The sequence below is a fragment of the Brevibacillus sp. BD137 genome (genome assembly GCF_041644655.1).
In the GTDB taxonomy this organism is placed as follows: domain Bacteria; phylum Bacillota; class Bacilli; order Brevibacillales; family Brevibacillaceae; genus Brevibacillus; species Brevibacillus brevis_D.
The window spans coordinates 1-115,343 of sequence record NZ_JAOTNO010000012.1 but is presented as its reverse complement, the minus strand read 5'-3'; the positions used below and the strand labels follow the sequence as shown (position 1 = coordinate 115,343).

103 protein-coding genes and 2 pseudogenes (1 of these 105 running past the window's edge) are annotated in these 115,343 nt (G+C 47.4%); 79 read left to right on the top strand and 26 right to left on the bottom strand.

The annotated features are described in order from the left end of the window. Positions 1-460: the 5' portion of a spore coat protein gene (locus ODZ53_RS22710; RefSeq protein WP_012686279.1), read on the bottom strand. Its footprint begins 95 nt before the window's first position; only the first 460 of its 555 coding nucleotides appear in the window; it begins with the start codon at positions 458-460; its stop codon lies off the left edge, out of view. A 113-nt stretch (positions 461-573) separates the two neighbouring features. Beyond that, on the bottom strand, positions 574-942 hold the full coding sequence (locus ODZ53_RS22705; protein WP_087350963.1) for a hypothetical protein: 369 nt from the start codon (positions 940-942) through the stop codon (positions 574-576). Positions 943-1,072: 130 nt separating this feature from the next. Between ODZ53_RS22705 and ODZ53_RS22700 the strand changes: the two genes are divergently transcribed. After that, entirely contained in the window at positions 1,073-1,237 is a 165-nt protein-coding gene (locus ODZ53_RS22700; protein ID WP_012686282.1) for a hypothetical protein, read from the top strand. Positions 1,238-1,312: 75 nt separating this feature from the next. Here ODZ53_RS22700 and ODZ53_RS22695 read toward each other — a convergent pair whose 3' ends face one another. Beyond that, the gene (locus ODZ53_RS22695; protein WP_372680240.1) at positions 1,313-2,917 is read right to left on the bottom strand and encodes an S-layer homology domain-containing protein; all 1,605 of its coding nucleotides are present in this window, start codon (positions 2,915-2,917) and stop codon (positions 1,313-1,315) included. A gap of 146 nt (positions 2,918-3,063) precedes the next feature. On the opposite strand from ODZ53_RS22695, the gene ODZ53_RS22690 reads away from it, so the two are divergent. Continuing rightward, entirely contained in the window at positions 3,064-4,032 is a 969-nt protein-coding gene (locus tag ODZ53_RS22690; RefSeq protein WP_372680238.1) for a YpdA family putative bacillithiol disulfide reductase, read from the top strand. Between the two features lie 19 nt (positions 4,033-4,051). Here ODZ53_RS22690 and ODZ53_RS22685 read toward each other — a convergent pair whose 3' ends face one another. Both ODZ53_RS22685 and ODZ53_RS22680 read right to left on the bottom strand, forming a co-directional pair. Next, the gene (locus tag ODZ53_RS22685) at positions 4,052-4,390 is read right to left on the bottom strand and encodes a histidine triad nucleotide-binding protein (protein WP_007727375.1); all 339 of its coding nucleotides are present in this window, start codon (positions 4,388-4,390) and stop codon (positions 4,052-4,054) included. Positions 4,391-4,463: 73 nt separating this feature from the next. After that, positions 4,464-5,642, bottom strand: a complete 1,179-nt coding sequence (locus ODZ53_RS22680; protein ID WP_372680235.1) for an acyl-CoA thioesterase/bile acid-CoA:amino acid N-acyltransferase family protein — start codon at positions 5,640-5,642, stop codon at positions 4,464-4,466. Between the two features lie 153 nt (positions 5,643-5,795). On the opposite strand from ODZ53_RS22680, the gene ODZ53_RS22675 reads away from it, so the two are divergent. Next, on the top strand, positions 5,796-6,236 hold the full coding sequence (locus ODZ53_RS22675; protein ID WP_012686286.1) for an Rrf2 family transcriptional regulator: 441 nt from the start codon (positions 5,796-5,798) through the stop codon (positions 6,234-6,236). Positions 6,237-6,321: 85 nt separating this feature from the next. Here the strand turns inward: ODZ53_RS22675 and ODZ53_RS22670 are convergent, their stop codons facing one another. Further along, a complete protein-coding gene (locus tag ODZ53_RS22670) occupies positions 6,322-7,377 on the bottom strand; it encodes a bifunctional transcriptional activator/DNA repair enzyme AdaA (protein WP_372680233.1) in 1,056 nt (351 codons plus the stop codon). A 267-nt stretch (positions 7,378-7,644) separates the two neighbouring features. On the opposite strand from ODZ53_RS22670, the gene ODZ53_RS22665 reads away from it, so the two are divergent. From ODZ53_RS22665 to ODZ53_RS22620, 10 genes are all read left to right on the top strand, one after another. Then, positions 7,645-8,019 (top strand): response regulator, encoded by a 375-nt coding sequence (locus tag ODZ53_RS22665; protein WP_012686288.1) that lies wholly within the window; start codon positions 7,645-7,647, stop codon positions 8,017-8,019. Positions 8,020-8,157: 138 nt separating this feature from the next. After that, a complete protein-coding gene (locus tag ODZ53_RS22660) occupies positions 8,158-9,519 on the top strand; it encodes an ethanolamine ammonia-lyase subunit EutB (protein WP_012686290.1) in 1,362 nt (453 codons plus the stop codon). A gap of 20 nt (positions 9,520-9,539) precedes the next feature. Continuing rightward, positions 9,540-10,373, top strand: a complete 834-nt coding sequence (gene eutC, locus ODZ53_RS22655) for an ethanolamine ammonia-lyase subunit EutC (RefSeq protein WP_026134035.1) — start codon at positions 9,540-9,542, stop codon at positions 10,371-10,373. Positions 10,374-10,449: 76 nt separating this feature from the next. Then, on the top strand, positions 10,450-10,659 hold the full coding sequence (locus ODZ53_RS22650; RefSeq protein WP_372680230.1) for a hypothetical protein: 210 nt from the start codon (positions 10,450-10,452) through the stop codon (positions 10,657-10,659). A 367-nt stretch (positions 10,660-11,026) separates the two neighbouring features. After that, entirely contained in the window at positions 11,027-11,956 is a 930-nt protein-coding gene (locus ODZ53_RS22645) for a helix-turn-helix transcriptional regulator (protein ID WP_199926787.1), read from the top strand. Between the two features lie 82 nt (positions 11,957-12,038). Continuing rightward, positions 12,039-12,533, top strand: a complete 495-nt coding sequence (locus ODZ53_RS22640) for a GyrI-like domain-containing protein (RefSeq protein ID WP_372680227.1) — start codon at positions 12,039-12,041, stop codon at positions 12,531-12,533. 126 nt (positions 12,534-12,659) lie between these two features. After that, on the top strand, positions 12,660-13,244 hold the full coding sequence (locus ODZ53_RS22635) for a TVP38/TMEM64 family protein (protein ID WP_372680225.1): 585 nt from the start codon (positions 12,660-12,662) through the stop codon (positions 13,242-13,244). 11 nt (positions 13,245-13,255) lie between these two features. Beyond that, positions 13,256-13,945, top strand: a complete 690-nt coding sequence (locus ODZ53_RS22630) for a response regulator transcription factor (protein ID WP_015890914.1) — start codon at positions 13,256-13,258, stop codon at positions 13,943-13,945. A 7-nt stretch (positions 13,946-13,952) separates the two neighbouring features. Beyond that, positions 13,953-15,314 (top strand): HAMP domain-containing sensor histidine kinase, encoded by a 1,362-nt coding sequence (locus tag ODZ53_RS22625; RefSeq protein ID WP_372680223.1) that lies wholly within the window; start codon positions 13,953-13,955, stop codon positions 15,312-15,314. A 55-nt stretch (positions 15,315-15,369) separates the two neighbouring features. Further along, positions 15,370-15,492 (top strand): hypothetical protein, encoded by a 123-nt coding sequence (locus ODZ53_RS22620; protein ID WP_267970027.1) that lies wholly within the window; start codon positions 15,370-15,372, stop codon positions 15,490-15,492. 9 nt (positions 15,493-15,501) lie between these two features. Here ODZ53_RS22620 and ODZ53_RS22615 read toward each other — a convergent pair whose 3' ends face one another. Both ODZ53_RS22615 and ODZ53_RS22610 read right to left on the bottom strand, forming a co-directional pair. After that, complete coding sequence (locus tag ODZ53_RS22615) at positions 15,502-16,884, bottom strand: M14 family zinc carboxypeptidase (RefSeq protein WP_372680221.1); 1,383 nt, start codon at positions 16,882-16,884, stop codon at positions 15,502-15,504. 94 nt (positions 16,885-16,978) lie between these two features. Continuing rightward, positions 16,979-18,616 carry an ABC transporter substrate-binding protein gene (locus ODZ53_RS22610; protein WP_064199649.1) on the bottom strand — a complete coding sequence of 546 codons (1,638 nt, stop codon included), beginning with the start codon at positions 18,614-18,616 and terminating at the stop codon, positions 16,979-16,981. A gap of 203 nt (positions 18,617-18,819) precedes the next feature. Between ODZ53_RS22610 and ODZ53_RS22605 the strand changes: the two genes are divergently transcribed. The 7 genes and pseudogenes from ODZ53_RS22605 to ODZ53_RS22575 all read left to right on the top strand — a co-directional run bounded on the left by ODZ53_RS22605 (position 18,820) and on the right by ODZ53_RS22575 (position 23,949). Next, positions 18,820-18,966, top strand: a complete 147-nt coding sequence (locus tag ODZ53_RS22605; RefSeq protein ID WP_372680218.1) for a hypothetical protein — start codon at positions 18,820-18,822, stop codon at positions 18,964-18,966. A gap of 141 nt (positions 18,967-19,107) precedes the next feature. Beyond that, on the top strand, positions 19,108-19,734 hold the full coding sequence (locus tag ODZ53_RS22600; protein WP_016740432.1) for a LysE family translocator: 627 nt from the start codon (positions 19,108-19,110) through the stop codon (positions 19,732-19,734). A 216-nt stretch (positions 19,735-19,950) separates the two neighbouring features. Next, complete coding sequence (locus tag ODZ53_RS22595) at positions 19,951-21,162, top strand: MFS transporter (RefSeq protein ID WP_372680216.1); 1,212 nt, start codon at positions 19,951-19,953, stop codon at positions 21,160-21,162. Positions 21,163-21,347: 185 nt separating this feature from the next. Next, positions 21,348-21,794, top strand: a pseudogene (locus ODZ53_RS22590) (LLM class oxidoreductase); the annotation flags it as partial. Positions 21,795-21,822: 28 nt separating this feature from the next. Continuing rightward, positions 21,823-22,152, top strand: a complete 330-nt coding sequence (locus tag ODZ53_RS22585) for a winged helix-turn-helix transcriptional regulator (RefSeq protein ID WP_372680214.1) — start codon at positions 21,823-21,825, stop codon at positions 22,150-22,152. 14 nt (positions 22,153-22,166) lie between these two features. Next, positions 22,167-23,120: an NADP-dependent oxidoreductase gene (locus ODZ53_RS22580; protein ID WP_372680212.1), complete on the top strand. Its 954-nt coding sequence runs from the start codon at positions 22,167-22,169 to the stop codon at positions 23,118-23,120. Positions 23,121-23,409: 289 nt separating this feature from the next. Continuing rightward, positions 23,410-23,949, top strand: coding sequence for a GNAT family N-acetyltransferase (locus tag ODZ53_RS22575; protein ID WP_372680210.1), 540 nt, complete (start codon positions 23,410-23,412; stop codon positions 23,947-23,949). Positions 23,950-24,362: 413 nt separating this feature from the next. On the opposite strand, the gene ODZ53_RS22570 is transcribed toward ODZ53_RS22575, so the two are convergent. Next, positions 24,363-24,938 carry a TetR/AcrR family transcriptional regulator gene (locus ODZ53_RS22570; protein WP_372680208.1) on the bottom strand — a complete coding sequence of 192 codons (576 nt, stop codon included), beginning with the start codon at positions 24,936-24,938 and terminating at the stop codon, positions 24,363-24,365. A gap of 173 nt (positions 24,939-25,111) precedes the next feature. Between ODZ53_RS22570 and ODZ53_RS22565 the strand changes: the two genes are divergently transcribed. Then, positions 25,112-25,861: an SDR family oxidoreductase gene (locus ODZ53_RS22565; RefSeq protein ID WP_372680206.1), complete on the top strand. Its 750-nt coding sequence runs from the start codon at positions 25,112-25,114 to the stop codon at positions 25,859-25,861. A 400-nt stretch (positions 25,862-26,261) separates the two neighbouring features. Here ODZ53_RS22565 and ODZ53_RS22560 read toward each other — a convergent pair whose 3' ends face one another. The 3 genes from ODZ53_RS22560 to ODZ53_RS22550 form a co-directional block, all read right to left on the bottom strand. Then, positions 26,262-26,417, bottom strand: a complete 156-nt coding sequence (locus tag ODZ53_RS22560; RefSeq protein WP_017248261.1) for a hypothetical protein — start codon at positions 26,415-26,417, stop codon at positions 26,262-26,264. A 251-nt stretch (positions 26,418-26,668) separates the two neighbouring features. After that, a complete protein-coding gene (locus tag ODZ53_RS22555) occupies positions 26,669-27,898 on the bottom strand; it encodes an MFS transporter (RefSeq protein ID WP_372680204.1) in 1,230 nt (409 codons plus the stop codon). Positions 27,899-28,111: 213 nt separating this feature from the next. Further along, positions 28,112-29,566 (bottom strand): SulP family inorganic anion transporter, encoded by a 1,455-nt coding sequence (locus tag ODZ53_RS22550; RefSeq protein WP_372680202.1) that lies wholly within the window; start codon positions 29,564-29,566, stop codon positions 28,112-28,114. Positions 29,567-29,950: 384 nt separating this feature from the next. On the opposite strand from ODZ53_RS22550, the gene ODZ53_RS22545 reads away from it, so the two are divergent. Together ODZ53_RS22545 and ODZ53_RS22540 are read left to right on the top strand one after the other, a co-directional pair. After that, the gene (locus tag ODZ53_RS22545; RefSeq protein WP_199926799.1) at positions 29,951-31,696 is read left to right on the top strand and encodes an ABC transporter ATP-binding protein; all 1,746 of its coding nucleotides are present in this window, start codon (positions 29,951-29,953) and stop codon (positions 31,694-31,696) included. A gap of 24 nt (positions 31,697-31,720) precedes the next feature. Continuing rightward, positions 31,721-32,503 (top strand): Fe-S oxidoreductase, encoded by a 783-nt coding sequence (locus ODZ53_RS22540; RefSeq protein ID WP_372680200.1) that lies wholly within the window; start codon positions 31,721-31,723, stop codon positions 32,501-32,503. Positions 32,504-32,590: 87 nt separating this feature from the next. Here ODZ53_RS22540 and ODZ53_RS22535 read toward each other — a convergent pair whose 3' ends face one another. From ODZ53_RS22535 to ODZ53_RS22525, 3 genes are read right to left on the bottom strand one after another with little or no spacing between them, the layout of a single operon-like run. Then, positions 32,591-32,728 (bottom strand): hypothetical protein, encoded by a 138-nt coding sequence (locus ODZ53_RS22535; protein ID WP_372680198.1) that lies wholly within the window; start codon positions 32,726-32,728, stop codon positions 32,591-32,593. Between the two features lie 7 nt (positions 32,729-32,735). Then, positions 32,736-35,594: a DEAD/DEAH box helicase gene (locus ODZ53_RS22530; RefSeq protein ID WP_372680196.1), complete on the bottom strand. Its 2,859-nt coding sequence runs from the start codon at positions 35,592-35,594 to the stop codon at positions 32,736-32,738. After that, complete coding sequence (locus tag ODZ53_RS22525) at positions 35,591-37,195, bottom strand: SWIM zinc finger family protein (RefSeq protein WP_372680194.1); 1,605 nt, start codon at positions 37,193-37,195, stop codon at positions 35,591-35,593. The genes ODZ53_RS22530 and ODZ53_RS22525 overlap by 4 nt, the downstream gene beginning before the upstream one ends. Before the next feature lie 237 nt (positions 37,196-37,432). Here ODZ53_RS22525 and ODZ53_RS22520 point away from each other — a divergent pair, with 237 nt between their 5' ends. From ODZ53_RS22520 to ODZ53_RS22460, 13 genes are all read left to right on the top strand, one after another. Continuing rightward, the gene (locus tag ODZ53_RS22520; protein ID WP_372680192.1) at positions 37,433-38,287 is read left to right on the top strand and encodes a DMT family transporter; all 855 of its coding nucleotides are present in this window, start codon (positions 37,433-37,435) and stop codon (positions 38,285-38,287) included. Positions 38,288-38,388: 101 nt separating this feature from the next. Then, positions 38,389-39,273 carry a YitT family protein gene (locus ODZ53_RS22515; protein WP_173607364.1) on the top strand — a complete coding sequence of 295 codons (885 nt, stop codon included), beginning with the start codon at positions 38,389-38,391 and terminating at the stop codon, positions 39,271-39,273. Between the two features lie 161 nt (positions 39,274-39,434). Next, complete coding sequence (locus ODZ53_RS22510) at positions 39,435-40,226, top strand: IclR family transcriptional regulator (protein ID WP_238351950.1); 792 nt, start codon at positions 39,435-39,437, stop codon at positions 40,224-40,226. Further along, positions 40,226-41,179: an ABC transporter ATP-binding protein gene (locus tag ODZ53_RS22505; protein ID WP_007720998.1), complete on the top strand. Its 954-nt coding sequence runs from the start codon at positions 40,226-40,228 to the stop codon at positions 41,177-41,179. Before ODZ53_RS22510 ends, ODZ53_RS22505 begins: the two co-directional genes overlap by 1 nt. Before the next feature lie 20 nt (positions 41,180-41,199). Next, positions 41,200-42,186 (top strand): ABC transporter ATP-binding protein, encoded by a 987-nt coding sequence (locus ODZ53_RS22500; protein WP_173607366.1) that lies wholly within the window; start codon positions 41,200-41,202, stop codon positions 42,184-42,186. A 70-nt stretch (positions 42,187-42,256) separates the two neighbouring features. Next, complete coding sequence (locus ODZ53_RS22495) at positions 42,257-43,837, top strand: ABC transporter substrate-binding protein (protein ID WP_372680188.1); 1,581 nt, start codon at positions 42,257-42,259, stop codon at positions 43,835-43,837. A gap of 71 nt (positions 43,838-43,908) precedes the next feature. Beyond that, positions 43,909-44,844, top strand: a complete 936-nt coding sequence (nikB, locus tag ODZ53_RS22490; protein ID WP_173607368.1) for a nickel ABC transporter permease — start codon at positions 43,909-43,911, stop codon at positions 44,842-44,844. Beyond that, complete coding sequence (locus ODZ53_RS22485; RefSeq protein WP_199926806.1) at positions 44,841-45,752, top strand: ABC transporter permease; 912 nt, start codon at positions 44,841-44,843, stop codon at positions 45,750-45,752. Before nikB ends, ODZ53_RS22485 begins: the two co-directional genes overlap by 4 nt. 12 nt (positions 45,753-45,764) lie before the next feature. Further along, positions 45,765-48,965, top strand: a complete 3,201-nt coding sequence (locus ODZ53_RS22480) for a M14 family metallopeptidase (RefSeq protein WP_372680186.1) — start codon at positions 45,765-45,767, stop codon at positions 48,963-48,965. Continuing rightward, positions 48,937-49,584 carry a pyroglutamyl-peptidase I gene (pcp, locus tag ODZ53_RS22475; RefSeq protein ID WP_137029188.1) on the top strand — a complete coding sequence of 216 codons (648 nt, stop codon included), beginning with the start codon at positions 48,937-48,939 and terminating at the stop codon, positions 49,582-49,584. Before ODZ53_RS22480 ends, pcp begins: the two co-directional genes overlap by 29 nt. Positions 49,585-49,615: 31 nt before the next feature. Then, the gene (gene pxpB / locus ODZ53_RS22470; protein WP_372680308.1) at positions 49,616-50,362 is read left to right on the top strand and encodes a 5-oxoprolinase subunit PxpB; all 747 of its coding nucleotides are present in this window, start codon (positions 49,616-49,618) and stop codon (positions 50,360-50,362) included. 2 nt (positions 50,363-50,364) lie between these two features. Beyond that, complete coding sequence (locus tag ODZ53_RS22465) at positions 50,365-51,372, top strand: 5-oxoprolinase subunit C family protein (RefSeq protein ID WP_372680184.1); 1,008 nt, start codon at positions 50,365-50,367, stop codon at positions 51,370-51,372. A gap of 4 nt (positions 51,373-51,376) precedes the next feature. Further along, the gene (locus tag ODZ53_RS22460; protein ID WP_372680182.1) at positions 51,377-52,141 is read left to right on the top strand and encodes a LamB/YcsF family protein; all 765 of its coding nucleotides are present in this window, start codon (positions 51,377-51,379) and stop codon (positions 52,139-52,141) included. A gap of 147 nt (positions 52,142-52,288) precedes the next feature. Here ODZ53_RS22460 and ODZ53_RS22455 read toward each other — a convergent pair whose 3' ends face one another. Further along, the gene (locus ODZ53_RS22455) at positions 52,289-52,540 is read right to left on the bottom strand and encodes a GerAB/ArcD/ProY family transporter (protein ID WP_372680180.1); all 252 of its coding nucleotides are present in this window, start codon (positions 52,538-52,540) and stop codon (positions 52,289-52,291) included. A gap of 249 nt (positions 52,541-52,789) precedes the next feature. Here ODZ53_RS22455 and cdaS point away from each other — a divergent pair, with 249 nt between their 5' ends. Next, the gene (gene cdaS, locus ODZ53_RS22450; protein WP_372680178.1) at positions 52,790-53,404 is read left to right on the top strand and encodes a sporulation-specific diadenylate cyclase CdaS; all 615 of its coding nucleotides are present in this window, start codon (positions 52,790-52,792) and stop codon (positions 53,402-53,404) included. Between the two features lie 101 nt (positions 53,405-53,505). Here cdaS and ODZ53_RS22445 read toward each other — a convergent pair whose 3' ends face one another. Then, complete coding sequence (locus ODZ53_RS22445; RefSeq protein ID WP_199926815.1) at positions 53,506-54,732, bottom strand: aminopeptidase; 1,227 nt, start codon at positions 54,730-54,732, stop codon at positions 53,506-53,508. A gap of 247 nt (positions 54,733-54,979) precedes the next feature. On the opposite strand from ODZ53_RS22445, the gene pepF reads away from it, so the two are divergent. Beyond that, entirely contained in the window at positions 54,980-56,779 is a 1,800-nt protein-coding gene (gene pepF, locus ODZ53_RS22440; protein ID WP_372680176.1) for an oligoendopeptidase F, read from the top strand. 80 nt (positions 56,780-56,859) lie between these two features. Next, the gene (locus ODZ53_RS22435) at positions 56,860-57,189 is read left to right on the top strand and encodes an MGMT family protein (protein ID WP_087347579.1); all 330 of its coding nucleotides are present in this window, start codon (positions 56,860-56,862) and stop codon (positions 57,187-57,189) included. Here the strand turns inward: ODZ53_RS22435 and ODZ53_RS22430 are convergent. Continuing rightward, the gene (locus ODZ53_RS22430; RefSeq protein WP_087347516.1) at positions 57,186-57,545 is read right to left on the bottom strand and encodes a Lin0512 family protein; all 360 of its coding nucleotides are present in this window, start codon (positions 57,543-57,545) and stop codon (positions 57,186-57,188) included. The genes ODZ53_RS22435 and ODZ53_RS22430 overlap by 4 nt on opposite strands. Before the next feature lie 167 nt (positions 57,546-57,712). Between ODZ53_RS22430 and ODZ53_RS22425 the strand changes: the two genes are divergently transcribed. Beyond that, positions 57,713-59,677, top strand: a complete 1,965-nt coding sequence (locus tag ODZ53_RS22425; protein ID WP_372680174.1) for an ATP-dependent DNA helicase — start codon at positions 57,713-57,715, stop codon at positions 59,675-59,677. A 43-nt stretch (positions 59,678-59,720) separates the two neighbouring features. On the opposite strand, the gene ODZ53_RS22420 is transcribed toward ODZ53_RS22425, so the two are convergent. Beyond that, positions 59,721-61,337 (bottom strand): multicopper oxidase family protein, encoded by a 1,617-nt coding sequence (locus ODZ53_RS22420; protein ID WP_372680172.1) that lies wholly within the window; start codon positions 61,335-61,337, stop codon positions 59,721-59,723. Between the two features lie 190 nt (positions 61,338-61,527). On the opposite strand from ODZ53_RS22420, the gene ODZ53_RS22415 reads away from it, so the two are divergent. From ODZ53_RS22415 to ODZ53_RS22385, 7 genes and pseudogenes are all read left to right on the top strand, one after another. Then, positions 61,528-61,728: a hypothetical protein gene (locus tag ODZ53_RS22415; RefSeq protein ID WP_016740466.1), complete on the top strand. Its 201-nt coding sequence runs from the start codon at positions 61,528-61,530 to the stop codon at positions 61,726-61,728. A 223-nt stretch (positions 61,729-61,951) separates the two neighbouring features. After that, positions 61,952-62,047, top strand: a pseudogene (locus tag ODZ53_RS22410) (DUF1697 domain-containing protein); the annotation flags it as partial. 656 nt (positions 62,048-62,703) lie between these two features. After that, a complete protein-coding gene (locus ODZ53_RS22405) occupies positions 62,704-64,785 on the top strand; it encodes an acyltransferase family protein (protein ID WP_372680170.1) in 2,082 nt (693 codons plus the stop codon). A gap of 196 nt (positions 64,786-64,981) precedes the next feature. Continuing rightward, positions 64,982-66,253 (top strand): AAA family ATPase, encoded by a 1,272-nt coding sequence (locus ODZ53_RS22400; RefSeq protein WP_372680168.1) that lies wholly within the window; start codon positions 64,982-64,984, stop codon positions 66,251-66,253. 30 nt (positions 66,254-66,283) lie between these two features. Beyond that, positions 66,284-67,564, top strand: a complete 1,281-nt coding sequence (locus ODZ53_RS22395; RefSeq protein WP_372680166.1) for a tetratricopeptide repeat protein — start codon at positions 66,284-66,286, stop codon at positions 67,562-67,564. Then, the gene (locus tag ODZ53_RS22390) at positions 67,527-68,246 is read left to right on the top strand and encodes a hypothetical protein (protein WP_372680164.1); all 720 of its coding nucleotides are present in this window, start codon (positions 67,527-67,529) and stop codon (positions 68,244-68,246) included. Before ODZ53_RS22395 ends, ODZ53_RS22390 begins: the two co-directional genes overlap by 38 nt. 101 nt (positions 68,247-68,347) lie before the next feature. Beyond that, on the top strand, positions 68,348-69,235 hold the full coding sequence (locus tag ODZ53_RS22385) for a DMT family transporter (protein WP_372680162.1): 888 nt from the start codon (positions 68,348-68,350) through the stop codon (positions 69,233-69,235). Between the two features lie 75 nt (positions 69,236-69,310). Here the strand turns inward: ODZ53_RS22385 and ODZ53_RS22380 are convergent, their stop codons facing one another. The 3 genes from ODZ53_RS22380 to ODZ53_RS22370 form a co-directional block, all read right to left on the bottom strand. Next, entirely contained in the window at positions 69,311-69,838 is a 528-nt protein-coding gene (locus tag ODZ53_RS22380) for a GNAT family N-acetyltransferase (protein WP_372680160.1), read from the bottom strand. Between the two features lie 54 nt (positions 69,839-69,892). Beyond that, positions 69,893-70,831 carry an alpha/beta hydrolase gene (locus ODZ53_RS22375; RefSeq protein WP_372680158.1) on the bottom strand — a complete coding sequence of 313 codons (939 nt, stop codon included), beginning with the start codon at positions 70,829-70,831 and terminating at the stop codon, positions 69,893-69,895. Between the two features lie 112 nt (positions 70,832-70,943). Beyond that, positions 70,944-72,254 carry a helix-turn-helix domain-containing protein gene (locus tag ODZ53_RS22370; RefSeq protein WP_372680156.1) on the bottom strand — a complete coding sequence of 437 codons (1,311 nt, stop codon included), beginning with the start codon at positions 72,252-72,254 and terminating at the stop codon, positions 70,944-70,946. Positions 72,255-72,818: 564 nt separating this feature from the next. Here ODZ53_RS22370 and ODZ53_RS22365 point away from each other — a divergent pair. From ODZ53_RS22365 to ODZ53_RS22270, 20 genes are all read left to right on the top strand, one after another. Beyond that, the gene (locus tag ODZ53_RS22365) at positions 72,819-73,751 is read left to right on the top strand and encodes an ABC transporter permease (protein WP_372680154.1); all 933 of its coding nucleotides are present in this window, start codon (positions 72,819-72,821) and stop codon (positions 73,749-73,751) included. A 3-nt stretch (positions 73,752-73,754) separates the two neighbouring features. Next, positions 73,755-74,699, top strand: a complete 945-nt coding sequence (locus ODZ53_RS22360; RefSeq protein WP_372680152.1) for an ABC transporter permease — start codon at positions 73,755-73,757, stop codon at positions 74,697-74,699. Between the two features lie 28 nt (positions 74,700-74,727). Further along, positions 74,728-75,747 (top strand): ABC transporter ATP-binding protein, encoded by a 1,020-nt coding sequence (locus ODZ53_RS22355; RefSeq protein ID WP_026134040.1) that lies wholly within the window; start codon positions 74,728-74,730, stop codon positions 75,745-75,747. After that, complete coding sequence (locus ODZ53_RS22350) at positions 75,748-76,695, top strand: ABC transporter ATP-binding protein (protein WP_015890974.1); 948 nt, start codon at positions 75,748-75,750, stop codon at positions 76,693-76,695. Between the two features lie 36 nt (positions 76,696-76,731). Continuing rightward, complete coding sequence (locus tag ODZ53_RS22345) at positions 76,732-78,360, top strand: peptide ABC transporter substrate-binding protein (RefSeq protein WP_372680149.1); 1,629 nt, start codon at positions 76,732-76,734, stop codon at positions 78,358-78,360. 81 nt (positions 78,361-78,441) lie between these two features. Then, positions 78,442-80,247: a S9 family peptidase gene (locus tag ODZ53_RS22340; protein ID WP_372680147.1), complete on the top strand. Its 1,806-nt coding sequence runs from the start codon at positions 78,442-78,444 to the stop codon at positions 80,245-80,247. A gap of 5 nt (positions 80,248-80,252) precedes the next feature. Beyond that, complete coding sequence (locus ODZ53_RS22335; RefSeq protein WP_372680145.1) at positions 80,253-82,268, top strand: S9 family peptidase; 2,016 nt, start codon at positions 80,253-80,255, stop codon at positions 82,266-82,268. Positions 82,269-82,297: 29 nt separating this feature from the next. Continuing rightward, positions 82,298-83,677, top strand: a complete 1,380-nt coding sequence (locus tag ODZ53_RS22330) for a M20/M25/M40 family metallo-hydrolase (RefSeq protein ID WP_372680143.1) — start codon at positions 82,298-82,300, stop codon at positions 83,675-83,677. Between the two features lie 156 nt (positions 83,678-83,833). Beyond that, the gene (msrA, locus tag ODZ53_RS22325; RefSeq protein WP_372680141.1) at positions 83,834-84,805 is read left to right on the top strand and encodes a peptide-methionine (S)-S-oxide reductase MsrA; all 972 of its coding nucleotides are present in this window, start codon (positions 83,834-83,836) and stop codon (positions 84,803-84,805) included. A 96-nt stretch (positions 84,806-84,901) separates the two neighbouring features. Next, positions 84,902-86,479: a glutathione ABC transporter substrate-binding protein gene (locus tag ODZ53_RS22320; protein WP_372680139.1), complete on the top strand. Its 1,578-nt coding sequence runs from the start codon at positions 84,902-84,904 to the stop codon at positions 86,477-86,479. 95 nt (positions 86,480-86,574) lie between these two features. Then, positions 86,575-87,477 (top strand): M15 family metallopeptidase, encoded by a 903-nt coding sequence (locus tag ODZ53_RS22315; RefSeq protein WP_199926828.1) that lies wholly within the window; start codon positions 86,575-86,577, stop codon positions 87,475-87,477. A gap of 80 nt (positions 87,478-87,557) precedes the next feature. Next, complete coding sequence (locus ODZ53_RS22310; RefSeq protein ID WP_041749409.1) at positions 87,558-88,205, top strand: TetR/AcrR family transcriptional regulator; 648 nt, start codon at positions 87,558-87,560, stop codon at positions 88,203-88,205. Between the two features lie 230 nt (positions 88,206-88,435). Continuing rightward, positions 88,436-88,951: an acetyl-CoA carboxylase biotin carboxyl carrier protein gene (gene accB / locus ODZ53_RS22305; RefSeq protein ID WP_372680137.1), complete on the top strand. Its 516-nt coding sequence runs from the start codon at positions 88,436-88,438 to the stop codon at positions 88,949-88,951. A gap of 31 nt (positions 88,952-88,982) precedes the next feature. After that, complete coding sequence (locus ODZ53_RS22300; RefSeq protein ID WP_372680135.1) at positions 88,983-91,106, top strand: methylmalonyl-CoA mutase family protein; 2,124 nt, start codon at positions 88,983-88,985, stop codon at positions 91,104-91,106. Continuing rightward, positions 91,106-93,277, top strand: a complete 2,172-nt coding sequence (gene scpA, locus ODZ53_RS22295) for a methylmalonyl-CoA mutase (RefSeq protein ID WP_372680306.1) — start codon at positions 91,106-91,108, stop codon at positions 93,275-93,277. The genes ODZ53_RS22300 and scpA overlap by 1 nt, the downstream gene beginning before the upstream one ends. Then, positions 93,274-94,326, top strand: coding sequence for a methylmalonyl Co-A mutase-associated GTPase MeaB (meaB, locus tag ODZ53_RS22290; RefSeq protein ID WP_372680133.1), 1,053 nt, complete (start codon positions 93,274-93,276; stop codon positions 94,324-94,326). The genes scpA and meaB overlap by 4 nt, the downstream gene beginning before the upstream one ends. Positions 94,327-94,330: 4 nt before the next feature. Continuing rightward, complete coding sequence (locus ODZ53_RS22285) at positions 94,331-95,896, top strand: acyl-CoA carboxylase subunit beta (protein ID WP_372680131.1); 1,566 nt, start codon at positions 94,331-94,333, stop codon at positions 95,894-95,896. 20 nt (positions 95,897-95,916) lie between these two features. Then, positions 95,917-96,378, top strand: a complete 462-nt coding sequence (locus ODZ53_RS22280) for an acetyl-CoA carboxylase biotin carboxyl carrier protein (RefSeq protein ID WP_372680129.1) — start codon at positions 95,917-95,919, stop codon at positions 96,376-96,378. Positions 96,379-96,392: 14 nt separating this feature from the next. After that, positions 96,393-97,739: an acetyl-CoA carboxylase biotin carboxylase subunit gene (gene accC, locus ODZ53_RS22275; RefSeq protein ID WP_372680127.1), complete on the top strand. Its 1,347-nt coding sequence runs from the start codon at positions 96,393-96,395 to the stop codon at positions 97,737-97,739. A gap of 101 nt (positions 97,740-97,840) precedes the next feature. Continuing rightward, complete coding sequence (locus ODZ53_RS22270; RefSeq protein WP_372680125.1) at positions 97,841-98,620, top strand: TrmB family transcriptional regulator; 780 nt, start codon at positions 97,841-97,843, stop codon at positions 98,618-98,620. A 130-nt stretch (positions 98,621-98,750) separates the two neighbouring features. On the opposite strand, the gene ODZ53_RS22265 is transcribed toward ODZ53_RS22270, so the two are convergent. After that, entirely contained in the window at positions 98,751-99,569 is an 819-nt protein-coding gene (locus ODZ53_RS22265; RefSeq protein ID WP_372680123.1) for an alpha/beta fold hydrolase, read from the bottom strand. Between the two features lie 209 nt (positions 99,570-99,778). Between ODZ53_RS22265 and ODZ53_RS22260 the strand changes: the two genes are divergently transcribed. From ODZ53_RS22260 to ODZ53_RS22245, 4 genes are read left to right on the top strand one after another with little or no spacing between them, the layout of a single operon-like run. Further along, positions 99,779-100,114: a hypothetical protein gene (locus ODZ53_RS22260; RefSeq protein ID WP_372680121.1), complete on the top strand. Its 336-nt coding sequence runs from the start codon at positions 99,779-99,781 to the stop codon at positions 100,112-100,114. Positions 100,115-100,162: 48 nt separating this feature from the next. Then, positions 100,163-100,873 (top strand): DUF4274 domain-containing protein, encoded by a 711-nt coding sequence (locus tag ODZ53_RS22255; protein ID WP_372680119.1) that lies wholly within the window; start codon positions 100,163-100,165, stop codon positions 100,871-100,873. A 5-nt stretch (positions 100,874-100,878) separates the two neighbouring features. Beyond that, entirely contained in the window at positions 100,879-101,247 is a 369-nt protein-coding gene (locus ODZ53_RS22250) for a hypothetical protein (protein WP_372680117.1), read from the top strand. 30 nt (positions 101,248-101,277) lie between these two features. Then, the gene (locus ODZ53_RS22245) at positions 101,278-102,474 is read left to right on the top strand and encodes an MFS transporter (RefSeq protein ID WP_372680115.1); all 1,197 of its coding nucleotides are present in this window, start codon (positions 101,278-101,280) and stop codon (positions 102,472-102,474) included. Between the two features lie 14 nt (positions 102,475-102,488). On the opposite strand, the gene ODZ53_RS22240 is transcribed toward ODZ53_RS22245, so the two are convergent. Beyond that, positions 102,489-103,088, bottom strand: coding sequence for a TetR/AcrR family transcriptional regulator (locus tag ODZ53_RS22240; RefSeq protein ID WP_372680113.1), 600 nt, complete (start codon positions 103,086-103,088; stop codon positions 102,489-102,491). 183 nt (positions 103,089-103,271) lie between these two features. Here ODZ53_RS22240 and cyoE point away from each other — a divergent pair, with 183 nt between their 5' ends. The 5 genes from cyoE to ODZ53_RS22215 all read left to right on the top strand — a co-directional run bounded on the left by cyoE (position 103,272) and on the right by ODZ53_RS22215 (position 110,311). After that, positions 103,272-104,189: a heme o synthase gene (gene cyoE / locus ODZ53_RS22235; protein WP_372680111.1), complete on the top strand. Its 918-nt coding sequence runs from the start codon at positions 103,272-103,274 to the stop codon at positions 104,187-104,189. A 180-nt stretch (positions 104,190-104,369) separates the two neighbouring features. Next, positions 104,370-104,645 (top strand): heterocycloanthracin/sonorensin family bacteriocin, encoded by a 276-nt coding sequence (locus ODZ53_RS22230; RefSeq protein WP_372680109.1) that lies wholly within the window; start codon positions 104,370-104,372, stop codon positions 104,643-104,645. A gap of 150 nt (positions 104,646-104,795) precedes the next feature. Next, on the top strand, positions 104,796-106,745 hold the full coding sequence (locus ODZ53_RS22225) for a putative thiazole-containing bacteriocin maturation protein (RefSeq protein ID WP_372680107.1): 1,950 nt from the start codon (positions 104,796-104,798) through the stop codon (positions 106,743-106,745). Next, positions 106,735-108,675, top strand: coding sequence for a TOMM precursor leader peptide-binding protein (locus tag ODZ53_RS22220; RefSeq protein ID WP_372680105.1), 1,941 nt, complete (start codon positions 106,735-106,737; stop codon positions 108,673-108,675). The genes ODZ53_RS22225 and ODZ53_RS22220 overlap by 11 nt, the downstream gene beginning before the upstream one ends. Before the next feature lie 22 nt (positions 108,676-108,697). After that, positions 108,698-110,311 carry a SagB family peptide dehydrogenase gene (locus ODZ53_RS22215; RefSeq protein WP_372680103.1) on the top strand — a complete coding sequence of 538 codons (1,614 nt, stop codon included), beginning with the start codon at positions 108,698-108,700 and terminating at the stop codon, positions 110,309-110,311. 152 nt (positions 110,312-110,463) lie between these two features. On the opposite strand, the gene ODZ53_RS22210 is transcribed toward ODZ53_RS22215, so the two are convergent. Beyond that, entirely contained in the window at positions 110,464-111,027 is a 564-nt protein-coding gene (locus ODZ53_RS22210; protein ID WP_372680101.1) for a GNAT family N-acetyltransferase, read from the bottom strand. Between the two features lie 189 nt (positions 111,028-111,216). On the opposite strand from ODZ53_RS22210, the gene ODZ53_RS22205 reads away from it, so the two are divergent. Then, on the top strand, positions 111,217-111,729 hold the full coding sequence (locus tag ODZ53_RS22205; protein WP_372680099.1) for a GNAT family N-acetyltransferase: 513 nt from the start codon (positions 111,217-111,219) through the stop codon (positions 111,727-111,729). Between the two features lie 73 nt (positions 111,730-111,802). Here ODZ53_RS22205 and ODZ53_RS22200 read toward each other — a convergent pair whose 3' ends face one another. Further along, the gene (locus tag ODZ53_RS22200) at positions 111,803-112,630 is read right to left on the bottom strand and encodes a hypothetical protein (protein ID WP_372680097.1); all 828 of its coding nucleotides are present in this window, start codon (positions 112,628-112,630) and stop codon (positions 111,803-111,805) included. A gap of 251 nt (positions 112,631-112,881) precedes the next feature. On the opposite strand from ODZ53_RS22200, the gene ODZ53_RS22195 reads away from it, so the two are divergent. Both ODZ53_RS22195 and ODZ53_RS22190 read left to right on the top strand, forming a co-directional pair. After that, a complete protein-coding gene (locus ODZ53_RS22195; protein WP_015891005.1) occupies positions 112,882-113,493 on the top strand; it encodes a DedA family protein in 612 nt (203 codons plus the stop codon). Positions 113,494-113,677: 184 nt separating this feature from the next. Further along, positions 113,678-115,165 carry an amidohydrolase family protein gene (locus ODZ53_RS22190; RefSeq protein ID WP_372680095.1) on the top strand — a complete coding sequence of 496 codons (1,488 nt, stop codon included), beginning with the start codon at positions 113,678-113,680 and terminating at the stop codon, positions 115,163-115,165. The last annotated feature ends 178 nt before the right edge of the window (positions 115,166-115,343 follow it).

Genomic DNA, 115,343 nt, shown 5'->3' with positions numbered 1-115,343 from the left:
TCATGTATTGCCAGGTTTCATAAGCCATTTGCTGGCATGCATTAGCGCCATTTACATGATATTGCCGGATACCTGGATCTACGCACTCAGCCGCCCAGAGCATGCCAATTGCCGAGCCCGATTTATGCCAGTTCAGCATCAGGGTAGCAATCGTCATATCAGACAAGCGGGTTGGGTGTGGGTTGGGAGCAGCCATCTGGGGGTTATTAAGACCTACTGCTGTAGGTTGTGCTACACGCAATTGAATAGGAGCTGGTGCAATGTTGAAGCCTTTTCCCTGCAAGAGGCTAATCCCTTGCTGGTAGGCGTTCATGATCATTTGCTGATGTCTGTTAATAATACCTGTTAATTGCGGGTCTTGTGCCATCTCGGCAAGTACTCCGTGCATTTCAATCGCGGCGTGTTTGGAGCGGAGTGCTTCTTGTGTTTCCAAAAACTCATGAGCAGCAAATCGTTGCATAATAGCCTCCTGTAATCGAATTGGGTTACTGTCAACCTTTGATAGTGTTTGTATAGAATCAATGGATATTCAGGAAAAAATGGGGAAAGGATTGGACATTAGGCAAAGGGGTGCTAACTCACGTATTCCGCTGAGTACGAATTGAAGCCTGCATGTACCGAAAGTAACGTATTTGCATAGCCAACCAAACGATTGACGGTCTCATCTACCACTGCGTAGACGAGCGGATGCAGAGTAGGGTCATGCAGTTTTGGGTCATCGAAAATCACGGTGGTGTTGATGAACACATCCCGATTTCCAAACAGGTCGTAATGAATGAATACTTTCCCGCAAGCCCCTTCTGTCTGCGGATCTCGATATCCCGGCAAAAACAGATACCATTCCTCGGCTGTTGCAGAACGGAAATTTTTTGTGAATGAGAGACCTTGGATAGCTTCCTCTGTTTTTCTTTTTAATTCAGGGCTCATCAAAATATCTGGCAAGAACCTTTCCTCCTTCTGCTCCTTTTCAGTATGAAGAAAGGAGGGCATTCCCATGCAGAACACCAATGATTGTCTAATAATCGTTAAAAGGAGACAAACTACAGCTAACTTGCATTCGGGAGGGATCATATTGACTGAACAAAACAATCAGGAAGTAGAAAATAAAGAACTGAAAGTGCTGGGGACGCACGCAGCAGGAAGTACCGATTTATTTGAGACCCGAAAAGCGTCAAAGGACGAAGTCGTCGAAGCGCCCAAGCATCCTGGCGGAGCGGGCTCATCCGGGACTTATTGAGAATTGCCAAGCACAACAAAAAGAAGCGCCTTTGCCACGGCTATAGCCGGACGCGGGCGCTTCTTTTCATGAGTCTTACAGTTTTTCTCGTGCATGTTTAAGGGTGATCGAATTAGCAATGGCTGCCCACATATCCGTTGATTCAGAGCCAACGTACCAGTACGCCAGGCCACCCACTTGCCATTGCAGACTAGCCTGAGCCTTCAGTCCAATCGAGCGGCTCTCTTCCAGCCAAATTGTGTGCGTGACGCCTTGGTTTTGATACGTCGAACGGTATTGTCCAACTTTATCGTCCCATACTGTTTTTGCTCTGTATTGCGAGAGCAACTGGTAAGACTCAGGGATGCTAATATCTGTTGACTTCAATGTTCCATTCGATTGGTACCAGTCGCGCGTGTAAAGAGGCATTCCGACGATGAGCTTTTGGGTCGGAACCTCGTCAAGCAGATCGGTAATGACTTTCGTAAACCAAGGCAAGGATGCTACGGAGCCTGCTTCTGATCCACCTACCCAATGCTCTTCATAGGCCATGACTACCAAATAATCCGCATACTTTGCTAATTTGGCAAAATCGAAAGGATCGCTCCAGTCTGAATCACCATCAGGCGGAATATCTACAGATAGGACAGTGCCTTTTGCGTGAAGAGCAGTCGCAAGCTCCTGAATAAACAAGGTGAAGTTGTTGCGATCCGCAGGGGAGAACCCTTCGAAATCGATGTTAATCCCATTTAGGTGGTATTGATCAATGAACGAAGAAAGCTTTTGCACGGCTGCTTTTCGTTTATTGGGATCGGACAGCATGGCGTGAGTAGCATCAGGATCAAATTTATTCCCGAAAAGCGGCCACACCTGCTTGCCATTTGCATGTGCCCATTGGACAAGGGAAGTATCCGTAGAGTCGCTAATCGTTCCGTCTTTTTGCAGGAAGTACCAACGTGGAGACAGCGTATTGACTCCGCTATTCTTGACTTGTGCGATGAATTCCTCTGTCGTGGATTGGTATTGCCATCCGAGAGAGACAAGCGACTTTGCTGTAACGTTTTGCTTCTTCAGATTCTCCTGAATTCGATACAAAATAACAGCGGTTTCTTCTCTCGATAGTGCGTGAGTCGGGCGGAAGTAGCCATTGTAGCCAACCAACCAATTTTTCTGTATGGCGTGGCTGACTGAGGGGCGTGCCCAGCTCGAAATCGCATTGGCATCCTTCACGGACAACTGGTAAGAAGACGAAATGCTTTGTTCCAGTGCGCGTACGAGAAATGCAGCGGCCTCTTCGCGAGAGATCGTCTGGTTCGGAGCAAAAGAAGTAGGACCGATGCCATTCGCGATGCGAAGTCCAGCAGCAGCTTGTACGTACCCGTATGCCCAAGAGTTTTTCGGAACATCCGAGTAGGCTGCGACGTTACTGATCACCGGTTTCATACCGAGCGTTCGTGTGAGCATCGCGACAAACTCAGCACGCGTCACCGGGCGAGTTGGGTGAAAGTACCCGTTTTCATCGCCGGAGATGACACCTGCCGCCTGTAGCGAACGGATTTGCTCTATCGCATAGCTGTTTGCGATATCTTTTAAATTTTTCGTCGAGGCTGTGGATGCAGAGACTCCGATGGCAAAAGAGAGACCGTACACCAGAAAAGCCAAGGAGACTAACCAGATATGTATCTTTTGTTTTTTCATCATACATCCAGTATAAGGAGGGAGAACCATTGTTTCATTGGTCAGATTTTGGTAGAAACCTAGCAGGGGTGCCCGAACTCTTTTTCAGGAGATGCGATATGATATGATGGAGGAATAAAAATAGAGAGAGTGAAGCGAGGCGGAGAGAAATGGAAGACGTACTGATTGTGGGCGGTGGACCTTGTGGACTGGCAGCGGCCATTGCCTGCAAGCGAGCTGGACTTGATCCCATCATTATTGAAAAAGGGTCGCTTGTCCATTCTATTTATCGCTACCCGACCTATATGATTTTTCATAGCACACCAGATTTACTGGAAATCGGGGGTGTCCCTTTTGCAACGGCGAACGACAAACCGACCCGACAAGAGGCACTCAATTACTATCGACTGGTAGCAGCGCGAGAAAAATTGCGCGTGAACGTATATGAAACGGTAACGGAAGCGAAGAAAACACCAGAAGACTTCCAGGTTACGACTACGGACCGTTTCGCCAAAAACCATACGTATGAAGCGAAAAACTTGGTGATCGCCACAGGTTATTTTGACAATCCAAATCGGTTACAGGTCCCAGGCGAGGAGTTACCAAAGGTTTCGTCCTTTTATAAGGAAGCACATCCGTATACAGGGATGAAAGTAGCGGTAGTAGGGGGGAACAACTCTGCCGTAGACGCGGCGATGGAGCTGGAACGGGCAGGTGCAGAGGTAACGGTGATTTGCCGCCGAACGGAGCTATCTGACAAGGTCAAGGCATGGACAAGGCCTGTTTTTGAGAGTCTGATCAAAAAAGGGCGCATCCACATGCTGTTTGGTGCAACCGTCGAGAGAATTGAGGAACGTTCCATTAGGGTGAGGATGGGCGAGGAAGTCATTACGCTTGCCAATGACCATGTATTTTCTTTGATTGGATACCGTCCGGATCGTACCTTCCTTCATTCGTTAGGGGTTATGATTGATGAGGAAACGGGAATCCCAGCACATCATCCTGAGACAATGGAGACGAACATCCCAGGACTCTATATCGCGGGAGTCATTGCGGCGGGCCGTCACGCGAACGCCATTTTTATCGAAAATGGAAGGTTTCATGGTGAAGGTATCGCCCGCCACATTGCCTCTCACTAAGAGCAGTAGCCGCTATTGATTAGAACTGCCACTCCAATTGTCGGCCTCCAATGAGGTGGTAGTGCAGATGGAAAACGGTTTGTTGTCCATGCTTGCCAATGTTGGTTACGATACGGAAGCCATCCTCGTTCACGCCCATTGTTTCTGCCACTTTTTGCAGCGACAGATGAAGGTGACCGATCAGCTCCTTGTCCTCAGGCTCGATAGCCAGAACGGATTGAATATGCTTTTTCGGAATCATCAGGACGTGAACAGGGGCGACAGGATTAATGTCGTGAAAGGCCAATACATGCTCGTCCTCATACACTTTTTTAGAAGGAATGTCTCCGTTTACAATTTTGCAAAATAAGCAGTCCATAGGGCTATACATCCTTTCTATAATGATAGATCGTAAAGCCTACTTCGTCATGCAAGTAGGCTTTCCCTGTTTTTTACTCTGGAAAAGTCCGTTCCAAAAACTGAAGAACCTCACGCCAAGAGTGCTCGGATGAGTAGGCGTTGTTTTTGGGCGTACCACCATTGAGCTGTGTTCGGGTAGTCGGTATGTATGGAAAACGGATCCCATGTCCTGTATCCGGGTAACGCAAATGCACCACCGAATGAGCAAACTGATGATTCTTTAACCGCTCGACCATTTGCTCGCAATGCTCTGCTGCTGGCCACCAGTGATCGTCATCCGAGGAGAGGAAGAGGATCGGGCCATTGATATTTTCCACCGGAATTTCAACAAATGGAAGAGGCTTTCCTTGAAACGACCAAGAGGATTGCGGGGAGAACGTGTCTGAACCAGCGAATGCCTTATCCGTCCCGATAGTAACAGTAGAGCTGGGACTCGAAGCAATGACAGCATGCACATGTTGATCGATCGATGCTGTGACTAATGCCAATTCTGCTCCTTTGGAACGTCCGAATAACGTGATTTTATCAGGGTGTACGGAGGGCTGCTGCTGTAACCAATGAATGGCGCGTTGAACATATTCGATCGGGATCTGGCGAATATCGTCAGGGAGATCGTTGCATTGGAAGTAAGCGAGTGCTAGCGCCGGATAGCCGTGAGAGGCGAACAAAGCAGCGAATTGTGAGCAGGAACCAATTCCGCCTTCGCTTCCACCTAGTACGACAATGGCGGGTCTTTGCTCTGTATGGGGTTTTGAAAAATACAGACCGACTAGACCATAATCTGTCACTTTTTGTATCGACACGTCTCGGGAGACAAAAATACGTTTCACGACTGCTTTCGCTACGGGCTTATCGTAGACTTCTGCCGTTAATTCTATCTCGGTGGAGCGTGGGGTGAACTGAAAGTCGTCCAGAGAATAGGCATGATAAAAACGCATGGTCTGGACATTCATGGACCAGAAAAGCCCCATCGGATCAATTCCCTCATACGTACCAAATAAGGGAGCTTGGGAAACCAAATCCACCGTGCCATTTTCGTCTGCTTGGAATATAGCATGTGAGGATGCAGTCAAATCTCCTCCAGGCAACCCGTTTTTGAGAGTAGCATGAAGGGTGATTAATTGATTCGGGACAAACCCGCTGAGTGTAATATGGACGGGAACATCGATGAAGGCTGTTGCAGGCGTAACTTCAATTTGTGGAAGCATCATTTTGTCAACACTCCTTCCAGATTACGGGAACACTTGACACAGTCATTATAGTAGAATGAAAAAAGTTCGACGGGACGAAATGTGACGGTATGGTTAACTTGACTTCTTGTTTGTGGTGTAACTATAATCATTACAACGAAAGGGTGACAACGTATGAAAATCAGCAGCCGTTTCTCCATTGCGGTTCACATTTTATCACTACTTTCCATTGATTCGAATTCGCATTGTACTTCCGAATGGATCGCAGGTAGTGTGAATACAAATCCAGTCGTGATCCGACGTGTACTGGGGCTGTTGAAGAAGGCTGGGCTCGTGAACGTACGTGCGGGAGCTGGCGGCGCTTCTCTCGCCAAGGAATTGGATCAAATCACGCTTCTTGAAATTTACCGTGCAGTCGATGTCGTGGAAGAAGGGCAACTTTTTCACATCCATGAGCAACCGAATCCCGATTGTCCAGTGGGAGCGAATATACAGTTTGTGCTGGAGTTGATTTTGACCCGTGCGCAGCATGCCATGGAGGAGATTTTGGGCGGAGTGAAAATGTCCGAGCTCGTAGATAACCTTCGTCAAAAAATAACCGAAAAAGCGCAGTAAGAACAAAATGCCCTTGCATAAGCGAGGGCATTTTTGCTAGGAAGGAGTGCCCGCATCCATTTTCCAGATGTTTCACGAATTCGGGTCAAAGGGGGTGGGATGTTTCTTTTTCATGATGAAGCAGCCAGCGTTTGCGCGAAAGTCCTCCTCCGTAACCTCCCAAATCACCATTGGAGTTGATGACCCGGTGGCAAGGAATGACAATCGCTAACTGATTCGCACCATTTGCTTGCGCGACTGCACGAAAGGCGCTTGGTTTCCCAATAGCTGCTGCAACATCGGAATAGGATGAAGTATGCCCCGGAGGAATCGTTTGCAAATGCTCCCAGACCATTCTTTGAAAAGGCGATCCGCACAAAAACAAAGGCGTTGCAAATTGTGTTCGCCCTCCGTCAAAATACTCCTCTAACTCACGTTCAATCGAATGGATAGGCGCTGTAGAACCAGGGATAATCGCTGACTTCGTTCTTTGTCTAAGACGTTCAACTTCTCGTTCCAAGCCACGACGGTCAATGAATTCAAGGAGATAGAGAGCTTCTTCATCCGCAATGGCTATCATGGGACCGAGTCGCGTATCCAGCCACGCTGCCTTTAAGATAGGATGATCGCCAAGAAGAGTAGGTGCTGCCCCCATAATTCGTGAAAATGCATCTCGAAAACCACTGCTAGACTCGTAACCGGTGGATAGCTGGGCATCGATGACGGCTTTTCCTTCTCTGATTTCTTTCAGTGCAATCCCCATACGTCGCGCCCTTGCATATTCGACGAACGTCATGCCAAAACGCTTTTTGAATTGGCGCCGCGCTGTTGCAGCATCCACGGATAATCTTTGAAAGTCATTTTCGGTCCAGTGCTGCTCGGGGTTTTCCTCTACAGCGTTTACTAGCAGACGCACGAGCTCTGAAACATGATTGGGATGTGAAAGTGGACGGCAGCGCTGGCAGGGCCGGAATGAGGCCAAAAGTGCTTGTTTGGCATGATCAAAAAACTCACAATTTATAAACTTAGGTTTTCTTGCTGGACACGTCGGGCGACAAAATACGCCAGTTGTTTTGACTCCAACAAAAAAGACACCTTCATATTCTGAATTTTTATCCAGTAACGCCTGATAATACTCGGACTTCATCTCGGCCGTTATCATTCGGTTCCCCCTCCATCGTTATGTTTTCATTTTATCGCTCACCCAAAATAGCTGCAGCCGAAAATCGTACATTGATTTTTTCTCGTACCTTTACTAGGAAGCAACAAGGGGGAAGGGGGGGGGTTGGATTTAAGCTGGAATTAGCCTGAAAATATAGATATAATAAACGTATTCAGAAATATGCGATAAACCGACAACGGCGTCGGTTGCGTATGAAAATGATGAGCAGTTGGCACGTCCGTTCACTGGTGATCGGGAGGTGGAGTATTGCGTCAGCATTATCGAGTCATCATCATAGACGACGACCCCATAACGCGTATGGACCTGGTCGAGATGTTGCAAGAGCAGGGATATAACGTCGTAGCTGAAGGAAAAAACGGCAAAGAGGCCGTTCGATTGACGCAAATGTGGAACCCGCATCTGATTATTATGGATGTGAAAATGCCAATTATGGACGGTTTGACAGCGACTGGGATTATCCGAGAGCATTCGGACGCAGCGATCCTTCTCTTGACTGCTTACAGTCAAAAGGACATGGTCATGCAAGCCAAAGCGAAAGGGATATGTGCCTATCTGGTCAAACCCGTCATGGAAGAAGAACTGCTACCGGCAGTGGAGTTCGTGCTTACAAGCAAACAATGAACGCAAAAAAGTGAATCGATAGGAAGAGCAACGGCGCTTGGACCAAGGCGAGTATTTCGTCTTTTGTTTCGAAGCGCTTTTTTCGTTCCATGAGATAGAGTTTACGGAAAGTTGAAAAGAAAGTGAGTGAAGCTAGAGATGAAATTGGCTTGCGTTGTACGTAAACAGCATTACCAGTTTACTTCGGTTCGTGATGTATTGGCAAAAGCAAGTGAAGAAAAGTCTGGCGATCACATGAGTAAACTAGCAGCTAATTCCGCACTGGAGCGGATGGCGGCCAAAGTCGTATTAAGCGAAATGCAACTTCGTGATCTATATGAAAATCCAGTCATACCGTACGAAAAGGACGAAGTGACACGGATCATTTATGATGATATCAATCTCTCTATTTACGAAGAGATCAAAAATTGGACAGTAGGGGAGCTACGGGAGTACATCTTGTCGTTTTCCACAGGAATGCCTGAGCTGACACGAATTAGTCGGGGGCTGACCAGCGAGATGATTTCCGCTACGGCCAAACTGATGTCCAGCATTGACCTAGTCATGGCTTCCCAAAAAATGAAGCATCAAGCCTACTGCAACACATTGATTGGCGAGCCGGGAAGACTGGCGTTCCGCTGTCAGCCGAATCACCCAATCGATGATCCAGATGGTATTTTGGCTTCGATGAAGGAAGGCTTGTCCTATGGATCTGGCGACGCCGTCATTGGAATTAACCCGAATAACGACTCCGTTGAAAGCGTTACCAAGCTCTTGAAAATGACGCATGATTTCATGCAAAAGTGGGAAATCCCTACACAAAATTGCGTGCTGGCCCATATCACGACACAGATGCAGGCTCTTCGCGGCGGAGCGCCCATTTCCCTGATGTTCCAGAGTCTGGCAGGTTCACAACGCGCGAATGATGCGTTTGGCGTGAACAAAGAGATTTTGGATGAGGCAATGGAGTTGATGCTCCGAAAAGGTACAGCGTCGGGACCAAACGTTATGTATTTTGAGACAGGGCAAGGCTCCGAAGTGTCGCTGGACTCTCATGAAGGCGTCGATATGCAGACGCTGGAAGCGCGTACGTACGGTTTTTGCCGTCACTGGAAGCCATTCATGGTCAATAACGTCTCTGGCTTTATCGGTCCAGAAACACTTTATGATGGCAGACAGATGATTCGTGCCGATCTGGAGGACTTGTTCATGGGCAAGCTGCATGGTTTGCCGATGGGAATCGCTCCGACTTATACGAACCACATGTATGCGGATCAGAATGACCAGGAGATTGCAGGGATGCTGACGACCTTGGCAGGGGCGAATTTTTATATGGGCGTACCAGGTGGGGACGATGTCATGCTCAGTTACCAAGACACGAGCTACCACGATGACGCCAGCTACCGTGAGCTCTTGGGACTGCGACCTCTCCGGGAATTTGAGAAATGGATGGAAAAAATGGGCCTTATGGAAAATGGTCGTTTGACAGAGCGCGCAGGCGATTTAACCATTTTTGACTAACGAGTGGGGAGGGAAGCAAGGTGAAACAGATCAATATGGAAGACTTGGTCCAGCGTGTAATCGATGAGCTGTCCAAAAAAGGCCAAGGAGTGATTCATTTTCCTGAGCAAAAGCAATGCGGGGTCAAGAATCCAAACAATCCAGAAGCATTGGAGCAAGCGATGAAACGAACGCCGGCTCGCATCGGAATCGGGCGGGCGGGTACCCGAATGAAGACGGGAAGCTACCTCCAATTTCGGATTGATCAGGCAGCAGCACGCGATGCGGTTATGAAAACGATCAGTCCAGAGCTGATCGAGAGTCTGCAACTACCTGTCCTCCATTCGAGAGCGACGAGCATGGAAGAGTATTTAATGAACCTCGACTCCGGACGGATGCTATCGGATGAGTCCGCTCGCTGGCTGGAGCAGCATGGGGATAAAAACAAAGACGTGCAAATTGTCATCTCGGACGGACTGAGCACCTCAGCGTGTGAGGCGACGATCCCAGACTTGCTGCCTGCGTTAATCCAAGGTCTTTCCATGAGAAACGTCAGTGTAGGAAAGCCTGTGTTCATTAACAAAGGTCGCGTCTGGATTCAGGATCAGGTCGCGTCCATCGTCAATTGCAAGGTCGTGATTTCCTTGATCGGAGAAAGACCGGGACTTGCGACGGCAGAAAGTCTCAGTGCTTACATGATTTACAAACCGGATGCCAATACGGTAGAATCAGATCGTACGGTTATTTCTAATATTCATAAGGGTGGCACGCTACCGATTGAAGCGGGTGCTTACCTTGCAGAACTTTTGGAGGAAATTTTGAAGTACCAGGCGAGTGGTGTTAAATTATCACAGCTTCGGGCGATTAACGGGTAGATTCCCACTGGCGCTTCCTCCTGTCTTGCACTAGAATACATAGAAGATAACCAATTTCTATGAGGAGTTGCTAAGCATGACGGAGCCAAACCAAAACGAAAAAAATACCAACGAACAAAAGCCTGGGAAAATCAGCCTGCAAGAGGCAATGAAGCGCAAAATGGCAGAAAAGAAACAAGCGCAAGCACAGGCTAATAACCCAATGAATCAAAAGGCGCAAAATCAATCAATGAAAAGCCAGCTCACCAAAAAACCAAACAATCAACGCAGACGTATGGGCGTATAGCTTCAAATGAAGCAAGGCAAAAAGGGAATGTGCAGCAACTTTGGCTGCAGATTCCTTTTTTGTATGATCATTTATACATATTGTTCTTCAATTTTTTTAAGGTATCGATAAACCAATAAAGCTAGTGAGAAGAAAAAGCACAGGGCTCGTAGACCTTGACAACGCCTACCCAGTCGGAACTTCAAAAAGGGGACCCGCTTGTCGAACACTTCTTCTCTGAGAAACGTCCGCCCATAGGGTGGCTTTGGCTCGACGGTCCCCTTTTTGAAGTGGAGACGAACAGTCCATCCCCCAGCTCGCGTGTCAGTGTCGAAGAGTCCTGTGCTTTTTCTTCTCCACCACTATGTTGACTCAAACGGAGGCAATCATGAAAGTAGAACGGCTACTCGCTATTGTCATCATGCTGTTGAATAAGCGCCGTGTGAGCGCCCGTGAACTATCTGACCACTTCGAAGTATCCTTGCGTACGGTCTATCGGGATTTGGAAACCATTAATGCAGCCGGAATTCCCATCGTAGCGTACCCTGGGGCAAGCGGCGGATACGAGATCATGGAGAATTTTACGATCGATCGACAATACTTATCCTTGGACGAGCTAGTCGCGGTTATTGCTGCGCTAAAAGGGGTTCATTCCTCCACAGACGACAAGCAAATCGGACAGCTTCTGGAAAAAATAAAAGCGTTACTCACCACTGCACCATCCTCTCTTCAAGGAAGTGCACATCCTGTTGTTTACGACTTTAATCCATGGGGCAGTACACCGGCGATCGCCGAAAAAGTAAACAAGCTGCGGGAAGCCATCGAGAAAAGACTTCGTGTGCGGATCATTTATACGAAAATACAAGGAGATGCGACAGAGCGCACCATTGAGCCTGTTACACTGATTATCAAAGGCTATGTGTGGTACATTTATGGCTATTGTTTACAACGCCAGGAGGATCGTCTGTTTCGCTTGTCGCGGATTGCAGACATATCCGTGCTGACAGAGGAATTTTCCCCTCGCCCCAATCAAATAGATAAACTGGAATGGCTCGAAGAATGGGATACGGCAGAGCGTATTTCTCTTGTCCTCGAATTTGCGCAGCGTGTACATGTAAGGGTACGGGATATGTTTGCGCCAGAAGCGATAGAGACCATGCAGGATGGCTCATTGCTGGTACGAACGAAGATGACAGACGATGAATGGTTAAACGGGATGCTGCTTAGCTTTGGCGATGCCTTGTGTGTACATGAGCCTTCCTATGTCAGACAGCGAATGGGGGATACGGTAAAAAGAATGGCGAAACTTTATGAATAAACGTTGGAACGTTGACAGATAGTTGTCAGGGTATGGTCGTTATACTAAGTCATGTAAACAAACTCTTACAGGAGCGTGGTTAATGATGAACCCAACGATCGTCAAACTGGATGAAATGCGTGTAGCGGGCTTGCAAATTCGGACAACCAATGAGGCGGAAGTCGGACCGGACGGGAAGATTGGGGGACTGTGGCAGCGCTATTATCAAGAAGAGCATCCCATCAAAACTCCCCATCAAAAAGAACCGGGTGTGGTTCTGGGGGTGTATTCCGATTACGATAGTGACGAGACAGGCGAGTACTCCTTGTTAGTGGGAACCGTTGTAGAAAAAAACGGTGAGCTTCCTGCTGAGCTCACAGTCAAGACCCTGCCGGCCTCTACCTATGCTGTATTTACGACTCGTGTCGGCCCGATGGTAGAAGTTGTGATGGAAGCGTGGGCGAAGGTATGGGAGTGGTCCCATCAACCGGGGAACAAGCGGACATTTACCGGAGATTTCGAACGATATGACGGAGTGCGCTGTGCTGATCCCAACAACGCGCAAGTGGATTTGTACATCGCGATTGCTGAAGAATAAAGAGGCATTCAATCATACAAGCAGTCGTAGTCGATCAGGCTACGACTGTTTTGCTTTTTTCCATGATTTCTTCACAAGTTTCGTTTACTCTAGAGGGAGAGTGGCAGAGGGGAGTCATACAGACGAATGGATTGGATAACCAATATAGAAGCCCTGGCAGAGTGGATTCGCTCTTTGGGGGTGCTGGGGATTGTCGGTAGTATTTTATTAAACATCGTGATCAGTGTGGCGGGTGTATTGCCGTCCATTTTTTTATCGGGTGCGAACGCAGTCGTGTTTGGCTTGTACGGAGGGTTCTTGATTTCCTTAACGGGAGAGGTAGTTGGTGCTTGCATAGCCTTCTTTCTGTACCGCTACACGATCAAAAAAGCAGATCGAAGTGATAAGCTGAAATCATTCAAATGGGTACATACCATCAATGGAACGACGAGTTTTCGCAAATGCCTTGCCATCGTTTTGCTCCGGATCAATCCGCTGATGCCTTCGGGTGTAATCAATTTAGGAGCGGCTATGACGAATATCACCTTCGGGCAATTTTTGGTGGCGACCTTGCTAGGAAAAGTGCCATCGATGGTTTTTGAAACATTCGTCGGTCATGATCTGATTACTTTTGGTGAAAACAAGTTTCGCTTGCTCTTTGCCTTGCTGGCAGGCGCTCTCGTCTTTTTCCTTTTTTGGAAAAAAGGAAAGGCTCAAACACAAGAGGAGTAGGGAGGATTCTTATGTCTACCATTTTGCTAGTCGATGATGAGCCGCAAATCTTAGAAATATTGTCCTCCTATCTGCAAAAGGAAGGCTATCATGTCCTGACCGCCCAAACAGGCAAGGAAGCAGTGGAAATGGCCACGACGATTTCATTGACCTGCATCATTTTGGATCTGATGCTTCCTGATTTGAGTGGGGAAGAAGTCTGCGTCCAAATTCGCAAAGAGTCGCGTGTCCCGATTTTGATGCTAACGGCGAAAAGTGGAGAGGCGGATCGGATTCGCGGGCTTACGATTGGCGCTGATGATTATTTGATCAAGCCCTTTAGCCCGAGAGAACTTGTCGCGCGTGTTCGAGCCGTCATGCGTCGTGCGGGCGATTATTCAACACTCTCCGATTTTGTTGAAGTGGGCGATTTGACCATATCGATGAATGAGAAGAGAGTCACGAAAAATGGAGTGGCTTTGGAGGTTACGCCGAATGAATATCGCTTGCTCACAACGCTTGTCCGTTATCCGGGGAGAACGTGGGGCAGGGAGGAGCTCGTGCGTGAGGTCATGGGCTTTGATTTTGAGGGATACGATAGAACCATTGATACGCATATCAAAAATCTTCGCCAAAAGATAGAGGCAGACCCGAAGCAACCTGAGTATATCAAGACGGTGTATGGATTGGGCTATCGCTTTGACGATCCCATGAAGAAGTGAGGCAACGATGAAGCATATTTGGGTAAAGCTCGCCTTTGTGATTATGACTGTCGGCGCATGCGCCGTTCTTTTTTCCTCATTGTTGTCCGTAAAGGAAATGGATGTTCATTTTTCCATGTATGCCGATGAGGTGAGAAATCAGCATAACCAAGAAATATCACGTGTCGCACTCGAGGCATATCAGGACAATCAAGGCTGGGGAGCGGAAGCCTATCATAAGCTGGAAGCTGTTTCTGAAGTCTTGGGATTACATATCACACTCCTGGATCAACAGCAACAAGTGAAAAACGAGTGGGGCAAGCGGCCAGTCCATACAAGCAATTACAGTATAGACAAGATTCCCCTCGTCAGTAAAGGTGTCATGATCGGGCAACTGGTGATTAGCCACGATGATCGGAGTGCGTACATGACCTTGGAAAGTCATTTCCAATGGGCGCATAAAAACACGACGTTGTGGACGATGGCTGTGCTGCTCATCCTGGTCATTATCATTAGCATACCACTCGCTCGGACCATGGTGCGCCCTGTCGTACAAGTGAGCACCGCAGCGCAACGAGTCGCAAGAGGCAATCTGTCCATACGCGTACCGGAGCCACGTGGCAAGGATGAGGTTACGTCATTGGTCGCAGCTTTTAACAACCTGGTCCAAAGTCTTGAGCATCAGGAGGAGTTGCGCAAGCGACTAACCTCCGATATTGCCCATGAATTGAGAACACCGCTGAACACCTTGCTGGCGCAAGTAGAGGGGATGATTGACGGTATATGGGAAACAACACCCAAAAATCTCGAAAGCACAAGGTCTGAGGTACTGCGCTTGAGCCGTCTCGTCCGCGATTTAGATCAGGTGATCCAAGTGGAGTCGGGCTCCTTGCAAATGCGCAGTGAAGAAGTGGAGCTGCGTGAGGTTGTCAAAGAAGTCACAGGGTCGATGAGTGCTACGTTTGCCCGAGCGCAAGTGAATTTTCATTACAAAGGGGATCATGCTGTCTGGATCACAGGGGACAGGCAGCGACTAGCCCAAATCGTGGCGAATTTGTTGACGAATGCCTGCAAGCATACGCCAGCGGGTGGAAAAGTCATCGTCACGGTAGACAAACCGAGTACGATGGTTCGGTTGCAAGTGAAGGACAGCGGCACGGGCATCGATCAAAAGGACCTCCCGTACGTATTTGAGCGTTTTTATCGGGGAGATCGCTCGCGAGCAAGGGAACGCGGTGGAGCAGGTTTGGGGTTGACGATTGTGAAAGGGATCGTGGAGGCACACAAGGGAATCATCTCGTTGGACAGCAGCGTGGGAGAGGGAACGACCATCACGATTTTGTTTCCGCCGCAACCATATGAACTTTATAAGGCGGGGCATCAGAATTAATGTCCATTCATAAAATCAACCTCCTGTAAAATGAGCAGGAGGTTGCAGGAGCGGAGTGAAAACGGCCGACGGGCATGTTGTTACCGACAACGACAAGTTTTGGAAGCTGGGGACTTTTTATTACAATCCAGTGTTTGTTATTGTGGTGGTTATCGTTATAGAAGTGCTGGCGAATTAATCAGCAAGACTACCGATTCTTGCTGATGTGATTGGAGACTAGTAAACCACATTCCAACTGAATACGTACCAATTTCTGAATAGGAATAACTGTATAGTTTAGTTCTCGTTCCAGCTCATCCGTATACTGTCGCAAATGGCGAAGCCCTTCTTGCAGCACTGCTTTCAGTTTTGTAATTGCCTCTTGGTCGTTTGAGCCTTCCTTTGCTAGCCGCTCTAGCTCAAATTCGCAAGTGCGGACCGCTAGTCCTAAGCTCAATCCTCGATAAAACTTCGATACCACGAAACTACTGAAAACTTGGGAACCCTTTGCCGGCTTTTCAAATTCAGGATCGCTCATTGCCCATTTTCTCTGTGCTTCGTTCCTTTCTTTGCGTGCCGGGGAAGAGGGGTCCATCAACTTGAAAAACGGGTTATCCTGCGAAATATAGGACCGTATGCCACCCAAAAGTTCCTCCAGCATTTCAAAGAAAGCCTCACTTTGATCTGCTTCGGTCAGAAGTGCCTCTCTGCGGGAGATATCTGAGTCACTCTGATCCTCTATTCGTGGATCGAAAAAATAGGGCAGCTCGGTGATTAATGTTACACAATCCGCTTTCGAAGAGGCGTATGTGTGGCTGTCTGCCCCCACATCAAGTGTCGGGGGTTTTCCTGTATGTTTCTCCATATAATCATAGTATTCGTCTTGCCCGTTTAAACTGAAGATGGCCGGAGCAAACTCTGTCGCAAATGGCGTCTCTGGTTCTCCGAGATCTAAAGGCACGTCTTCCTTCCTTGCTGAATTGTGAAATCCCTCGTATAATTCTGGCAAGTCGTGCGAAATATACCAATAAGCACCGCATAATCCTCCATTGTGTAGAGAATACATAAACTCAGGTCTAGTCTCGTCTATGATTTTCATGAGTACTTGCGTTTCAGGCAATGGTTTGTCAAAGCGATATTCTTTATATTCAAACGGAAAAGTCCATTCCACCTGCTCGTAGCCGACAGGTCTATAGTAATTTCTAATGTAGTTAAAAATAGTGTATGGTCCTTTAAACCAATTTTCATTTAGTCGCGTACCATCAGGGTCAGCACATTTGATGATGTACCACGTGAAGCCTAGCTCGTCGCGCAGATCCTTGTCCTCTGCCAATGCGCGGGAGAGATATTCCATCGTCATCGCGCCAATCGGCTCGTTAGGATGCGGGCAGGCAAAGCATAACGCATTTTTGGGCCCATCTCCAATTTTGATACATTGAATGGGGTGTCCATCGCGGGACTTTCCCGCCTCAAATACAGTTACAGCATCAGGAAACTCTTCGGCCAGCTTTCTGGTGCTTTCATCCATTTCATCTACTGTTAGAAATACCTTGTAGTCTGGCACCTTATCAATCACATGTTGAAAATTCATCGATCATTCCCCCTCGTCTGATGCAATATTTTAAAAAAGATGCTATTCCTATAACGTATCGATTAGGTTCTTGACGTACACGTAAAGACTCCATTTATTTTTCTACCCAGCTATCTTGGAAATTGGGAGAATAAGACGTCCATTTCACGCCTTTTACTCGCGAGTTTACTACCACAAAGAGCTTGTCATAATAGATAGGAACAACATATGCTTGCTCAAGGAGATGTTTTTGGGCATCTACATATACCTGTTTTCTGGCTTCCGTTTCAGTGGTTGCACGTCCTTTTGTTAATAAAGCATCCAGCTTACCGTCTTTTAGACCACTTATGTTAAAGCCAGCACCAATTTGGCTAGAGTGGAAACTTTGGTATAAAGCATCAGGGTCATCGTAACTATAAGTAACCATTGTCACATCAAAATTTCCTTTCATTTGTCCATCACTAAACGCTGACTCTTCTAAATTTTGAATGGTAGCTTTGATACCCACCTCGCCCAGCATAGCTTGCAACAACTGAGCTTGCAGCTCAAACCTAGCCGAACTCAAAAAGGAAAGGGTAAATACTTTTCCATCCTTTTCTCTCAGGCCTTCTCCGTTTACCTTCCATCCAGCAGCGTCAAGGAGCTTCTTTGCTTCTTCCACATTGTATGGGTACCCGTATTTTTCCAATGACTTATCATACCCCAATGTTGAAGGGGATAACAACGATTGGGCAACTTCTCCTTCACCCATCAAAACCGCCTGGACCATCGCTTGTTTATTAACCAGCATATGGAATGCTTTTCGGACTTGGATATCCTGGAACTCCGGTTTTGTCAAGTTCATATATAAACTAAGAGGTATCCCAGCCCGAAAGAGTTCCAAAACCTGATATTTTGGATTATTTCGATACTTCTTGATATCTTTTACGGGTACATCGAATGCAACATCGATGGTTCCGTTTTCCAAAGCGGCCAACATAACACTTTTATCTGGAATTGTTTTGATCACCAGTTTATCAGGTCTTGGCGGTCCTTGATTTTCATCGAGCGGCATGGCCCACTTAAAGGCTTCATTGCGAACCAATGTAACTCCCTCGCCAGCCTTCCAGCTCTCAAACTTCCATGGACCCATTCCCACAGGATTTCGTCCATATTCCTCACCATATTTTTCAATGGCCTTCATGGATAGCGGTTGAGTTACACCAATGCCTAAATCTTCAAGAATCGACACATTGGGTTCATGTAATTCAAGGATGAGGGTTTTATCATCAGGGGCACTGACGCTCTTCACCGGCATCATAACTATTCCCGCCAGTTTTGCTTTTGTTTTCGGATTCTTAATGCGTTCAAAGGTATCCTTAAAACTCTTGGCAGTCAGAGGTGTTCCATCGTGAAACGTAACATCGGAACGAATGGTAAAGGTGTACGTTTTTCCATCCTCTGAAATCTTGAATTCACTTGCGAGATTAGGTTTGAATTCTTTTGTAACAGGGTCCTTGTAGACCAGCGATCCACCCATATTCCAAGTAACACCCATATCGTTGCCAACTGACTTGTGAACATCTAAGGTATCTGCTTCACTTGCGTAAGCCACAGTGATGGTTCCACCTGTCTTTGGTTTGTTAGCCTCTGGCTGTTGATTTGGTTCAGGTGTGGTTGATTGTGTGCTACATGCAACCACCAACGACGTACATATCATAATTAGTAATCCTAAAATAATGCCATGAAATCTCTGTTTTTTCTTCTTTACCATGTTACAGCTCCCTTGTTCTGTATTGTTTAAAAAATCTACATGACGACATATTTTTGAAAGATATTTCCTCCTTTATGAATCCAACGCATCAGCCCCCCTAACTCCCGATTATAAAACCTCCAGCAAGAGGAGATTCAATCGTTAGTTTTCGACAATATGTTTCTTCAAAAGAATAAGGAGCTTGTTTTAGAAGCTCCCTGCGCATGCTGAAATTCCAGCTCAGTCTCATTTCATTATCGCGCAGTGAAGAAGTGGAGCTGCGTGAGGTTGTCCAAGAAGTCACAGAGTCGATGAAGTGCTACGTTTGCCCGAGCGCAAGTGAAGGACAGCGGCACGGGCATCGATCATAAGGACCTCCCGCACGTATTTGAGCGTTTTTATCGGGGAGATCGCTAGCGGGCGAAATGTAAGTCTAAACCGTATCGCTCTCGCTGAACATCGTTTATGATAGGAAGGGAATTTGAATATTCGATACAAAGAGGGAGAGGTACATGTTTGATTGGACTACCATGGGAGCATTTTTAGCTGTTGTGATCGGCCTCTTTTTAATTCCGGGACCCGCTGTCCTGTTAACTGCGACGCGTACCGTTCAGGGAGGACGTAAAGCAGGGATCATGGCAGGGCTTGGCATTGCTACAGGCGACTTCATTCATACGATTTTTGCTGCGGTCGGTTTATCCGCGATTTTGATGACATCGGCATGGGCATTCAATCTCGTAAAATTTGTGGGAGCGGCTTACTTGGTCTATTTAGGGGTTCGGGCCATGCTTGAAAAACCGGTTGACCCAGAGCTGCCAAAAGTAACACCGTTGCCACCGCTGCAATCGTATGGGCAAGCTATCCTCGCAGAAGTTCTGAATCCGAAGACTGCGTTGTTTTTTCTGGCGTTTCTGCCACAATTCGTACATCCGGAGCGTGGGGGAGCCATTTATCAATTCCTTGTCTTGGGATTGATTTTCGCCATCTTGGGGTTTTTTTACACCGCATTGATTGCGATCAGCATCAGACCACTGGGGCATCTGGTGAAGCGAATTTCCTGGCTGGGCCGCTGGAGTGGCAAGATCGTAGGCTCTGTTTACATCTTATTGGGATTAAAAGTAGCGCTGCAAGAAAGATAAAGGAATGAGTCGGGGAGAAAGTCTTCCCGACTTTTTTTATTGCTTGATTATTGGTGTAAGGTACTTTTTGGTGCCTATGATACTTGAAAGTACGTACTTCCTATCAAGTGAGGCATGAGACATAATAGCATTCAGAACCAACATATTCGCCAATCATGATAAGTAAGGGCCCTGCTTTGTGAACGGCAAGAAAAATAAAGGGAGGATACAACTTAGATGAGCACAATTACATCCAATGTGAAGCAGCAAGAAACTGGTGCGAAAAAATCGACTCTTGCTTTACTTGCTCTCGCAATCAGTGCATTTGGTATCGGGACTACTGAATTCGTTATCGTCGGTTTGTTGTCTACTGTCGCACAGGATTTGAAAGTAACGATCACCTTAGCAGGACTTCTTATTTCTGGATATGCATTAGGGGTAGCCATTGGTGCACCGATTATTACAGCACTCACAAGTCGAATCCCACGCAAAGCGCTACTCATGCTTTTGATGATTGTCTTTGTTGTCGGAAACAGTGCGGCAGCCTTGTCGAGTAGCTTTGCGATATTAATCATTGCCCGTTTTTTTACCGCGTTTTCTCATGGTGTATTTTTCTCGATCGGTTCGACGATTGCGGCTGATCTGGTGCCAGAAAACAAGCGTGCCAGCGCGATTGCGACGATGTTTACTGGTCTGACTGTTGCAACCGTTACAGGCGTACCTTTGGGAACGTATATTGGGCAAATGTTTGGATGGAGAGCGACCTTTTGGGGAGTGGCCATTCTTGGCGTGATTGCGCTTATCTCGACTGCGATTCTAGTACCAAGCAATTTAAAAAATGCCAAGCCAGCTTCCATTAAAGATCAAGTGAAAATCATTACAAACTTGCCACTGTTGCTTGTCTTTGCCATTACGGCTCTTGGCTACGGCGGTACCTTTGTAACCTTTACGTTCTTAGGCCCGATTCTGGAAGAAATCACAGGTTATCAGGCGAGCGCCGTCAGTTTGATACTACTCGTCTATGGGATTGCGGTAGCGATTGGAAATACGGTCGGAGGAAAAGCGGCCGACAAGAATCCGATAAAAGCACTGCGCTGGATGTTCATCGTCCAGGCGATCATTCTGATCATCTTAACATTTACCGCTCCGTTCAAATGGGTGGGAACCCTTACGATTATGCTAATGGGCCTCTTGGCCTTTATGAACGTACCGGGCTTACAAGTGTATGTCGTGCAGTTGGCTGAAAAATACGTGCCAAGTGCTGTTGATGTAGCTTCTGCCATTAACATTGCGGCATTCAATCTCGGCATTGCGATTGGAGCCCTCGTTGGGGGAATGATCGTCGATACGATTGGCCTGATTCATACTCCATGGGTCGGCGGGGTGATGGTGTTAGGTGCAGCATTACTCACGGTGATCAGCAGCAAGCTGGAAAAAACTCGTCGTTAATCGAACAAAGACGAGGATGCGGATCAAAGCATGTGTTCGCTGGTGGTTCCAAATTCATCATAGAAGGAGAGAGTATCGATGAGCAAATTCGACGGTCACTATGGTTTTCAGCGAATGTTCCAAGAAGGAAAGATGACGTTAGGATTTCACATTCCGCTGGAGGCATACGAATGGGAAGCGCCGACAATGGAGCGAATCTTGTGCCTAAATCGACTTCGCCCATTCCTACCTTTATCACGGGGTACAGTCAACAAACGATGGACTGGTTTGCGCAAAACGGAGATGGCTGGATTTATTACCCGCGTGATCCATTCAATCAAGCACATGCCATTCAAGAATGGAGAGAACTTGTCCAGAAATATCATCCAGGTGTATTCAAGCCGTTTATTCAGCCTCTTCACTTGGATCTAGCGGAAGACCCGTATGAGTCAGTCACGCCGATTCGATTAGGGTACCGAGTCGGCAGAAAAATGCTTTCAGAACTGCTGGCCATGTATCAAGAGGTCGGCGTCAATCATTTGTTCTTCGCCCTGTTCCCTAGCCAGCGTCCCATTGACGAGGTCATTGATGAGCTTGGACAAGAAGTATTGCCTTATTTCCCGGCTCATATCGACGCACCGGAGCGGGTTTGACTACATCTTCGTATGAGGAGGGGAGGATATGGGACGATACAATATCCCTGTAGAGGCAACATTGGAAGTTATTGGAGGGAAATGGAAAGTAGTGATCCTCTGCTTGTTGGCAAAAGGGGCAAAGAGGACAAGCGAATTGAAACGCGCAATGCCTGCCATCACGCAAAAAATGTTAACGCAGCAACTGCGAGAATTGGAAGCGGACAATATCATTACCCGCAATGTGTATCAGCAGGTTCCCCCGCGTGTCGAGTATGACTTGACGGAGTACGGCAGGACATTGTCGAAGGTTCTGGATGTCATGTGTGAATGGGGAGAGCGTCACATCGAAAACCAATTGCGAAAAATAGTCGAATGAAAAGGGGAAGTTCGATGAGAGGAATTGGCATGAAGCAATACGGTGGTATCCAGCAATTAACTGAAATGGAATGGCCAACAAAACCAATCGGGCCGGACGATGTGCTCATTTCCATAAAAGCGAGCGGGGTAAATCCCGTGGATTGGAAGGTGCGGGAAGGACTGTTACAAGCAGATTTTCCTTTTGAACTGCCACTTATTTTAGGGTGGGATGCGGCGGGCACGGTAACGGCTGTCGGTACGAATGTGCAGGATTTTCAAATCGGGGACGATGTCTTCTTCCGTCCAGAGCTGGAAAGGGAAGGGACATACGCAGATGAAATTGTCGTTCCGGCGAATATCGTAGCCCCGATGCCACATGGTTTGTCGTATGCGGAAGCGGCTTCGCTACCACTGGTCGGACTAACGGTTTGGCAGGCATTGGTAGAAGTAGGGAAGGTACAAGTGGGAGAAAAAGTCCTTGTGTTGGGAGGAAGCGGCGGGATCGGTTCCATGGCGATTCAGCTAGCAAAAGCGCTGGGTGCCTATGTGGCTACGACAACCAGCTCCAAAAACAGCGATTTTGTCCGTGAGCTGGGAGCAGATGAAGTCATTGTTTATGATCAAGGACCACTTCAAACTTCTACAAAATTTTCATTCATGTTGGACACGCTGGGTGGAGAAGCGTATGGTGATGCTCTAAAATTGATGAAGCGGCAAGGAAGAGTGGCAACCATTATTAGCGAGCGTGATGCCAAGAAACCTTCGTTCGCTGATGCGGTTGAGAAAGAACGAGAGCTGGATGTTGCTTTTGTGTTTACCCGTCCAGATGGGGTAAATCTGAATCATATCCGTGCGCTAGTCGAAGCCAAGAAAGTAAAGCCTATCTTGACGAAGGTATATCCATTGACGCTTGAAGGGGTTCGAGATGCGCATCTCTTTAGTCAAACGGGTAGAGTGCGTGGCAAGATTGTGCTCGTCCATTCATGATGGGGAAATGTGATTTATAATTGATGTTTTCACTGCTTATATTTACGTATGTCACCTGATTATAAGGAAAAGTGACAAATAACATCTGAAACCTGTTATGACAAACCGTTGTCATAACAGGTTTTTTTGAACTTTTTATAATGTCAGGTTTGATTAGCTGTTTAGGGGAAGTGTCATAATATTATATCAAGGATTTTTTCCATATAGGCTGTTTTGACACTGAGTGGTTTTGGGCAATTCTGTATAAGCTAAAGAGATCATTACGAGTGATCAAGTGGGGGAATGTCTCATGGATTGGTATGACCGATTAAATGAATACTTTCCAGAATATGAAATGAAAAAGGAAGGACAAATTCAGGCGCTTATCAGGGAAACAGACATTTACCACAAAGTCGATACAGACAAATTTCTTTTGCTGTACGCGGAGTTTCCGACGTTTATCTTCATCGATTACCTCCTAATCAATCCTGCCACGCGTGGACAAGGTATCGGTACCAAGGTCATCCAGACACTCAAAAAGAGAGGGAAAGACATCATTCTGGAGGTAGAACCTATCGATCTAAATGATGAAGATTCCATCAAGAGAGTCCATTTTTATCAAAAGAACGGGTTTGTGAAAGCGGACCGCATTCAATACAGCTGGGAAGAAGAAAATGGCGAGACATATGAAATGAAGATCTATTACTGGAGTCCGCACGATGATTTACCACAGGAAGTCGTACTCGGGAATATGTCCAAGGCCTGTAAGGAGATCCACAACTTCCGCGCCCACCAATACTACGGACGAAATGTTGCCAATCCGGATGAAGTGCTGCATTGGAAACACTAATGACGCCTTCAAGTTAGTCCAACACCCCTGTAAAAGAAGGGGTGTTGGTACAGGAGTCGCCACGCATAAAAAATGTTAAGGCCTTAGTGGGAGAAGAAAGTCGCAAACATGGATGTAGTTTTATTGAATGTCGCATCCATTTGCTAATCAATAGATCACAGATCCAGGATTCCCTTATTCCACAGGCACACGATTCCGTGATGGGTTACGAAATGCTTTCGACCCTGGATCTACAAAATCGAGAAGTGTTGGCGGCTTTATATTATTCAAAGATCCCATCTTAAGCTGCGCATATTCATACGAGGTTCAAGATGGTTTTTTATACTCTCAATTATCACTCCCTCCCTCTATCTAACCTGAGAAAACTCTTCATTAATCTGCAGGCCTTCATTAATACAAAAGAAGCCGCCAAATTAGTGGCTTCTAATGGAATGATGTTCGTATCCTTCGACACCTCGGTTCAGTAAATTCCAAAATTGTTCAACCATGACCGATGGGGGATATGGCATCGAACGGATAATCCACCATTCCAATATACCCACTGTTGCTGAAGTTAAAAATTGTACCGTAATGTCCCTGTTTATTTCCTTATCGAGATTGATTGAATCCAGATACTCACTCAGATTTTCCCTGAACATGGTCTCCATTTGATTTCGAAATACAGTGCTTCCCTTACTCTTCAGCATTAAGGAGTAGAAAGAAGCATGTTGTTCCAAATATTCAAAACTGTGAAGTAATGCGGTTTTGGAAGGGAGATGAAGTAGGTCATCTCCAGACATACAATGTCGAAGTAACTGGTTAATTTGAGCTACTATACATTGCTCGCGCAGATCGTACTTGTCATCGAAATGCAAATACACCGTTCCTCGATTGACATTTGCTTCTACGGCAATTTGATTGATCGTTATGCTCTCGAATTCCTTTTTTGACATTAGCCTCATAAAAGCATCCATAATCGCTTGTCTCGATTTTTGAATACGCCTGGCCATATCCTTCTCCCCTTTATCCCATCCAAAAAATGATCACTTCGAAGCCCTCTGTTGAACAATCAACAACCGAGCTTGTTTTAACCATTGAGCCCGATTTATCACCCTGATACATTCACTATATAAAACATATATTGATAATTCAACATATGTTCAAATTAAGAGGAGGTATAATCATGAAACTTACAGGAAACACGATTTTCATTACAGGTGGTGGTTCGGGAATTGGACGTGCGTTAGCAGAAGCACTCCACCATCTTGGAAATAAAGTTATTATCTCTGGTCGAAGTAAAGAGCGTTTGGAGGAGACAATCAAAGCGAATCCCGGCATGTCCGCAATGGAATTGAATGTACAAGACCCTACCAGTATAGAGGGGGCAGCCAAGCAGTTAATCGAAGAATTCCCGGATTTGAATGTCTTGATTAACAACGCAGGCATCATTCAACACGATAACGCGGCGGGCGTGATCGATGAGGATGTATTGGTTTCGACAGTCGCCACAAATTTGTTAGGTCCGATTCGGTTGACTTCTGCATTAATCGACCATTTGAAGTCCAAAGAAGAAGCCGTTGTCATTAACACGACTTCGATACTTGGATTTGTTCCGTTAGCGGCAACTGCTGTATACTCCGCGACGAAGGCAGCACTTCATACCTATACGCTGTCCCAAAGATACCTGCTTAAAGACACATCGGTAAAAGTAATAGAAATTGTGCCACCATGGGTTCAAAGCAACAACGATGAACCGCGTGCAATGCCACTTGCGTCATTCATTGATGCAACGATAAAGATACTTGGCACGGATACAGACGAAGTTCTGGTCGAAGAAGCGAAAATGTTTCGAAATAACCCTGGCCCGAACGAAGGAGTTTTTGTGACCCAGCTTAACGATACGATGAAGTCTGAACCTCCAAAGATTCATTAATCTAGCCCAGCCTCGGGGAGTCTCCTCCGTTCACGAAGCCTCTATCTTCCGTGGGATGTGACGAGGATGTTCCACTCAATTATTGCCAAGTATAACACTTTATTTTATTTCACCGTTTGTAGAGTAATGCTGCTCAGTAAAAGTCGAGGGGGAAAAGAAAGGGATCAGTGTAAATTGCTTACCTGATTACAAGTGTTTTTGAAAAAATGCCAGTTCAAAATCAGTAGTAATATCAGGATGTTTAAGGACAGTTGTTGTGATAACTCACAGGAAAAGAGCGAGTAAGTTGGAATGTAACAGCGGCGGGCTAGGATTGGATTTTTCAACCGAGCCCACCGCTGTTTTCATGAAAAAGCCAGCGTGACGGTGTAGATCGCCTTCACTGGTAACCGTCCGCTCTTCATCGCTTTCGAATCACGGCCCCCTGCAGAACGAAAGTAATCCCTAAGATTCCTACGATGGCAAGCAGGCGAATGAAACCGTTGGAGACAAACAAATTGACACAGATCAGCCCAATGATGATCAGAATAAGCAAGATCACCGTTTTACCCGACATGTACATATTCCCCTTTCCCCAAACAAAATGAGTGGTTTCGTCAAATCGGAATATGCGGGTCGTTCCATGGCGTATGTAATTTGACTTTTTGTTTGTCAGAATCTTCTGTTCGAATTCTAAGTACTTACTATTGTAGCGAATACAATGGTGGAAGAAAAGGCGGGATCACGTAAAAAACTCCCTTCTGTCATCGCCAGGTGTTCACCTGTACGCTTTAGAGGGAGTTTTCGCATGTGATCAGGCTACCCAGCTTACTTCGTAGCTAGCTGACGCTCCGTGGTTTGCTGCTTCAACGGCTGTCCGACCAATTGTGATCGTTTGGATCGAATCACGATGGCAGTAATCAACAGCGCAATACCATTGATAATAAATACGAACCGAATCGGGATGAGTCCTCCGAGAAAACCGCCAATGATTGGACCCATCATGGTCGCGAGCTGCGTCGAGGATTGGTTCAAGCTAAACGCCCTGCCGCGAAATTCTGGTTCTGTGACTTTCACAATCATGGCGTTGATCGACGGATAAACAGCGGCAAAAAATAGTCCGTACGCGAATCGCAAAATGCCAAATCCATACAGATTGGTGAAGAAAAATTGCAGTAAATTTCCGACGGCTCCACCCATTAAGCCGATGAACAAGATTTTGGAATAGCCGATATTTGACCCGAGCTTTCCCCATTGTGGAGCAGCAATGACCGTCGCGATGCCCACTGCCGCAAAAATGATGCCGGAGCTAAGGGATGCGTCTTGCTGCGAAGCGCCCAATTGCATGACATACACGGTTAATAAAGGCTCAAGAAGCATAACGGAAATCGTGACCATCAGACTCATACCCAGTATGGACATCAACGGGCGGTTTGCCAGCGCAGCGCGCAAATCTTCTCGTACACTCGAGCGACTGCCAGAGCGGTTCAAGTTCGTTTCCTTCACGAAGAAAGTAGCGATCAGCGCTGCTATGAGCACGACAAATCCTGAAAATATAAAAGCTTCCGCGTTTCCCCATACGTGACTGACGACACCGCCAACCAATGGACCGATGATTCCTCCTGTTGCTCCCGAAGTCGCCATAATCCCCAGTGCGTACCCGACGCTTTTTTCTGGTGTATTCGTCGCTACCAGCGCAATGGCAGCAGGTACGTAGCCGGCAAGCAAGCCCTGGAAGATCCGTAACACAAGAAACAAATAAGGGTCTGTAATCAAATACGTCAAAAAGTACAACAAAGCGAGGCTAAATCCAGAGCGAATCAACATGGGCTTTCGTCCATATTTGTCCGCGAGAGAGCCCCAAAATGGCGAGATGAGTGCACTTGCTAAAAACGTGATGCCAAACGAGATGCCGGACCAGGCTTCCAGATGCTCATTGACCCCCAGTGAAGTATGGAGGAAGATGGGCAGGAAAGGGATGGAGATGGAGTAGGCGGTGCTGCAAAAAAATACCCCAATCCATAAGACGATCAAATTACGTTTCCATGAAAATTCCATCTTCTGTCACAACCTTTGCAGTTAAAAAGCAGGAATGTTGTTATTGATCATTCTAGCACTGCAATTTACTGCTGACCAATTCGGAAATATGATCGGACTATTGCAAAAATGAAATAAGAGGAAACCTTGACTTCATTCGGACAAAAGAAAACCCCCTAACGACAAGAGATGAAGCTCTTGTACTCATTAGGGGATTTTCATGTAAACAGCAGGTTAATGTCCGACAGGTGTGCTTATACCCACACGATCAATCAATCGCTTACTTTCATCATTAAGTCCGGTGATGACGACGAATTTGTCCAGCTGCCTGTATTTCTCTACGACTTTCGAGATAGCCGTGACAGCTGACAAATCCCAGACGTGGGAACGAGAAAAATCAATGATAATCTGCTGGGGATCATCCTGAAAGGAAAACTGGTCGACGAAGTGTGTCATGGTACCGAAGAACAGCTGACCCGAGACGGTGTAAACCTTTTCGCCCATATCGCTCTCGTAGGAGGTGGCATGCAAGCGGGCCATCCTCCAGCCAAATATGACCGCACTTAGGATCACACCAGAAATGACCCCTTTTGCCAAATCGTGCGTAGCCACGACGATGATCACTGTAGTAATCATGACAACGGCATCCCCAACAGGAATTTTCCGCAGGTCTCGTATGGATTGCCAGTTAAACGTCCCGATCGATACCATGACCATGACACCGACGAGGGCAGCCATCGGGATTTGTTTGACAACGTCTCCAAGGACCAGGATCAGGAACAAGAGAAAAATCCCTGCAACCAAGGTAGACAGACGACCACGTCCACCTGATTTCACATTGATAACAGACTGTCCGATCATGGCACAACCAGCCATTCCTCCAAAGAATCCGGTGATGATGTTGGCGATCCCTTGGCCTTTCACTTCCGTATTTTTGTTACTGCGCGTATCTGTCATCTCATCGAGAATGGCAGCCGTCATCAATGATTCCAGAATCCCGACCAATGCAAGTGGGAAGGAGTAGGGCAGTATGATCATGAGTGTTTCCCAGTTCAACGGGACACTAGGAATGTGGAACAGCGGCAATTGACGTGTGATTTCACCCATGTCGCCAACGGTCCGTACATCAAGACCTGCCCAGATGGAAATGACGGTCATGACGATGATTGCTACGAGTGCTGAAGGGACTGCTTTGGTGAGACGCGGCAACAAATAGATGATCGCGAGCGTTCCAGCCAGCATGACATACATAACCCAGGACGCCCCAGTGAAATGGGGTAGCTGAGCCATAAAGATGAGAATAGCCAACGCATTGACGAAACCAAGCACGACGGTATGGGGGACAAAGGTCATCAGCCTGCCGATTTTACAGGCACCCAGTACCAGTTGCAAAATACCGGTCAGAACAGTCGCCGCAAATAAATACTCGATGCCATGCTCCTTGACCAGAGTAATCATTAATAACGCCATCGCACCTGTAGCAGCGGAAATCATGCCCGGTCTTCCCCCGACAAATGCAATGGTGACTGCAATACAAAAGGAAGCGTACAATCCAACCATTGGATCGACACCGGCAATAATAGAAAAAGCAATGGCTTCCGGAATCAAGGCAAGTGCAACCGTAATACCTGCTAGCATGTCAGCACGTACGTTCGAAAACCATTCCATTTTTCGTTGTTGAAGGTTCAAATATGTTCCTCATTTCTATAGCGTATCGTGACTTTCCCCTTTCAGAAAAGTCGGGGCCGTTTTTCACAGTTTTTCATTATAGTAAAAAGGAGTCATCTTCGCCATCCTTTTTTTTAGGGAAACGGTAAAAAGGCAGAAAGATATACGACTTTCCGACCGAAAGTGCAGAGGGGAATGGAGGGGTCAGTGAAAACTGGTGATAAAGGGTGGAGAAGACGATGGACAAGGAGGTTCGAGCCGTTTTTTTGTGCCAATGTGCTCGGCGAAGAAAAAAATTCCAATAAAGCATCGATATAAAAGACAAATCCATATATAATGAAAATGATTTTCAAAATCAAACACTTGATACGATGTTGTTCTTGAGAGAGAGGAGTTGCTGCTTCAATGCTTCGCAGATTTTTTTCTTACTATCGGCCTTATCGTGGATTATTCATCCTCGACTTCACGTGTGCAGTATTCGTTGCTTTGTTGGAGTTGGGATTTCCGCTTGCAGTGAATATGGTTGTCGATCAACTACTTCCGAGCAAGGATTGGAACATGATCGTGTGGGCGTGCATTGGACTTTTGGCTTTGTATGGTCTGAACGCCGGGATGAACTATGTCGTCACGTACTGGGGACATATGCTTGGGATTAATATCGAGACGGATATGCGCAAGAAGCTGTACGACCATATTCAAAAGCTCTCGTTCCGCTTTTTCGATAATACCAAGACGGGGCATTTGCTATCTCGCCTAACGAATGACTTGATGGAGATCGGGGAGGTGGCTCACCACGGTCCGGAAGATTTGTTTATCGCCGTGATGACGCTGATTGGTGCTTTTCTCCTGATGTTTAATATTAACGAAGAAATGGCGCTGCTTACGTTTTTGGTGATTCCGCTCTTGATATTCTTCGTTGTTCACTTCAACCGTAAAATGACGAGAGCGTTCCACCGTCTGTACGGCGACATGGCAGATTTCAACGCACGTGTTGAGGACAACGTAGGTGGAATGCGTGTCGTACAAGCGTTTGCCAACGAGCAATTTGAAAATAAAAGATTCGCAGAGAACAACCAGCGTTTTCGGATTACAAAGCTGTTGTCCTACAAAATCATGGCTCAAAATATTTCCGTCAGTTACGTGCTGATGCGTTTAGTCAATTTGTTCGTCTTGATTTGCGGCAGCTGGTTTGTGATTCAAGGTGAATTGACCTACGGTGAATTTATCGCTTTCTTGCTGTTAACGAATGTATTTTTCCGTCCGTTGGAGAAAATTAATGCGATTATCGAGAGCTATCCAAAAGGGATTGCCGGCTTTAAGCGCTACATCGAAATCATGGACACAGCACCAGATATTGCGGATGCTCCGGATGCGATCCAGGTAGAATCGTTGAAGGGCGATATCTCGTACAAGAATGTTTCGTTTAGCTATGACCAAGAGTCTTCTGTTTTGCAAAACATTGATTTAAACATCCGGGCGGGCGAGACCATTGCGTTTGTAGGTCCTTCTGGAGCAGGAAAAACCACGTTGTGCAGCCTCTTGCCAAGATTTTATGAGATCGACGGGGGCAGCATCTCCATTGATGGAATGGATATTCGCGAAATCACGTTGGCGTCATTGCGCAGCCAAATCGGGATCGTTCAGCAAGATGTGTTCCTCTTTTCAGGGACGATTCGTGAAAATATCGTGTATGGAAAACTGAATGCTTCGGAGGAAGAGATCTGGGAAGCAGCACGTCTGGCTAAGCTGGAGGAGTTTATCCGTTCTCAGCCTGCTGGTCTGGAGACGATCATTGGTGAACGAGGAGTCAAATTGTCCGGTGGTCAAAAACAGAGACTGGCGATTGCGCGCATGTTCTTGAAAAACCCGCCAATCCTGATTTTGGATGAAGCTACCTCTGCACTCGATACGGAAACGGAGGCGGCGATCCAGCAGTCCTTGCAGGAATTGTCCAAAGGCCGTACGACATTGGTGATCGCCCACAGACTGGCTACTATTAAAAATGCAGATCGCATCATCGTTGTAACGGAACAAGGCATCACAGAGCAAGGAAGTCATGATCAGCTCTTGGCTCGCGAAGGTATCTATAGCAGACTGTATCAAGCACAGTTCGGCACGTACCTCGACCAGTCAAACAGCGTTTTTTCTTGATCATGAAAAGAGAGGGAGTTCGTGATGCTAGAATGGGATGACGATTTTATTGCACAGCGGTTTACCATTACTTCAAAATCGAGACCCAATGCCTTATTTTCGATGAAGGCAAGAGATTTGGTAGACCCAACACATATGAATGAGCTTGTTCAAATCTATGCTCCGCTAATCAAGGCACACGAGCTGACTGCTGCTGGTACTTACATCAGCAGTTGGCTCACGAGCCCTTCTCTTGGCCTTTCGTACATGAGCTCTGTCTGGAATCGTGCACTTATCATGACGCTGGATCATATGACAATTGAATTGTTTTATGAGGATGACTATCCGCAATTCGCCTTTGTGATCCCGGCATATGAGATCGTAGAAGCGCCTGCCAGTGAAGCAGAGCGTGCAATCTGGCTGAAGGAATGCTATCGTGCGTATTTCCAAGATTTCCTGCACCCATTGCTCACGACGCTTGCAAAGGTAACAGGAAACCCCGAAGCGATGCTTTGGGGACAGTTCCCAACCAGGTTCAATTACTATATGGATGCTTTTGTGGCGTTGGTAGAACAGGATAGCATCAAGGAGCAAGTGAAGGCTGATTACGATGTCCTCTGTAATCAATTGGAAGGCGAGAGCTTTGGATTGCAAAAAAATCCATTTCGCGTGAAAGTACGCTGGATTGAGGATATGCGTGATCCGCAAGGGAAAGTTCGGATCAAGAATCAATGCTGCTTGTACTATAAGACGGGGGAGCAAAAGTATTGCTACACCTGTCCGCGGATAAAAGAAGAAGAGCGCGCTCTGATGAGAATTCGTGCGTAGCTGACCCTCCCTTTGCGGAGGGTTTGCTAACAAAATCAAACCCAAGGCTAGGGTCCATAACCGGATCGGGCCTTGGGTTTTTCACACTTACTCTTTCTTTGTTTGGTTTTCAGAAAAATGCTGTTGAACAGCTTCCAAAAAACGAAGCCATGCCTCGGGCAGCTTGGGCTCTTCTGTAGGGCGGCGCATAGTGGAATTTCCTTCGTTTTGTTTCGCTCGCTCCATTCTCCATCTATCCTTTCGTATCTAGCCAATCATGACGCAGGGTGAACAAGTCTCGCAGCTCTTCCGTTGATAGCTCTGTGATCCAGCTTTCGCCCGTCCCGACAATTTGCTGGCTCAACGATAGCTTTCTCTCCATCATTTCATCGATGCGTTCCTCAATTGTCCCGAGTGAAATGAATTTGTAGACGTGAACATTGCGCTGCTGTCCTATGCGATGAGCACGGTCAGTGGCCTGATTTTCTACCGCAGGATTCCACCAGCGATCTACGTGAATGACGTGGTTGGCTTCCGTCAGGTTCAAGCCAGTTCCACCCGCACGTAACGAAAGAATGAAGATGGCCCCGCGTTCATCGTCCGGAAGTGTCGGGTCTTGAAAACGAGCGATCATCTCATCGCGTTTTTCTTTTTTCGTGGCTCCATTTAGGAAGTAGACAGGTCCATAGCCTTCTCGCGTCAGCACCCGTTGAAGCATATTGCCCATTTGGATGTATTGGGTAAAAATCAGGCAACGCTCTTTCTTTTGGCGAATATCCTCCACTAATTCCAGCAGTCTTTCCAATTTGTGCGAACGACTGGCTTCGTCTGTTGTTGCGATTTCATTCAAAATGAGCGCAGGATGGTCACACAATTGTTTGAGACGTGTCAGTGTCGTTAGAATCAGACCGCGCCGCTCCATAGGGGAGGCTTTTTCCATTCGATCAAACATATCTTGAATCGCTGTCTCATAAAGTGCGCCTTGTTCGGTAGTCAGCGGTACGTATTCCTTGCTCTCATTCTTGTCCGGCAAGTCTAGCTGAATGTTCGGATCGGTTTTCACGCGACGGAGCAGGAAAGGCTGAATGAGTCGTTGCACTTGATTGATGAGCTGCTGGTCTTGGTCGCGTTCGATGGGATGGACAAAGCGCTGGGTAAATTCCCCGAGACTTCCCAAGTAGCCGGGATTCAAGAAATCAAAGATGGACCAGAGCTCACTCAGACGATTTTCGATCGGAGTGCCTGTGAGAGCGATCCGGTGCCATGCTTTCAATTCGCGCACAGCGGATGCTTGCTTTGTATAGGCGTTTTTAATATTTTGCGCCTCGTCGAGACAAATCGTATCCCATGTAACCATTCCTAGCTCCTGCTCATCCAAATGGGACAGGGCGTAGGAGGTAATGACCAAATCTGCTCCCTTGATCGCTGGCAAAAATGCCTCCTTCTTTTGGCGATCATTACCATAATGAATCATCACCTGAAGAGAGGGGGCGAAGCGCTTCAGCTCTTTTTGCCAGTTGCCTATGACGGAGGTCGGGCAAATTAAGAGAGAAGGAGTACTGGCTGGGCCATGTTGTTTGACATGAAGCAAATACGTAATAAATTGAACCGTTTTTCCCAATCCCATGTCATCAGCCAGACAAGCTCCCAACCCAAAGCGGCGTAAAAAGAACAGCCACGAACTGCCCTCTAGCTGATAATGGCGCAACGTCCCGTGAAAAGTAGATGGCTGCTCCATGATCGGAATGCGCTTTGTTTCTTGCAATTGGTTCAACAGCTCTCGCAAATGCTGGTTTAGTTGAACTTCAACCGTTAGAGAAGTGTCGAAATCGAACTCATCATCGGGTAGCTCCTCAACCTCCACAGTAGGGGCGAGGTGCATTCTCATGACATCGCGAAGGGACATGCCGTTTTTCGCTTGGTTTTTCTTGAGCGCTTCTTGCAGCTGCAAGAATAGATCGGGAGTCAATTGCACCCAATGCCCGCGAATTTTCAACAGGCGCTGCTTTTGTTTAATGAGTTCCTCAAATTCCTCTTCGCTGAGCTCTACAGGTCCCAAGGCGAGCTTCCATTCAAAATCCATGAGCTGGGAGACACCCAGGAACGATTGTCTGCTAGCCCCGACAGAGGTTGTAATCTTGGCTTTTAGCTTCGGTTTTACCCGACGCGCTTGTTCCCACCATGCTGGCAAAAAGACGTGAATCCCAGCTTGCACTAACTGCAAACTGCTCGAGGTCAAAAAGATCCATGCTTGCTCGTTCGTCAGTCGGGTGAGAAAACGGCTTTGATTCTCCTGGGTGTCTTTTTGCCAAGGGAGAATCTCTTTGCATTTGGTCAGGTCCGAGAGAAAACGATTCCAGTGCTCACGCCAGTCAGCAGGGATGCGAGCGGTAGCTACTCCCTCAGCCGTCAACTGGTGTGGCTCAATAAGAAATAACTGATCAGGCTCTTCACGATTCTGTAAATACACGTGAAGCTGCCAGTCATTGGGGTGCTCCTCGGCCTCGATGATTTGCAAGCATGTGCGAAACGGTGTCGTATCTGGCAGCCAGCCTATGGATTGCAACCATTCCTGTTCCTGAAGGTGTGGAGAAAGCTCGGTGCCCATGACGTACAGAGCCGGGTAATGCGTCAATAGCTGCTCCCACTTTTGTGCTATCGCACCAGTGCCTTGCAAGGATTCCTCCACGACAAGCGAAAGCCACCTATGGCCGTACTCCGGAAAATCGACGGGAGTATGCAGGGCTCTCCAGCCGATTTGTCCTTTTTTCCAAGAAGAAAAATCAGGGGCAAGGGAGCCTTGTGCGAGCGTATCACGGATCATTCCCGCTACATGCGTAAATTGTTCAAATGGCGTGCTGGATGAATAGGTCCGATGCAAAAGCCACTGGGGGGAGACGAAAAAGGAGAGGGCCTTGGCAGGACTAAGCAAGACGCCTTGCTCGTTTTTGTCCAGGAAGGTTCCGTAATAAGATGACTCATCCCACGCAAACAGTGTTCCTGCCAATTCTTCTGGATCGACCACTGCTCCTTGTGTGTCTTTGCCAGTAATCAAGAATTGTCCGTCTGCCAAAAGCTCTCCATCTAGAACCAATGTAGTGACGGTATTCATAAGTTGAAATTTCCTCTCCTTAGCTCTTCTTGAAAAGCACGTAACCGATTATGTTTGGCAGATAATTGTTCCACGTATCGTTCCCAGCGCACATCTTGGTTGGCTCTGTTGTAAATCGTCCTTACCTTTTTCATGAGCTTGATCGCTTCTTTGTAGGCCGTTCGATTACGTTCCGCAATAAGTCTGTTCACCTCACGTAAATAGAAAGGGAAGAGCAGAGTCGGTTCTGTTTCCTCAATTTCTTTAACCTGCACGAGCGAGATATCTGCCATGGGCACTTGAAACGACATTTGTAAATCAATCCATTGCTGAAACTGTCGTTCTTCATATAAATAGGCGGCATATTCGTGATAACTACTCGGTAAGAACTGCTTCAGCTTGGCGCCACACTCGGCTGATCGTCCCACTCGCTGCATCGCTTCCTGCCAAATGGCGATAACGAGACGGTATTGCTGTGCCTCGGCTTGACCGATTAAGGACGTCAAAGAAGCGGTCCAATCGAGAAATCGTTGCCATTCGCCATTGCGAGCGAATGATTTCATATAGGACAAGTAGAAGGAGAGGTTCAAGCGGCTCATTCTTTTCCAGATTTGTAGAGCAGCTTCGTCCTCCTTTTCCATCACATGAAAGTGGGCACGGAGCAGTAGCCCTTTTTCCTTTTCGGCGGCAGAACTGTTTTCATCGTTAATAAGCTGATCCAGCACATGGATCTCCTCTTGCATCCACTCTGGGTTCTTCAAGAGCATCCACCATAACATTTGATAGGCGAATATCCAGTAGAGAGAGGTGGCTTCGTTTTCTTTCAACTCCTTTGTGAGTTGAAGTGTATCGACGATAGCATCCTGATGGTGAGTCAAGAGAGCTGGGATATCCGCGAAGTACAATGTCCCTTCTAATTGGTCCAATAACCGCTCGGCGGTCTGAACCAAATCCAGGAACCAATATGATTGGCGGTACGTTTTGACGTATTGTGTAAGCTTCATGAGATGAAACAGATTGGCATGAATGACAAAGAGCTGTGCCCGATCCTTCGGCCACGAGGCAGCAACACTCAGTACATTTTGATAGCTCGATAATAACTCAGAGGAAGCTCGATACGATTCCATGGCCGCAAACAGGTTGCGTGTCCAGCTCTCAAAAAATGCCCACCATTCTTTGACGGAGCTGTTCGCGGTAAGCGCCGAGGAGATAGACGCTGTATCCTGCTGAGCAGGAGCGGTATGGCTGTATTTATAAGTAGGAATCAGCAGATGAGGAGAAAAAGTAGCTCGCCTTGGTTGTTGGGAGCGGGTCAAAAATGTACGAGGATTCTCGAACACACTGTACATCTGAAAAAAGGTGGCAGCAATATGCTTGCAAATACGCGAATAAGGGCAGGTACACGTACTGTTTTGAACCGTTTCCATATCGAGGCGAACATGATACACCTGGGAACCTTGAACATCACTCGTCAAATACTGGCCTTGTTCTACGCGTGTATTAAAGACGACACCATCTGAAAAGTACGTATAGCCCCGTTCAATAATGTGTCCTTCGACGGCAATTAGAATTTGCTCGCCTACCTGTATCGCTTGTTCCCGAGTCAACTCTCTTTGCAACATGTAGTCAGATCCTCCGAACGAAGTGTCATCCCTCCATTATAACCCAAAATGCGGAGAATGGAAAAAGATGCGTGTGTTCACAGGGGCAATAAAATGGTTGGGGCTATTAGCAGAAACAATGCTTAATTTTTCCGGGGACTGGGTGTATACTGTACACGTCGGATGAAAAGCAACTAAACGCAATGTGTTTGATTGCCTTTAGTTGTGTTTGTACAACATGAGAGAGAAGGGGCACACATGCTATCGATTTCGATTCTGCTCGTATTATCGTCAGGTCTTGCCCACGCAGTCTGGAACCTGTTCACGAAAAAAAGTGAGAACAAAATGGCGTTTCTTTGGTTGATTACCTTGCCAACAACCGTGATCCTCTTGCCTGTTCTCCTTTGGGAATTGATGCACGTACAACTGACATGGTCTTTGGTTCTTTTTCTGACTATGTCCTTTTTCTTTCAAGGATGCTATACCTTATTGATTTCAAAGGCGTATACATACGGGGATATCTCACAGGTTTACCCCATCATGAGGGGAACGGGGACGCTTCTCATTCCGTTTTTTAGCGCCATTTTCTTTCAAGAGTATTTATCGGTATCAGGATGGCTGGGGGTCATTTGCATCGTGATCGGAGTCTTCGCCATTAGCGGGATGATAGGGCCAAATCGTCAGGCTCAACCAGTGAATCCGCTCGCCCTGCGATACGCTGTTGCTGTTGGACTATGCATTACAGGATACACGTTAACCGACAAGCAAATCGTCCAACAATTATCTCCATTCGCTTTATTGGAAATAACGAACTTTGCCTGTCTGATTGTCGCTGGGGGCTTCGTTTGGAAGAAGGGACTCATCCGCCGTGAGTGGCAAAAAAACTGGCAAACGATTGTACTCGGTGCTATCCTGTCACCAGGTTCGTATTTATTGTTTTTGTTTGCCATGACATTGGCACCGCTGGCAGCTATTGCGCCCATTCGTGAGGTAAGTACGGTTTTTGGTACGCTCCTCGGGGTCTTCTTATTAAAGGAACAACAACGTGTATGGCGTCTGTCTATGTCGTTGATAATCACGATTGGTATTATTTCCATTGCGGTCTGGGGCTAAAGGATGATACAGAGTCGGTTGGGAGAATTCCTGGCTGGCTATTTTTTTTACTACCTGGGAAAGATGAAGGGGTAAGAAAATAACGGCTAAGGATGATCAAAATGGATGCAAAAGCAATTGCTCCGATCACTCATAAGCGGAAGAAAAAAAGAAGGATCGCAGTAAGAACTCTCGGAATCATCATTGGGGCCTTGTTGGTGGCAGTCGGACTGGAAATTTTTCTGGTTCCAAACAACATCATTGACGGTGGTGTTACCGGCGTTTCCATTATGGTCTCAAAACTTACGGGAGGCCCACTCGGCTTATTTTTATTCCTGCTGAACCTGCCCTTTTTACTTATTGGCTACAAGCAAATTGGCAAGACCTTTGCCGTCTCTACGCTATTCGGTGTCGTCGTGATGTCGTTGGGGACGAGCTACCTCCATCATGTTCCTAGCTTGACAGACGATTTGCTTCTCTCTGCTGTTTTTGGTGGGATCATCATCGGAATCGGTGTGGGACTTGTTATTCGCGCGGGCGGTTCCTTGGATGGAACGGAAATTGTTGCGATCCTGATGACGAGGAAAAGTCCGTTTTCGGTCGGCGAAATGGTCATGTTTTTTAACATTTTTATTCTAGGCAGTGCCGGCTTCATTTTTGGGTGGGACCGGGCCATGTACTCGTTAATTGCGTACTACATCGCTTATAAAATGATCGACATTACGATGGTCGGACTCGAACAATCCAGATCAGTATGGATCATCAGTGATTATCCAGCCGAAATTGGCGATGCGTTAACGGCGAGACTGGGGAGGGGAATTACCTATTTGAATGGGGAAGGTGGCTACTCCGGAGACGTTAAAAAAGTCATCTTCTGTGTCATCACCCGATTGGAAGAAGCGAAGCTGAAATCCATCGTGGAGGAAATCGATTCCTCTGCATTTTTGGCAATCGGTCATATTCACGATGTTTCTGGTGGACGGTTTAAGAAAAAGAATATTCACTAAAACCTTACGTACAAATTACCCCTGAGCCAGGTAGGTAGAACGACCTGATTGCGAAGGGGTAAAAATGTATTGACGGAAATAACTGAATTCATTTAATATTATGGCATGCCAAAATACAAAATAACGTTCCGTATTTTGGGACAATTGAATGGTGATGAAAAATGGACAAAACAGAAAAAACGGCAAACCGAAGTGTGTTAAAAACGCTAGAGTTTCTCGAATATTTTATCCAAAACAGTGAATTAAGCTTGGCTGAGCTTGTCGAGTTGTCAGATATGCCGAAGAGTACGGTATTTCGAATTCTTCAGACGCTGGAAATGCGCGGCTTTGTCTCCAAAACGACCACTCATAATCCGCCTAAATACCAATTGGGATTGAAGCTGCTGGAGTTTGGGAACATTGTTGCCCAACGGCTGGAGATCAGGAAAATCGCGCTCCCATATATGCTGCAGCTACGAGATACGGTGGATGAGGCAGTCAACCTGATTATTCGTGATCAAGACGAAGGGGTTTACATCGAAAAAGTCGATACCCGCCAGTATGTTCGTGTATATACGCAGGTAGGTAGAAAATCACCGTTGTACGCAGGGGCATGCCCGCGCATTTTACTCTCATTTCTGCCGGATCATGAGATCGAAGAATTGTTGAACCGGGTAGACATGAAGAAAATCTCACCTGACACAAATACAGACAAAGATCTTCTATGGCAATGGATTCACGATGCACGTGAAAACGGCTATACAGTCAGCTACGGTGAATTGGAGCCGGATTCCGCAGCAATTGCTGTACCTATTCGAGATTTTACGGGACAAGTAATAGCTGGCTTGAGCTTGGCTGGAGCTACATCACGCTTTCAGCCAGATCGATTGGAATATTTGGTACAGGAGACAAAAGCGGTAGCGAATCAAATCATGAGCAAGCTGGGTTATTCAGATGCAAAGGCGGGACTTTGATGCTGGAAATCAAAAATCTTCAGACGAGATTCCGAACCGATAATGGAGAAATTACCGTTTTGGATGGCGTTAGTTTTCAAATCAACAAAGGTGAGACGATTGGAGTAGTAGGGGAGTCGGGTTGTGGGAAAAGTGTCACCTCACTATCCATCATGGGGCTTCTGCCGAGAACCGCGCGAATCACTGGAGGAGAGATCCTGTACAACGGTGAAAATCTGGTTGCCTTTTCCAAGGATCAGATGAGGAAGGTACGGGGAAAAGAGATCGCGATGATTTTTCAAGAACCGATGACCTCACTCAATCCGGTTTATACAATCGGGGCGCAGATCATGGAGCTCGTCTTGAATCATACAAGTATGAACAAAAAACAAGCCAAAGAGCACGCGATTCAAATGCTGAAGCTGGTCGGGATTCCGAGAGCGGAAGAAATCGTTGATGAGTATCCGCATCAGCTATCTGGCGGGATGAGGCAGCGTGTGATGATCGCGATGGCGATGTCCTGTAGTCCATCTCTATTGGTTGCAGATGAGCCAACGACCGCGCTAGACGTGACCATTCAGGCGCAGATTCTTGACCTGATGAGAGAGCTACAACAGAAGAGCGAGATGACCATTATGCTGATCACGCACGATCTTGGTGTGGTAGCAGAGATGTGTGATCGGGTGGTCGTCATGTATGCAGGGCAAGTCGTCGAGGAAGCCGAGGTAGAAAAGTTATTTGCTACTCCAAAGCATCCTTACACGGTCGGTTTGTTGGGTTCGATCCCGGATATGGACACAGAACAGGAGTATTTGTTTACGATTGGCGGGACCGTTCCCAGTCCAGGTCAGATGCCCCCAGGATGCCGTTTTGCTGAACGATGCCAGAAGGCTTTTGACAAATGCTACGAGCAAGCTCCACCGTTATTCGATCTGAATGATGGTACAAAAAGCAGATGCTGGCTGTATGAGTAAGCGTAAAGGATGTGAATCTTTTGGAAAAATCAGAATCTACTCCCTTGCTTGAGGTGAGAGGGTTAAAAAAATACTTTCCGATTCGTAGTGGGTTCATGAAGAAGATAACGAATCACGTCAAAGCTGTTGACGATCTCTCTTTTACCGTTGCAACGGGGGAGACGCTCGGAATTGTAGGTGAATCCGGTTGCGGGAAGTCAACCACAGGCAGAGCCATTCTACGATTGCTCGAGCCTACGGGTGGCGAAGTGATTTTTCAAGGAGAGAATTTAGCAGCCCTTTCCCCAAATGAGATGAGGATGAAGCGAAAGGATTTGCAAATCATTTTCCAAGACCCGTTCGCCTCCCTCAATCCGCGAATGACAGTTGGGGAGATCATTGAAGAGCCGATGATCATATTCGAACTGTATGAAACGTCAAAAGAACGCAAGGAAAAAGTAGCGGAATTGATGCAGGTTGTCGGTCTGAAACCAGAAAATTCCGAACGTTTTCCCCATGAGTTTAGTGGTGGTCAGCGCCAGCGGATCGGCATTGCACGTGCGCTAGCGCTTAATCCCAAGCTGATTGTGGCAGATGAGCCAGTATCTGCGCTCGATGTATCCATTCAATCACAGGTATTGAACCTGATGAGAGATTTGCAAAAGCAATACGGACTCACTTACATATTCATCTCTCACAACTTGAGTGTCGTGAAGCATTTTTGCGACAGGATCGGCGTGATGTATTTGGGACGGATGGTTGAGCTGGCACCCAAAAATGCGCTATATGAAGAGCCGCTGCATCCTTATACGCGCTCATTACTGTCCGCAGTTCCGATTGCCAAGCCAAAAACGAAGCGAGAGCGCATCATCTTGACTGGAGATGTACCGAGTCCTGCGAACCCTCCGAGTGGCTGCACGTTTCATACGCGCTGTCCGGATTGTATGGAAATTTGCAAAACGGACAAGCCCGAATTTCAATCGATGGGCGATGGTCGATATGTTGCCTGTCATTTGTATAACCAATAGGAACAAATGACGGCTATCATATTTTTTTCAACATGAATGCCAGAACGTAAAGAAAAAAGGGGGACTTGTTTTGAAAAAGAAGGTAGGTATCACCGCTTGCTCCGCATTACTCTTGCTAGCTGCTGCTTTGGGCGGATGTTCGGGTAAGTCAACAGACACGAGCACACAGGCAAATCCGCAATCGAAGACAGAAGCGCAAGCTCCGGCAAAAAATGAACTTACACTTGGTGTGAATGGAGATCCGCACTCTTGGGATCCGATTGATACGTTTTTACTTGATTGGAGTACGGTAGCAACCTCTGTATTTGAAGGCTTAGTCGAGCGTACCACTGACTTGAAAATCCAGCCAGGACTCGCTGAATCGTGGGAGTTCAAGGATGACAAGACCCTTCAGTTTAAACTTCGTAAAGGAGTTACCTTCCACAACGGCGAGCCATTCAACGCGGAAGCAGTGAAATTTACATTTGATCGCCTGCTTGGTGAAGAAGGGAAAAAAGGACCACAGCAAGCGAACTATGCTTCGATTGAACGTGTAGAAGTGGTAGACGAGTTTACAGTCAACATGATTCTCAAGGAAAAAGATCCTGTACTCCTTACAAAGCTGGCAGGTTATGGCGGTGTGATCGTTCCGCCTAAGTATTATAAGGAAAAAGGGGACGAGTACTTTAACACGCATCCAGTAGGTACGGGTCCGTTCAAAATGGATAGCTATGAAAAAGATAACAAGGTTGTACTGATGAAAAACGAAAGCTATTGGAAGCAAGGTCAACCGAAGCTGGAAAAAGTAACGTTCCGTTTTATTCCAGAAGCGACTACACGTCTAGCTGAAATGCAAACAGGTGCGATCGACATTATGAAAAAAGTCGAGATTAGCCAAACAGAATCCATCAAGGGCATGTCTGATCTTGAACTGATGCAAGTCGGGTCGCCAACCGTTTATTCGATTCGATTCAATACATCGATGAAGCCAGTTGACAATGTAAAAGTCCGTGAAGCGATTGCTTACGCGATTGATGCAGATTTGATTATCGAAACGCTGCTCGGCGGATATGGTAAGCGTGTCAATTCCTTCCAAAGCGATATGTCTTTCGGCTATGATCCTAACCTGCCATTACGTAATTATGATCCAGAAAAAGCAAAACAACTGCTTGCAGAAGCAGGTGTGAAGGAAGGAACTGAGCTTGATCTCTTCCTCCCGGGTACAGATGCTACGTTTAAAGAGGTAGCACAAGCGATCGAAATGCAATTAGGCCAAGTCGGTCTCAAGGTGAAGCTGAATCTGGTGGACGCCTCCACATTTACTTCTGACCTCATCCCGAAAGGAAAAGCAGGACATATGTACCGGAATGGCTGGGGTGGATGGACGCTCGACTTTGATAATACTGCCTATCTGATGTATCACAAAGGTGAGTTCTGGAACCCTGATTTCTATGACGAAAAAGTAGAGGAGCTCTTGAAAGCAGAACGCTCCACGTTTGACCAAGAAAAGCGTATGGCAGTATTTAAAGAGCTGAATCAACGCCTGTATGAGCTAGTCCCGGATGTACCGCTCTATCAAACGATCAACCTGTGGGCTGTAAACAAACGAGTAAAAGGCTTCCAACCTCCGACAGATGAACGGATCGATTTGCGCGAAGCATCGGTTGAATAAGGAAAGTTTTGAACAGGGGGAGTAGAAGATGTCTCTTCTATTCCCTTCATTTTTGATAAAGGAGGAGCGGGATGGCAGCCTTTTTAATTAGACGTCTACTACATAGTGTTTTTGTCGTTCTTGCTATTACTCTTGTCATTTTTGTCCTGGTGCGAATGACTGGTGATCCAGTATCGATCATGTTTCAAGCAGGAGAGCCTACCAAAGAGGCAATTACTGAGCTTCGGAAAAATCTCGGTCTGGACGAGCCCGTTTATGTACAGTTCGGGCTTTATTTAAAAGATATGTTTACCGGCAACTTTGGCACCTCGTTCCGAACGGGTGAGAGCGTGATCGACATGATGAATGAGAAGATGGGAGCAACTTTGCTGCTTGCCTTTGGGGGAATGTTTGTCGCTCTGTTGATTGCGATTCCAGTAGGGATCATTTCCGCTGTTTACAGAGGCAGCGTAGCTGACTTTTTCGGACGCATTTTTTCATTGCTAGGAATCTCTTTTCCTAACTTTTGGCTAGGGATTATGTTAATCATCATATTTGCTGTTAAGCTGGGCTGGTTTCCTGCTTCTGGTTATGAAGGTCTGGAGTATTTGGTTCTGCCTTCCGTTGCACTCGGACTCATCTTGTCAGGAATTTTGGCTCGATTGGTTCGCTCTTCCATGCTGGAGGTAATGAATCAGCAATATATCAATACGGCCCGTTCCAAAGGGATCAAGGAATGGCTTGTCATCATCAAGCATGGCTTGCGAAACGCATTAATCCCAACGGTAACCTTTATTGGATTACAATTTGGAACGTTGTTGGGCGGTACCGTGATCATTGAGCAAGTTTTTTCATGGCCAGGTATCGGGCGTATGCTGATCGATGCGATATCGCAACGTGACTTTCCCGTGATTCAAGGCTCTGTCATTATCTTGTCTTTTTTGATGATCTTCGTGAATCTGTTGGTTGATATCAGTTATGGCTTTATTGATCCACGTATTAGGCAGGGAGGAGGAAAAAGCGAATGACGACAGCGACGGTTCCAAACAATCAAACCAATCCACCAATCAAAAAACGTGGAAAATGGAGCAAGATGGGCAGAAGATTCGCTCGAAATCCGTGGGCGATGACGGGGATGTTCTTGCTTATGCTTACCGTCGTATCCGCACTTTTTGCACCGGTAATTGCGCCATCCACTCCTGATAAAGCTGATTTGCGTGCACGGTTGGTTGCTCCCTCGTGGATGGACGATACGGGGAAATCCGAGCATTTGCTGGGTACGGATCAGGTCGGACGTGACTTGCTGAGCCGAATCATTTACGGAGCGCGAATATCGTTATTGGTTGGTGTCGTATCCGTACTGATTTCCTTAGTTATCGGGGTGATTCTGGGCCTCATCGCAGGCTTTTACGGGCGCTGGGTAGATGATCTGTTAATGCGCTTGGCAGATGTACAGCTGGCATTCCCTTTCATTTTATTTGCGATTATCGTCATGACGGTCTTTGGGGCAGGTCTATGGAAGCTCATCCTTGTTTTGGGAATCAGTAACTGGGTAGGCTTTGCGCGACTGGTTCGAGGACAGGTCATGAGTGTGAAGGAAATGGAATACGTCCAGGCTGCCAAAGCAATCGGGGCTACGAATTTGCGGATCATCAGAAAACATGTCCTGCCAAACGTTTCTTCTTCGATCATCGTATTGGCAACGTTAAATGTAGCCACCAACATTTTGTTGGAAGCATCGTTGACGTTTATTGGATTGGGTGTAGACCCTTCGATTCCTACATGGGGCGGCATGCTGGCAGACGGTCGCAACTATCTGGAGACGGCATGGTGGGTTGCTACTTTCCCTGGCATCGCCATTATGATTACGGTGTTTGGAATTAACCTGCTGGGCGATTGGCTACGGGATGAGCTAGATCCAAATCTGCGCGTGTAAGGGGGCTAACCAATGAGAGGGCTAGGTGATATTTTTACAACGAAAGGGTTAGTTGCGGACCGAAACAATGACGGTGTAGCTGATTCGTTGTCTGTTTCCTTCTGTTTTCAAACGGGGATCGTCGTAGAAGGATTCATTGATTTTTGTGCCCGATTAGGCCTTGAAACAAGTGAGCTGGATCTGCCCTCCATTCGTATGGAAGATTCACCAATGGTTGCTAGCAACACGAAAAGCGATGAGTGGCTTTGCACAGTATGTATCGAGCCATCCTACGACGTGGATGATGCGTCATGCACTCTCGATCGAGGGAACAATCGAATTGCTTTCATTGGTGGAAGCGAAGAGAGTCTTAGCCGATTACTGCGCTGGATGGCGGCATACTGGACAGAGGCAGCACCTGCAACGGCTTCACTCGGTGACATTGAAAGGATTCGTTGTTCTTTACATGAAGTTCAACTGTATGTTTATGCGGATGCTTCACCTGTCTGTCAAATTGCGATACCTCAGAATGCACTGATGAGCTCTCATGAGGGAAGTCCTAGCGTAGAGAGACCAACTCCACTTGATAGTCTGACAGAGCTTTGGACAACGGCAGGGTTCTATCAAGCAGGGCGTACGGATGTAACGAGTCGGACAGATGTATTTTTTACAGGGCTTCAAACTGCAGAGGCGGTTATGTCTGCCGCCCGCTTTGCAGCTCGGATTGGTCTTGCCTCGACCGGGATACATTTCCCGCTCACAGGAGAAGCAAATCGGATTGCGGAGCTCACTTTTTCCTTACACATGAATAGTGAAGCACCTCTAGCAAGTGGAGTGGTCGAGGTAATCCCAGACCCTAAAGAAAAGACAACAAGGGTCATCCAGCTTTCAGGGGGAGGACAAGCGATTGTTGCGGCGCTTGATTATTTCGGGACGGCCACTCCGCACCGACTCGGGGGGACTTTTGGTGCATGGGAAGAATCAGACGAGCAAAAAGTGAAGGAATTCCCCTTATTTTTAGAGAAAACCTGGAAAGACCAGGGCGAACGAAATGAGATAGAACAGTTGTTTCATGAGCAGTTGATCGCGATTGTTAGGCAAAAGGAGACGGCTGGACGCTTAGCTTCTCCGCTCGCGGTCACCGCGTTTTTGTCAGAACCAAAAGAGATTCGACGTGCGTTGGAGCGATGCTGGAAGAACGCAATCACGGAGCTGCTTCCGGATAACGATAGTACGGTACATATTCACTCTGCTTTTAAACCAGGTTTGTGCTGGATAAAAGAAACGATTTTGCCGTCTCTTGCACGTACAGGGGAACGAGTAGAACGAATGTTGATCTCTTTCCAACGAGAAGAGAGAGAAGGTGGAATGGAGCTTTCTCATCGATGGCTTCAAGAATTATACCCGGTTGATCAGTTGTTGGAAAAAGAATTGGGCTTGTCCTTGTCGCAAGTATCATTCGTGATGGATGAGAACCTACCGACTACTTACCGAGTCGAGGCTTGGGGAGTCGGTCTTGCGCACTTAGGTACATGGAATTTGGATGTGCCTGTATCCACAGTGACGTATGCCGACGAGCAAAGTCGAGCTTATCCAACTACGTCAGGACTCTTCTTCTCCTATGGAACGACAAAAGAACAAATCTTGGTTCCGACGGATCGAGAGAGGTTTTGGAAATTCTATACACAGCAGTTTTTACCTGAGTTGACGGAAGGATTGTTATGTAAACAAAATGAACCGTATCAAGGAAACAGTCCGCTCTTTCATTCGATAGACGTAACCGTCACGATGAGTGAACAGGAAGAACGGCTAGACATAGACGAAGAAACAATTTCGTCATTAGAAGCGTTGCATGAAGATATTTATTTTTATACGCTGGACTACTATGCGTATTTGGGTGAAAGAAAAACGGGAGTGGCGTGGAATTCTCCTGGGGCGGTGCGACCATTTGTAAAGGTCAAACCAGCAAGCTCTCCAGTGGCAACCATTCGCGTAAAAGAATATACAGAAGAACAAGCTTTCTCTATTAAAACGACTCATTTATACTTCGAGGCAGAGCAATCTGCTCCTGTAAAAGCACGCATCCTGAGAACGAACGAAAAGAGTAGCAGCATCGAAGAACGGAAGCTTCCTTATTTACACCGAAACCATCATCCAGATATGGGCGATTGGGCAGAGCTGGCTACACATCCGTCTGTGCATATCTGGGAAGTAGAGGAATCGTTTGAAGGACGGCCGATTTTTGCAGTGGAAGTAACAGCACCCCAGACATCCACTTACGTATCAACTCACAAGCTATCTCTGTATAAACCAACCATTTTGCTCGAAACCGGACATCATCCAAACGAGGTTTCCAGTATGCCTGCTGCACGTGAGCTGGTGGCAGAGCTCATAACCGAAAAAAAGGATTGGCTTACTCGTTTCAATCTGGTCGTGATTCCATTTGCCAATCCGGATGGGGTCGCACTTCATCAAGAGCTCGTCAAAGATAATCCATTTTGGAAGCATCATGCTGCCCGTTATAATGCCGTGGGATTAGAGTATACCAATCACCGTTTTCAGCCGAGTGTTTTTGGCGAATCACGGGTAGTTCCCCAGCTGTTTTATCGCTGGTTGCCGGATGTAATCATTGATGATCACGGAATTCCTTCGCATGAATGGACACAACCATTCGCAGGGTACAATAGCCCGCCGAGATTCCCTGTATCTTATTGGATGCCGATCTCACTCTTTTACGGGATTGGCCGCGAGATGGAGCGATCTAACTATCCTCATCATGCTGTCGCGCTTGATACGATTCAAAAGGCAGCCGAGGAAGGGCTGAGACATCATCCACGTCTGTGGAACAAAAATAAACGCTTTATCGACCGCTACATTCGGTATGGACATAACTGGGAGCCAGCCATTTTTCCATTGCCTACTGATCAAGATTTCTTGTTTTATCGTTGGCCTACAAAGCCGAACAGAACCTCTCCTTCCTTACTCTCTCGTTTTCCTGAATGGGTGACGCTTGATTTAATAACGGAAGCGGCTGATGAGACGGTCGCGGGAGGAGCATTGCGAGATTGCATTGAAACGCATAAGATATTCAATCGTGCTGTCATGGAGTGTGTGGCATCCAGCCCACGGCGTGTTTCGCGACAGTATGGACAAGACCATATTCGACTCTCACGAATGAGACCGATGCGGATCGGAGGAGACAATGATGAAGACCATTTTAGTAACAGGGTTTGATCCTTTTGGTGGAGAAATGGTTAACCCTGCTTGGGAATCGGTAAAAGAACTGGGAAAAATCGAGTCTGATTTGTATAAAGTAGAGCTGCGCCAAATTCCTACCGTTTTTGAAAAATCTATCGAACAGCTGTACGCAGCGATAGAAGAAACGAAACCGGACATCGTGTTATGTATCGGTCAAGCAGGTGGACGAGGAGATATTGCGGTTGAGCGTGTAGCGATTAACGTTAATGACGCTCGAATCCCAGATAATGAAGGAAATCAGCCGATTGATACACCGATCAGGGAAAACGGTCCTACTGGCTACTGGTCTACATTGCCAATCAAAGCGATTGTCCATGAGTTAAAACAACAAGGAATTCCGGCTTCCATATCGCAGACGGCGGGTACCTATGTGTGCAACCATCTTTTTTATGGATTGATGCATTACCTTGCTGAGAAAAAAGCTTCCGTACGCGGAGGGTTCATCCATATCCCTTATTTGCCTGAACAGGCAGCAAGGCAAGCAGATCAGCCAAGTATGGCGTTGGAAACAATTGTAAAAGGCTTGCGGTTGGCAATAGAGACGACCATATCTCATGACCGGGATATTGTCATGGAAGGCGGACAAATTAGCTGAGCAGGAGGAGAAACCCTCCTCCCTTCCATTCATGTGGCAGTGCCGATATTCGAAAATGGAGGGAAAAACGTTGCCTAGATATGAATTCTCTCCTCTTGGGGACTCGGGTGTCATGGTCAAACTAGGAGAGGTTATCGATCAACATACCCATGAGAAGGTCATCCTATTCTCTGAATACCTACAGGAGCATCCTTTCCCCGGGATGATCGAATCTGTACCTGGCTTTACGACTGTTACAGTCTATTACGATCCGATTACTCTTTTCGATCCACTTGATGATATTTTGCCATACGATCGTGCCGTTGCTATTCTTGAGGAAATGTCACAGCAAATCTCCAGCACTCATTCTAAAGAGTACAGACTGGTAGAAATCCCGGTTTGTTATGGTGGGAGCTTTGGTCCAGATCTGGAGGTAGTCGCCAAACAAAATGGTCTGAGTATAGAGGAAGTGATTTCGATCCATTCGACAACAGAGTACCTGGTGTACATGATCGGATTTGCTCCCGGCTTTCCGTATCTCGGTGGAATGGATGAGCGACTGGCAACGCCGCGACGTTCCTCGCCACGACTATCTATTCCGATGGGGAGTGTAGGGATCGGAGGATTGCAAACAGGTATTTATTCGATAGAGAGCCCAGGTGGATGGCAAATTATCGGAAGAACACCACTGCGCTTATTTCAGGCAGGTGAAAGTTCTCCAAGTCTCTTGTGCGCTGGTGATAAAGTTCGCTTCCGTCCTATCTCCGAGCGGGAATACGATAACGGGGAGAAGGTGTAATAGTGAGTATAGAGGTGATTACGCCAGGACTTTGCACGACCGTTCAAGATACAGGTAGATTTGGCTTTCAGCAGGTTGGGGTTAGTGTCAGTGGGGGGATGGACAGGCAAGCTGTACAGATTGCGAACATGTTAGTTGGCAATCAACAAACAGATGCGGTTCTGGAGCTGACAATGAGAGGTCCTAGCTTATTGTTTCATAAGGACATGCTCATAGCCATTTGTGGTGGTGACTTCAAAGTCACGATCAATGATAGATCCGTCTTGCCCAATCGAGCAGTCTGGATCAGGAGTGGAAGCATCTTGAAGGTTGGCCTGGCCAAGGAAGGCTGTCGCGCCTATCTCGCAGTCGCAGGCGGATGGGATGTGCCAGTTGTGATGGGAAGTCGTAGTACGAATCTCCGTGGAGGCTTCGGAGGCTTTGCGGGTAGAATGCTTGCGGCAGGAGATAAGCTAATTCAAAGCCCTCCAGGTTCATTCAGCCAATTTCTCGCTAACCAATTGGAAAAAAAGGCAGGAGCAGCTCCCTTTTACCAAGCGAATTGGTTTATTCCTTCAAGTACGTTTGTAAAAAATGGAGAAACGGTTGTACGGGTGATACAAGGCGAGCAATTCGCAGATTTTTCGGAAAAGAGTCGACAAAGCTTTTTCGAACAAACCTATCAAGTGTCTCCTCAATCAGACAGGATGGGGTATCGTTTAACAGGACCGGCGCTTGAACTTACACAGTCAATGGAACTGATCTCGGCTGCGGTCACCATTGGTACGATACAGGTTCCGCCAAACGGTCAACCTATTATCCTGATGGCAGACAGACAAACCATTGGCGGTTATCCGAAGATAGGCTATGTGCCAACGATAGATTTGCCGATCGTCGCCCAGTTGCGGCCAGGCGAAAAGATCCACTTTCAAGAAATTTCTCTACGCGATGCTCAAAAGGCGCTTATCGAGAGGGATTCATGGATGAAGGCGATCAAGCTTAGTATAGAAGTAACCGCGGGATGGAGGTAAAAAGATGAAAACAGTAGATCTAAACTGTGATATGGGAGAGAGCTTTGGCGCTTATCAGTTGGGCAACGATCAAGAAATTTTGTCCTATATCACCTCTGCAAATGTGGCATGTGGTTTCCACGCTGGCGATCCTGCGACGATGAGAAAAACAGTGCAAATGGCTTTGAAGGCAGGTGTGGCAATTGGTGCCCATCCCGGATTCGCTGATTTGGTCGGCTTTGGTCGCCGCAACATGGAGATTTCCCCTGAAGAGGCATACGATCTAGTCGTGTACCAAATCGGTGCCCTGCAAGGGTTTGTACGGGCAGAAGGGGGCGTCATGCATCATGTGAAGCCACATGGGGCCTTGTACAATATGGCAGCGACAAGACCTGCTCTGGCTGAGTCTATCGCGTTGGCTATCTATAAAGTAAATCCGGAACTAGTGTTGTATGGCTTGGCCGGAAGCGAGTTAACGCGTGCAGGGGAAAAAATCGGTCTTATCACGGCGCACGAAGTCTTTGCTGACCGTACGTATCAACAGGATGGTACACTGACACCGCGCAGTCAGCCGAATGCGATCATTTCGGACCAACAGCAATCCCTCCAGCAAGTCATTCGTATGGTATGCGACGGACGTGTCCTGTCCCAGCAAGGCGTTGATATCCCGATTCAGGCCGATTCCATTTGTATTCACGGCGACGGTGCCCATGCGTTGGAGTTCGCACAGAGCATCCGTGAAGCTTTGTCAGGAGCTGGCATTACAATCGCAGCACGTTTTGCTCGATAGATCTCTATCGGGCTTTTTCTGTTTCCGCACTGGGAGTCTGGTATCGTGCGGTACCTCGCTTTTTTCCCCAGAGGAGGAAGAGCAAGAACAGCAGCGGGATATAGCCATAAATAAAAACAAAGCTTACTTTCCCATAAAAATCGAGTGTCATGAGCAAGGGAGCCGTACGAATGTGCTGAAAAGGACGCCAGCGTGCGCCCATTTTTGCGAGTGGGCTGCTTGCTTGATAAACGGGTAGTAGATGACCAGTAATTCAAAGCCCATATAATTGATAACCGCGTCTTTGGCAGAGGCAAATAAGGCGGTAAAGTTATGCGAAAACATCGGGAACAAGTTATTCGGGTGAGCGTATTCGAAAAGGAATAAAAACAAGAGAAGCATCAAAATCGCCGGAATCACTACACCGAAAAGTTTCCTCGTTCAGTAGGGGGAAATGCTTAAAATCATTGGAGTCTTGTGCGATGGAAAGAAACTCATTCCATTCCGTTATCATGTCGGTTTCGCTCCAGAAGCTGTTGATCATTTGTGTTTTACTATGTCCGGTTTGCAGTGGAATTGTCATCTAGGAAATAGAATGATTTCCTAGAGGGAGGGGAACAATCAAACAAAGAACGAAGCGTGAAGAGAAATGGAAATTGAGGGGTTCATATGCTGGAAGTTAACTGTGATACATCATCGCTGAAGGAGGAATTGCTGCAAGAGCTAAGGGGAATATCCGTTACGTTGGATGAGAGCATCCATGCTTTAAAAAATGAAAACGAATGTGTGCTCGGGACGTTTGATCAAATACGGACGAAGTTTAGCCGACTCGAAACAGTAGCAGCCTCCTTTTATTTACAATGCTATCTCTCACCCTATACAGGAAAATATCTGGATTTATCCAAGGCTGTTCAGCACTTGGCCAAAAGGCGCCAAGGAGCATTGATTGTCGTTGAGCGTGAGGACCCACTTGATCTGCTGCTGCAAGCAGGCATACCGATTGAGGCCACGATGAGCCATTCCTTGCTGGAATCGATCTTTTATCCTGGCAGCCCTTTGCATGATGGGGCCGTCCTGATTCGGGAAGATCATATCGTGTCCGCTGCCAATGTATTGCCATTATCTCAGGTTGTGGTAGGGGAAAAAAAGCTGGGAACCAGACATCGTGCTGCGTTGGGCTTGAGTGAAAAAAGCGATGCGTTGATCGTTGTTGTCTCCGAGGAAACGGGGAAAGCGTCCTTTGCCATGCAGGGACATTTGTATCCGATTATTTCCCCTTCATGAAAGCGCTTTGCAAAAAGTGGTTGTATGCGAGAAAAAAGAGGCTGGATTTGTCATGGTGATGACGAAATCCAGCCTCTCGCTATGTCAATCTCGTGTTAGATTTAAGCCCAATTTCCGTTCCGGAATAGCGGTTCACGCTTGCCGTCAGCTGTTTCTCCATCAATGTTCATCTCGGCAGAGCCGATCATGAAATCGACGTGAGTGAGGCTGATATTGATACCGCGACTAGCCAGTTCTTCATTGCTCATGTCAGCGCCACCTTCAATATTCACACTATAAGCGTTTCCGATCGCCAAGTGGTTGGACGCATTTTCATCAAAGAGCGTGTTATAGAAAATGATATTTGATTGCGAGATAGGGGACAGGTGAGGAACCAACGCCACTTCACCCAAATAATGTGAACCTTCATCTGTCTCAATTAATTGCTTCAGGGACTCTTCTCCCTTTTCAGCAGTTGCCGAGACAATTCTTCCTTTTTCAAAAGTCAGCGTAAAGTTCTCGATCAAATTCCCATGATAGCTCAAGGGCTTGGTGCTACGAACGGTTCCGTTGACGCCTTCTTTTAACGGCGCAGTGAATACTTCTTCTGTCGGCATATTGGCCATGAAGGAGACGCCGTCTTTATTTACGCCACCGCCACCAATCCAAATGTGGTTTTTAGGCAGTTCAATCGTCAAATTGGTACCGGGAGCTTCGTAATGGAGATAGCGGTATTGTTTGGCATTGAGTTGATCCACCTTGCTGTTCAATGTCGCATGATGGTCATGCCAAGCTTGGACAGGGTCATCCATATCTGCGCGAGTGGCGCGGAAGATGGCATCCCACAGGGCTTGCTCCTGTTCCTTTTGTGGCAAATGCGGGAAGACCATGGCTGCCCATGCAGGTGATGGAACAGCTAGCACGCACCAGCTCACTTTATCGGACATGGTATAGCTGCGGAACTTATGGAGAGCTTGACCAGCTGTTTTGTTAGCCGTAGAAATGCGGTCAAGACTTACTCCCTTCAGCAAATCGGGATTCGCCGCAGAAATGTAGAGAAACGCCGCGCCATTTTCCGCCATTTCCTCTAATCCCTGCACCTTCCATTGCGGGTATTCACGAAACGCTTCATCAGGAGCCAAATCATATTTCATCCGTGTGAGTTCATCGTCGGTCCAATCAATATGAACGTGCTTGGCACCCGCTTCATACGCTTTTTTGGCCACCTTTCTTACAAAGGGAGCAGTAGATAGCGGAGCAGATACGACTAACGTTTGCATAGGCTGTACGTTGACGCCGACTTTTACTGCGAGATCAGCGTAACGGTCAAACAAGATTTCAAAAGACATGGTTCATTTCCTCCTTTTAAGAACAAAAGGCTTACTTGCATTCTATCTATTTAACCTTACCCACCAAAATCACCTGCTTATCATTTGAAAGAATTTCCTAGGAAAGCGCAGAAAAAGACAGATTACGGCCTATTTCGAGCAAGTTATCCACTTGTTTATTTTGATTAATTGTAGGAAAATTCAAATGAAAAGGCAATTTTAGTACATAAAAAATATTTTATTGGCAGAATTAAAGGAGGCAGTCAGAGTGAAGACAAGACAGACACGTGATCAAGTCGCTGTCGAGTATACGTGGAACCTGAACGATCTGTTTGAGAGCCAGGAAGCGTGGGAGCAAGAGTTAGCAGAAATTATACAGGATCTGCCTGTCGTCACTGCATTCAAAGGTCAGCTGCATAAGAGTGGAGAGACGTTGTTGGCATGCTTGGAGGCAAATGAGGCGCTCAATGTTCGGGCGAGTGTCGCAGCGACGTATGCCAGACTGCGGTCGTCTGAAGACGGGACGAATCCACAAAACCAAGCGAACTCTGCACGGGTAGGGGATGTCGTATCCCAGCTAAACGCTGCGCTTTCTTTTATACCTTCCGAGATTTTGGCGTTGCCTGAAGGAAAAATCGAGAGCTTCTTGAAGGAAGAACCAGGACTCGAAACATTCCGCAAAAGCTTGAAAGATTTGCTGGAAACAAAGCCGTACCGACTGTCTGCTGAGACCGAGGAAGCGTTTGCGGCGATGGGCGAGGTTTTCGGTGCACCATACAACATTTACTTGCGCGGAAAGCTGTCCGACATGTCATTTGCACCCGTCCATGATGGCGAGGGAAATGAGCGTCCAGTATCCTTCGCGCTGTTTGAGACCGATTATGAGATGTCTTCCGATACGACGCTGCGCCGTGCTTCGTACGAATCCTTTTCGAAGACACTCGCTTCCTACCAAAACTCCTTCGCTGCGGTATACGCGTCAGAGGTGAAAAGACAAACCGTCATGTCTCGTCTGCGTGGCTATGAAACCGTAACGGACATGCTGCTTAAGCCACAGCAAGTTACACTGGATATGTATCACAACATCCTGGATATCATCGGGAATGAACTCGCTCCGCACATGCGACGCTATGCGAAGCTGAAAGCAAAAGAGCTCGGTCTTGCGAAGCTGGCCTTTTGTGATTTGAAGGCACCGCTTGACCCGGAATTCAGCCCGCCAGTTACGATTGAAGAAGCTGGGCAAAAGATACTGGCATCCTTGCAAGTGATGGGGCCTGAATATACCGCCATTATGGAAAAAGCACTGAATGAACGCTGGATTGACTACGTAGACAACGTGGGCAAATCGACAGGTGCGTTCTGCTCAACGACATACAGCAAGCACTCTTACATTCTCATTACGTGGTCGGGAAATATGCGCAGTGCTTTCACGCTGGCTCATGAGCTGGGGCATTGCGGACATTTTATGCTGGCGACAAGAGAGCAAAGCTTTACGAACTCTCGTCCATCGCTGTACTTTATCGAAGCGCCTTCCACACTCAACGAGCTCTTGCTCGCGCAGCACATCGTGGAGCAATCCGACGATCCTCGTCTGAAGCGCTGGGTCATTTTGCAATTGATGAATACGTATTACCACAACTTTGTTACGCATCTGCTAGAAGCGAGAATGCAACGAAAAGTATACGAAGCAGCGCAAAATGACGTACCATTGACTGCCAAACAGCTCTCCGAATGGAAAGGGCAAGTGCTCGCAGACTTCTGGGGGGATGCAGTTGATCTGGACGATGCAGCTAGTCTTACATGGATGCGCCAACCGCACTATTACATGGGGCTGTATCCGTACACGTATGCAGCTGGTTTGACCGCTTCTACCGCAATGGCAGCGAGCATCAAGCAAGAGGGACAGCCTGCCGTTGATCGTTGGATCGAGGTGCTCAAAGCCGGAGGGACGCTGACGCCGCTTGCGCTGATGAAAAAAGCTGGCGTGGATATGTCAGATCCGCAGCCAATCCGCGAGGCGGTTGCCTACGTCGGCAGTCTGGTTGACGAGCTGGAAAGACTGTTTTAACCTGAAATAAGAAGAAAAGGCTTGTGATCGCAAGGAATCACAAGCCTTTTGATTTGATCAAGCATGAAGGAGTCGTCATCATGACCGAATTTACGCAGCGCGCATTAAAAATCATTGCCGGGATTCCAGCGGGCCATGTCATGACGTACGGGCAAATTGCAGCGTTGGCCGGGAGTCCGAGAGCTGCCAGACAAATCGTTCGCATCCTGCATTCCATGTCCAAAAAGCACCAGCTTCCTTGGCATCGAGTCATCAACGCCCAAGGAAAGATCGGATTGCAAGATTTGGATTCGTTCACGCTGCAAAAAATGGCCTTGGAAAGCGAAGGGATAGTCGTGTCAGCAGCAGGAGAAATAGCGTTGGAGCGCTATCAGTTTCGCCCACAGGTAGTAGATGAGCCGGGATTCTAATAGCCGACCTCTACCGAAGCGATGACGATATAGGCAAGGTCGTTCTTGTCCTCTTTTTCAGCGATCACGACCCCGCTGCTTGTCAGCATGCCGCCATCGACGATTTCGAAGGAGACTTCCCCGTAAGGCAGTGCATGACGAACCGTTTCCAAGTCGAGCTTGTCCTTGTCAGCAGGAACGGCAAGTCTCACATGTACTTTCATGTTATGGATATCGTTTCCTGGCAGGACAGAACGCAATCCAGGCATCGAATTATGATGGATAGCATTTTGAACAGCGCGGACTGCGGCTTTGGTGACGTTTTGACCATGCATGTCGATGCCCATTCCAATTTCAATAAACATTACTTTTTCCATTGGCTTGTTCACTCCTGTTTTATTCTACTTTTCTACCATCCTTATCTTACCACGAAAAGGAATGGTTTTTTCTCTCATCTGTATTGTGTTTATCGTCAAGACATGTCATCATAACATGTTAGCATCTATGCTTGACGATTCTTTACATTATTGGAGGCAGGTCACAATTGGAACGTTATCCTTTTGACTACGATCCGTCCCAGCCGTTCATCTCTCAGGTGAGTGAATGGGTAGCGGACGTTTTTTATGAAGTATTGCCTGAGGCTGGATTCGAGGTGCGTGATGAGCAAATCTACATGGCCTTTCAGCTTGAACGGGCTTTTATAGAAAAGCAAACGATTTTTGCAGAGGCGGGAGTAGGCACGGGGAAAACATTGGCTTACTTGCTGTACGCGATCTGCTATGCACGATATACCAGAAAGCCCGCCATCATTGCCTGTGCGAATGAGTCGCTGATTGAGCAGCTCGTAAAACCGGAAGGCGATATTGCCAAACTGGCTCGCCATCTCAACCTGAAGATTGACGCGAGACTCGGAAAATCTCCGGACCAATATGTCTGTTTGCGCAAGCTGGATGAGGCGAGATTCCAGCCTGAGACAGGTGAAGCTTTCCAGCATATTTATCAAGAGCTGCCATCGTTTGTTCATACACATGAGGCCTTGCAGTCATTTTATCCGTACGGGGATCGCAGCACATATCCTGATCTGGATGACCAAGAATGGGCGCAGATGAACTGGGATACTTTTCAGGATTGCTTTGTGTGCGACAGACAGCACCGCTGTGGGCAGACCCTATCCAGAAATCATTATCGTCAGTCAGCCGATTTGATCATTTGCTCCCATGACTTTTATATGGAGCATGTGTGGACTTATGAGATCCGCAAGCGCGGAGGTCAGCTACCGTTGCTGCCGCCGCATAGCTCGGTCATTTTTGACGAGGGTCATCTGTTGGAGCCTGCTGCCCAAAAAGCATTGACGTACAAGCTGAATCACTCCATCTTTGAAGAAACGATTACGCGTGTCTTGAAGGGGGAGATCAGGGAAGAGCTCGCTATTGCCATTGAAGAAGCCATTGCCCAGAGCGAGGAGATGTTCTCCCGATTGAACGAAGAGAGCAAGGCTGTGATGGGCTCCAACCGCAAAGAAATCCATTTTCATCCGGAACTCCTTGCAACCATCCATCGTTTTACGAGTCTCGTCAGTTGGATTGAGGAAGAGCTGGCGCTAGAGGGTGGTCTGTATACGTTGGACGAGTTCCAGCTGCGAATTGTCGAGGAGCATCTGGAAATGATGCAGCTGGCACTGGGACTTTTCCAAGACCCGGATCACGTCATTTCCTGGATGAGTGAAGAGATTACTGGGCCGACCTTGGTCGTCATGCCAAAAAAGGTGCAGGAAGTACTGGAAGAGCGTGTATTCTCACAAAAGATGCCGATTGTCTTTTCGTCGGCGACTCTATCTGTTGATGGATCATTCAACTATGTGGCGGACAGCTTGGGCATTGAGCAATATCTGTCGTTCTCGGTGGCTTCTCCATACGAATACGACAAGCAAATGGAGGCTTACGTACCCACCCTATCTGCGACCGACTCTTTTGCGGAAAAAATGAGACAGGCTACCCAATTGCTGCAAAAATCAGCGGGTAGTGCGCTGTTGTTGTTTTCCTCCATGGAGGAATTACAGCAATTCAAGGCAGCTATCAAAAACGAGCCTACCTGTACGGATCTGCGATTCTTGTTCGAAGGAGATGCGGAAATCAGCCATCTGATCTCTCAGTTCCAAAATGACGAGAAAAGCAGCCTCTGTGCGGTCAGCCTGTGGGAAGGGCTAGATGTACCGGGGCCTTCGCTGTCCAATGTGATTATTTGGTCATTGCCATTCCCGCCGAATGATCCGGTGTTTACAGCAAAACGAAAAAGTGCAGCAAATCCTTTCGACGAGGTAGATATGCCTTACATGCTACTGAGACTGCGTCAAGGCATCGGGCGTTTGATCCGCACGAGAGAGGATAGCGGTCTGGTATCGATCTTGAGTCCGGAATTGAGCCAAAATGACAAGCTGAGACAGCACGTACAGGATGTATTTCCGAGTGGCGTAGAATGGAAAACGTCTTTGGACGGTGTGTTGGCGTAATGAAAAAGCAGGAAGCCATGAAGGCTCCTGCTTTTTTCTGTGGCTATTCCGGCATGTTGCCGACAGTAGGATCGACGACGAAATCTGGCTTGAAGCCTTCATATTTTACTTCGGATACCATTCCTTGCGCAGCGTGGCCCAAATCGTGGCAGTGGAACATCCAGTCTCCTGGATTGTCAGCTTCAAAGGCCACTACGTAAGCTTCACCCGGCAAAATGTTCAGCGTATCTTTAACCAGAGGAGAGCCTGAGATAGGCTGACCGTTTTTGCTTAATACTTGGAAGAAATGTCCATGCAAATGCATCGGGTGGATATCTTTTGGGGATTTGTTCACCAGTGTGACTTTGACCAGATTTCCTTTTTTGACGTTGAGCGGAGGGACATTTGGGAACGTGTTACCATTGATGGTAAAGGCCATTTTTCCATCTGCCGTTTCCGTGTTCAGATCCATTTGATACGTAATGTCATATTTCTGCTCTAGTGTAAAGCTGCTTTTTGCCGCCTCACCGTATTTGGTAATGTCTATCGTCGGCATATCGCCAGCTTCGGATTTGGCTGCTTTTGATTCCGAGCCTTCGTAGACGATGGGCACGACAAGGGACTTGGCGCCTGGATTTGTGCTGCGCTCCTCTAGTAACCATTTGCCTGGATTGTTTGCGACAAATTCGAGATCATATCGTTCTCCTGGTCCGATATTGAGGAGCTGGCCGCCTACTAGTGGCGGGTTATTGATAGGTTGCCCGTCTGTTGCTACAATTTTAAATTCATGACCTTGCAGATTCAGCTTGTGGTTCAAGTATCCGGCATTGACCAGGCGGATTCTGACCTTCTCATCTTCTTTAACAGATAGCGGCTGGATTGCCGGGCCTGTTTTTCCGTTCACGGAAAAGATCGTATACATCAGCGGCATCATCTCAGCGTCACTCATGGGCATCTCCATACTGGCCATGTTGTGACCACCAGTGGACGAGCTATCGGAAGAAGGGGCACTGGTGCCATGGCTCATGCCACTTCCGTGCATTTCCGCCATGCTATCGTCCTGCATCCATTCATCCAGAACGAGGGTAAAGTCCTTATCAACAGGCTCTGGCGTAGCTGGTTCCACCACAAGTGAACCGTACAACCCTTTGTCTACCTGCTTGGCGCTGTTTTGATGCGAGTGGTACCAGTATGTCCCAGCAACGTCCACTTTGAACTTGTAGGTGAAGCTTTCGTTTGGTTTTACAGCATTTTGGGTAACCCCAGGGATTCCATCCATGTTATTCGGGACGGGTAAGCCATGCCAGTGAATCGTGACCGGCTCGGGCAATTCGTTTTTCAACGTCACGCTGATGGTTTCCCCTTGTTTGACACGAAGCTGTGGACCTGGAACGGTTCCATTGTACGTCCATGCGTTTTTCATGGTCTTGTCATCGAGGTGGAGCATATTTTCTTTTGCCGTGAGGGTAAACGTAGTGCCTGTAAGTACCTCCATCGACGAGTCGCTGGATGCGGCCATCGGTTGGGGTTGAGCCTGTGAGGGTGTTTCGGGTGAAGAATTCATGTTGTGTCCATTATGATCCATCGTGGTATTGTCAGTGGCAGTTGAGCATGCCGATAACAGCAAAACGCCACCTAGAACCAGTGGATAAGCCCATGGGCGTATTTTCCGTTTGTTCATGTGCACTTTTTCCTCCTTTTCGCTGTTGGAGAAAGCGTACCAAACGATTGTGTAGAAAACATGAAGACAGGATATATGACACTTCTGTTACGCATTGAACAAAAATGGGAAAGTAAGCGTGAACAAATGCTATAATGGAGTATCGTACCTAGAAGTAATCAGTAGAATTGGACAGGGATGGTGTTCACGTGTGGGTAACGTAGATTTTGCGAGCTTGCCTTGGAATGTTTTTTGGGTTGGAGTCGCTTATTTTTTGGTCACAGGAGTCTTTTTCTGTCTTGGATTTATGCGATTGCTCTCCGAACGGGTGAAAAGTGGCATCGCATGCATGGTGATTGCAGTTGTCAGCGGTGGTCTTTTCTTGAATTATTTATTTACTCATCATATTTAAATTGGGATAATCAAGCGTAAATCCTCGTCGGTGCTGGTAATCGATGGGGATTTTATTTTTGTCTTGTGTTTCCCGTTTCGATTGGCGAAAATGGTAGTGATAGGGGAATGACCGTGGTTGATGTCGCTTTCCTTCGGGGGATACCGATTCCAGACCAACCATTCCTCACCAATTGGAAGAGATGATACATACAAGCTTTTGGATTTGACATGACATCTAGTAGAAACTTATTGGCTCAAAGGTTTATCAACAAATGACAATCAGGAATGTCAATACAACTCGCAAAATTTACGAACGAATGCAGGCTGTTGATCCGTAAATCTTTTGTGACAAGTAAACACGTTGCATTTTGCATCTGACAGTGGTGGTCTGCGATGATCAACAATCGTGAAGCTGATGGGGGAAAGTATACCAGCAGCTTCTTTTTTTGTTCCGCGTTTTTACCGGGAAAAAATAGGGTCAGAATGTAAACAGTTTGTAACGAGTTATCCCCCGAAACCGTCATATAATCAGGTTACACACAACTACTCAGCAAGAGTCTAACAAAAGACAAGGACCGGGTAATTTCCTTGTGAGACCATCCACTATAAGGAAGGTGTGATGCATATATAAGGGAGTAAGCAAACCAAAAACAACGAGATAGTGAGTAGTTCATCACATCCTGAATACGGGCAACGATGATGGGAAGAATTCATTTTCCATAAAGATAATGAACGAGACCAACCCCCGCTTTCGCACGATTCCAGAAACAGGGGTTTTTGCATTCATAGAGCACGCAATTCCCGATGTGTAATGACTGCCCCCAACAACAAAGGACAATAACAGAACGGAAGGTAAAAGGGGAGAATGAAATGTTTTGCATGGCGAGCACGAAGAATCACCATAAAAATATGAAAAGGACGATGGGTACGAAAAGAAACAATAATCAGAACGAATTAATCACTCGCCAACATGCAACGATGGGAGGCCACCAGCATGCCTGAACCGATCAAAGGCTCCAGCAGTCGATACATGGCTGGGATCGACGGGCTTCGTGCGCTGGCGGTACTCGCAGTCATTATTTATCACTTGAATTACGACTGGGCACCCGGTGGATTGCTAGGTGTCGGTATTTTCTTCGTTTTATCGGGATATTTAATTACAGACTTATTAATTGCAGAATGGAATCGAAATGGCAGACTCGACATGAAAAACTTTTGGTTGCGCCGTGCCAGAAGACTGCTCCCAGCGCTGTTCCTCATGCTGTTTGTGGTAGTGGCAGGGGTAGCCATCTTTTCCCCAGCCCAGTTGGAAACCATTCGAGGAGATGTAGGAGCAGCCGTTCTGTACATGAGCAACTGGTGGCTGGTCTTTCATGACATATCTTATTTTGAAAAATTCGGTCCGCCCTCACCATTAGGCCATCTGTGGTCATTGGCGGTCGAAGAACAGTTCTATGTCATTTGGCCGCTGGTACTCGCGCTGGGACTCCGCTTCCTGAAGCGCAGGGGGCCAATCATGATCATTACTTTGGTGCTGGCTGTACTATCCGCCATCCTCATGGCTGTATTGTATGAGCCAGGTCTTGATCCGAGTCGTGTATATTACGGAACGGACACACGCGTATTCGGATTGTTGATCGGTGCCGCACTCGCCATGATGTGGCCGAGTCGCTTGCTTACGACGAACATTTCACAAAAAGCGCGAATTACGCTTGATCTAAGCGGTCTCTTGAGCTTAGGGATTCTTTTGTACAGCATTTGGAACACGAATCAATATGATGACTATTTGTACGAAGGCGGGCTCGTCCTTCTGTCTGTCGTCAGTGCCGTGCTGGTCGCCGTACTCGCACATCCGGCAAGCAGCTTGGCGAAATGGATGGGCTGCAAGCCGCTGCGCTGGATTGGCGTTCGATCTTACGGTATTTATTTGTGGCATTTCCCTGTTATCGTTTGGACGAATCCGTTTTTGGCGGAACGGGAGTGGATGGCGATACCTGGAGCGGTTTTGCAGCTCCTCGCAAGCATTTTGCTGGCATCGTTGTCATGGAAATATCTCGAAGAGCCTATTCGCTATGGTGCATTAGGGAAAATCTGGAATCCATCCAATAAGGCAGGGCAGAAAACAAAACGGTTAAACCGTGTTTTGGCCACTGGTTGCGCGATTGCTCTTTGTGTTACGTATTATGGGATCGCTTCGCTCACGTCAGATGCGACCGCAGGAAATGTGACGCAGCCAACTCAAACGGTCAACGAGACGAAGGTCCCCGACAAGCCTCATGGTCCTGAGGTGCCAATCGTAGAGAAGAAGCCGGAAACGGTTCAAAAACCAGCTACTCCACCTACAAAACCGAAAAATGAGCAGAAGCCAACTAACAACGGACAAAAGCAGAAGCCTGCCGAGAAGCAGAAAGATTCGAATGCTTCCAAACAGCCTGACCAAAAACAGGAACCGATCAAAGCGATAGGCTCTGGTAAAGGGATCACTGTGATCGGTGACTCTGTCATGCTTGATGTGGCTCCTTACATGGAGAAACTATTGCCAGGAATCGTCGTAGATGCCAAAATCGGAAGGCAAATGGCGCAAGCTCCTGACGTAATTGCGCAGCTCAAGGCAAAAGGCCAATTGGGAAATCGCGTGGTGATTGAATTAGGCTCGAACGGCGCATTTAGTAAAGGGCAGCTCGACAAACTGCTGCAATCACTGGATGGTGTAGAGCAGATCATTCTCATTAATTCTCGCGTACCTAAACCGTGGGAAAGCGTCGTGAATAAGATGCTGGCGGAAACGGCTGCTGCCCATTCACATGTCGTTCTTGTGGATTGGTATACGGCAAGTGAAGGGCAAAGCTCTTACTTTTACAAAGACGGTGTTCACCCGAATAAGGAAGGCTCGCAAAAATACGCGGCACTCGTGGCGAGTGCAATCGCGCCGACGCAGCCAGAGAAGAAGTCGGAAGTGAAAGAGGAAGAGAAAGCGAAAGAGTCGACAGTAGAAGAGACAGGGCAGATTGATACACACAATTCAGTATTGGAAGCAGAAGGGCCTGAAGTTAGTTCAACGGAAATAGTGAATTGAAACAAGAGGACAAAAGACATGAGATCGAAAAAAGATCTCTGTTTTTTGTCCTTTTTTACACTTTTGAATAAGTAATAAGAACTAGGTCTTATTACCCCTGTATAAAAACGCAGAAATACCGATTAAAAGATTATGTGTAAATAACTGGTTAGAATGGTTGCTTTTATTTTTATGTTACAAAAGGAGTAGTTTAATAATGGAAAAAATAGAATGGCTTCAACAGCTTTCCGCAAGACAACCAGAGGATGCCACAACTTTTTATTGGCTAGGGAAGGAATTAGCGAGTAACAGCCGTTGGCTAGAAGCGATAAGTGCATTCTCTAAAGGGCTGACATATTGCGGCGATGATCACGAACTCAGAAATAACCTGCTGCAAGAATTAACTACATCGACTCAGCAATTACAACAAAGCACAAGCGAAAGAAGCTTAGATCCAATCATTCGTAATACAGAAGACCCGTTAAACAATGACCAAAACGAAGAAGTGGTATCAGATGAGACGTGTGACGGAAGTGAAACCTATACCTATTCGATAAAAAACAATCCAGGCTTTCAAGTTATTGATGGGGGTCAGAAACCAGAACCGACTGAAATTACAAGCTTAAACAAGGTAACTTTTGCAGATGTAGCGGGTTTGGTGGAGTTGAAAAAAACGATCCAAATCAGAATCATTAGCCCGTTTTTCAACCAAGGACTATTCTCGAAATTTCGGAAGAAGATCGGTGGAGGAGTACTTCTCTATGGACCTCCTGGTTGCGGAAAAACTTTTATTACTCGCGCGACTGCTGGAGAATGCAAAGCTAACTTCTTTCCAGTACATATCACAGACGTGTTAGACCCATATATCGGCGTAAGCGAACAAAATCTGAAGGCGATGTTTGAAAAAGCTCGTGCACAAAAACCGAGTATCATGTTTTTTGATGAGATTGATACGATCGGCTACAGTCGGTCCAAGTCTTCTAGTAGTTATATGAGGGGTGTTATCGATACGTTTCTAACCGAAATGGAGGGCATTGATACGAGTACAGATCAAGTGCTGATTATCGGAGCCACGAATATGCCATGGGACGTAGATCATGCGTTGAAACGCCCAGGCCGTTTTGACCGATTAGTGTTCGTAGCACCACCTGACCTGGAAGCGCGTAAGCAAATTTTTGAGTTAAAACTAAAGGGTCGTTTCTCGAAGGACATCGATACCTATACACTGGCAAAAACGACGGAATTTTTCTCAGGAGCGGATATTGAAAATGTGATCGAACGAGCTACGGAAGCGGTTCTCGAAGAAATCCTCGACTCAGGCGTAGAGCGGCCTATCATGATGAAGGATATGGAGAATGCTCTACAGGTGGTAAAGCCTACCACAATAGAGTGGTTGCAAACGGCCAAAAATTACGTGAAATACTCCAATCAAAGCGGGTTGTATAACGATGTGGAGCATTATATCAGGCAGTTCGGTAGGTTGATATAGTCTTCATCATTAGTTCAGGGGGATGGATAAATGTCGACCGAGAATTTGACAAAGGACAATCAAGTAGAACAGATCATAAAAAGAATGGACTTTTTTTATGAAAATCGAAAGTATGATCATGTGCTGGAAGAATACGGTCAATTAATGCGTCATGTTCCAGATCATTATGATGGGACATTACAGGCCGGTTGGGCGCATTATTATTTAGGCCAAGATGAAGATGGAGCGCAACTCCTCAAACGTCTGGTTAGCTTGTATCCCGAAGACGACAAAGTACATTGTTTATTGGGACTGTTATATCGAGGGCTGTATCAATTTGAGGAAGCGATCTTTCATGGGAAAAAAGCAATTGAAATCAATTCAAATAAGGGGTTTCATTATTTGGATCTTGCTACTACTTTGAATGCCAAAGTTCAGGATAAACACGGTGATTCCTTTATTTTTACGGGGATAAAACACCCGACGATTTTAGAAGAATATAAGCTTGAACTTGACACAATTGTTGAACTATTACAGACCGGGATGAAACTCATGCCAGATAGTGCGTCAATGCATGGCCTGTTAGGTTTCACGTACCTTCGTTTGTGTATGTTTGAGGAAGCCGAAGATGCCTTTAAAACCACTCTGGCTTTGAACCCTCAATTTGTGAAGTATTATGTAGCGTACGGTCGGTTGCAATATTTTTTAGGAAGAAAAGATGAAGCAAAAAAGCTGGTACATTTGGCACTAACTATTAATCCCGAAGATAGTACAGCATTAGAAATCATCCAATATTTAGAAAAAGAGGATGAAATCGATAAAGATGGTGCTGTTTATGCGGGGCAAATCAAAAGTCTTCACAGACGTATTGTGCAGTTATATCCGAAAAGTCAAGTTCATCACCTTCGGCTGATCAAAATATTATTTCATTTTGGGGCAAATGAACCTAGAAAAGAATTAAAGTCATATCTGAAATTAAATCCGAATGATCTTGAAATGAATCTTACCTATGGGAAGATTCTTTATGGTAATAAGGAATATAAAGAGGCCCTTGACCATTTCCGGAGATGTCATACAATTTTCCCAGATAATGAGCATATTCAAAATTGGATAGATCGAATATCTGAGGATGGGAGTTTTATTATAAATTTTTTTTATTGGGGAATAAATCCGCTATTTAAGATGATTCGCTGGCTAGGCTTTGTAATTCTCTTTCCCATTGTTGTCGCTAAGAATAGTCCAGCGATCTTTCAATTTCTGTACTTAAAGGCACGCAAACTTCTAAGAGGAGGTAATGATGAAATATCATTACAATTTATTAGAGGAAAATAGCCAGCTTCAAGGATCAGAAGAGAACGTAAATCTCGATGTTGCGTACATGGAAGCATTGTGTAATCGATATGACAATGATTATAATTTTATTTCGAGTACAAGATTATCTTCAAAATATCTAACGTTGATCGATAAATACTATGGCTCAGCAGACGGGGAATCTATTCTTGCATTCTGTTCCAATAGGTTTATTTTTAATAAGGTAAAGGAGGGGGTTGTACTTAGCTCGAAAGGGATCTATTGGCGATCAGGTCAAATGAATCTCGATCCATCGTATTTGACATGGTCACAATACGCTCAAGCTACATCGGCAGTTGATGAGGTTTGCTACATTCAGTTCAGACCTGACCATATATTTCAATCCAGAAGGTCAAATATCCTCACAGAGGTTCTGGAAGATTTTTATGTTTATATGGCATCGCTATTGGTGACAAATAACCCAATTATGTATCATTACGATCAATCTTATAATCGCATAGGGCGAATTCCTACCGTCCGGACGTATCATGATAAATGGATGTTGGTCGAGAATGGGATGCCGCTGTATCCTTTACGGAATAACGATATTCATTGGGTGATTGAAATGGGGCAGGTTGACACGGCGAAGTTACAAGTTTGGAAACCAGGGATGTCAGAATGGGTTTATGTCGAGGAAGTTGCTGAATTGATGAATAAAGGATAATTTCCATCAAACAATAGCAGATCAGCTCATGGACTTTTTTCTCACTCTCCTGTACGATAGCTAACGGAAGAATAATGCATCGGGTGAAAGAAGGAACAATCATGATTCGGTCGTACTTGCTATTGCTTTTTTGTGTGACGTTGTGGGGCAGTAATTTTGTGTTCGGAAGCATGCTGGTTAAAGAGTTTCCTCCGTTGTTTTTGGCAGATGTACGCTTGCTTTTCACATCTCTGTTTCTCATCATTTACGCGTGGCTGGCCAAAAAATTCGTAAAAATCACAGCGCGTGAGCTAGGGCTTCTTGTATTGCTTGGCTTAATCGGGACGCTGGCGAATCAAACGGCGTATTTCAACGGGCTCTTGACGACAGACGCGACAACGGCATCGTTGATTCTTTCCTTGTCACCGATCGTCACCGCAGTGCTGGCCTCTTTGTTTTTGAAGGAGCAGTTTACTTTGCGTATGAAGATTGGGTCTGGCTTGGCGCTCATGGGAACATTCTTCGTTGTCGGTATTGGGGCTGGACTCTCCATTACCAAGGGAGTCTTACTCATTGTGATTGCCATGGTCGCATTCTCGTCTTCCATGATCATCATTCGCAAACTAACGCAAACCATCCAGCCGTTTATTGCCACTGTTTACTCGACGACGGTTGGCACGTTGTTTTTGACTCCCGCGGCGATGTTGACGATCGAGCCGGGGGCGCAAATCAGCCATGAAGTGTGGGCATGGGCGATGCTCATTTTGACCGCGATCCTCATGCAAGGAATATGTGGAATTGTCTGGAATCAGCAATTAAAGGTGGTAGGCACGGGCAAAGCAGCTATTTTTCTTAACTTGCAGCCCTTTGTAGCGATGCTGGTCGGGTTTTTACTGCTTGGCTCGCAGGTGACGTCGATTCAAGTCGGAGGCTCCTTGTTAATCGTCGTGGGTGTGATTGTTGCCAGTGTTCAAAAGAAACAAGCTGTTCAGCCATCGAAATCGGTATAGAGCAGCTTACTTGCTCATAAGAAAAGGACCTGATGGAAAGGTCCTTTTTTTGCATGGAAGGAAAACGAATGGACACTATACGAATTTGTACATCAGGATATCATCTGCGTATTCATTCTCAGCCAGCTTGAATTCTTTCACTTTTCGTCCTTCTTCCACAAATCCAAGGCTTTTGTATAAAGCGATCGCTCTCAGATTGTTGGAGAACACCCCTAAGCTCACTTTTTCAATGAGCGGATGCTGCTCTGCCCAAGCTAACAACTCCTGTAATAAAGCCTTGCCAATGCCCTTATTTCTGTGAGCTTTCTGGATCATCATTGTGATCAAACCTGTATGAGACAAACGCTTGCGAGCCGGAGATACGAACACGACCATGCCAGCCAATTCCGCGTTTATTTCCGCTACGAACATGGTGTCCCTGTCATTGTCGATGATGCTTTGTATCCACTCAAGCTGCTGCTCCATGGTTTTGTTGAACTCTTCGGAAACAGCAATGAAAAATTCACCTTCGCAAAACACATCACGTTGCATAGATAAAATGGCTGCCGCATCCTCGATGCGAACGAAGCGAATGGTCACTTTGTCTTCTGAATGTCTAGTCAATGATTTCATCCTTCCTACCATGTTGATGCCTACGCTTTGTTTATCCAATACGACCTATATTTTGAAAGCTTTTCGTAATTGCGCCGACATCTCATCCAACGATTCTTGCGCTTGCTTAATAGTCGTATGGAATCCGATGAAGGAATGGATCAAGCCTTGTTCATTCCGATAGACGACATCGACACCGCTATCGCGTAGCTTGTCAGCATACGCTTTTCCGCCATCTCGCAAAGGGTCATATTCGGCAGTAATCACCATGGCAGGAGGCAGGGCAGTGAGATCTGCACCATGGATTGGATCAAGATAGGGATTTTGCAGATCGGAAGGCGGTAGATAATGAGAGAGGAACCAATTCAGCAATTCCACATCCATCAAATAGCCACGCGCATTTTCCTGCATGGATGGGTAGGGAGTGGTGTCCACAATTCCTACGGCTGGATAAATTAATAATTGAAATACGATAGGCGGCCCCTGTCGTTCTTTCGCCATGAGACACACGACTGTGGCAAAATTACCTCCGGCACTATCTCCCCCAACCGCTATCCGCGATGGATCAATGCCAAATTGATCAGCATGAGCTGAAATATAAAGAAGAGAATCATAGGCATCTTCCAATCCAGCAGGAAAAGGATGTTCAGGAGCGAGCCGATAATCAATAGAAATGACCACACATTTTGCGTTATTTGCGAAGTTGCGACATACCGAGTCTGCTGTATCAAGATTGCCAATCACAAAGCCGCCCCCATGAAAGTACACAAGTGCAGGGAAGGGGGCATGTCCTTCTGGTATGTATATGCGAATCGGAATAGAACGACCTTCTAAGGGAAGCGAGAGATTCTCTACCTTTTTTACCTGTTCACGTTCCGCGCCTGAATCTCGATTTTGATCAGTCGCCATTCGCATTATCTGTGGTGTCAATTGGTCAAAGTCAACATCATGGCGTGAGCGGTTGAAGACGTCTAATATTTGTTGAATGTGTGGATGAACGGGCATGTGTATGACCCCCTAATCGCATAATAGTTGGATAGCTTATATGCATGACCAGCAATGATCCACAAAAGTTTTCTGGAAATCACAAGCTTAGGCCTTTCTCAAGGAGAAACAATTAAGTGGTTTGTGGCGAGGGGAGTATACGATAAATTTTCCGTGGGCGCCCTCGGTTCGTTGGCGTCTCTTCCCCAATAAGTTCGATAATGCTGTGCTCAGCCAAGTCACTTAAGATTCTTCGCGCATTGCGAGGTGTCATCCCCATCCATTCCGCGATCATCGAAGCGCTGATATATTTTTGCCCCAGTGCTTTTTGGACGGAAATGATTTTGTTAAACGTCGTAATACTGACACCAGCTTTTTTCAGATTTTCGCTGATTTCTTTGTCCTGTGTCCAATATTCGTAGCTGATGCTGTTCGGCTGACGCAGCGGACCTTCAATCGAACCGTCATGGTCAACAAGGATCACGGCATCCTGATGGTTTTTGGCGTGACCGAGAGCAAGCTGTGCGTTGCGCTCCGCAGACAATGCTGTGACACCAAAGCCGATTCCCATATTCGCGTGCGAGTGGGTGAGCAGCTTAATTTTTTCCAAAAGGATCGTGGGGTGAAAATCTGGATTGTCTTCATATGATCCGCGGGTGGAAAAAATAATGAACTTGGAATTGCCGACTGCGACGAAGCTACCGGAAATCGACTCTGTGTAATCAAGTACGAGCTCTTGTAGCTTCAAATCGAGGCGCCGTAGCTCGTATGCGTTTGCAGGTTCATTAACGAGCCTTTCCATGTCGGATACCTCAATCAATTGAACAGCAATTTGGGAGCGCTTGAAGTGGAGCGTTTCACCCTCTTGCAGAATTTGCTTGAAAATCTCTCGAAATATAAAGCGCGTGAAGCCCATTCGGTATACTCTGATTCCTTGTCGTTTTAATTCTTCGGTGACGTAAAGCGTTCCCGTCACACAAGCGTCTACTTTGCCTTCCTGGATAAGGCGGGTGTGATAGGCTACCAATTCAGCTCGCTTTCGGAATTCTTTATACGGCTTTAGGTATGGATTCTCACAGTGTAGGCCCAATTCCTCTAAAGTCTCACGAAAATGCGCTTCCGAAATGGTGTCGAAGCTCACACGATCTAAAGAAAGACCATCGCGGTATACCAATTCGAGCAACACTTTGGTCAGGACACTTGAATTGACTTGCGGATAAAAGGCTTTTTTCTTGCCGATATGCGCTTTTGCCATCGAATAGGGGGCGACTCCAGAGAAGAACCAGATATCTGTTTCCATATCATTTTCGGCTACATAGGCAGGTACTTGTTCCACTCCTTGATAAACAAAGGAGGTGAGTAGGATGTGATCGGAAAACTCACGACCCACAGCTAGCATTGCATCTACTGAATCTTTTGGACCGACTATGCCAACTTTTATCATCAAAATATCCTCCAAAAAAGTTAAACTACGGGATAAACCATTCGTCAGGAAGGAGATCCATCCTTTCTTTTGCATCTTAGTATGCCAGTCTTTCTTATATAGATAAGATATAACCCATCAGATGGGTATGCGAGCTGTCGCGACCACGAAGCTTTAAATAGGGATGTTTTAGGGAAATTTTCCGTATTAATTGTTTTATATTTGACAACTTTCAGCAAATTCCTTTATGAATCGATGTAAAAAATAAAAAAATCAGAATTGACATTAAATAATTACGGCACTATATTGTTGAATTAAGGAATGTTTTAGGTCAATTTCCGTTAAAGAGGTTGTTCAAAAAGTTGTCTTTTGATCACGAAGTAGTCAAGAAAGCGAATTCGACATCGAATATGGCGTTCACCTCCGAAGTCCGGTGCTCATGTAGATAGCCTACACTGCGCTCCTCCTTCGTTCGGTTCTCTCCATCTTCTCGGTGCTGAAAAGTCAACCTTTTGAACTAGAACAAAAGGAGGGTACGTTGAATTTTCTCAATCTTTTTGCAAGTCTGGACTAGGGGGCGTATAGATGTCGCGTTATTTACTCAAAAGAATTTTGATGATGGTACTCACCTTGTGGATTATTGTAACGTTGACTTTTAGCTTGATGCATATGATCCCTGGTGATCCATTCGCGTCGGAGTCAGATCAGTTGCCCGAGCAAATATTGTTCAATCTGCGTGCCAAATACAATTTGGATGAACCGCTGCCGATGCAGTATTTGCTTTATCTAAAAAGTTTGGTCATGCTCGATTTAGGACCTTCTATTAAGTCGGAGACACGCGGTGTCAATGATATGATCAAAGATGGCTTCGGAGCATCTGCAATGATTGGTTTGCAGGCGATAGCGGTTGCCCTTTTTTTCGGACTTTTATTCGGAACAATTGCGGCATTAAACCGAAATACCTGGATTGATTATGCGGCAATGGTCATGGCTGTATTAGGAATTGCTGTACCCAGCTTTATCATGGCGCCATTGCTCATTAATTACTTGGCAATTAAATGGCCGTTATTCCCAGTAGCTACGCTTGCCAGCTGGAAACACTCGGTTCTGCCTTCACTCGCACTTGCTTTTGGACCTTTAGCGATCATTACACGCTATATGCGTACGAGCATGATTGACGTGATGAACCAGAATTACATACGGACCGCTGAGGCGAAAGGAATTCCGACTTTTCTGATAGTGATCAAGCACGGAATCCGCAACGCGATTTTGCCGATCGTCACGTTTATGGGACCGCTTATCGCGGGGTTGTTAACCGGAACGTTTGTTGTCGAAAAGATTTTTGCGGTACCAGGGATCGGCAAATACTTCGTCGATGGCATTTTCAATCGAGATTATCCCGTTATTCTAGGAACGACAGTATTCTACAGTGCCATCTTGGTACTCATTATCTTCTTGATTGATCTGGCCTATATATTTATCGATCCACGAATCAAACTATCGAGCAGGGGGAGGTAGCCAATGGCGGTAGATCAATCAGTAAATGAGTTGTTTCGACCTAGAGCTCAAAAAGCAGATGGACAGATCGCCCAGATGCGACCGAGCCTGACTCATTTTCAACAAGTAGCGAGAAAGCTCGTTAGAAACAAGCTGGCCATGGTGGGTTTGACCCTGATTGTTATGCTGATAGCTATGGCGATCATTGGACCACATCTCGTTTCGTATAGCTATTCCGATCAGAGTCTCTTGAATGCGAATCAGGAAATTTCGAGCGAGCATTGGTTCGGAACAGATGAGCTGGGGCGCGACATGTTTTCACGAACATGGTACGGAGCGCGGATTTCACTGATTATCGGAATATCGGCAGCGTTAATTGACTTGGTCATCGGAGTGACCGTCGGCGGTATTGCCGGATACATGGCCGGTCGAGGCAAAAAGGGTGACCGAATCGATACCATCATCATGCGATTGATCGAGGTCTTATACGGATTGCCATATCTGCTCGTGGTGATCATGCTGATGGTTGTCATGGAGCCTGGAATCGTTACCATTATCATCGCATTGTCCGCAACCGGTTGGGTAGGGATGGCTCGTCTCGTTCGGGGACAAATCCTGCAATTGAAAAACCAGGAGTTCATCATGGCAGCGCAGGTGCTGGGCGCCAAATTCCCTCGCATCTTGTTGCGCCACCTGATTCCGAATACCATCGGAGTCATTATCGTGAACTTGACGTTTACCATTCCGTCGGCGATATTTGCAGAATCTTTCCTCAGCTTTCTGGGATTGGGTGTACAAGCGCCAATCGCTAGCTGGGGCACGATGACTAACGATGCACTCGGCGTCATTTTGACAGGGGATTGGTGGAGACTTTTCTTCCCGGCCTTGATGATTTCTTTGACGATGTTTGCCTTCAACGTTTTCGGTGATGGCTTGCAGGACGCATTGGACCCAAGAATTCGCGAGTAACCTCGCCACGAAGATAGGAGGATCAGACATGGCGGATCATTTGCTACAAGTAGAAAACCTCCGCGTACATTTCAAAACGTACGGTGGAGAGGTACAGGCTGTACGGGGAGTTACCTTTCATGTTGATCGTGGCGAGACGCTTGCGGTAGTGGGAGAGAGCGGTTGTGGAAAGAGTGTAACCGCCCAAGCGATCATGGGCTTGATCCCGAACCCGCCGGGAAGAATCGTGGATGGTCAGATTCGTTTTGACGGAAAAGTCATCACGGGGATGAGTAAGAAGGAATTACTATCGGTTCGTGGAGCTGAGATCGGGATGGTCTTCCAGGACCCGATGACGGCACTGAATCCGACGATGAGGGTCGGCGCCCAAATCGTCGAGGGATTTGTTCGTACTCAGCAGGTCAGCAAAGAAGAGGCGCGTAAAAAAGCGATGGAGATGCTTCGACTGGTCGGTATCCCCGATCCGGAAAAACGGGTCGATCAATACCCGCATGAGTTTTCCGGGGGAATGCGGCAACGTGTCGTCATCGCGATTGCCCTCGCCAATAATCCAAAGCTCGTCATTGCAGATGAACCGACGACCGCATTGGATGTAACGATTCAAGCACAAATCCTAGACTTGCTCAAAGAATTACAGGAAAAGCAGCAGCTCTCCATCGTGATGATTACACATGACTTGGGTGTCGTAGCCGAAATCGCGCACCGGGCCGTGGTTATGTATGCAGGAATTGTGGTGGAAACAGGCAAGGTAGAGGATATTTTCGCAAATCCGAAGCATCCGTACACTTGGGGCTTGATGCGCTCTCTACCGCGGATCGATGGTGTGGAAAAGGAACGACTGGTACCGATTGAGGGAACACCGCCGGATTTATTCCACCCGCCAAAAGGGTGTCCGTTCGCTCCACGTTGTCAGTTTGCGATGGAAATATGCGAGCAGCAAATGCCGGACGCTTCCACATTCACCGAGGGTCACCAAGCTGCATGCTGGCTACATGATCCACGGGCACCGAAGCTGGAAGAACTGGTGGCAGCAGGGAGGCAGACGTAGATGAGCCAAGCGTTGGTTGAAGTCAAAAATCTAAAAAAGCATTTTGAGATCGGGAATGGGATTTCGCTAAAGGCAGTCGACGGCGTGACCTTCACCATTCATCGCGGGGAGACGCTCGGACTAGTAGGCGAGAGCGGCTGCGGCAAGTCGACATTGGGCAGAACGATGATTCGCCTCTATGAAAATACAGATGGGGAAGTTTTGTTCAAAGGCAAAAATGCACATCGCTTAAAAGGAAAAGAGGCAGAGCAGTTCCACCGTGACGTCCAAATGATTTTTCAAGACCCGCAAGCAAGTTTGAATCCGCGTATGACCGTCATGGACATTATTGCGGAGGGCCTGGATATTCACGGCTTGTCCCGTGGTGCAAGAGCGGATCGGGTCAAAGAATTGCTGGAGCTGGTTGGCTTGTCCAAGGAACATGCGAACCGATTCCCTCATGAATTCAGCGGAGGCCAAAGGCAGCGGATCGGGATTGCCCGAGCACTGGCGGTCGAGCCGGAATTTATCATCGCGGATGAACCGATTTCGGCGCTTGATGTGTCGATTCAAGCGCAGGTTGTGAATCTACTGGAAGACTTGCAGCAGGACAGGGGTCTGACTTACTTGTTTATTGCCCACGATCTGTCCATGGTGAAGCATATTTCCACTCGAATCGGAGTGATGTACCTCGGCAAAATGGTAGAAATGGCAAACAGCTTCGAGCTTTACGCAAAGCCACTTCATCCATATACACAAGCGTTACTGTCCTCCATTCCGATTCCTGATCCGACAATCAAGCGGGAGCGCATCATCTTGCAGGGCGATTTGCCGAGTCCTGCCAACGCTCCAAGCGGTTGTGTTTTCCGAACAAGATGCCCAAAGGCCATGGAGCAATGCGCGGCACAGATTCCTGAATGGCAGGAAGCCGCACCAAACCATTGGGTCGCTTGTCATCTCTATCAGTAGTTCGATTTTCTATCTTAATATATAGGGGGAAACAACGTGAAGAAATTAGCTGCTTTTGCCCTGTCGCTCTCGCTCGTCATTCCGGCTCTGGCTGGTTGCGGCGGTAGTGGCGAGTCAGCATCGACTGGAGGTACCACTACCCCAGGCGCTGCTGCCAAACAAGAGGTTGTGTTCAATGCCAAGTCTGAGCCGCCAGATTTGAACCCACTCACGTCAACCGATACGACGTCCTTCTGGATCATGGATCACTTGGGGGAAGGTCTGTACACCAAAGATAAGGATGGCAATCCGATCTTGGGACAAGCCAAGGAAGTGAAGCTGTCAGATGACAAGCTAAAGTACACGTTCATTTTGCGCGATGATGTGAAATGGACAAACGGCGAGCCAGTGACAGCCGAGGATTTTGCTTTCACGTATATGAAGCATCTTGATCCAGCAACTGCTTCGACTACGGCTTACCTGCTCTATTACATTAAAGGAGCAGAGGCATACAACAAGGGCACAGGAAAAGCAGAAGATGTAGGTATCAAGGCAGTGGATGCAAAAACGCTCGAAATCGAGCTGGTCGCACCTACCTCGTACTTTGACAAAATGCTCGCTACCCGTTACTGGCACCCAATCAACAAGAAGCAGGCAGAGGCGAATCCCAAATGGGCAGCAAATGCGGACAGCTACATCTCCAACGGTGCTTACAAGCTCGTTTCCTGGAAGCATGACTCTGAGCTCGTGGTAGAAAAGAACGAGCATTATTGGAACAAAGCGGACGTAAAAATGGAGAAGATCACCTGGAAAATGGTGAACGATGCCACGACTGCTTATCAGATGTACAAGAGTGGCGAGCTCGACTTCAACAAAGAGATGCCGTCTGACATCCTCGCGCAAGAAAAATCGAGCCCAGACTTTAAATCCGTTCCTTACTACGGTACGTACATGTACATGTTTAACGTAACAAAAGAACCGTTTACGAATAAAAAGGTTCGTAAAGCTTTCGCCATGTCGCTTGACCGTAAAGCGCTGTCCGAAATGGTAAGCCAAGGTGGAGAGACGCCAGCTTACTCCATGGTTCCGCGTGGAGCGATGCAGCCAAACGGAAAAGACTTCCGCGAAGAGGGTGGAGACTACTTCAAAGAAGATTACGAAGCGGCGAAGAAGCTGCTGGCTGAAGGTATGCAAGAAGAAGGCTGGTCCACACTGCCAGAAGTTACACTCATGTACAACACCGATGAAAGCCACAAGAAAATAGCGCAAGCGATCCAAGAAATGCTCAAGAAAAACTTGGGCGTAGAAGTGAAAATGACCAACCAAGAGTGGAAAGTATATCTGGATACAACCAAGCAAAAGAACTATCAAATGGGCCGTATGGGCTGGGTAGGCCAAATCAATGATCCTTCATTTAACCTTGACTACTATTTGGGTGAAAGCCCGAACAACCGTACGGGTTGGGTGAACAAAGAGTATGATCAGTTGAATATGGCGGCAAAAGTTGAGCAAGACCCGAACAAGCGTATGGAATTGCTTCATCAGGCAGAAGCCGTTTTGATGGATGAAATGCCGTTCATGCCAGTCTACCACTACCAGCAAAACTATTTGGTGAAACCGAATCTGGAGGGTCTCACTTTCCCAGTCAACGCGTTCCCAAGCGCTCGCTGGGCAACGAAAAAATAGAAAAAAAGAGGAGTAATCTCCTCTTTTTTCTCTTTACATAATCCAACGAACATCAAGCAAAACAGGAAAGGATGATTTCTCGTGATTTTGGACTATCTGCAAGTGAAATCCGCGTATCATTTGAAGGTGGTACCGCAGCGTAGAGAGATTACCTTTTTAACGAAGCTGACAGGTATCGCGCAGTTGTGGCGCTGGAATGAAGAGTCCAACCGCTCGGAGCAAGTGACCTTTATGCCTGATCGAGTCGTAGAAGTTGACCATTCCCCGTGTGGGACGAAAACGATTGTCGGAATGGACAACAAGGGAGACGAGCGGCAGCAATTCTTTTTGCTAACGGAAAATGGTGCAGTTGTGAAGCCGCTGACAGACGCTCCTGATTATTTTCACTATTTGGGTGGCTGGTCACCTTGTGGGCAAAAGATCGCGTGGTCCAGCAATCGTCGCAATCCGCGCAGCTTTGATATTTTTGTACAGGATGTCGAGAGTGGCACGTATGAAGAAGTCTTCCGTTACGATGGGCGCACCGATCCAATCGGCTGGCTGCCAGATGGGAGAGGACTCATTTTCAGCGTGCAGGAGACCAACATTGACAATTGCCTGTATTTGTTGAATCTGCAGACGAAGGAAGCACAAAAGCTCTCCATTTGCAGCAAACATGCGCGCTATCATTCCTCGGTACTGTCTAAAGACGGCCAAACGGGATATCTCGTAACCGACCGCGATGAAAATACGAAAGCGTTGTGCCGCTTTTCACTCCGTACAGGAGAGCTGGATAAACTGGTGCACGACCCGAAATGGGACATGGAGGCGACCCAATTATCCCCAGATGAGAAGTTTCTTGCCTTCACGATCAATGAAGGAGGGTACTCCGTTCTTGCCCTCTATTCGTTGACAGAACATAGCTGGAAGCGGGTAGAAGGAGCACCACGTGGCGTAATCTCTTCCTTGGCGTGGGTGAATGATGATCAGCTCGCCTATACGTTGAAAAGTCCTACACTTCCAGGTGATATCTGGACATACACCCTTTCGGAGCAAACCAGCAGGCGTGTGACAAACATTGGTCAATCTGATGCTCTGGAGGATAAACTACTCATCGAGCCGGAATTGTGCACGTTTCATTCTTTTGATGGATTGGAAGTGCCGTATTTCCTTTATGCCAAAGATACATCTGAACCTGCAGAGAAAAAACCAGTCGTCGTCTACGTCCATGGCGGGCCAGAGAGCCAAATTCGACCGGAGTATCATCCTGTTTTTCAATTTTTGGCGAACGAAGGCTTTACGGTGGTAGCACCGAATGTTCGCGGCAGCATGGGCTACGGTCGGGAATATGTCCAGCTCGATGATCGCCGCAAGCGGATGGATTCTGTAGCAGATTTGGCTTGGCTGGTCAAAGATTTAGGCAACCGTCCAAGCGTTGACCCGAATGCGATCGGCATCATGGGCCGTAGTTACGGAGGCTTCATGACACTGGCTGCGCTTACGCATTACCCTGACCTGTGGGCCGCGGGTGTTGATATTGTGGGGATTTCCCACTTCAAAACCTTTCTGGAGAACACCGGGGAATGGAGAAGGAGATTGCGTGAGGTGGAGTATGGGTTCCTCGGTGAAGACGATGACTTTTTTGAAGAAATTGCTCCTTTGAATCATTCGCAGAAGATCACGGCCCCGCTTCTCGTATTCCATGGGCGCAATGATACGCGTGTTCCTGTCAGTGAAGCAGAACAGCTCGTAGCAGACATGAGAGGCAGGGGGCAAGAAGTCGACTTGCACATCTTTGAGGATGAAGGTCACTTTACCGAAAAGCTGGACAATCACATCACGTTGAATCAAAAGATTTCCCAGTTCTTTTTGGAGCAACTCGCATCCACCAATAAAATCGAGGAGTGATAAGCATGACGCAAGCAAAAAGAGGCATCACGGCTGAAGATTTGTATCAAATGCGGTACGCGAGTGATCCGCAGCTATCACCAGACGGAAAAACGCTTGCCTATGTAGAAAATCAAATCGATGAGTCCCACGCTTATCAAAATCACTTGTATTTACGAAAATTGGATGCAGATGATCCACTGCCCTTGACGTCTGGCTCCCGCGATACCTACCCGCGTTGGTCGCCTGATGGTTCAAAGATCAGCTTTGTCTCGAATCGATCTGGAAAACCACAGATTTGGCTGATCGATGCAAACGGAGGAGAGGCTAGGCAGCTCACGCGTTGCAAAAACGGCGTCAGCAATCCGACTTGGTCACCTGACGGCAAATACATTGTCTTCTCGTCAATCCTGGATGAAGGGGAAACATTCGCAGACCTGGAAGGAGCAGAGGAGAAAGAAAAGGCCAAAGCCATTCATGTCGGGAGAATGAAGTACAAATCCGATGATCTTGGTTTCATTTACGAGAAAAACAAACAGCTGGCTATTGTTCATGTAGAAACAGGCGAGGTTACTCCACTCAGCGATGGCCCGTACAATCATACAATTGGCTCCTGGTCGCCGGATGGAAAATGGCTCGCCATTACGGCGAACCGTGCAGAAGACCCTGATTTTCAGCACGGTGTTGACGTTTTTATCATTCCTTCTGAAGGGGGAGAATGGAAAAAGCTGACCAACAGCAAAGGGATTTTTGCCTATCCAACGTGGTCACCTGACGGTAAGAAGCTAGCGTATATCGGAAGTGAATCGGACACGCATTTGTACGCAGCACAGAAGCGCATCTGGGTATATGATTTTGAAAAGGGCGACTATTCTTGCATCACGGCTGATTGGGACGTTCAGGTTGGCGATTCGACCATCGGAGACATGCGTTCGCCAGGTCACCCGAATCCAGGCGCAATATGGACAGCAGACGGAAGAGGCATGTATTTCATCGCCAGCGAACGAGGAAATTCTGGCATTTATCACGTAACGCTGGATGGTAAAGTCACGACTGTTGTAACGGGCAATCGGAATATTTACGGCTTTTCGCTGCATGAAAACGAACAAACGGTAGTTGCTGCCATCAGTGATCCGTTTACGCCCGGCGACCTGTATCAAGTAAGTTTAAAGGACGGAGAAGAAAAACGTCTAACAGCGTTGAACGAAGAGCTATTTGCGGGCATGGAGCTCCCAGTTCCAGAAGAAATAGAGTTTGTCGCAAAGGATGGCTGGAAGCTGCACGGTTGGATGCTCAAGCCTGTCGGTTTTGAAGAAGGAAAAAAATACCCGATGGTTCTGCAAATTCATGGCGGGCCTCACTCCATGTATGGAAATACGTTTTTCCACGAGTTCCAGCTGCTCGCTGCAAAAGGCTACGCCGTACTCTATACGAATCCGAGAGGAAGCTTTGGCTACGGAGAGCATTTTGTTCAGGCATGCTGCGGTGACTATGGAGGGAATGATTACCGCGATTTGATGACAGCCGTGCAATTTGCATGCGATCATTTCGATTTTGTCGATGAGGACCGCTTGGGTGTCGCAGGCGGTAGCTACGGTGGCTTCATGACGAACTGGATCGTCGGTAAAACCAATCGATTCAAAGCGGGCGTAACCGATCGGAGTATTTGCAACTGGGTTAGCTTTTACGGTGTCAGTGATATCGGTTATTTCTTCACCGCGGAGGAGATTCAGGCAAATCCATTCACGAATCCAGAAAAAATGTGGCAGCATTCACCGATTCGCTTGGTAGAGAACATCGAGACGCCTCTGCTGATCATGCATGGCGAACATGACTACCGGTGCCCAATCGAGCAGGCCGAGCAGCTCTATGTAACATTGAAGCATCAAGGCAAGGCTCCGGTATCGTTTGTTCGTTTCCCAGGTGCCAGTCATGAGCTTTCCCGCAGTGGTGATCCAGAGCAACGCGTGTTGAGACTGCAATATACGACAGATTGGTTTGACAGCTATTTGGTTGCACACCAAAAAGAGAAAGTCGAATAAGCAGGTATGCCAATAGGAGGTGCCCGATTGTGAACAAAGAACAAGTGCTAGGTATCGTGCAAGAAAATTTGCCGCATGCAATCGAGAAGCTGAAGCAATATTTGCGTTTTCCTACCGTATCCGCGCAGCATAAGGCCATCCCAGAGACGGTTGAATACGTGGTCAAAATGATTCATGAGGTTGGCGGTGAGACAAAGGTACTCGACAGTCTTGGCGGAAATCCAGTCGTGTATGCGTTTTTTGCAGCAGGCAGTGAGGGAGACGCCAGCAAAACGCTCCTCTTTTACGATCACTACGATGTTCAACCACCTGAACCGTTTGATGAGTGGAACACGGAGCCGTTCGATCCGACGATCATCGATGGAAAACTGTATGCGCGTGGCGCTGCCGACAATAAAGGTGACCTCGTAGCACGTCTGACGGCGATTCAGATATTGCAGCAGCAGGCAGGCGGTTTGCCTTGCAACATCAAGTTTCTGATCGAAGGAGAAGAAGAGATCGGCAGCCCGAATCTGGAGCCATATCTTCGAGCGTACAAAGAGCTTTTCCAGGCGGATGCCTGCATTTGGGAATTTGGTGGAAAAGACGAAAATGAGCGAATCAGCATGGTTGCTGGGATCAAAGGAATGGCGTACTTAGAGCTGACCTGCGTTGGAGCAGAGATCGACATGCACTCCTCTGTCGGTGCGTATGTAGACAATGCAGCATGGCGCCTCGTACAGGCATTGGCGACGATGAAAAATCAGCAAAACGAGATTTTGGTCGAAGGCTTCTTCGACGGGATCGAGGAACCGACAGCGGATGAAAAGAAAGTTGTTTCCGAATTGCCGTTCAGTGAAGAGGCGACAGCAGAGCTATACGGTTTGAAACGCCCATTGATTACCGCAGCAAGCCAAGTGGACCCACGAGAAGCCATGGTTTTTCACCCGACCATGACCATTTGCGGTCTGGATAGCGGCTATACAGGAGAGGGCGCGAAGACAGTACTGCCGAAAAGCGCGAAGGCCAAGTTGGATTGCCGCCTTGTCCCAGGACAAGATCCACAGCACATCATGAATTGCATCGAGAATCATTTGGAGAAGCATGGTTTTACGGATATTACCGTCACCATGATCAACGGACAAAAAGCGTATCGCTCCGATTTCCATCATCCATTTGTTACTCACGTACTGGATACCGCTCGCGTCATTTACGATCATGAGCCAGTGCTTTCGCCAAACGCCGCAGGCACAGGTCCGATGTATATTTTCGGTGAACAGCTGAAGCTTCCGGTTGTCAGTACAGGGGTTGGCTGGGTTGGCTGCAAAGTACATGCGCCGAACGAATCCATCCGCTTGAAAGACTTCGAGGAAGGAATTGCCCATATGGTTGTCATGCTCTCTGGATTTGCCAAAGCGCTATCTGAGTAACAACCAAATAACGAAAAGGGGACCTTTCGTGTAAAAAGGTCTCCTTTCCTTTTCAATTGGAACCCTCCTCGCAGCACTTACAGAGTGGACTTTGCTTTTGCAAACCATGTACAATCGTAAAGGAAAGTGTACATATATCTACAGGAGGCGAAATGCGTGAACAGCGATACACATCCATTCGAAATCGCAACATTTGCAGGCGGATGCTTTTGGTGCATGGTCAGTCCGTTTGACAAGATGCCAGGCATTCAAAAAGTCGTCTCCGGCTATACAGGCGGTCATGTCGAAAACCCAACCTATGAAGAGGTATGCTCTGATACGACGGGACACTATGAAGCGGTCCAAATCACCTATGATCCGTCGCTCATCTCCTACGAGGAATTGCTGCAAATGTTTTGGAGACAAATCGACCCGACTGACGCTGGTGGTCAATTCGGTGACCGAGGTCAATCGTATGCGCCAGCGATCTTCTATCATAATGAAGAGCAAGAAAGGATTGCGCAAAAATCCAAGCAAGAGTTAGATGCAAGTGGTCGTTTCCAAAAGCCTATTGCAACGCTAATTTTGCCAGCCAAGCCGTTCTATCCGGCGGAGGATTATCATCAGGAGTACTATAAGAAAAATCCGGTCCGCTACCAATATTATCGGGCGGCATCAGGCAGAGCGAAATTCACCAAAGAAGCATGGCGCGACCGTGCGAAGCAAGAAGAATTGAAAAAAATCTTGACCCCGCTTCAGTACGAGGTGACGCAAAATAACGGGACAGAACGTCCGTTTACGAATGAATTCTGGGACCACAAGGAAGAGGGCATCTACGTAGACATCGTCTCCAACGAGCCTTTGTTCGGTTCCTTGGACAAGTTCGATTCCAGCTGCGGGTGGCCATCCTTTACCAAGCCCATGCAAGAGGAAAACGTAACCGAACATGTGGATTTGACACATAATATGATTCGGACAGAGGTTCGCAGCAAAGAGGCAGATTCTCATCTCGGCCACGTTTTCGAGGACGGTCCTGGAGAAAATGGATTGCGCTACTGCATCAATTCAGCAGCATTGCGCTTCATTCCGAAGGATCGCTTGGAGGAAGAAGGCTTCGGGGAGTTTAAGCGATTATTCGAAAAAGAATAGAGTGTGGACCGCCACTCTCTGGGAAACTTGGGAGAAGGGCGGTCTTTTTGCTACACATACAACGAGGGAAACATACGAGCATGCAGGGAGGGTCCAATGTATACACAGACATCCTTACACAGACGAATTGGACTGTTACTCGCAGCAATCATGGTCTTAGCAGGCTGTTCTTTCGGTCAGGAGCCGCCGCACAACAATCAAATCGCACCGACTCCCCAAAACGTTGCCGAGGGTGGGACGTTAATCATTGTACGTATGTCGGATGCCACAAATCTCGATCCCCATTTTATCTTGACGATCAATGAGGCGAGTGTTATCCAAGGAAAAGTGTATGAAGGGCTCGTCAAACGAGATCGGAACATGAACATTCAGCCACAGCTTGCAACGGCATGGAAGCAAATCGACGATCTTACTTGGGAGTTTACTCTCCGACAAGGCGTTGCTTTTCACGATGGGACTCCCTTTCAAGCACAGGCGGTCAAGAAAACATTTGATCGTGTATTAGATCCGGCCATGGCTTCTCCTCGAGCAGCCATGTTCGATAAAATAAAGCAGGTACGGGTCATCAATCCGTACAAAGTGCAAATCATTCTTCACAAACCATTTGCACCATTGCTTTCTATTTTGGCCAGTCACGAGGGGAGCATCATCAGCCCTACAGCGATCGATAAATACGGGCGGGAATTATCGCAGCATCCGGTTGGTACTGGCCCTTATCGGTTTCAATCATGGGAGCATGGCAGTCAAATCACGTTGAGCAAAAATCAGTCCTACTGGGGCGAAGCCGCTACCCTTGATCATGTCGTCTTCAAGGTTGTTCCGGATGATGCGGCTCGCATCGCGATGGTCGAAAATGGAGAAGCACATATTGCAGAGTCCATCCCTGTCATGGAGTTGGATCGAATTCAAGCATCCAACCAGATGCGTGTGTACCGCAGCGATGCACTCGGGACGGAGTTTATCGGATTTAATGTAGCACGTCCACCATTGAATGATATCCGTGTGAGGAAGGCCATCAGTATGGCGATCGAGACGGGAGCGATCATTAAAGGGGTGTATAACAATGTGGGAACAAAGGCGAACTCACCGATTGGCCCGCAAGTGTTCGGTTACAGTCCAACAGTGAAAAGCTACCCGTACGACATCAACCAAGCACGTCGGTTGCTCGCAGAGGCGGGCTATCCAGATGGTTTTCCCATTCATATGATTACCTACAACAGACGGGATCGAATCTTGGTTGCCCAAGTGATACGGTCGCAATTAAAAGGAATCGGCGTCGACGCGGAGCTAAAAGTCGTCAGCTACGATGACTTCGTCCGAACCATTGAGCAAACGAAGGAGCATGAGATTTTTGTCAGTGGCTGGGGAAATGCAACCGGGGATGCTGACTATAATCAGTACAATTTGTTTCATACATCAGGTGGCGGGGCGGGCAACAGTTTTCAATACAGCAATCCCGAGCTGGATCGTCTCATCGAGGCTGGCCGGGTCGAAACTGATCCTGGAAAAAGACTCGCCATCTACGCAAAAGCACAAGAAGTGGAGCTGCAAGATGCTTTGGTTGTTCCGATTCGCAATCTGGAGAATTTGGCTGTGATTAGTAACCATATTCAGGGCTTCTCCATCAGTCCAGCGGGTTACCTGAATCTCGATCAGGTCGTGATTTCTCAATAAAACATGTAACGAAAAGCCTATCAATTATGTCATAATAGGTACGTACTTTTTTACCTACATAATTGGATCCGCTCCAAAACGAAAGGAACGTTACAATGAGAAGTTTTCGACACCGACTTTTGCATCCGCTTGTACTCGTAACGGCATTGACATTTGTGTTGTCTGGATGTAACAGTACAGCTGCTCCACAAGAACCCCAGACACCACCATCCACGGAGTCGCCAACTCCTCCAAAGAAAGAAGCAGAGAAGCCAAAGGAGGAGACCACGCCTCCATCTGCTGAAACACCAAAGCAAGAACAACCGGAGCAACCCCAGAAAGCGAAGCCAACGGAAACGAAGCCAGCAGAAAAGCCGTCAGCTGGTCAGCCGCCTGAGCTGTCGTTTCCGGACATAGAGGTTGTGGGTGAGCCAGAGAGTGTTGCTGTACTGGTGAACAAACAACGCAAGCTTCCAGAGAACTATCAGCCAAATGATTTAGTGTTTCCAAATGTTCCTTACTTGCTCCCGGAAAAGAGCGAGAAACGCAAAATGCGCAAAGAAGCGGCGGGTGCGCTTGAGCAGTTATTTGCGGCAGCCCAGGCTGACGGTGTCCAGTTGGCTGGCGTATCTGCCTATCGCTCCCACGCCTACCAGAAAGCGCTGTTTAATCGCTATGTAAAAAAAGACGGCGTGGAGAAAGCACGGACTTACAGTGCCGTTCCTGGGACGAGTGAGCACGAGACGGGACTCGCGATTGACGTCTCTGGTAAGGATGGCAAATGTGCGGCAACGAGCTGCTTTGCCGGAACCAAGGAAGCAAAGTGGCTGGATGAAAACGTCGAGAAGTTTGGATTTATCATTCGCTACCCAGAGGGAAAAGACGCGATTACGGGCTATATTTATGAGCCGTGGCATTTGCGTTATGTAGGTGGCGAGATCGCGCAAGAAATCGGAGAAAAAGGAATTACGCTCGAAGAATATTCAGGTGCCGTACCTGTTTCCACACCATCGAATTAAAGAAGCAACGCCGATCTCGTACCGAAGAGAATCGGCGTTTTTGCTATGTAGTTATGCTATAATGTTCTCGGGTGAAGATAATGGTCGAAAAATCAATCAGAGAACGTATTATTGAAACATCCATGCGCTTGTTTGAAGCAAATGGCTACCACAAAGTGACTGTGGATCAAATTGTGAAAGAAAGCGGCACGTCAAAGGGAGGATTTTATCACAACTTCAAATCAAAAGATGAACTCCTCTACATCATTCATGATCAATTTATTACGTATGTGCTGGAAAAAGCGGAGGAAGCTTACGAGAAGTGGGATACCCCAACAGAACGTCTGCAAGCCATCGTAAAATCCTTCGTCATGATGATTGATCTATACCGCTCGCAGGTTACGATCTTTTATCAGGAAAGCTTGTTTTTAGCTCCAGAGTACTACACAGATATTGAAACGAAACGGGATCGCTATAAACAAATCATGTTCACCGTCATTTCGGACGGGATCGAATCAGGAGAGTTCCGCCCGGAGCTGCCAGTGCCGATTGTGTCCATGGCTATTTTTGGCATGGTGAACTGGATTTACAAATGGTATCAAAAATCTGGCACGTACTCGATCGAGCAAATCGCGGATATTTATGCAGATATGGTTCTTCATTCTGTTTTGAAATCAGAATCAATGGAAAACCCTGCCTTTCAACGTTTTTTCCTGCAATCTCAAGAAAATCCCTTCCATCCATTGTAGGGGTGCTAACAAGGATCATGCGGCTACACTCAAGCTTTTCCATAGGAGACAGGGGCATAGTCGCTTGATGGTCCCTTATATAATCCTTCGATCAGACCAACTAGTTGGTCTGTACTAGTATTCTGACATTTGCTATAATATTGACAAGACCAACTGGTCGGTCTTGCGCAATCATCATAGTCGGTTCGTGAGGTTGTTCCAGTCAGATTCGGAATAGGGGAGGAATAGTCGTGCTTACCATTTACGAATTACGAGAACTTGTGAAGCTATTGGAGCAGACAGACATAGAATCTTTTGAGGTAAATGACGAAGATTCTTCTTTGCGTATCAAACGAAGAAATGGGAATCCAGTCACAGTTGTGCATCAGCCCCCCGTACAAACCAAAAGCGCGCCAATCGTGACGGCGGCACCCGCTGTCCTTTTGCCTAAAAAAGAAGCGATTGAGCGCCCGGTCACAAAAAACCCAGTGGAAGCACCTCAGAAATCGGAAGAAGTGACAGAAAACTTGTACAAAATCACTTCACCTATGGTTGGAACTTTTTATGCTGCACCTGCCGTTGACGCAGCTCCATACGTATCCGTAAATGATCGTGTAGAGCCAACGACCATTGTCTGTATTGTCGAAGCCATGAAGCTGTTTAACGAGATTGAAGCAGAAGTAAAAGGAGAGATTGTCCAAGTCTTGGTGGAAAACGGTCAGTTGGTTGAGCATGGACAGCCGTTGTTCCTGGTGAAGCAAGCGTAATGGTGCAGCTTTTAAGGGGAGGACTAGAAGAGTGAGCAAACATACATGGTTCAAGGAATTCTCGGTTCCCACGTACGACCAATGGCGGGAAGCAGCAGAGAAATCGCTAAAGGGCGCATCTTTTGATGCCAAGCTACTGACGCAGTCGCACGAGGGAATTGTTCGCCAGCCCATCTATCGGTACGAAGATGTCAAAACATTGCCGCATCTGGAAGCGCTGCCAGGAGAGGCGCCTTTTCATAGAGGAAGTCAGCAGCTTGGCGAGCATAAGGAACACAAATGGCAGGTCTGTCAGGAAATCAGCGCAACGAGGGCCAAAGCATTTAATCAGGCAGCCGTAGACGATTTAGCGCGCGGACAAACGATGCTGCATCTGATAGTGGATCAAGCGACTTTGGCTGGACTTGACCCTGACGAAGCATTGCCAGATACGATTGGTCACAAAGGCGTATCTGTTTTTTGCCGGGAGGATATCGAGCAGGCACTCCAAGGGGTGAAGCTTTCAGAGGTCCCTCTTTACATGAACACAGGGGCGCTTGGCTTGCCCATTCTATCGATCCTTTTGGCACATGTTGAAGCGACAGGCCAACAAGTTTCCGAACTTCGCGGATGCATCGGGCAAGACCCTGTAGCGGTTCTGCTCACAGAGGGCAAGCTCCCTTGTTCCTTGCAGACAGCTTATAACACGATGGCAAGCGTAACGAAATGGGCAAAAGATCAAGCGCCCGCGCTGAAAACGATCTTGGTTCAAAGCAATCCTTATCAGGACGGCGGCGGAAACGCAGTAACCGAACTGGCTTTTTCACTGGCCACAGGGGTGGACTATTTGCAAGCGATGCTTGAGCGAGGGCTATCCATAGAGGATATCGCAGCACGGATGCAGTTCTCGTATTCGATCGGCTCAGACGTTTTCATGGAAATCGCGAAGCTGCGTGCGGCAAGAATGCTCTGGTCAAACATCGTGGCGGCCTACGGCGGATCAACGGAAGCGCAAAAGATGACAATTCACGCCAGAACCTCGGCTTGGACAAAGACGATTTACGATCCGTATGTCAACATGCTGCGTTCCACGACAGAAGCGTTCTCAGCCGTTATTGGCGGAGCAGACAGTCTGCATGTATCCGCATTTGACGAAGCGATCCGCCCTGCCAATGAGTTTTCGAGAAGGATCGCCAGAAATACGCAAATCATTTTGCAAGAAGAAGCGCATCTGGCAAAAGTGATCGACCCTGCGGGAGGTTCGTGGTACGTAGAATGGCTCACAGACGCTTTAGCGAAAAAGGCATGGGAGCTGTTCCAGCAGGTAGAAGCGCACGGTGGCATGCTGAGCGCATTAGAGGCAGGCTTCCCACAAGACTTGATCGCCCAGAGCGCGGATCAAAAAGCAGCGAGCATCGATACGCGTAAAAAGCGTTTGGTTGGAACCAACATGTATGCCAATACGGCTGAGCAGCCGCTGCAGGCCGAGAGTCTTCTGAGCATGCACGAAGAACGAGCGGAGGAAGCACGATCCCATCGGCTGAAACAGAATGCGACTCTCGTCTCCTCAGCGCTCGATGGGTTGGGGGAACATAACGATGAGCTCGTGGCACATGCAGTAAAAGCAGTGCTTCATGGAGCTACTGTGGGCGATATCGCCAAAGCCATGAGACGTGAAGATTCCGTGGAGACAATCATTCAGCCACTTCGTATTCACCGGGCATCCGAACGCTTTGAAGCCTTGCGGATGCAGGCAGATGATTTCTTGAAAACAACCGGCAAAAGACCGACCGTGTTCTTGGCGACGATGGGTCCTGTGTCAAAGCATAAGGCCCGGGCAGACTTCGCAGCAGAGTTTTTTGCGGTTGGCGGCTTCGACGTTTTGCGCGAGCAAGCATTCTCTACCACTGTAGAGGCGGCTGAAGCTGCGGTAGCATCGGGTGCGATGGTCACGGTCATTTGCTCGGACGATGCGAGTTATCCGGAGCAGGTTCCACCATTGGCTTATGCAATCAAGCAACGTGTACCTCAGATGACGGTTCTGTTGGCTGGCTTGCCAGAGGCGGAACAGCTGGCTGCTTATAAGGCGGCCGGTGTAGATGATTGCATCCACATGCGTTCCAATTGCTACGAGATGCTGCGAGAACTTCAGGAGCGGATAGGAGTGGACTCATGATGAAGCGACCTGATTTTTCACAAATGGCTTATCAGTCCAAACGTGATGTGTCTGATTTGTTTCCCCAACTGGGTGCGAATCCACAAGGAATGGAGCAAATGTGGCAGACGCTGGAGCAGATCCCTGTAAAACCACTTTACACAATGGCAGATGTGGAGGGGATGGATCACCTCGGCTACATGCCTGGTTTGCCACCATATACGCGCGGACCGTATCCGACGATGTACGTGACACAGCCATGGACGGTTCGCCAATATGCCGGCTTTTCTACGGCGGAGGAGAGCAACGCTTTTTACCGACGGAATTTGGCAGCAGGACAAAAAGGGCTATCGATTGCCTTCGACCTCGCGACGCATCGCGGCTATGACTCCGATCATCCCCGGGTAGTTGGTGATGTCGGGAAAGCAGGTGTGGCAGTCGACTCCATTCTCGATATGAAAATCTTGTTCAACGGCATCCCCCTCGATAAAATGTCCGTCTCCATGACGATGAACGGAGCGGTTTTGCCGATTATGGCGTTCTATATCGTGGCAGCAGAAGAGCAAGGGGTATCGCAGGCGGAGCTTACCGGAACGATCCAAAATGACATTTTGAAGGAATACATGGTTCGGAATACTTACATTTATCCGCCAGAAGCATCGATGAAGATCATTTCCGATATTTTTGCTTACACCTCCAAGCACATGCCCAAATTCAACAGCATTAGTATTTCAGGCTACCACCTGCAGGAAGCGGGTGCGACTGCGGATATTGAGTTGGCCTACACACTAGCAGATGGCTTGGAATACGTTCGTACTGGTCTTGCAGCAGGTATCGACATCGATGCGTTTGCGCCACGGCTGTCATTTTTCTGGGCGATTGGCATGAACTACTTCATGGAAGTGGCGAAAATGCGTGCAGGCCGCTTGATTTGGGCCAATCTGATCAAACAGTTCCATCCGAAAAACGAAAAGTCGATGGCACTGCGGACACATTCACAAACGTCCGGGTGGAGTTTGACGGAGCAGGACCCGTATAACAACGTGGTGCGGACGTGCATCGAAGCCATGGCCGCTGCTCTGGGTCATACCCAATCTCTGCATACGAACGCACTGGATGAAGCCATTGCGCTGCCGACCGATTTTTCGGCTCGGATCGCGCGGAATACGCAGTTGTTTTTGCAGGACGAAACGGAGATAACCAAGGTCGTCGATCCGTGGGCAGGCTCCTATTACGTCGAGTCCTTGACAGCGCAGCTCGTGGAAAAGGCGTGGGCGCACATCGAGGAGATCGAAGCACTTGGCGGTATGGCAAAAGCCATTGAGACGGGATTGCCGAAAATGAAGATCGAGGAAGCGGCTGCACGCCGTCAGGCACATATCGATTCAGCGAAGGAAGCCATTATTGGCGTGAACAAATACCGTCTGGACAAAGAAGATCCGCTGGAAATTCTCGAAGTTGACAACACAGCGGTTCGGGAAGCGCAAATCAGACGTTTACAGGAGCTGCGCAGTAACCGGGATGAGGCGAGAGTGCAAGCAACTCTACAGGCCATTACGGAATGCGCGAAAACGGGCGAAGGCAATCTGTTGGAGCTGGCCATTGAAGCGGCGCGAGCAAGAGCTTCTTTGGGCGAAATATCGGATGCCTATGAAAAGGTCGTGGGCAGACACAAGGCGGTCATTCGCTCCATTAGCGGCGTGTATAGTTCCGAATACGCAGATGCCGATGAGGTAGCGGCCGTGCGTAAGATGGCAGATGAATTCGAGCAGTGGGAAGGCAGACGTCCCCGTATTATGATCGCGAAAATGGGTCAAGACGGACATGACAGGGGCGCAAAAGTGATTGCCACCGCTTTTGCCGATTTGGGCTTTGATGTCGACATCGGTCCGTTGTTCCAGACACCTGAGGAAACAGCGAAGCAGGCGATAGAAAATGACGTACACGTGATCGGCTTCAGCTCGCTTGCGGCAGGACATAAAACATTGCTGCCACAACTGGTGGAAGAGCTCAAAAAGCTGGGGCGCGAAGATATTGTCGTCGTCATAGGTGGTGTGATACCGGCGCAGGATTACGCCTTTTTGCGTGAGCATGGTGCCGCAGCTATCTTTGGGCCAGGAACAGTCATTCCTGTAGCAGCCCAGCACGTTCTGCAAGAGATCGTGTATCGCCTGGAGGCTGCTGGACAATGACCGGGGGCAGGGCAGACAAGAATTTCTTGAACGTTTCTTCCAAGGCACGTCTCCCACGCTTATCAGTGGATCAATACGTCTCAGGCGTACGAGAGAATAACCGAACGGTTTTGGCGCAGGCAATCACGCTGGTCGAGAGCAATGCTCCCGCCCATATGGATATGGCCCAAGAGGTGATCAAACAACTGCTTCCTTATACAGGTCACTCCATACGCATAGGGATATCCGGTGTTCCAGGTGCGGGAAAGAGCACGTTCATTGAAGCATTCGGCAGTATGCTTTGTGAAAAAGGTCATCGTGTCGCTGTTTTGGCCGTTGATCCGAGCAGTACGGTTACTCGTGGAAGCATTCTCGGCGACAAGACGCGGATGGAGCTCTTGTCACGCAATTCACAGGCGTTCATCCGCCCTTCTGCCACGGGCGGCACGCTTGGCGGGGTCAATCGGAAGACGCGGGAAACGATGTTAATCTGTGAAGCAGCAGGCTATGATGTGATTTTGGTCGAGACGGTCGGGGTCGGACAGAGCGAGACGACAGTCAGGTCTATGGTCGATTTCTTTTTACTCCTGATGCTGACAGGGGCTGGCGATGAACTGCAAGGAATCAAAAAAGGCATTATGGAAATTGCAGATGCGCTTCTGATCAATAAAGCCGATGGGGAAAACCGGACGCGTGCCTTGATCGCCAAAGGGGAATACAACCGTGTTCTGCATTACTTGCAGCCGGCAACCACTGGCTGGGAAACGAAGGCATACATGTGTTCTTCGCTGACAGGGGAAGGCATTGAAGATATTTGGGAGGTCATTGGTCAATTTCGTGAAAGCACCATCCAATCAGGCAGTTTCGAGGCAAGGCGTAAAGCCCAGCTACTCGATTGGATGCACAGTATGGCTCAGGACTACCTGCGCGCGACTTTTTTCGGCAACCAGCAAGTAGCCGAGCTGCTTCCCTCCATTGAAGGAGCCGTTGCGAGTGGCGAGATTTCACCGACGAGCGCCGTACAGCAATTAGTGGCGATCTATGAGAATGCGATCATGAAAAAGGAATAGAGAGATGGTGGCCCTTATGAGCAATAATATGTACGAAAAAATTGATGAATTGATGGAACGCAAATATAAAATCCAGCTTGGTGGCGGAGATGCTCGTATCGATGCTCAGCATAACCGCGGCAAGTTGACTGCACGCGAGCGAATCGAGCTCCTGCTTGACCCAGACACCTTTATGGAGCTGAACCCGTTTGTTGAGCACCGTGCTACGCATTTTGGTCTCGACCAGATGGAGGCACCAGGCGAAGGCGTCGTAACGGGCTACGGAAAAATCAACGGTCGGCCTGTCTATTTGTTCGCGCAGGATTTCACGGTGTTTGGCGGTGCACTGGGTGAGATGCACGCGATGAAAATCGCCAAGGTGATGGATTTGGCAGCGAAAAACGGCGCTCCCTTTATCGGTCTGAACGATTCTGGCGGCGCACGTATTCAAGAAGGGGTAAGCTCACTGGATGGCTATGGCACGATTTTTTACCGCAATGCCATTTACTCCGGTGTGATTCCGCAAATCTCTGTCATCCTCGGTCCGTGTGCGGGAGGAGCCGTTTACTCTCCGGCGATTACGGATTTCGTGTTCATGGTAGAGAAGACGAGCCAAATGTTCATCACAGGTCCAAAAGTGATCGAAACCGTTACAGGTGAAAAAATATCCGCGGAGGACCTAGGCGGAGCCAAAGTCCATTCGACGGTGAGCGGCAATGCCCATTTTACAGGAGAAACTGAACAGGAAGTATTGGAAGGGGTGCGCAGGCTACTCAGCTTCCTGCCACAAAACAATCGTGATCGCGCACCTGTGATAAAAGCAGAGGAGAATCATGGTTGGCAAGAGGAGCTCTTGGAGCTGGTACCTGCTGAAAGCACGAAAGTATACGATGTGCGCAAGGTCATCGAAAAAATCGTGGAACACGGTGATTTCATGGAAGTACAGCCGAACTTTGCCCGCAATATCGTGATCGGTCTAGCCCGTATCGATGGACACAGTGTCGGCATTATCGCCAACCAGCCAAAGGTCATGGCAGGCGGACTGGACATTCATTCATCGGATAAACTGGCACGTTTCATCCGTTTTTGTGACTGCTTCAACATTCCGCTCTTGACCTTTGAAGATGTCTCTGGCTTTTTCCCGGGAATCAATCAGGAGCATGGAGGGATTATCCGTCACGGGGCGAAAATCTTGTATGCATACTCAGAAGCAACAGTTCCCAAAATCACCGTGATTCTGCGCAAAGCTTACGGCGGCGCTTATGTGGCGCTCAACTCCAAATCTATTGGAGCAGATGTCGTGTATGCATGGCCGAATGCAGAGATTGCCGTCATGGGTCCCGAGGGGGCAGCCAACGTCATTTTTGCAAAGGAAATCGAACAAAGTGAGGACCCGGCTGCGACTCGCGCGGAAAAAATTGCCCTCTACAGAGAGAAGTTCGCCAATCCATATGTCGCGGCAAGTCTCGGCATGGTGGATGATGTCATCGACCCACGCGAAACCCGTCAAAAGGTCGCGCAAGCCTTGGAAATGCTCAGAAATAAGCAGGAAGATCGTCCGTACAAAAAGCACGGAAACATCCCACTTTAGAAAGGAGCTCTGATTGTGCTATGAAGCTGCATGAACTGCGTGAATTCATCAAGCTAGTGAATCAGTCTTCCATTGAGGAGCTGGAATGGGAGAAGGGTAAGACTCGAATCGTGATCAAGAAAAGTGCACCATTCGAAGGCGTGGCTGTCCATGCGCCTGTACAGGTGGGCGAAGTGGAGCATGGCTATCAGGAGGCAGCCGCTACTGCTGAGTCAGTTAATGTCGCTGCTGTGGCTGAAGCTGAAGCACCTAAGGAAGTGACACAGCAAGTCATGTCTTTGGGAGTAGGACTGTTCTATGCGGAAGTGACAGTCGGGCAGACTGTTCAAGCTGGCGAAAAGGTTGGACGCTGCACGGCTGATGCTCTTCAGCTAGCTGCCGATATTACGACGCCTGTTAGCGGCATCATCACGGAAATTCTCGTCGCGGATGGTCAGTTTGTCGATTACGGAAAAGCTTTGCTCGTTGTCAAAACTCAGTAGGAAGGAGTGCGCACATGTTTACGAAAGTATTGATTGCCAATCGCGGAGAAATCGCTGTCCGCATTATCCGCGCTTGTCAGGAACTAGGGATACGTACAGTCGCTGTCTTTTCTGAGGCGGATCGGGAAGCATTGCACGTAGAATTGGCGGATGAAGCGTATTGTATCGGACCTAAGGCGTCCAAGGACAGTTATTTGAACATGGCACGGATTATGACGGTCGCGCTTTACACAAAGGCAGACGCTATCCATCCGGGCTATGGCTTCTTGGCGGAAAACGCTTCGTTTGCCCAGCTTTGCCAGGATTGCTCGATAACCTTTATCGGTCCCGATCCCGAAGCGATCACCAAAATGGGGGACAAATCCGTAGCAAAAGCTACGATGAGTCAAGCGAATGTTCCATTAGTTCCAGGCACAGACGGTTTGATTGATGACATCGATGAGGCATTGCAGGTGGCGGAGAAAATCGGCTATCCTGTCATTGTTAAAGCAACGGCTGGCGGCGGCGGCAGAGGAATGCGTGTCGCTTTTGACGCCGATGAGTTGTCCAAGGCAATTCGTCAGGCCCAGAAAGAAGCGGAGACGGCATTCGGCAACGCTGGTGTGTACTTGGAAAAATATGTAGAAGAGCCGCGGCATGTAGAGATTCAAATCATGGGGGATAAGCATGGCAACGCTGTGTACTTGGGAGAGCGGGATTGTTCCATTCAGCGTCGTCATCAAAAGCTGGTAGAAGAAGCGCCATCTCCGGCGCTGGACCAAACGCTGCGCGAGCAAATGGGGCAAGCTGCAGTGGCGGCAGCCAAGGCGGTTTCGTACCACGGAGCGGGTACTGTTGAATTTTTGCTAGACAAGCACGGCCAATTTTACTTCATGGAAATGAATACGCGGATTCAGGTAGAACATCCCGTGACAGAGATGATTACAGGGATTGACTTGATCAAAGAACAAATATCTGTGGCAGTAGGCAATCCGTTATCCTTCTCCCAAGAAGACGTGAAAATCAACGGATGGGCAATCGAGTGCCGAATCAACGCGGAGAATCCTGCGAAAAACTTTATGCCATCACCAGGGAAGGTCGTCAATTACTTGCCACCAGGCGGTTACGGTGTGCGCGTGGACAGTGCGGTTTATCCTGGCTACGAAATCTCTCCCTTCTATGATTCGATGGTCGCCAAGCTGATCGTTTGGGGAACAGATCGCAACGAAGCATTGGCTCGTATGAAGCGGGCGCTAGGTGAGTTTGTCATCGAGGGCGTACATACGACGGTTCCCTTCCATGAGAAGCTACTGGAGCACCCTGACTTTGTCGCAGGGAATTTCGCTACGAATTTTCTGGAAAAAAATACGCTGGATTTGTAACGAGCATGAAAGAACTGTGACAGAAATCCCTCTCTGTTACAGTTCTTTTTTCATTTATAGCAGTATTCATTTATACTACTAAAAAGAAAGGAGGTAACACCTTGATTGATGAGCTTCGAAAAATCGGATTGTCAGATCTGGAAGCCAGATGTTATTTGGTGCTTCACGAGGAACCGAAAATATCTGGGTATGAAGTGGCCAAGAAAGTTTCCGTCTCTCGGACGAATGTATACGCAGCCCTTCGAGCATTAACGGAAAAGGGCATGTGCCGCATGATCGAATCGGAGCCTGTTCTTTATGATGCGGTACCGATCGGGCAGCTGATTCGTTTGTTACAATCGGAATTTGATCAAACAACCCGTGTCCTGCAAGAACAGTTGAAATCCACTCCCCGAACGTCTCCTTCCTTTTATAATTGGCAAGGTGACAAAGCAATTGAGACAGCCATTAAACGTATCGTCTCAAATGCAAACAAAAGCATTGTTGTCGATATTTGGTCCGAAGATGTTCATTGGGTAGAGGAACCATTGGTAGAAGCAGAAAAACAAGGGGTTGCTGTCACGCTAATATCCATTGGTGAATGCCATGCAAAGCTAAAAAATGTTGTCGTACATAAAAGGAGTGCGGAATGGCATCAAGTGCAATCCAGAAAGTTCTCTATTCTTTGCGATGCACATTCGGCATTGCTGGGCAGTTTTGGGCGTGGGATCAAGCCCACTATACTGGAGACGGACCACCCATCTCTCATTGAGTTGCTGCAAAACGCCTTCTACCATGACATCATCATGGGTCAGATCGAGAAGGATTTCAGCCAAGTGCTGGAAGAGAAATATGGGAGTGACTATGTACGCATTATCACACCTTACAGGGAATACTTATAACGGGTAACGTTTATTTTCATCCTATGTTTGCAAAAAAGGAAGTCAGTGGCTTCCAGTTTCGAAGACGACTCTCGTTATCAGACAGCCAATCCTTAGAGGGTTGGCTGTTTGCTATGGAGGAGCCTCTATTCTATTCTTTCAACTCGTCAAGAAAGCTTTTTACATCCTGATAATATCCATCAGGGTCTGTAGAATGGATATCATGCCCGCACGCTGCAAAACTGGCAAGCTTTGTGTTTGGCCGTTGGCTCACCATGCGCTCGGCCTGATTTTCATCCAGTACAAAGCTTTTTTTGCCATGGATCAGCAAGATCGGGCAAGAAGACGCCAGCCAATCGTTCCACCATTCCCCGTTAATGTGTCGTTGAGAGATAGGCATGCCTTTTAAATCAGAACGGAATCCCCAGCCTTGTTCATCCTCAAACACGCTTTCCGAAAAATAATCGACCGCTCGAACGCCGACTACCTCGAGCGATTTCCTTAGATCGTGTAAAGAAGGGGAGCGATGTGGGAGTTTTTCTGCAAAGGATAAGTCGGCCTTAATTTCTACCCCGATATCTTCTACGATGACCGCATTCACAAGCTCAGGATAACGAGCAGCAAATTGATAAGCGTTGACGCCTCCTAAAGAATGCCCAACGATCGTAACAGAAGCCCCATCCAAAACGGTCTGAACAAAGGCGAGAATGTCGTTGACGTAGCCTTCACGGGAATAATCCTTATCTGGGGCATGCTCACTCCAGCCGTGACCTCGTTGATCCAATCCAATCACGCGCCAATCTGTGAATCTGGAAGCAAACTTTGAAAAGGTTCGTGCATCATTCATATGACCATGCAGCAGGAGCAAAACTCCTTGACTGTCCCCTCCAAAATCGAGGTAAGATAGTTTTATGTTACCTGATTGGAAAAATTTTCTCGTTATCGTTCCTTTTCGTTCTGGCTGAAGCATACAGTAATTCCTCCTAATGGATAAACAGCATCATGTCCAACTCGACTTCTCCTTTACGTTAACAGTTAATCGTGACAGGAATTGTCATAATAAAAAATTTGGAGGGTTATGCCATGCCAAAATCAAAGACTGTGGAAATGTTGATGACTGTCAACTGGAAGCGCAAGTTTAAGAACTGATAAACATTTACTCGCAATGAGGAGGTTACTATGGCATTACCCAAAAAAGGCACGAGGGGTATAACAGTAGGAGAACAGCGATATCGTTGGGTCATCAGCCCAGCAGCGAAGGGTCTGCTCGCGTTGACCATCCAGCACAATGAAGGGATAGGTCAGTTGATTCGCGTGTATGTAAAATCAGATGTGAATGACTTTTGGGCGGAGTACCCACTTGTGCAGCATTTGGATATGAAAGTCATAAAGCCAGCTGACGTCGCAGCTATCATTGAAGAGGCGATCAAGCTGGGGTGGCAGCCTGACAAAAAAGGGACGCCTTTGAGCTTTGACTTCATCGGAAGCACGCTCGTCAAAAAAGGGGATACATAGCAATGCCGGAACGGGAATTGTCTAGATAAGCGAAGGAGAAGAAGTCGGATGGAATGGATAAATGTCAGTAAGACAAAGGATCTAGAGATCGTGCGAGCAGCAGTGGATCAATTAGATATCAACGAGCGGGATCAACGCGGGAGAACACCGCTGATGCTTTTTATCACAAACCGAATGCCACCAGAAGCGGTTCAGATGCTTTTGGATAAAGGCGCAGAGCTGGAGGCGATAGACAAGCTGGGCGATACCGCGTTGAAAAAAGCCGTCAAATTCAAGCAAGTCGAAGCCGTAAAACGATTGCTGCAACAGGGAGCCGAGCTTGACTCTCAGCATGGCATTTTGGCCACTGCTTGGAATGCGGCCAGGAACGACAGAACGATTGCAGACCTGCTGCTCGAAACGAAAGGAGCGGTACGTCTAACACTGTCTTCTGAGGAAGAGGAAACGGTGGACGATATTTTATATGACGAATCTGAGCAGAAGCGGTGCAAAAAAATAAAACGGCTTGATTCATCTGTACTCCTTCATGCTGTAGTGAATGGCTACAACTGGGATGACGGACCGGAGGCGATGATTGCGGCTTTTGAGAATCCTGCCTGTGCAACGATCACTCTTTTTGATATGTATGAACGGATGGATGCCGACTATTGGCTGGAAATGGATGAGGAGGAAATCGCGGAATCGGAGGAACGAAAGCGCTGGAGAATGCTCGCTATGCAATTAAAAGAGAAACTTGCAGATGAATGGGATTGGGGTTGATCATCATGTGTCGATATGGGATGTATGGTCCATACAAACAAATATACGCGTGTTTCACGTGCCGAAAAGTGTTCAAGCAAACCTCCAAGTATGAGTTGACGGAAGAAGAATGGAACAAGATCAAGCATAGCTGCCCGCAATGTGGTGAGGGAATGAAAGAGATGGGGCATGATTTCAAGGCTCCCAAGCAAACGGATGTAGGGCAGTGGAAAAAGGTTGAAATCCTCTATCAGCATGGGTTTGCCTATCATTCCTGCGGCTGCGATGGTCCTGGCTACCGACCAGCCGAATTACATGAAGTGAACGAGTTTCTCGAAAAGAATAAGCGGTTCAAATCAGAGGGAGAGAAATTGCCGGATAGACTCACGATATGAATGTAAAAACGAAGCAGGGGGCGGAGGATCGTGGCAACCTTCTTTTTGATCATGATTTACTTGTCGTTTATCAGCTTGGGTCTTCCCGATTCGGTGCTGGGGGCAGCTTGGCCGGTCATGCAAGCAGAATATGGGGCGGCATTTGGTATGGCTGGTGTGATCAACATTGTGATTGCGTCTGGAACGATCGTATCTAGCTTGATGAGCGGTGCATTACTAAAACGACTGGGGACAGGACAGATCACACTGATTAGCTGTTTGATCACAGCGGCAGCGTTGCTTGGATTTTCTTTTGCCCCATCAATGATATGGTTGATGGTATTGGCATTGCCACTGGGACTAGGAGCTGGCTGTGTAGATACCGCATTGAATCATTATGTCGCCACGCATTATCAAGCCCATCATATGAGCTGGCTGCATTGCTTCTGGGGTGTGGGTGCTACGCTTGGCCCCATTATTATGTCTGGCTTTATACGCGATCATGATTTATGGCGGAATGGCTACTTGACTATTTCTCTTATTCAATTTGCGTTAGTCGTTCTTCTAGCGTTTACACTTCCTTTGTGGAAACGGATGGAAAACATAAAGAAGCATGCTGTCAAAGAATCACAAGTTCAGCAGTCTCGTGGGCAGAGCGAACAACCGTTACGGACAAAAGGCGTTAAGCTGACTTTGTTCACATTTCTCTTCTATTGTGGGGCTGAAGCATCGGTAGGATTATGGGGGAGCAGCTTTTTGGTAAATGAAAAAGAGCTACCTTCGTCTGTAGCGGCGATGTGGGTAGCCATGTATTACGGTGGCATTACCGTTGGTAGATTTATCACGGGCTTTGTTACTTTTAAAGTGAGCAACCGCGTCCTGATTCGCAGTGGACTTCTCGTAGCATTCACCGGGGCAGCGCTGTTGATGTTTCCATTACCGACCTTCTGCTCGCTAATCGGTTTTCTGTTGCTCGGGTTAGGCTTCGCCCCGATTTATCCCTGTATGCTGCATGATACCCCAGAACGGTTTGGGAAAGAGCAAACGAAAAAGCTGATGGGCTATCAGATGGCGGTTGCGTACACGGGTGCCACATTTTTGCCTCCGTTGCTAGGGTGGCTTGCTACACAGACGACCATTTCTATTTTACCGTTTTTTACGGCCTTCTACATTGCGTTCATGCTATATGGTTCTGAGAGAGTCAATCGAATCACAAAGCGACAAGCTGCCCAATCAGAAACGTTCTAGCATTTTGGCAATCGCTATTTAGACGACAGCATGTTTTGCAAAGCTTTTCCGTATAATGACAGGGGCATTTCGTCGCCGCTGATATAATAAAAGATCGACATGCCATTCTCTAGAGCAAGAATCGTCCATGCTATTTCATCCGCGGATAGAGTAGAGTCACTTTCTTTTGGCATCAAGGTCTGTATGGCCTTGGAAAGATGCTGTACCGACTCGATGATCATGTTCGACCATCGCTTTCGAACAGACTCTTCACGCATGGCATACAGCAAAAATTCCAGGTTCAGCATGTTCCACGTGCGATTTTGTTGCTGAACGGACATAAAATAGGCGTTCATGGCTTCTATAAAATGCGATAATGATGGCTGGTGATCAATTGCGTGATGGATATTCGACACATGTAATTGCATCTGACCTTCCAAAATAGCGAGAAAGAGATCTTCTTTGGACTGAAAATGAGCATAAACAGCTCCTTTGGTAAATCCAGCATGGTCTGCGATTTTATCAACGGAAGCCCCGTGGAAGCCTAACCGAGCAAAGGTCTCAATGGCTGCGTCAATGAGCAATTGCCGTGTTTCCTGTTTACGCTCTGCTTGGCTTAATCTGCGTCTGTTCATTCGTCCACACTCCTTCTCTTGACAATCATACCATGTAGAATTAACATTCCATATAGTATTTAAATCCTTACTGGTATGTAAGATACAAATGGCAGTTTTGTAGGATTTAACCGTCTACTATGCCATGCTATTTTGGAGTACGATAGATATATAGATCATCTAGTAAGAGGGGACAGTGTACGAATGCAGAGGGAAGAAAGCGTTGCAACGCGGAATCGGCCTATGTCCAATATCTTGGCGCAAACGGTTAAGACGGGAATTATCAAATCGAATCTGATTCCGATGTTTGCCGGATTAACATTGGCACTATATACGTATCACTTCAGTCTAATGGATAAGCTGCCAGAAATCTTATTTGCTACAATCGGCTCTATTTTAATCATGGCAGCAGCGGGTGCTTTTAATAACGTGTATGATCGCGATATCGATTCTGTCATGGAGCGGACGAAAAACAGACCTACGGTGACAGGGGATATATCGACAAAGACAGTTTTGTGGCTTGCCTCTCTGATGACGATTTTTGGCTTGGGGGCTCTCGTCTTGGCATCACCATTGGCTGCTATTATGGGTTTTCTCGGACTGTTTTTTTATGTCGTGCCTTATACGATGTGGACGAAAAGAAGAACGATTTACAATACGGAGGTAGGGAGTATTTCTGGTGCAATGCCGCCGCTCATCGGTTGGGCCGCCATTCACCCAGATATAACGCATCCTGCTATCCTTGGTCTCTTTATCATCATGGTCATTTGGCAAATGCCTCACTTCTATGCGATCGCGATTCGCAAGCATGATGAGTACAAGGCGGCTGGGGTTCCGATGTTGCCTGTGGTCAAAGGTGCAAGACGTACCTACATTCAAACAAATGTGTATTTAGTCATTTTAATTGCAAGCAGCTTTCTATTTTGGTCATTAAGCGCTGGTCTTACGTTTATGGCTCTGCTCCTGAATGTTTTATGGCTGGTTCTAAGTGTCTTTGGATACCGGAAAATGGATTCACAGAAATGGTCGAAAACGATGTTTATTTATTCGCTGATTCATATGACGGTGCTGTTCTCGACAGTGATTATTTACTCGCTGATGGGGATTATTTTCAAACTGTAAATCCGTGATCATCCAAGCTGCCTTCACTTTGAGGGCGGCTCCTTTTTTTGTCAAAAAACCTTGACGGATAGCGGTTTCTTCTCATGTTCAACCAAAAATGGGCGCATGATCTTTGCACGAATACCCAACGTCACTTCATAAATCTAGAGTAGTTCCATGAAGTGGCGGAGGTGAAAACGAATGGATGAGTTCAAAAAAGAGCTAAAAAAATTGAAGGCTTCTGAAATAAAAGGAGATCGAATGCAGCGTTGGGACAAAGAAAAGATGAATGACGCGACGCTAGTTCGAGGCAGGTGTGGTGGATGTGGCAGATGCCACAGATGTAGTTGTGGTCGTTGCGGTCGTTGCTCTTGCTCCTGTAGCTGTTCCTGCTCCTGCTCCTGCTCTTGCTCCTGCACTTGCAGTTGCAGTTGCACTTGCTTCTTCCCATGCTTTATCGTGTTTGACGATTTCTAATCCATACGTAAATGAAGCTCCTGCCCCAAATGGTGACTTGGCAGGGGCTTTGTTATTCCAACTGGAATGTGAGACAAAGAGTGATACATAAAATAGTTGTGACATGTCTTGTCGCAAATTGGTTTATTTCACAACGTTAGGGGGAGGAGAATGGATAAGCTGAATCCTTCGATGCGCATAAAAGTGAAGCGGGATACAGTGTATATACCCGATTCAGACGGAAGTGTGTATTTTCGCAATAACATCGGGACTTTCCGCATGAAGGGCGACATGATCGATCGATGGGTAGATCAGTTATTTCCCATGTTTAATGGTGAGCATACGTTGGAGCAATTGACCGACGATTTGCCGGAAGAATATCAGCAACAAATTTTCCAGGTGGCCGGGACACTATTAGAAAATGGATTTCTTCAAGATGTGAGCCTGGAGGAACCACATGAATTATCACCAGAGGTCATGTCGAGGTATGCAGCGCAGATTGAATATTTGGATCAGTTAGGCGGATCAGGAGGGTATCGGTTTCAAAAATATCGAACGGAAAAAGTATTGGTAATCGGGGCAGGCTCCTTTCTGCTTTCTGCGATCCATGCGTTGCTGGAATCGGGATGCGTTCAATTCCATTATGCCATCACGAATGAGACTGCGACCAATCGTGAACGGCTGGAGGCGATTATAGAACATTCGCGTAGGAAGGACCCACACGTGAAGCTGGATGAACTCAAGCTGACGTCGTGGGAGGGGGCCGACTGGTCAGCGACCATCGAGCCTTTCACTGGTATTTTGTACACTTCGGCAAACGTAAACAAGGGCGAAGTGAGTATGATCCAGCTCACGTGCAGAGAGCGGGAGAAGGTGTTTGTTCCGGCGTTATTTGTCCAGCAAAAAGGAATGGTAGGGCCGCTGATTCATCCACAGTCAGAGGCTTGCTTTGAATCGGCTTTGCGTCGTTTACATCGGCAGGCTTTGTGTGCGGACCCCGAACAACATCCATATTCAATGACCGCAGCAGCCATGCTGGCGAACATCGCCGTTTTTGAATGGTTCAAATACGTTTCAGGTGTCAATGAAGCAGAGGAACCAAACAAAATTTATTTGTTAAATCTGGAGACGATGGAGGGAAGCTGGCAGTCCTACATGCCCCACCCCATGCAAAAAGAAGAGATGAGCATGGAGGTATTGGTTGAGAGAGAGCTTGAATTGCGGATATCCAAAGAGGCAGAACAGAAAGAAAGTCTATTGTCTCTGTTTCCGTCATGGACCTCCCCAGATAACGGGATTTTTCACAGCTGGGACGAGGGAGAGCTTACGCAGTTACCACTGGCACAGTGTAGGGTGACAGCAGTCGACCCTGTGGCAGATGGTCCTGCGGAGCTATTGTCAACTGTTGTATGCGCAGGATATACCCATGACGAGGCGCGTAGAGAAGCAGGATTGGTTGGGGCCGAGATGTATGTGGGAAGAATGGTGAACCACCTAATCACTCAAAATTCAGCTTATCAAGCCGATCTGGAGAGCAATATCGGAATTGGAGCAGGAGAAACGGCAGCAGAAGGTTTATGTCGGGCGTTACAGCATTGTTTGACACTCACGTATGTGTCAGAAATGAAAGGACGACAACCTACGGCTAGACCTGTGCATGTTGACTCGATTGTGGATGAACAGTCCCAGTTTTATGTACGGTCTTTCACTACATTAGGTGAGAAACTGAGGGTTGCAAAAGGTCATGAGGTATGCGGATTTCCGGTTTATTGGGTGGAAACGCGCACGTGGTGGTATGGGAGTATTGGCTTGTTAGAGCGAGAAGCATTGCGAAAAGCACTGATGTATGCCTTGCAACAGATTCAAACGCCAACCAATCAAGTGTCCAAGTATGTACTAACTGCGCAATCTGTCGGCTTGACAGGTGAAGCCATCGAACTTGCACGCAGTAGCGTTCAGGAAGAATCGGACATAGAGGTCTGGAAACAAGCTGTTGAGGTACTGGCTCTTCATCAACTTTCTCCTCGAATCATGAATGCCGCGATAGAGCCATTCCTGGAAGAGGACCTTGGTGGCGTATTTGCCTTGCTGCTCTCGAGGAGGTGCTCCGATGAGTGCTGACATTCTTGTCATTGGAGACGGAATACTGGCAGAGCTGGTTTCAGAACATTTAAAGAACGACTATCGGGTCTGGAACAGTGAAAACATGGCGTCTGTGACTAGTGGAGCAGATTTGGCTCTCCTGTTGCACGATACGTATCATCCTGCTTTGCATGTACAGGCGGAAAAACATTTTCGCCAAACAAATATCCCGTGGCTGCGCGGCTTTGTTTCATTCGGGGAGGCCATCGTAGGTCCGTTGGTTCATCCAGATCAAACAGGGTGCTCTCAGTGTGCAGACATGCGGCGATTGATGGCGGGACGCGATCGCAAAGAGATGTGGAAGGTACAAAATATGCTGAGGGAGAAAGGCGGCATAACCCGTGATCCATGGTCTTCTCGCTCAGGGTTGTTACAAGTGGCATACCATGTCAGTGCGGAGGTTGAACGTATAGTTAAGGGTAGGAAAGCCCAGTTATCTGAGCATATCCAGTTTATTGATTTGCAAACATTGACCAGCACGCGCCACTTCTTCTTGCCCAATCCTGTATGTCCGGTATGCAGTCGGCTGCCTGAGGATTCTGAAGAGCGGGCGAAAATACGCTTGAAGCCTATTGTAAAGCAAAGTCCGGACAGCTACCGGACAAAATCTATAGCCTCTTTGAAACAAGCTCTCTCCACCGAATATTTGGATTCCCGTACGGGGTTTTTGAATGGAAAAGTAAGAGATCTTGTCTCAGTATTCGCAGATGTAAGTGTCAATCTGCCATTATTTTCACATGACGAGGGCACGGCTGGCAGATCTGTTTCATACGCGGATAGTGAGATAACGGCGATTCTGGAAGGAATGGAAAGATATTGCGGGCTTATGCCCCGTGGCAAGAGGACGATGGTGCGTGACTGCTATGCAAACCTAGCGCCGCATGCCCTTGACCCGACAACAGCGGGGACCCATTCAGAAGAGCAGTATGCTCTGCCAAATTTTCCGTTTCAGCCATTTGATCCCAAGCGAGAGATGAACTGGGTATGGGGTTATTCCTTTAAAGAAGAGCGACCCATTCTTGTACCTGAGCTCATGGCCTACTACAGTATGGGATTCGGGGAGGGTGTTGTATTTGAGACCTCCAATGGCTGTGCGTTAGGTGGCAGTTTGGAGGAGGCGATCTTCTACGGCATCCTCGAAGTGGTGGAGCGAGATGCTTTCTTGTTGACCTGGTATGCCCAATTGCCATTGCCGCGCCTCGATCCAGCTACGGTCAATGATCGGGAATTGCTTCTTCTCATTGATCGGATGCAGACTGTTACCAATTACGATTTGTACTTGTTCGATGCGACTATGGAAAATGGGATTCCCGCTGTATGGACGATTGCGAAAAACCGCGGAGCGGAAGGCCTGCATCTCGTTTGTGCAGCAGGTGCGCATCCAGACCCCATCCGCGCTGTGAAAAGCTCCATTTACGAAACGGCAGCCATGCTCATGACTTTGACAGACAAGTACGAAGCGAATCGAGACAAATACTTGCGTATGCTTCAAGATTCGTCCCTCGTGAAAAAGATGGACGATCATGCAATGCTTTACAGCTTGCCAGAAGCAGCGAAGCGCTTATCCTTTCTCATGGATGCCTCACGTCCGATGGTCTCTTTCGCTGAACGCTTTCCTAGAAGAAACCAAAATCATGATCTAACAGACGATTTGCGGGAGTTGCTCGGTGTGTTCCAAAAGTTAGATCTCAATGTCATTGTGGTAGATCAAACGACACCAGAGGTAGGGCGCCATGGCTTATCTTGCGTGCGTGTATTGATTCCTGGCATGCTCCCGATGACTTTTGGCCAGCATCTTACGCGAATAACGGGATTGAAACGAGTATTGGAGGTCCCTGTGAAGCTGGGGTATGTGAAACAACCGCTGCGTGTAGACGAGTTGAATCCTTTTCCCCATCCGTTTCCATAACATGCATCTGGGAGTGAGCCGGATGAATCTCGAAAATTTCTTGTACCGCCTTCATTTTGATACAGAAAACGCCAGACCAAGTGATCTCGAAGTGGATTGGGGGGATGCGCCACTACCATACAAGCTGTACAGGGGGCAACCTGTCATTTCGCTGCCAGAAGATGTGTCTCTATCGCTCATAGATCAAACGGTTTCACAAGAGATGACTCTTCCCCAATTGGGTGCTTGGTTATGGTATAGCTATGGACTGATACAAATCAGCCAATCGTTGTTGGTAACCACGACTTCAGCAGATGCAGATTCTGAGTCGTTTTTGCCGCTTGTAATGAAGCGAAGGCCGGTTCCGTCTGGGGGAGGGCTCTATCCAAGTGAGCTGTACGTGTATTTGAAGCTGTCGAGTATTCCTCCAGGTCTATACCACTACGATGTGGCTCATCACAGACTCGTACAATTGCGCGAAGGGAATTTTGATCATGTCCTTAACCGAGCACTTGGTGGCAGTTGTCCAGTACATGCATGCTTTGGAGTAGCGTTCGTCTCCAGCTATTTTTGGAAAAACTTTTTTAAGTATGATGAGTTTTCCTATCGATTGCAGGGCCTCGATGCTGGTGTACTGCTTGGACAATTGCAGGAAATGGCAAAGCAGCTTGGTGTTACGACTGCGGTACACTACCAGTTCCTGGATAAAGCGATGAATGCACTGCTAGGATTGTCTGCCGATCAAGAGAGTGTTTACGCGGTACTCCCTTTATCACTCCAAACAGAAGAGGGGAGGCATTCGAACTCGCTAGCACAATGGACAGAACGAGAAAAGGGGGTGCTGGCAAGCGAGCTAACCAGAGCACTTCCTGAGCAAAAGCATGTGCAAGTGATACGTTCAAAAAGAATGAGACAATACCCTGCACTCCTGCAAATGAATGAAGCTGCCATGCAGCCATCTACCCATGCATTTCGACGATATTCGGATCAGGCGGAAAGCAAACGGCCTCGTCGGTCCGATGAGCGAATCCTTCTCCCGCGTTTGCAGAAACCAAGCTATGATCTGGCGGAATATTGCAGGGAGCGTTTTTCACCAGAAATGGACTTTATCAGGAGGAAAACAGACCAGAACCAGGTAGCGCGAATCATGGAAATGACGATGAGTGCGCTATCGTATGGCAATGATTTGGGGGGAAATCAAGAAGCAGCGTGGAGAAGGCTTTCTCTCTTTGTCAGCATTCATCAGGTAGAAGGGATGAAAGATGGGGCATACGCATACGGACCACTGGAGCACGCTCTTTATCCAATTGTCTATGGAGATTTACGAGCACGTCTACAAGAGGGAATGACCCTGGACAACGTGAATCTGTATCAAGTGCCGCTCTGCTTTCATGTAGTGGGAAAACGTGATCATCTGATCAATCAGCTAGGCTTTAGAGGGTATCGCATCCAACAGATGGAGGCAGGAATCGTCGTGCATCACTTGCTTTTAGCAGCGTTTACGTGTGGAATGGGCGGACACCCGTTACTCGGATTTGACGTGGAAAATTGCGATGATCTTTACAACCTAGCGTCCGAAGGGGAAACCTGCTTGATTCAAATTCCGGTCGGGCACTATCGCCCCCGCGCCAGATTTCAAACTGGACTTCATGGATAAAAAAGTGGAAGACCCGAGTCGCGACGACCCGGGTCTTGTCCTGGAAGTAAGGAGGGTATCGAGCTCATCTCATTGTAAGGTTAGTGTCTCTGTATCCACCTTCAACCATCGAACGGTCATTCCACGATCAGCAGCAACAGTCAGCCACAGGTCTACATTGGGAATTGCTCCCGGGCTTTTTCGCTGGGGAAATGTACAGATGCGACTTCTAATCGCCAATCATTCGAGCGCATAAAACTTCCTGGAGGGTATTCAAAGACGCATTCTGATTGCAGAGTGAAACCGAGCTTACGGCAAATGGCATTGGAGGCAGGGGTGTCCACAGAGGGATAGGCATGAATAAACTTGTGTTTTCGTTCTTGTTTGATGCGGGTAATCAGTAAAGCTAAAGCTGCAGAGGCGATTCCTTTCCCTTGAAAGGGTGGGAGGACGCTCCAGCCTACTTCGTATACGTTTTCTCCTTGCCAGATGCGGTCCCAATAGCCGATGCTTCCGACGGGGGTGTGATCTGGGAGCGATACTATGCTGAACATCCTGCTCGTTAGCTGTCTCCCCTTATTGACGTATCGTTCGTGTCGAGCTAGGAGCTGCTCTTCCGTCTCCGGGCCTCCGAGCTGCTCCATCATGACTGGTGCATTCAAAAGGCGTAGCAAAGAAAGATCGTAATTCGCCCAGGGTTGAATGCGGACAAGCTCAGTGTTTAGCGGTGTGGACATTCTCTCACTCCTTATCAACTAGATGGAAAATCATGCTATAATGGTGGTGCCCGAGTCATTCTTATTATCGGAGTATGGAAAGAGTAGCTGAGGTGTAGGAATAGACCCTTTCTGAAAAACCTCTGGAGTGTAAATCCAACGTAAATATCGCCACGGACAATATAGGAAAGAGAAAGGGGTACCTGTTCCATGAATGAAAAAAGCATTCATACACAACGGCTCAAATTGATTCCATTTACACATAGAATAGCAACGAATATTTTGCAAGAAAATTACGAAGAGTTATTGGATATGGGGCTTACATTAGGCAAAGGCTGGCCAGATGAGGATGCGATGGAAACGATCCCCAAAATCATCCAAGCACTCGAACTAACAGGGGTACCGACAGGATTTGAATCGTGGATGATCCTTACAAAAGATGGCAGGAAGATCATCGGTGATGTAGGATTCAAAGGAGTCCCGAATGCGCAGGGAGAAGTGGACATCGGCTATGGAATTATTGAAACCGAGCGAAAAAAAGGCTACGCGTATGAGGCAGCAGAAGGTTTAGCGAATTGGGCGTTATTGCAGCCAGATGTGAAAAAGATTACGGCGAAATGCCTGCTAGATAACATAGATTCCGCAAAATTATTAGTCAAAATGGGCTTTACAGAAATAAAGAGGGACGACACGATGATTTACTGGTCTAGGCAGAAAGAATAGTAGGCTAGAACAGAATCAGAGTTTTACACGAAAAAGGACGCACACATGGCAGTCCTTTTTTTCATGGAGAACATCAATTGCTGGAATTTTCTATGGGAACGTAGTAGGTATGTTTCGTGCCATCTTTATACGTTACTTCGAGTACACCTGATTGAAGGGATGGGCCTTTTGCTTTTACTTTTTTCTTCGTGGAGAAATCTCCTGACTTCGAGTCGACTTGCAACGTAATGACCGTATTGAAGACTTGAATGGTTACGCGTTTGATTTCTTTATTCGAGACTTTCCCTGTCACTTCGATTTGGTAATACGATTTAGGGAGCTCACTTGATTCAGCATGGAGCTCAATCTCATCTGGATGGAGGGCAAGCCTTGGAAGAAATTTCGTCTGCATCTTTACGATTTCCTCTTTGCGTTCCTTATCTTCAGGTCCAACGAGGATGTGTACGAAAGAGTTTAACTGAAAATAGTCTGGCGTTAGATCGCTCGGCAGTTCGTCTGTTCGGAAATATTCATCTTGCTCAATCGTTCTCCCGGGCTTTACGTTTTTTTCCTTGATGTCCGGGGTACAGGCAGGTTCGTCTTCAGGGTAGGGAAGCTCCCAAGAGTCTCCAGAGGCAAACGCTTCTAGCCGATTTGTTACACCATAGCAATGGCCAGTCGTGTATGTGATGGGTTTCCGCGAAGTATTCGTGACAATCGTATTTACGTGGTACATTGGTGAGTCATATTTTGGATTGTCGGTTTCGGTAATGATCACTTGAAACCGAAGTCCTTCTTTCTTGAATGGTTTGTCAATAAAAAACATGCCGGTTCCTTGTGTTTGGGCCGCGTTTACGTTCACGGCACCAGCCGTCATAACCAGTAAAAGACATACGAGTGAATGGACAATCTTGCGAAACACACAGTTCACCTCCTCACGTTTCGTTTTTGAAAAATGTGCATGGCACCCTCTCAATATTCCATATATTAACTATCCTTGCAATGTTTTTTGTTCCGGAAAATTTTATATGAAAATTTTCAAAGGAAAGGTAACCCCAGCCTTCCTTCTTTCGTATTGAAAGGAAGGAAAAGATGATCGCTTTTCATTGAACTATGCAACGCGTGTCTCTATACTGGAGAGATAAGCATTGGTAAATAATTGTGAGGGATAGCATGCAGAACTGGATGACCCAAATTATTGAACAATATAGTTACTTTGGCATCTTACTGATGATGGCACTGGAAAACATCTTCCCACCCATACCTTCAGAGGTGATCTTGACGTTCGGTGGATTTATGACGACGCAATCATCCTTAACGGTTTTTGGCGTAATCTTGTCAGCTACAATCGGTTCGGTGATCGGGGCAATCATTCTCTATGGAATCGGTTATTATTTGGACGTCAAAAAAATAGAGAAGATCGTAGAGAGATGGGGATATCTTCTGCGCATTAAAACGGCAGATATCCATAAGGCGAATAAATGGTTTGATCGATACGGGTACTGGACAGTCTTTTTTTGCCGCATGGTCCCATTAATCAGAAGCCTGATTTCCATTCCAGCTGGTATGACCAAAATGAATTTCCCGCTGTTCTTGTTGTTTACAACACTTGGTACGTTTATTTGGAACATCATCCTCGTGATGGCTGGTCACTTATTGGGGGAGTCATGGGAAGACATTCTGTACTACTTCGACCTCTATTCCAATGTCGTTTATGTTGTACTCGCCTTTGCGGGGATCGTGTTTCTCATCTTGTTCCTCCGCAAACGAAAAGTGGACGCCTAAAACCGAAAAACCATCTTTCCTTCGAGGGAAGGTGGTTTTTCCATATGGAACCAAGAGGTAAACATATTGCAAAAAGTCGTAATTTTCTTGCAAATACAAAACGCCGTAATTGCGCTAAGGTGTAGGGAGGGGGAGCAGGTGACATGGGCACCGCCCTCATTCTTGAGGCTGGGAGAGATGCAACTTGATCGATTTGCTACTCGTAAACGGCGTAGTCATTACCATGGACAAAGACCGTCGGGTACTACAGGACGGGGCAATCGCCATTGACAAAGGAAGAATTTTGGAGGTAGGCGACACTCCACTTCTAAAAGACAAGTATCCCGCGCAAAAGGTAGTCGACTGCAAGCATCATTGTATACTGCCAGGCTTCATTGACGCACATGGTCATGGCGGACATTCCTTGTTCAAAACGATTGCAACGGACAATATCAACGACTGGATGCCAATCATGACTAACACTTACAAGCACTACGTCACAGACGATTTCTGGTACTACGAGGGAAAGCTGTCCGCACTGGAGCGGCTTAAAGCCGGGATTACGACAGGTGTTAGCGTCCTGGGCTCGATGCCTCGCTCAGATGATCCGATCTTTGCCTTGAATCACGCCAAAGCGTACAACGAGGTTGGCGTCCGCGAAATCGTAGCGACAGGTCCATGCAACCCACCGTGGCCGCATCCCTTTAGCCGCTGGGTCGATGGACAAAAAGTAACGAAGGAGGTCACCTATGAGCAGGTTCTCGCTGGAGCAGAAGCAGTGATCGAAGCCCTGAATCACGCGAATAACGATAAAACCAGAGCATACATAACGCCATTTGTTATCGTGACCTCTGTTAATCCGTCCTATCCGACACCAGCTGACCAATTGTTTGGCTTAACCGATTTCGACCGGTACCAAGCGCGAAAAATTAGAGAGATTGCGAAAAGGTACGACACGCGCATCCATTCCGATGCTTTTGGGGGCATGGTTCACCTCGCGCTCCAAGATAAAGAGTACGCGCTGCTCGGTCCAGACGTACACTTGCAGCATTGTCGGGGGATTTCGTTTGATGAGGCGAAAATTTTGGCCGAAACAGGAACGAATGTGAGCGCTTCTGCTGGTTTTGGTCAAATCAATGCACGGACCCCGATTACGGAATTGCTGGAGATGGGAGCGACTGTTGCGATCACGACAGACGGTACTTCGCCGATGACTCCTTTTGACATGTTTCAGGCCATGCGCAGAATGCAGCTGCTGCAACAAGCGGCGCTGCGTGATTACTATTACCTCCCGCCGGGCAAGCTGCTGGAAATGGTAACAATTGATGCGGCGCGTTGTGTCGGCTGGGATGACGAGCTGGGGTCGCTTGAGGCTGGTAAAAAAGCGGACGTCATTACCGTAAATATGCATCAGGCCCACTTGAATCCAGAGAACATGCACGTCCATCGGGTCGTCTATCAGGCAGTCGGTGGAGATGTAAACCACGTCATTGTCGACGGTGAGCTGATTATGGACGAGCGCCGTGTTTTGAATGTGGATGAAAAGCAAATCCTCAAGGAAGCGAATGAAGAGGCGAATCGCACAATCGAACGGGCAGGTCTGAAAGTCTACATGCAGCCAAGCAAGTATTTCTGGGGGCATGCGCGAGCTTATTTGGATGAGAGAAGGTTTGATCCGACGAAGCTAGGGTAAGTAGTTGAATGAGGGCTAATTCTCGTATTCATAGAAGCGATACTAGGTGTACTCTCAGTAACGCTTCTTCCAGTTTTACTCAGGAATAGACCAGGGTTTATGACGCCTTGTGGAGAAGTGGTATTTTGAACGGCTATTTCTCTGATTTCAACAGCGATTGCATCTATTGCTGTTATCA

What these genes read in the sequence shown, in the direction of transcription:
- ODZ53_RS22695 (WP_372680240.1), bottom strand. Translation starts at nt 2,917, where the DNA reads ATGATGAAAAAACAAAAGATACATATCTGGTTAGTCTCCTTGGCTTTT.
- ODZ53_RS22690 (WP_372680238.1), top strand. Translation starts at nt 3,064, where the DNA reads ATGGAAGACGTACTGATTGTGGGCGGTGGACCTTGTGGACTGGCAGCG.
- ODZ53_RS22685 (WP_007727375.1), bottom strand. Translation starts at nt 4,390, where the DNA reads ATGGACTGCTTATTTTGCAAAATTGTAAACGGAGACATTCCTTCTAAA.
- ODZ53_RS22680 (WP_372680235.1), bottom strand. Translation starts at nt 5,642, where the DNA reads ATGATGCTTCCACAAATTGAAGTTACGCCTGCAACAGCCTTCATCGAT.
- ODZ53_RS22675 (WP_012686286.1), top strand. Translation starts at nt 5,796, where the DNA reads ATGAAAATCAGCAGCCGTTTCTCCATTGCGGTTCACATTTTATCACTA.
- ODZ53_RS22670 (WP_372680233.1), bottom strand. Translation starts at nt 7,377, where the DNA reads ATGATAACGGCCGAGATGAAGTCCGAGTATTATCAGGCGTTACTGGAT.
- ODZ53_RS22660 (WP_012686290.1), top strand. Translation starts at nt 8,158, where the DNA reads ATGAAATTGGCTTGCGTTGTACGTAAACAGCATTACCAGTTTACTTCG.
- ODZ53_RS22650 (WP_372680230.1), top strand. Translation starts at nt 10,450, where the DNA reads ATGACGGAGCCAAACCAAAACGAAAAAAATACCAACGAACAAAAGCCT.
- ODZ53_RS22645 (WP_199926787.1), top strand. Translation starts at nt 11,027, where the DNA reads ATGAAAGTAGAACGGCTACTCGCTATTGTCATCATGCTGTTGAATAAG.
- ODZ53_RS22640 (WP_372680227.1), top strand. Translation starts at nt 12,039, where the DNA reads ATGATGAACCCAACGATCGTCAAACTGGATGAAATGCGTGTAGCGGGC.
- ODZ53_RS22635 (WP_372680225.1), top strand. Translation starts at nt 12,660, where the DNA reads ATGGATTGGATAACCAATATAGAAGCCCTGGCAGAGTGGATTCGCTCT.
- ODZ53_RS22630 (WP_015890914.1), top strand. Translation starts at nt 13,256, where the DNA reads ATGTCTACCATTTTGCTAGTCGATGATGAGCCGCAAATCTTAGAAATA.
- ODZ53_RS22625 (WP_372680223.1), top strand. Translation starts at nt 13,953, where the DNA reads ATGAAGCATATTTGGGTAAAGCTCGCCTTTGTGATTATGACTGTCGGC.
- ODZ53_RS22615 (WP_372680221.1), bottom strand. Translation starts at nt 16,884, where the DNA reads ATGAATTTTCAACATGTGATTGATAAGGTGCCAGACTACAAGGTATTT.
- ODZ53_RS22610 (WP_064199649.1), bottom strand. Translation starts at nt 18,616, where the DNA reads ATGGTAAAGAAGAAAAAACAGAGATTTCATGGCATTATTTTAGGATTA.
- ODZ53_RS22605 (WP_372680218.1), top strand. Translation starts at nt 18,820, where the DNA reads ATGCTGAAATTCCAGCTCAGTCTCATTTCATTATCGCGCAGTGAAGAA.
- ODZ53_RS22600 (WP_016740432.1), top strand. Translation starts at nt 19,108, where the DNA reads ATGTTTGATTGGACTACCATGGGAGCATTTTTAGCTGTTGTGATCGGC.
- ODZ53_RS22595 (WP_372680216.1), top strand. Translation starts at nt 19,951, where the DNA reads ATGAGCACAATTACATCCAATGTGAAGCAGCAAGAAACTGGTGCGAAA.
- ODZ53_RS22585 (WP_372680214.1), top strand. Translation starts at nt 21,823, where the DNA reads ATGGGACGATACAATATCCCTGTAGAGGCAACATTGGAAGTTATTGGA.
- ODZ53_RS22580 (WP_372680212.1), top strand. Translation starts at nt 22,167, where the DNA reads ATGAGAGGAATTGGCATGAAGCAATACGGTGGTATCCAGCAATTAACT.
- ODZ53_RS22575 (WP_372680210.1), top strand. Translation starts at nt 23,410, where the DNA reads ATGGATTGGTATGACCGATTAAATGAATACTTTCCAGAATATGAAATG.
- ODZ53_RS22570 (WP_372680208.1), bottom strand. Translation starts at nt 24,938, where the DNA reads ATGGCCAGGCGTATTCAAAAATCGAGACAAGCGATTATGGATGCTTTT.
- ODZ53_RS22565 (WP_372680206.1), top strand. Translation starts at nt 25,112, where the DNA reads ATGAAACTTACAGGAAACACGATTTTCATTACAGGTGGTGGTTCGGGA.
- ODZ53_RS22560 (WP_017248261.1), bottom strand. Translation starts at nt 26,417, where the DNA reads ATGTCGGGTAAAACGGTGATCTTGCTTATTCTGATCATCATTGGGCTG.
- ODZ53_RS22555 (WP_372680204.1), bottom strand. Translation starts at nt 27,898, where the DNA reads ATGGAATTTTCATGGAAACGTAATTTGATCGTCTTATGGATTGGGGTA.
- ODZ53_RS22545 (WP_199926799.1), top strand. Translation starts at nt 29,951, where the DNA reads ATGCTTCGCAGATTTTTTTCTTACTATCGGCCTTATCGTGGATTATTC.
- ODZ53_RS22540 (WP_372680200.1), top strand. Translation starts at nt 31,721, where the DNA reads ATGCTAGAATGGGATGACGATTTTATTGCACAGCGGTTTACCATTACT.
- ODZ53_RS22535 (WP_372680198.1), bottom strand. Translation starts at nt 32,728, where the DNA reads ATGGAGCGAGCGAAACAAAACGAAGGAAATTCCACTATGCGCCGCCCT.
- ODZ53_RS22530 (WP_372680196.1), bottom strand. Translation starts at nt 35,594, where the DNA reads ATGAATACCGTCACTACATTGGTTCTAGATGGAGAGCTTTTGGCAGAC.
- ODZ53_RS22525 (WP_372680194.1), bottom strand. Translation starts at nt 37,195, where the DNA reads ATGTTGCAAAGAGAGTTGACTCGGGAACAAGCGATACAGGTAGGCGAG.
- ODZ53_RS22520 (WP_372680192.1), top strand. Translation starts at nt 37,433, where the DNA reads ATGCTATCGATTTCGATTCTGCTCGTATTATCGTCAGGTCTTGCCCAC.
- ODZ53_RS22515 (WP_173607364.1), top strand. Translation starts at nt 38,389, where the DNA reads ATGGATGCAAAAGCAATTGCTCCGATCACTCATAAGCGGAAGAAAAAA.
- ODZ53_RS22510 (WP_238351950.1), top strand. Translation starts at nt 39,435, where the DNA reads ATGGACAAAACAGAAAAAACGGCAAACCGAAGTGTGTTAAAAACGCTA.
- ODZ53_RS22505 (WP_007720998.1), top strand. Translation starts at nt 40,226, where the DNA reads ATGCTGGAAATCAAAAATCTTCAGACGAGATTCCGAACCGATAATGGA.
- nikB (WP_173607368.1), top strand. Translation starts at nt 43,909, where the DNA reads ATGGCAGCCTTTTTAATTAGACGTCTACTACATAGTGTTTTTGTCGTT.
- ODZ53_RS22485 (WP_199926806.1), top strand. Translation starts at nt 44,841, where the DNA reads ATGACGACAGCGACGGTTCCAAACAATCAAACCAATCCACCAATCAAA.
- ODZ53_RS22480 (WP_372680186.1), top strand. Translation starts at nt 45,765, where the DNA reads ATGAGAGGGCTAGGTGATATTTTTACAACGAAAGGGTTAGTTGCGGAC.
- pcp (WP_137029188.1), top strand. Translation starts at nt 48,937, where the DNA reads ATGAAGACCATTTTAGTAACAGGGTTTGATCCTTTTGGTGGAGAAATG.
- pxpB (WP_372680308.1), top strand. Translation starts at nt 49,616, where the DNA reads ATGTGGCAGTGCCGATATTCGAAAATGGAGGGAAAAACGTTGCCTAGA.
- ODZ53_RS22460 (WP_372680182.1), top strand. Translation starts at nt 51,377, where the DNA reads ATGAAAACAGTAGATCTAAACTGTGATATGGGAGAGAGCTTTGGCGCT.
- cdaS (WP_372680178.1), top strand. Translation starts at nt 52,790, where the DNA reads ATGCTGGAAGTTAACTGTGATACATCATCGCTGAAGGAGGAATTGCTG.
- ODZ53_RS22445 (WP_199926815.1), bottom strand. Translation starts at nt 54,732, where the DNA reads ATGTCTTTTGAAATCTTGTTTGACCGTTACGCTGATCTCGCAGTAAAA.
- ODZ53_RS22435 (WP_087347579.1), top strand. Translation starts at nt 56,860, where the DNA reads ATGACCGAATTTACGCAGCGCGCATTAAAAATCATTGCCGGGATTCCA.
- ODZ53_RS22430 (WP_087347516.1), bottom strand. Translation starts at nt 57,545, where the DNA reads ATGGAAAAAGTAATGTTTATTGAAATTGGAATGGGCATCGACATGCAT.
- ODZ53_RS22420 (WP_372680172.1), bottom strand. Translation starts at nt 61,337, where the DNA reads ATGAACAAACGGAAAATACGCCCATGGGCTTATCCACTGGTTCTAGGT.
- ODZ53_RS22405 (WP_372680170.1), top strand. Translation starts at nt 62,704, where the DNA reads ATGCCTGAACCGATCAAAGGCTCCAGCAGTCGATACATGGCTGGGATC.
- ODZ53_RS22400 (WP_372680168.1), top strand. Translation starts at nt 64,982, where the DNA reads ATGGAAAAAATAGAATGGCTTCAACAGCTTTCCGCAAGACAACCAGAG.
- ODZ53_RS22395 (WP_372680166.1), top strand. Translation starts at nt 66,284, where the DNA reads ATGTCGACCGAGAATTTGACAAAGGACAATCAAGTAGAACAGATCATA.
- ODZ53_RS22390 (WP_372680164.1), top strand. Translation starts at nt 67,527, where the DNA reads ATGATGAAATATCATTACAATTTATTAGAGGAAAATAGCCAGCTTCAA.
- ODZ53_RS22385 (WP_372680162.1), top strand. Translation starts at nt 68,348, where the DNA reads ATGATTCGGTCGTACTTGCTATTGCTTTTTTGTGTGACGTTGTGGGGC.
- ODZ53_RS22375 (WP_372680158.1), bottom strand. Translation starts at nt 70,831, where the DNA reads ATGCCCGTTCATCCACACATTCAACAAATATTAGACGTCTTCAACCGC.
- ODZ53_RS22370 (WP_372680156.1), bottom strand. Translation starts at nt 72,254, where the DNA reads ATGATAAAAGTTGGCATAGTCGGTCCAAAAGATTCAGTAGATGCAATG.
- ODZ53_RS22365 (WP_372680154.1), top strand. Translation starts at nt 72,819, where the DNA reads ATGTCGCGTTATTTACTCAAAAGAATTTTGATGATGGTACTCACCTTG.
- ODZ53_RS22360 (WP_372680152.1), top strand. Translation starts at nt 73,755, where the DNA reads ATGGCGGTAGATCAATCAGTAAATGAGTTGTTTCGACCTAGAGCTCAA.
- ODZ53_RS22355 (WP_026134040.1), top strand. Translation starts at nt 74,728, where the DNA reads ATGGCGGATCATTTGCTACAAGTAGAAAACCTCCGCGTACATTTCAAA.
- ODZ53_RS22350 (WP_015890974.1), top strand. Translation starts at nt 75,748, where the DNA reads ATGAGCCAAGCGTTGGTTGAAGTCAAAAATCTAAAAAAGCATTTTGAG.
- ODZ53_RS22335 (WP_372680145.1), top strand. Translation starts at nt 80,253, where the DNA reads ATGACGCAAGCAAAAAGAGGCATCACGGCTGAAGATTTGTATCAAATG.
- ODZ53_RS22320 (WP_372680139.1), top strand. Translation starts at nt 84,902, where the DNA reads ATGTATACACAGACATCCTTACACAGACGAATTGGACTGTTACTCGCA.
- ODZ53_RS22315 (WP_199926828.1), top strand. Translation starts at nt 86,575, where the DNA reads ATGAGAAGTTTTCGACACCGACTTTTGCATCCGCTTGTACTCGTAACG.
- ODZ53_RS22310 (WP_041749409.1), top strand. Translation starts at nt 87,558, where the DNA reads ATGGTCGAAAAATCAATCAGAGAACGTATTATTGAAACATCCATGCGC.
- scpA (WP_372680306.1), top strand. Translation starts at nt 91,106, where the DNA reads ATGAAGCGACCTGATTTTTCACAAATGGCTTATCAGTCCAAACGTGAT.
- meaB (WP_372680133.1), top strand. Translation starts at nt 93,274, where the DNA reads ATGACCGGGGGCAGGGCAGACAAGAATTTCTTGAACGTTTCTTCCAAG.
- ODZ53_RS22285 (WP_372680131.1), top strand. Translation starts at nt 94,331, where the DNA reads ATGGTGGCCCTTATGAGCAATAATATGTACGAAAAAATTGATGAATTG.
- ODZ53_RS22280 (WP_372680129.1), top strand. Translation starts at nt 95,917, where the DNA reads ATGAAGCTGCATGAACTGCGTGAATTCATCAAGCTAGTGAATCAGTCT.
- accC (WP_372680127.1), top strand. Translation starts at nt 96,393, where the DNA reads ATGTTTACGAAAGTATTGATTGCCAATCGCGGAGAAATCGCTGTCCGC.
- ODZ53_RS22265 (WP_372680123.1), bottom strand. Translation starts at nt 99,569, where the DNA reads ATGCTTCAGCCAGAACGAAAAGGAACGATAACGAGAAAATTTTTCCAA.
- ODZ53_RS22260 (WP_372680121.1), top strand. Translation starts at nt 99,779, where the DNA reads ATGGCATTACCCAAAAAAGGCACGAGGGGTATAACAGTAGGAGAACAG.
- ODZ53_RS22255 (WP_372680119.1), top strand. Translation starts at nt 100,163, where the DNA reads ATGGAATGGATAAATGTCAGTAAGACAAAGGATCTAGAGATCGTGCGA.
- ODZ53_RS22250 (WP_372680117.1), top strand. Translation starts at nt 100,879, where the DNA reads ATGTGTCGATATGGGATGTATGGTCCATACAAACAAATATACGCGTGT.
- ODZ53_RS22240 (WP_372680113.1), bottom strand. Translation starts at nt 103,088, where the DNA reads ATGAACAGACGCAGATTAAGCCAAGCAGAGCGTAAACAGGAAACACGG.
- cyoE (WP_372680111.1), top strand. Translation starts at nt 103,272, where the DNA reads ATGCAGAGGGAAGAAAGCGTTGCAACGCGGAATCGGCCTATGTCCAAT.
- ODZ53_RS22230 (WP_372680109.1), top strand. Translation starts at nt 104,370, where the DNA reads ATGGATGAGTTCAAAAAAGAGCTAAAAAAATTGAAGGCTTCTGAAATA.
- ODZ53_RS22225 (WP_372680107.1), top strand. Translation starts at nt 104,796, where the DNA reads ATGGATAAGCTGAATCCTTCGATGCGCATAAAAGTGAAGCGGGATACA.
- ODZ53_RS22220 (WP_372680105.1), top strand. Translation starts at nt 106,735, where the DNA reads ATGAGTGCTGACATTCTTGTCATTGGAGACGGAATACTGGCAGAGCTG.
- ODZ53_RS22215 (WP_372680103.1), top strand. Translation starts at nt 108,698, where the DNA reads ATGAATCTCGAAAATTTCTTGTACCGCCTTCATTTTGATACAGAAAAC.
- ODZ53_RS22210 (WP_372680101.1), bottom strand. Translation starts at nt 111,027, where the DNA reads ATGTCCACACCGCTAAACACTGAGCTTGTCCGCATTCAACCCTGGGCG.
- ODZ53_RS22205 (WP_372680099.1), top strand. Translation starts at nt 111,217, where the DNA reads ATGAATGAAAAAAGCATTCATACACAACGGCTCAAATTGATTCCATTT.
- ODZ53_RS22195 (WP_015891005.1), top strand. Translation starts at nt 112,882, where the DNA reads ATGCAGAACTGGATGACCCAAATTATTGAACAATATAGTTACTTTGGC.